Source organism: Devosia sp. Root105 (assembly GCF_001424865.1).
Classification (GTDB): Bacteria; Pseudomonadota; Alphaproteobacteria; order Rhizobiales; family Devosiaceae; genus Devosia_A.
Map to the genome: position 1 here is coordinate 225,441 of NZ_LMCR01000019.1, position 111,079 is coordinate 336,519.

Here is a 111,079-nt window from a genome sequence, read left to right on the forward strand (position 1 = left end):
TATGGAGCGCAACTATGTGGGCGACCACATGGTGCTGTGCGCCGCCGGCAATGTCGATCACGACGCGTTGGTCGATATCGCCAATAACCGTTTCCACGACCTGAAGCCCACCGGCGCCCCGCCGCCGGACAAGGCGGCCTATGTCGGCGGCGAGCAGCGGCTGGTTTCTGACCACGAGCAGGCCCATATCGTGCTCGGCATGGAAGGGCGCGCCTACAATTCGGACGGCTTTTATGCCGTGCAGATCCTCGCTTCGATCCTCGGCGGCGGCATGAGCTCGCGGCTGTTCCAGGAAGTGCGCGAGAAGCGCGGTCTCTGCTACTCGGTCTATGCTTTCCACTGGGCCTTTGCCGATAGCGGCATCTTCGGCGTTGCCGCTTCCACCGGCGAGGATGAGGTGGCCGAGTTGCTGCCGGTCGTCCTCGACGAGCTGCGCAAGGCCACCGAGACCATCTCCGACGAAGAGGTGATCCGGGTCCGCAACCAGATCCGCGCTGGTCTCTTGATGTCGCTCGAGAGCCCGTCGTCACGCGCCGGGCAGCTGGCGCGCCAGCAGATCCTGTGGGGCCGCACCATTCCGCTGCAGGAGACGGTCGATCGCATTAACCGCATCACTGCCGATCGGGTGAAGCAGATTGCCCGGCAGATCTTCGAAGCTGGCAAGGTGTCGCTGGCGGGTATCGGCCCGGTCGCCAAGCTCCCCGACTATCGCGACATCGCGGCACAGCTGAAGAACTGAGGGCTTGGCGGCGTCATCATGATGCTCACCTGGTTTGCGCGCGACGATACCCCGGTGCTGACGGGCCAGCGCGTGATCCTGCGCGCGCCCCGCCCGACCGACTACACCGCCTGGCGCGACCTGCGCCGCGCCAGCCGCGATTTCCTTCGGCCCTACGAGCCGCGCTGGACCGACTCGGACCTCGGCCAACGGGTCTATGCCGCGCGCCTGAGGCGCGGCCGTGAGGAGGCCAAGGCGGGCACCGACTACGCCTTCTTCATCTTCACCCGCAGCGACGAGGAGCTGGTGGGCGGCATCACCCTCTCCAACGTGCGGCGCCGTGCCGCGCAGTTCGTCAACCTCGGCTACTGGATGGGGCACAGCTTCGCCGGCAAGGGCTACATGACCGAGGCGGTTAGCCTCGTGATCCCCTACTGCTTCGAAACCCTGGGTTTGCACAGGATTCACGCGGCTTTCCTGCCCGACAACCAGGCCAGCCGCCGCGTCCTTGAAAAAAACGGATTCACCGAAGAGGGCTACGCCGAACACTACCTCCAGATCGACGGCAGGTGGGCAGACCACGTGCTGTTCGGCCTTACCCGAGAGCGCTACGACGCAGCCGTTAGGCACGGCCGCCGGTGAATGCTTGTCCCAAGGGGGAAACCCCGTTACCTAGGTTCCCCAACCATGACTGCGGCAGGGCCATTTTTCAGCTAATGCGTCACATCCTCTACCTCGCGATGTGTATTGCGTTTGCGCTGGTCGGGACCCTTCCCGCTGCCGCCTTCGACGTCATCACCGCCCCCGAGAACGTCAACGCGGTGAATCTCACTGGCGTGGTCGATATCGTTCCCGGCGACGCCGGCAAGGTGCAGCTGTCCACCGCCGCCGGTGAAGATGGCATCATCCGCCGCATCGAGGTGCTGGCCTCCGTCGGCGGCAGCAACCCCAACTGGGCGCTGTTTGCGCTGCGCAACGATTCCGACGTGCAGCTCGAACGCCTGCTGGTTGCGCCTTATTTCCGCCTGCCGGGCTCCGGGGTGTTCCGGCCCGATCTCGGCGCCGAGCGCATCAAGGTGCTGACCCCGAGCGCCGGTCTGCGCCCCACACGCCTCACCGACCGCGAAGCCGACGTGTTCGAAGTGGTGATCGATCCCGGCGCCACTGTCACTTTCGTCGCGGAACTGTCGAGCGGCGCGCTGCCCGAACTCTACCTCTGGAAGCCCGACGCCTACCGCGACTACGTGAACTCGTTCACCCTGTTTCGCGGCGTGGTGCTCGGCGTTGCGGCGCTTGCCGCGGTGTTCCTCACCATCATGTTCGTGGTGAAGGGGCGCGGTATCTTCCCGGCCACCGCAGCCTTCTCCTGGGCCGTGCTGACCTACCTGCTGGTCGATTTCGGCGTGCTCGGGCCATTGCTCGGGATTTCCAATGGCGCGATGCAGCCGTTCCGCGCCGCCGCCGAGGCCGGCATCGCCACGACCTTGTTCGGCTTCCTGTTCATCTACCTGAACCTCCATCGCTGGCACCTGCGCTTCATCCATCTGGCGCTGGCGCTGGTCGTGGTGTTCCTCGCCTTGTTCGGCTTCGCCTTCTTCCAGCCCTCGATCGCCGCGACGGTGGCGCGGCTGGTGCTGGCGCTGCTCGGTATCACCGGCTTCTTCCTGATCCTGCTCCTGGCGTTGCGCGGTTACGACCGCGCCGTGCTGCTGGTGCCGACCTGGATCATCTACATCGCCTGGCTGTTCTACGCCTGGCTGGTGGTCACCGGCCAGGTCTCGAACGACGTGGCGCAGCCCGCCGTCGCCGGCGGCCTCGTGCTCATCGTCATGCTGCTGGGCTTCACCTCGGTGCAGCACGCCTTCTCGGAAGGACAGGTGTCGATCGGCACCCTCTCCGAAGTCGAGCGCCGCGCCCTGGCGCTCACCGGCTCGGGCGATTTCGTCTATGACTGGAACATCGAGCGCGACCGCGTCGCCGTCTCCGATGAGCTCGGCACCCGTCTCGGCGAGCGCCGCGGTGCGCTGCGCGGCTCGATCAAGCGCTGGCTCGACCGCGTCCACCCCGAAGATCGCGATCGCTTCCGCACCGCCTTTGACACGCTGGTCGAACTGCGCCGCGGCAAGGTTTCGGCCGATGTCCGCCTCACTGCCCATGACGGCAGCTTCCGCACCTTCCGCATGCGGGTGAAGCCGGTGCTGGGCGGCGACGGCCAGGTCAACCGCATCGTCGGCACCCTGCAGGACGTCAACGAGGACCGCGCCAGCCGCGAGCGCCTGCTGCACGACGCCGTGCATGACAGCCTCACGGGCCTGCCCAACAAGCAGCTGTTCCTCGACCGGCTGGAGCGCGCTTTGGTGCGCGCCCGCCTGCCCAACGGCACCAAGCCGGCTGTGTTCCTCATCGACATCGACCGCTTCACCGAGCTCGAGGAGCGGGTAGGGCACTCCGCCGCCGATTCCGTGCTCCTGGCGATTTCCCGTCGCGTCGCCCGCGTCATGCGGCCGCTCGATACCGTCGCCCGCCTCGGCGGCGACCAGTTCGGCGTCATCCTCGCTTCCGAGCAGGCCGCCGGCAAGATCGCCGAAACCGCCGAGCAGATCCGCAAGGCGCTGAAATCGCCGTTCAACTTCGGCGAGCGCGACCTGAGTCTCACCGCCTCGATCGGCGTCACCATCTATGACGGCAACCCGGTTGCCGCGCCCGACGTGCTGCGCGATGCCGAGCTTGCCATGTATTACGCCAAGCGCCTGGGCGGCGACCGCATCGAAGCCTTCCGCGCCTCGGCCCGCTCCATCGCCGCCTATTCGAAGGCCGGCGAAGAAGATCTCGATCGCGGCCTCCGCCACGGCGAGCTGGCGGTGCAGTTCCAGCCGATCATGGACATCCATTCGGGCACCATCGCCGGTTGCGAGGCGCTGATGCGCTGGAACCACCCGCAGCGCGGCGTGGTGGCGCCCGAGGAGTTCGTGCCGCTGGCCGAGCGCACCGGGCTGATCGAGCGCCTCGGCCGCGTCGCCTTCGAACAGGCCGCCGGCCAGGCCCGTGAATGGGCCGCCTCGCTGCCGCTACCCGAGGATTTCTTCGTTTCGGTCAACCTCTCGCCGGCGCAGCTCGCCACCGAGTCATTGCTCAACGACATGCGCGCGCTGGTCTCCGACCACCGGCAGATCGCTCGGCACCTGAAGCTCGAGATCACCGAGAGCCAGGTGATGAGCAACCCCGAGCACTCGGCCTATGTGCTGAACGCGCTGCGGGCCCTCGGCCTGCGCCTGGCGCTCGACGATTTCGGCACCGGGCATAGCTCACTGAGCTATCTGCACCGCTTCCCGTTCGACACCATCAAGATCCCGGCCGCCTTCGTGCAGCTGGGGGATGACACCGGCATGAGCCACACCCAGGTGCCAATCATCCGCGCCATCATCACGCTCGCCACCGAGCTCGATCTCAGCGTCATCGCCGAGGGCGTCGAGACCATCGAGGAAATCGAGCGCCTGCAGCAGCTCAACTGCCAATACGCCCAGGGCTACGCCTTCGGCGCCGCGATGAGCGGCCAGGAACTCGGCAAGCGTCTGCAGAGCCAGTTCAGCGGGAAGTAGCGGGTTTCGCCCCAACCACCGGACCCCTCTCCCCCTTGGCGGGGGAGAAAGCGAAAACTTGGGCTTAGCGCAGCTAAGTCCTTAGTTTTCGCAAGAGAGGGGGGCGTGAGTGAAGCACCGTGGCTCCGCACCCCCTCTCTTGGAATTTCTAAGGCTTAGCCAAGAAGCTAAGCCCAAGAAATTCCATTCTCCCCCGCCAAGGGGGAGAAGAGCATCGAGTTGGAGGCGCTTCCGCGCCTCACCCATGCCCCGCCGTCGCACTCAGCGACGCGCGCGTGATCCCGAGGCTGGCGAGCGCCGCGTCGTAGCGGTTCTCGATCGGCAGCCCGAACAGCAGCTCGCGCGAGAACGGCACGGTCAGCCAGCCATTGCCCTGGATCTCGGTCTCGAGCTGCCCCGGGCTCCAGCCGCAATAACCCAGCGCGAACAGCGCGTCGCTCGGTGAATTCTTGAACGCCATCGCCTTGAGGATGTCGAGCGTCGCGGTGAGGCAGATGTCTTCGGTGACCTCGTAGGAGTTGCCGACGCGGAAATAGTCCGACGAGTGCAGCACGAAGCCGCGGCTCTTCTGCACCGGGCCGCCGCGCAGCACCTTGCGGTTGCGCACTGCGTCCGGCAGCTGGATCAGCTCGTCCTTCTCGCCCAGCTGCAGCTCTTCAAGGATATCGGCAAACTTCATGTCCTCGAGGCTCTGGTTGATCACCAGCCCCATGGCGCCTTCGTCGCCGTGGCCGACCAGATAGATCACGGTCTCGCGGAAGCGGTCGTCGCCCATGTCCGGCATGGCGACGAGAAACTGGCCCCTGAGCGACTCCATATCCCACACTCCTGGTACCGGCGGAGCCGGATCGGGCTAGTTTAGACTCAGCCCGGGCGCTCTGCCTAGCTTCACGAAGACCTGATCCGCCTTTCTATTTGGGGTGCGCTCGGCTATCCGGAAACCCATGCGCATCCCGGCACTTCTGCTTATCCCCATGCTTTTCACCCCTGCCGTCGCGGCCGAAACGCCGTGGCAGGAAGTGGCGCCCGGCGCCAAAGTCCGGCTGATCTCGTCCGACGTGCTGAAGCCTGACGGCACCACCATGGTGGCGCTCGAGATCGACATGCCCGAGGCCACCAACACCTATTGGCGCGTTCCCGGCGAGACCGGCATTCCCACCGAGTTCGATTTTGCTGCCTCGACGGGTGTCAACGGCCACCAGGTGCTGTGGCCGTTCCCGTTGATCGAAACCAAGACCGGCTATGTCGATTTCGTCTATCGCGGCCCCACCGTGCTGCCGGTCGAGCTGAGGCTCGAGGGCAACGCCGCCGACATCAAGCTTGGGGTGATCATGGGCGTCTGCTCCGATATCTGCGTGCCGGTGACCGCCAGCTTCCAGCTGCCACTGGCCTTCGCCGCCCCGGACCGGGCGCAGGGCCTTCGCATCGCCCAGGCGCTGGCTTTGACGCCGATGCCCTGGGACGACCCGCGCGACCCCATCTCCTGGGTCGGTTTTGATCAGGCCGCTGACGCATTGGCGGTGCGGCTCGACGACGGCAAGGTCGATCCACAATCGCTGATCGCCGACACCGGCGAAGCCGGGCAACTCTTTGGTGCGCCGCAAAAAAGCCCGGATGGAAAACTAGTGCTCCTGCCACTGCTCGGGGGAGAAAGTAGCCGCGGCGTGGAGGGCATGCCCGTCCGGCTCACATTCATGACCGAAATGGGTCCGTTCTCGGTGGAACGGCGGATTTCGTCCGCCGGGTCGACTGCGGCGGGCGACTGATCTAAGGTCCGTCGCGCCTGGGCAGAGGGTGTACGTTCGATCATGGGAGCTTTCACGCAGATGACCATCCAGCGCGGGGACAGGATTCCGTCCGTCCCGGTCAAACTCGTGGGTAATGGCGACACCGTCGACACCACGTCCGATGCGGTTCTGGGCACCGGCCGGGTGGTGTTCTTCGCCGTTCCGGGCGCTTTCACCCCGACCTGCGACACCTCGCATCTGCCGGGCTTTGTCGCCAATGTCGGCAAGTTCAGGGCGTTCGGCGTCGACCGGGTCGTCTGCGGCGCCGTCAATGATCACCACGTCACCAAGGCCTGGGCCGAGCGCTCCGAAGCGATCGGCAAAGTCGAGTTCATCGCCGACGGCGACGGCAACCTCGCCGATGCGCTGGGGCTGTCCAAGCAGATCGCCGGCATGGGCAAGCGCTTCGCGCGTTTCGCCATGATCATCGAAGACGGCATCGTTAAGGACCTCTTTGTGCAGGATGTGGCAGGAGTGACCGTCAGCGGCGCGCCGGCGGTTCTGCTGGCGCTCGAAGCGTCGCGAGTTAGTGCGTAAGGAGCAGTCGCATGGGGTTTGTTGAGTTGGCGGCGACGCGCGGCGCAAAACTGGTTTCGATGGGCGCCCTGGCGCTCGCTCTTTCGGCCTGCTCGATGGGCAACATGTTCGCGCCCGCCGCGAGCGGCCCCTCGCCGATGGCCACCGCCAACCCGACGCAGCAGGAACTGGCGACCGCCAGCACCAACGCGCTGCCCGCCATTGCCACCGAATGTCCGCCGATCAAGGTGCGCAATGGTGGTGAGGCGCTGTTCTACTACGGCAAGGGCAAGGTCGGCGACGCGCGTTCGCTGAACTACCAGGCCGTCATCGAGAAGCAGTCGCGCAACTGCGTGGTGTCCAATGGCCTGATCACCGTGAAGATGGGCATTGTCGGTCGCCTGCTGCTCGGCCCCGCCGGCAACCAGACCAACGTCAACGTGCCGGTGCGCTTCGCGGTCGAACGCGACGAGGTGCCCCTGTTCTCCGAGCGCTACGAGATTCCGGTCACCATCACCCCGCCGAACCAGTCGGAAGAGTTCGTGAAGGTGGTCGAGAACGTCGCCATCCCCTATACCGGCGGCGAGCAGATCGTCATCTGGGTCGGCTTCGACGGCAAGTAGCCACCCGCTTCCGACGAGCCCAAACTCGATGTCATCCCCGCGAAAGCGGGGATCTTCGTTTCTGCCGGTGAGGCACGCGCCGCAACGATGGTCGTCGGCCCTGTGGCCCGTGGCACTCCGCGATTGACTTCGTCGTGCAAACCCGGCTTAGCATAACCCCAACAGCGGGAGAGTCCGGTTTCGAGCCGGCGCCGAAGGAGCAACCGCCCCGGAAACTCTCAGGCACCCGGACCGCTGTCGTACTGAACTCTGGAAAGCAGGCGATCTCGCCTCACCGAAGGAGCAACTGGCCCATAGGCGGTCAGGAAATCTCTCAGGTTAGCGGACAGAGGGGGCACCGACGCGAGGGCGTTCGCTCGCGCGTTGTTGTGCAACCAGCCCCTGGTGTTCCAATGGCCGATCAACCGGCAGACGACCTCAAGACCGTAGTCCTCAACCACAAGCATGTGTCGCTTGGCGGCCGCATGGTGCCGTTCTCCGGCTACTCACTGCCCGTGCAATATCCCGCCGGCATCATCGCCGAGCACAAATGGACCCGCGAGCATGCCGGCCTGTTCGATGTCTCGCATATGGGCCCGAGCTTCCTCGTCCTTGACAACAAGTCGGGCGATAGCGAGGCGGATCACGCGGCAGTCGCTGAAGTGGTGGAGCCGCTGATCTGCGGTGACATCAAAGGGCTGAAACCCGGACAGATCCGCTACACGCTGCTGCTCAATGAAGAGGGCGGCACCTATGACGACCTGATGATTGCCCGCCCGGCCGCTGCGGGCTGGGGCGGGGCGCTCTACATCGTCGTCAACGCCGGCACCAAGGAAGAAGATTTCCAGCGCATCGCCACCGCCGCACTGGGGCAGGCGACGCTCAACCGCTCCGACCACTGCGCGCTGCTCGCGCTGCAGGGGCCGGAAGCCGCCGCGGTGATCGATGCCATTGTGCCCGCCGCCGCCGAACTCGGCTTCATGCACTACGCCTCGTTCGACTGGCGCGACACCAAGCTGGTGATCTCGCGCTCCGGCTATACCGGCGAGGACGGCTTCGAGATCCTCGTCGATCCCGAACACGCCGCCGCCTTCTGGGACACGCTGCTCGCCGACAATCGGGTGAAGCCGATTGGCCTCGGCGCCCGCGACAGCCTGCGCCTCGAGGCCGGGTTGCCGCTCTATGGTCACGACCTCGACGAGACCATCTCGCCGGTCGAGGCCGGGCTCAACTTCGCCATCTCCAAGCGCCGCCGCGAGGCCGCCGATTTCCCCGGCGCGCAGCGCATTCTCGCCGAACTCGGTGGGGTGCTCGAGCGCGTCCGCATCGGCCTGACCGTCGAAGGTGCGCCAGCCCGCGAGGGCGCAGCGATTCTCGATCAGTACGGCGCCGAGATCGGCGTCGTCACTTCGGGCGGCTTTGCCCCCACTCTCAGCCGCGCCATCGCCATCGGCTTCGTGCCGCCCGATCACGCCGCGCCGGGCACCAGGTTGCAGGTGCTGGTGCGCGGCAAGACCCAGGCGGCGGAAGCCGTCGCCACACCATTCGTCCCCCATCGCTATGTCCGGAAGGCCAGCAAATGACCAAGTTCACCAAGGACCACGAGTACATCACTGCCGACGGCACCGTGGGCATCACCCCCTATGCGCAGGAGCAACTGGGCGACATCGTCTATGTCGAGCTGCCCAAGGTCGGCCAGAAGCTCAAGGCCGGCGACGAGGCTGCGGTGGTCGAGTCGGTGAAGGCGGCATCCGAGATCTACTCGCCGGTCTCCGGCACCGTCACCGCCGTCAATGACGCGCTCTCGGGGGAACCGGGGCTCATCAACTCGTCGCCCGAAACCGACGGCTGGATCTTCAAGCTGGCGCTCGACAACCCGTCCGAGCTCGATGGCCTGATGGATGCCGACGCCTACGCCCAGTTGACCGCCTGAGGACTTCGATGCGCTATCTCCCCCATTCCGAGCACGAGCGGGCCGATATGCTCGCCGTGATCGGCGCCCGGACCGCCGAGGATCTGTTCGCTCGCGTCCCCCGCCATGCCCTGCTGCGCGAACCGGTGAACCTGCCGCGCCATTCGCCCGAGTTCCTCGTCGAAGCCAAGATGAAGGCACTGGCCAGCGGCAACCACGCCGCCGGTGACGGCCCGTTCTTCATCGGCGCCGGCGCCTATCGCCACCACGTACCGGCAAGCGTCGATCACCTGATCCAGCGCTCGGAGTGGCTCACCGCCTATACCCCGTACCAGCCGGAGGTCTCGCAGGGGACGCTCCAGATGCTGTTCGAGTTCCAGACCCAGGTGGCGCACCTCACCGGCATGGAGGTCGCCAACGCCTCGATGTATGACGGCTCGACCGCCACTGCCGAAGCCGTGCTGATGGCGCGTCGCCTCACCCGCCGTAACCGCATCATCCTCTCGGGCGGTCTTCACCCGCACTATCGCGACGTGGTGCGCACCTATCTCGGTGACGGCCCCGATCTGGTCTGCCTGCCGGCCTCGCCGGAAGGGCAGGGCGACATTCTCAACCGCATCGACGGCGACACCGCCGCGATCGTCGTGCAGACCCCCGATTTCTACGGCCACCTGCGCGACCTGCGCGCCGCGGCTGATGCCGCCCACGCTGCCGGCGCCTTGCTGATCGTCGTGGTAACGGAGGTCGTGTCGCTCGGCCTGATCGAAGCTCCGGGCGCCCTTGGCGCCGATATCGTCGTCGCCGAGGGCCAGTCGATCGGCAACAGCCTCAACTTCGGCGGCCCCTATGTCGGCCTGATGGCCACCAGGAAGGAGTTCATCCGCCAGATGCCGGGTCGGCTCTGCGGTGAAACCGTCGACGCCGACGGCAATCGCGGCTTCGTGCTGACCCTCTCCACCCGCGAGCAGCACATCCGCCGCGAGAAGGCGACGAGCAACATCTGCACCAATTCGGGCCTCTGTGCGCTCGCCTTCTCCATCCACATGTCGCTGCTCGGCGAGGCTGGCTTGAAGAAGCTGGCCCGCCTCAACCACCACAATGCGGTGAAGCTCGCGAAGATGCTCGGCACCGTCCCCGGTGTCGAATTACTCAACAAGAGCTTCTTCAACGAGATGACCATCCGCCTGGCCGTACCGGCTGCGCCAGTGGTCGAGATGCTGGCCAGGGCCGACGTGCTCGCCGGTCTACCCGTGAGCCGCCTCGAGCCCGACAACCCGGCCTGCGAGAACCTCATCGTTCTGGCCGCCACCGAGCTCACCACCGACGACGATATCGCGATGCTGGCCGAGTGCCTCCACGCCGCCCTTTCGGAGGACGCCCAATGAGCATGAACAACCAGGGCCGCCCGACTGGCATCGGCACTTCCGTGCCCGTCGGCACGTCCGACTTCACTTCCGTCTCGGGGTCCTCGCTGCTCCCCAACGAGCCGCTGCTGTTCGAGATCGGTGACCGCGAGCATTCCGGCGTCGATCTGCCTGATGTGACGATCGATGGCAGCTTCCTCGGTGGCTTCGAGCGGAAGTCGGAGATCGACCTCGCCGGCCTTACCGAGCCCGAGACGCTGCGCCACTATGTGCGCCTCAGCCGCCTCAACTATTCGATCGACAGTGGGATGTACCCGCTCGGCTCGTGCACCATGAAGCACAACCCGCGCTTGAACGAGAAGATGGCGCGGCTGCCCGGCTTCGCCGACATCCACCCGCTGCAGCCGGTCTCGACCGTGCAGGGCGCCCTCGCCCTGATGGAGGAGCTTGCGCACTGGCTGATGACGCTGACCAATACCGCGGCCGTCTGCCTCACCCCCAAGGCCGGCGCGCATGGCGAGATGGCCGGCATGATGGCGATCAAGGCGGCACAGGAAGCCGCGGGGCAGGGGCACCGCAAGGTTGTGCTGGTCCCCGAGAGCGCCCACGGCACCAACCCCGCCACCGCCGCCTTCCTCGGCTATTCAGTGAGGGCCGTGCCGGCTCGCGATGATGGGACGGTCGATGTCGAGGCGGTGAAGGCAGCCTTGTCGCCCGATGTCGCTGCGATCATGCTCACCAACCCTAATACCTGCGGGCTGTTCGAGCCCGAAGTGATCGAGATCGCCGCGGCGGTGCACGAGGCAGGGGCCTACTTCTACTGCGATGGCGCCAATTTCAACGCCATCATGGGCGTGGTCCGGCCGGGCGATCTCGGCATCGACGCCATGCACATCAACCTGCACAAGACCTTCTCCACTCCACATGGCGGTGGTGGTCCGGGTGCTGGCCCAGTGGTCCTCTCGGCCGCGCTGGCGCCATTCGCACCGGTACCGTTTGTGAAAAAGGGTGAGGGCCCGCTGGCCCTGGTTGAGCATGCTGAAGGCCAGCACCTGGGGCGCATCACCGCCTTCAACGGCCAGATGGGCATGTATGTCCGCGCGCTCACCTACATGCTGAGCCATGGTGGCGACGGTCTGGCCCAGGCGGCCAAGGATGCCGTGCTCAACGCCAACTACATCAAGGCGCGGCTCGAGCGGGTCTTCTCGGTGCCGTTCCCAGGGCAGCCTTGCATGCACGAGGCGCTGTTCGATGACAGCTTCCTCGAGGGCACGGGCGTGTCGACGCTCGATTTCGCCAAGGCGCTGATCGATGAGGGCTTCCACCCCATGACCATGTACTTTCCGCTGGTCGTGCATGGCGCCATGCTGGTCGAGCCCACCGAGTCCGAGAGCAAGCAGACGCTGGACCGCTTCTGCGATGTGATGCTGGAACTGGCCAATGACGCCAGGGCCGGCAATGCGGCCCGCTTTACCAGCGCGCCGCTGAACGCACCGCGCCGGCGCCTGGATGAGACCCGCGCCGCGCGCTCGCCGGTGCTGAAGTGGGAGCGGCAGGAGCTGCTGCCGCAGGCGGCGGAGTAACCTCGGAGACCGTAGGTGTGGTGGCGAGAGGCTTTGCCACCACATCGGCCGCGAAAGCGCCGAGCAGCTCGTTGAATTGCGCCGGCTGATCCCAGAACGGTGCATGCCCCGCATCGGGAATGATGTGGCAGACATTGCCCCAGAGGTTCCGGTAGTGCAGCCCCGCCACATAGCTCAGCCGCGCTACCGGCTCGGCGGCGCCATTGACCACGGCCACCGGCACGCTCGATTGCTCGACCGCCAGCTTCTGGTCGGCGACATCGCCGCGCAGCAGGCTCTTCGATACCGCCACGCGAACGCGCCCATCTGCCCGGCGGATCGACTGCAGGAAGGTCGGGTCGCCCGCGCCGTGGTAGCACATCTCGTAGAAGCGCTGCGCGTCGCGTTCGCTGAATTGCTCCTTGGCTGCCAGCAGCAGGTCGAGGTTGGTCTGGAAGCCGCGCAGCATGGCGATCGGGCCGCGGCCGATCGGCGGCGCGCCGACGATCATCAGCCCGCGCACCCCCGGATGCCGCGCCATCAGCTCGATGCCGACATGCCCACCCAGCGACCAGCCCATCACCACCAGGTGCTCGATGCCCTTGTGCTCCAGCACCTCGGCCACCGTGCGCGCCAGCCCGTCGACGCCATAGTCGGCGCCCGACTCTGCGTCGCCCGAGGCGCCGTGCCCCGGCAGGTCGAGCGCGATCAGCCGGTGCCGGTCGGCCAGCTCGCTGTCGAACTGCTTGCCGAACACCTTGCGCGAGGCGCCCGAGCCGTGCAGCAGCAATAGCGGTTCGCCGCGCCCGTCGCTTTCGCTGAGGCGGATAGAGGCGGAGTGGGTCTGCACCGTGCTGTGGTAGATGGTCATTGCGAGGCCGTCATGCTGAGTGCCCCGGACTCTGCCAGACACTCACTACGCCCCGGTCAACCAGCACGGTGAAGCAACGACGAAGCGAAAACCTTGCATTTTATCGAAACGCAGGCCGTCGTTGCGCAACTGCAGCTTGTTTCGTCGGCGATCCCTACGTAGCGTGATCAGGCAGCCCAAGTAGCGCCGCAGGGGGATTACGTATGGACCTTGTTCTCGATCTGCTCGTCAGTGCGGTCAGCATTGCGGTGATCGCCCAGTACAGCTGGTCACTGAAGGCCCATTTCAACTCGCCGAAAATGCCAACGGGCACGGTGGTGATCTCTGTGGTCGTCCTCGCAACTGCGGCGATCTACCTGACCCTGCTTTGGATCGAGACCCAGCCCGTGCTGGCATTGTCCATCGGCCTGGTGATCGAGTGCCTGGCGCTATGGCTGTTCTGGGCGGCGATCAAGGCATCCCGCGCCGCGCGCCTGAAGATGGCCTTCGACGTGCAGAATCCGCACGGCCTTGTCATGACCGGTCCCTACCGCTACCTGCGCCACCCGTTCTACACCTCCTACCTGATTTTCTGGATCGGCTGGGCCATCGCCACCTGGTCGCCCTGGTCGGTCATTCCGCTGGCGGTCATTACGGTGATTTACGTGCTGGCCGCACTCGGCGAGGAAAAGAAGTTCTCCCGCACCCCGATGGCTGCCGATTATGCCAGCTATCGCCAGAAGACCGGCTTCTTCTGGCCACGCCTGCCGGGCGTCGCAAAGGGCTAAGCGGAGCGCTTTCAGGAAAGGTTGCAGACTTTTCCGGTTCGAAAGCGTGACAAGCTAAGAGCCCTGGGGCGCTGCCGTTTCGGGCAGGCGGTTGAACAGCCGCAGTGACCCGGCAAGCGTCGTCGGCAGCGGCACCCACAAGCCAGTCCGCACGCCGGCGCTGCGCAGTATCCGCGCCGTCCAGGCATTGCACCCGACGAAGATGGCGTTGAAGCTCCCTTCCGCCTCGTAGAACCGGTCGCTGCCGGTCAGCGCGTAGCCGTCGATTGGCTGCACCTGGCCATCGATGCGCGAGAAGCTGCCGGCAATCTCCGACAGCATCCGGGCATAGCCGGCCTCCGACAGGTCCAGCGGGGTCACGATCGGGTTCGCCTGGTCGACCTCGCCAAGCACATCGATATGCATCACTGAGCGATCGAGTGTCAGCGCCTTGAACGTCGGTCCCGGCTTCATGTCGGCAAAGCTCGGCGTCTCCAGATAGAAGGCCCGGCCACCCCATCCGATCAGCAGCCACCGGGCGTCCGGCAGATCTACCGGCAGCTCGGTTTCGGCGAGGAACGGCAACGCCGCCCGGCTCTGGGCGTCCAGCGGGATGGCAATGTCGGTGTGGATAGGGTTCGAGACGACCAGGATGCGTCGTGGAAGGGGCGTGCCGTCCGGCTGCTCGAACACTGCAGGATGTGGGATCACCGCGCCCAGCAGCACCGCCAGGACCGGCACCCCGACAAGCAGCAACAACACCAGCGCGATGCGCCTCAGGATCCGCATGCTCCCCCCGAAAGGACTCACGTGGCTGGCTGCGAGCTACGAAGGCTAAGCACAATGGTGGTGCAAAGGCACGCTCCGTACCCTGTTTCCCGGGCGGGTGGGTGGCGAGGAGTGCGGTGTGCTCCAAAAACTCGATGTCATTCCCAGCGAAAGCTGGGACCCAACTCGCCGCCCGCGCCAGCTGACAAATGGGTCCCAGCTTTCGCTGGGATGACAGCCGGAGTGCCCCCGGCAAGACCCTTGCCACGCCCCAGGTTTGGCTAAGGAGCTAGCCCCAGAGTTCCCTTCTCCTCCGCAAGGGAGAAGGAAGTGCATCGCTCCAAAAGAAAATGCCCGCTGGCGCGGGCATTTCGATCTTCAGCTCTGCAACCGAACCTTAGTTCAGGCGGGCTGCGACGTCCTTGATGGCCTGGTCAACCAACACGTCACCCTTGGCAGCAACCTGCTTTTCCAGCAGCAAGCGGGCGGCTTCGACGGCGAGGTCGGCCGAGCGGGCGCGGACTTCGGCGACGGCCTGGGCTTCCGCCTGGGCGATCTTGTCGGCCACGGCCTTCTCGCGACGGGCCACCATGGCCTCCAGCGACGACTTGGCCTCGGCGGTCAGCCGGAACGCTTCTTCGCGCGCCGCGGTGACGATGTCCTCGGCTTCCTTCTCGGCTTCCTCGCGACGGCGCGCGTAGTCCTCGAGCAGGGCCTTCGCTTCGGCGCGCAGCGCCTCGGCTTCGGCGAGGTCGGTCTCGATCTTCTTGATGCGCTCATCGAGCATCTTGGTGATCATCTTGGGCACGCCGAAATAGACGACGATACCGATGAAGATCACCAGCGCGATGGTTGCCCAGATGGTGGCGCCGGTGGTGGCGTCAAACCCGAAGGCCCACATGCTGCCTTACTCCTTCGAAACCGCGGCGACCGCGGCGCGGGCTTCAGCCGCGGTGACAGTGCCCGAGATCTTGGCGACCAGCGCCTGGGCGGTCTCGGCTGCGATGCCGCCAACATTGGCGAGCGCCGCGTCCTTGTCGGCCTGGATGCGGGCCTCGGCTTCCGAGACGCGCTTTGCCAGCGTGGCCTCGACGTCGGCACGGCGGCCGTCGATGTCGGCCTTGATCCCGGCGCGGGTTTCCTCGGCGATGCCGTGGGCGTTCTTGCGGGCCTCGGCCAGCGCTGCCTCATAGGCGGCGGCGGCCTTCTCGGTCTCCTGGCGGAGCCGCTCGGCTTCCTTCAGGTCGCCTTCGATACGGGTCCGGCGCGTTTCGAGGATCGAGCCGATGCGGGGCAGGGCCACGCGGCTCATCAGGAAATACAGCGCTGCGAAGGTGATAGCGAGCCAGAGCAGCTGGCCACCGAAGCTCGCCGGATCGAAGGGCGGAAACACCTCCGAATGCGCCTCGGTCGAAGCATGCGTGTCGGTCGCGCCATGGGCGTCGGCCGGTGCTGCATGCTCACCTTCGGCGGCATGCTCCTCGGCGGGTGCGACGACCTCGCCCTGCTGGAGCGCGTCGCCACTTTCGGCCTGCGCCACGATAATGATGTCTTGGGCTGAACCCGCCATCTCGAAACCCTTTTGCGGCCGTTAAAGCCCCGGATCGAAACCCGGAGCCCTTACTCGGTCTGCGCTAGCGCAGCCCGTCGCGAAATCAGACTGCGAACAGCAGCAGGAGCGCGATCAGGAACGAGAAAATGCCCAGAGCTTCGGTCACGGCGAAACCGAAAATCAGGTTACCGAACTGGCCCTGAGCCGCTGCCGGGTTGCGCAGTGCGCCCGACAGGAAGCTACCGAAAATGTTGCCCACGCCGATGGCGGCGCCGGCCATACCCACGGCCGCAATACCCGCGCCGATAAACTTTGCTGCTTCAGCTTCCATTTGTAGTCTGCTCCATTTTGCGACCGATTGGCGACGCTTGCCGTCGCCTCACTGTGAACCGGCCTAGATCAATGCGACGGATGGATCGCATCGTTGATGTACATCGAGGTCAGCACTGCAAAGACGTAGGCCTGCAGGGCCGCCACGAGGAATTCGAGCGCCGTGATCGCCACGGTCATGATCAGCGGCAGCAGCGCACCGAGCCAGCCGAGAAAGCCCAGGCCACCCAGCGTCACGATGAAGCCCGCGAACACCTTGAGGGTGATGTGACCGGCGAGAATGTTGGCGAAGAGACGAACCGAGAGCGAGATCGGGCGCGAGAGGAAGGAAACCACCTCGATCGGCACCACGATGGGGAGCACATAGCCCGGCACACCCGACGGCACGAACAGTTTGAAGAACTTCAGCCCGTTCTTGTAGACGCCGTAGACGATGACCACCACGAACACCAGGAGCGCCAGCGCGAAGGTGATGATGATGTGGCTGGTGAAGGTGAAGAAGAACGGGATCATGCCGAACATGTTGGCGACGAGCACGAACATGAACAGCGAGAACACGAAGGGGAAGAACTTCATGCCAGCCTTGCCGGCCGAGTCCGACACCATTTTGGCGACGAACTCGTAGAGCATCTCGGAGACCAGCTGCACCCGGTTCGGCACCAGGCTGCGCTTCTGCGTCGAGAGCAGGAGGTAAAGGGCGATGACACCAACCGACAGCACCATGAACAGGGCTGAGTTGGTGAAGGAAACGCCGCCTTCACCGAAGGAGACGATATCGGTGATCTGGAACTGGTGGATCGGGTCGACTTTATTCGGATCGGCCAACTGCTGTTCCCTTTAGGCTTGGAGCCTTCACTCGTCTTCTTCGTCGTCCGGCGCGCGCATGGCGACCGTGGGCGGCGGCGCCGCCCGGTTCATTTCCGCTGCAGAACGCACCACGTTGAGCACGCCCGCCGCAAAGCCGACCAGCAACATCACCAGCATCAGCCAGGGACCGGTCCTCAGCCACAGATCGAGCAGGTAACCGATACCCGCGCCGACCAGGATGGCCGCAATAAATTCCGTTCCGAGTCGCATGCCCCGGTTCCAGCCGGACATGTTCCGGTTGGCCGCAGCAATTTCCGCGTCGCCCGGTGCTTGCTCGGAGGCCTGCGCCCGCTTGATGCGAGCTGCAAGATCCGAGGTCAGCGACCCTGATTTCCCATCACTCGGCGAGCGCCCGGTATTGCGTGACTTTGCCATCCCGCTCTCCCATGCGCCTCCGGGCCTTAACAGGAACTGGAGCCCCTCGAAGTCGCGGGCAACATAGTGGCGCCCCCTACCAGTGTCAAGGCTGTGAACAGACTGCTAACGCTTTGATAAATAAGGAAGTTTATCCGACGAAAGAAGGTGTGACATTGAGTCATCGCGACTCTGGCCGCCACTATTGCGGCAAGGATGGGGCGTCAGCTCGCCACCCGCACCGCTGCCTCGGCGCCCTTGAGGTCCACAGAGACCAGTTGGCTGACCCCGCGCTCGGCCATGGTGACGCCGAACAGCCGGTCGACCCGGGCCATGGTAATCGGATTGTGGGTGATCACCAGGAAGCGGGTTTCCGTCCGCTCGGTCATCATGTCGAGCAGGTTGCAGAAGCGCTCGACATTGGCGTCGTCGAGCGGCGCGTCGACCTCATCGAGCACGCAGATCGGCGCCGGGTTGGTGAGAAACACCGCAAAGATCAGCGACATCGCCGTGAGCGCCTGCTCGCCGCCCGACAGCAACGTCATGGTTGTCGGCTTCTTGCCCGGCGGCCGTGCGAGAATCTCGAGCCCGGCCTCCAGCGGATCGTCGCTCTCGACGAACTGCAGCTCGGCGGTACCACCGCCGAACAGCGAGGTGAACAGCTCCTGGAAATGCGCGTTGACCTTCTCGAACGCCTCGTTGAGCCGCTGCCGGCCCTCGCGGTTGAGGCTCTGGATGCCGCCGCGGAGCTTGGCGATCGCGGCGATCAGGTCGTCGCGATCCTTGACCATCAGGTCGAGCTTTTCACGGACCTCTTCGGATTCCTTTTCGGCGCCGAGGTTCACCCCGCCCAGCCGCTCGCGCTCTGCCTTCAGCCGGTCGACCTGCGATTCGACCTGGGGCTCGGCAGGCAAAGCGTGTTCCGGCCTGATACCGGCGAGCTGCGCCGTCTGCGATGCTTCGACGTTGAGCGTCTCGTGCACCTGCCGCTCGATCTGGTGGCGCTGCGCGATGAGGCCCTTGATCCGCTCCTCGACCCGCGCCAGCTCGGCCCGGAAGCCGGAGAGCGCGTCATGCGCCAGCCGCTGCGCCTTGTCCGCCTCGCGGTGCCGGGTGTCGCCGACACCAAGCGCATCGGTCGCCGCCTTGTGCGCCTCGCGCGCCACGGCGATCTCGGCGTCGAGGGTGCGGCGGCGCTCGGCCAGGCTCTCAGGCGACGCCTGCAGCACGGTGATCTGCTCGCGCACTTCGGCGGTACGGGCGTCGAGCGTTGCCAGCTGCCCAGCGGCGCCCTCACGACGGCGGGACCATGCGGCAACGTCCGCGGCGATCTGGGTGAGACGCGAACTGCGCATCCGCGCCGCCGTCTCGAAGCCGCCGAGCTTCAGCCGCGCTTGATCGGCTTTCTCGCGCAGCCCGCTGAGCAGTGACTGCAGTGATGTCGCCAAAGCCGCAGCTTCGGTTTCATCGCCGGCGTCCCACAGCAACAGCTCTGCCTCGGTGGCCGCAGCCACCGCCTCGGCGAGGTTCGCATCGAGCCGGGTCCGCGTTTCGTCGAGCGCCACCTGGCGCGCGGCGAGATCGCTGATGGCGCGCTGCGCTTTGTCCAGCTCGCCCTGCGCGACGGCAATCTCGCGCTGCGCGTTCCGCCAGGCGTCGCGCTTCAGCCGCTCGTCGGTGCGGGCCGCGTTCAGCGCTTCGGCCAGCGCCGTGGCATCGGCACGCCGGCTGTTGCGCCGGGCCCGTACGTCCTCCACTTCGGCTTCGAGCTCGGCCAGGCGGTTGCGCTGCGCCAGCCGCTCCGCCGCAGCAGTCGGCGCATCGGCGGCGGCGACGAAACCGTCCCAGCGCCACAGCCCGCCGGCCTTGGTGGTCAGCCGCTGTCCGGGCTGCAGCTGCGCCATCAGCCGAGCCGCGTCCGCCGCCTCGACCAGCCCGATCTGGTCAAGCCGGCGCTTCAGCAGCGGGCTGCCCGACACGAACTGCGACAGCGGCGTAGCGCCCGCCGGCAAGGCCGGGTCGGCACCGGCAGCGGCGCCGGCCCAGTGCAATGGCGCGCCGGCATCGGATGAGGCATCGAGATCGTCACCCAGTGCCGCGCCGAGTGCCGTTTCATAGCCCGCGGCAACCTTGAGCTGGTCGACCACTGCCGGCCACTTGCTGGCGCCGCCATGGTTGAGGATACGGCTCAGCGTCTGCGCCTCGGCTTCCAGCCGGTTCAGCGCTGCCTCGATCTGCTGCAGCTCCGGGCGCAGCGCGTCGGCGGCGGCCTGCGCCGCGACGGCGGCCGTCTCGGCGGCGACGGCGGCAGTTTCCGCCGCCTTGGCATGGTTCTGCGCCATGTCGAGCGCTTCGCGCCCGGCGTTCAGCGTCGCGTCGGCGCCGAGCGTCCGCGCCAGTTGCTCGGCTTCGCGCGCCACGTCGGCGATCTGCGTCTCGAGCCGCGTCACCCGCGAGCGCGCCTCGGCAACGCTGCGCTCGGCTGCGCCGCGTCGGGCCCGCAACTGCGCCAGGGCATCGGCGGCGGCGCGGGCCTCACCCTCGGCCTTGGCCACTTCGCTTTGCGCGGCTTCGGTCGCCGCCCGCGCGGCTTCGAGCGCCTGCTGTTCGCCCGCCGCTTCCGCTTCGAGGCGGCTGCGCTCTTCATGCGCCGCCTCGAGGGCGTCGTCGCTCTCGCCGACCAGCGCGCGCTCGCGCACCGCATCCTGTTCGATCTGTTTCAGCCGTTCGCCGAGTTCATTGAGCCGCGCCGCAGCCCGTCTTGCCTCACCCTCGAGCTGCTCGGCGAGAATGGTCAGCCGCTGCAGCACGGCGCCGGCGGCGGCTTCCTTGTCGCGCAATGGCGCCAGCGCCTTGTCGGCGAGGAACACCACTTTCTGGGCTTCGAGCTCGATATGCTGCGCTTCGGCAAGATCACGCACCAGCTTGGCCTGCGCGGCCTCGGCATCCTTCTCGTTGAAGCGCGCGGCGATCCAGCGGATGTGAAACAGCGTTGCTTCGGCCTTGCGGATATCGCCGCTCAGGGCGCGATAGCGCACGGCCAGCCGGGCCTGTCGCTTCAGCGTTTCGAGCTGCTGCTCGACCTGGGCGATGACGTCGTCGACGCGTTCGAGATTCTGTTCCGCCGCGCGCAGCCTGAGCTCGGCCTCATGCCGGCGCGAGTGCAGCCCCGAAATGCCGGCGGCCTCTTCGAGCAACGCCCGGCGTTGCTGCGGCTTGGCGGCGATCAGTTCGCCGATCTGGCCCTGGCGAACGAGGGCAGGGGAGTGGGCGCCGGTCGAGGCATCGGCGAACAGCAATTGCACATCGCGCGCCCGGACTTCCTTGCCGTTGACGCGATAGACCGAGCCTTCTTCGCGCTCGATCCGCCGCGTAACTTCCAGCACGTCGGCGTTGTTGAGCGGGGCCGGGGCAGTGCGGTCGGAATTGTCGAGAACGAGGGTGACTTCGGCGGTGTTGCGACCGGGCCGGCTACCCGAGCCGGAAAAGATCACGTCGTCCATGCCCGAAGCCCGCATCGCTTTGTACGAGCTTTCACCCATCACCCAGCGCAGCGCTTCGACGAGGTTGGATTTGCCGCAGCCGTTGGGTCCCACCACGCCGGACAGACCGGGCTCCAGGTAGAGCTCGGTCTGGTCGCAGAAGGATTTGAAGCCGTGCAGTTTGAGGCGCGTGAATTTCATCGCGCGCCCCTGGGGGGCAGCGCGTTAGGAGAGCAGCGGATCGATTTCGGCCTTGAGAGCCTCAAACGAGTTTTCTCCAGTCAGCATCTTGCCGTTGATGTAGAACGTCGGCGTGCCCTGGAGCTTGAACTCGTCCAGCGCCTGATCCCGCACCGCTTCCAGTCCCTTGAACAGGTCCTGATTCGTCAAGGCAGCGTCGTAGGTTTCCTTGGTAAAACCAAGCTGCTGGGCGATGCCGAAGATGGCGTCATTGGGCGTGTTGGATGCAGCCCACTGGTCCTGCGTCTTGAAGAAGGTGTCGATCACCTCGTGGTACTTCTCCGGGCCAGCCGCTTCGGCGAGCATGAACACCACGGCATCCAGCACGTTGCGCATGAACGGGCGCGGGATGAACTGGATCTTGTTGGTGTCGATGTACTCGGTCTTGAGCTGCGGATAGACGGTGTTGGTGAACGCAGCGCAGTGCGGGCAGGTCGGCGACAGGTACTCGATCAGCGTCACCTTGGCGTCCGCCGGCCCAAGCGGGTGGTCGGCAACGCCGCCGGCCGGCGCCATCAGCTTGGCCTGGTCGAACTGCTGGGCGAGGGCGCCGGTGGCGCCGAACAGGAAGGACACGCTGGTCCCCGCCGCTGCCGCGACGACAGCTGCGCCGGACCCGATGAGAATGTTGCGACGGTTGGCCACGAGTTTCACTCCGTTTTTTCGTTGCTCGCCCTAATATCGGGGCAAACTAGGCCGGGCAAGTTCAACCGGCGATGAACACTTCGCGATGTCCCGCAGGGCAAACCGCTCCGGTGGAGCGATTTGAGGCGCGAAGGCCATGCGAGCTGCGCTCGAATGGCAACGCGGAACAGGCACTGATCAATCGGGCTTTCTCCGGGCGATCGCCTGTCCGAGTTGTCTGAGGGCGTCACGTACCCCGGGATCGCTGACCCGCTCGACCGTGCGGCTGATCCGCGCCCGGGCGACCTCCGGCAGCGCCGGGACTGTCTCGGGCACTGTGTCCTCGATCGCGAACGGTTCGGCACTGAGCCGGACCTGCCCGACGAGGAAATAGCCATAATACCGGTTGATCGAGGCCGCGACCCGCTGACCTTCGTGCGCCAGCGCCAGGGCATGGCCGGGGTGACAGCGGAGGTAAAGCGTCGCCCCCTCGGCGCCTTTTTCGCCGCGCGGCCAGCTCAGCTTGTCCGGCCGAGTCACCTTGTCGTACGGCGCCGGCGCGATGGTCGGCCAGTGCGAGAGGATGTCGCGGCTGGCAAAGCCGCGCTTCTTCAGCGCCGGATCGAGCACCCCGCCAAGCGCCTCGGCCACGCCGACGGCGCGGTTGAGCCGTTTGGGCGGCGCATCGTCCTTGGGTTTCGATTTAGGCTTGTCCGCCACTGGTAACAACTTCCCGCCGCCGCTTGCGCCCGCTGCTGCGGCGCGCCATCTGTGGCCGCTATCATGTCAAATGCCGCGCCCCAGCAAAACCCCGTGCCGCTAGACGCCGCCGCCGTGCTCGCCTGGTACGATCGGCATGCGCGCAGTCTGCCATGGCGGGTCGGCCCGGCCGACCGCGCCCGCGGTATCCTAGCCGATCCCTATCGCGTCTGGCTCAGCGAAATCATGCTGCAGCAGACCACGGTTGCAGCGGTCGGGCGCTACTACGCGCGCTTCCTCCACCTCTGGCCGACCGTCGCCGATCTCGCCGCATCGCCGCTCGAAGCCGTGCTCGTCGAATGGGCAGGGCTCGGCTACTACGCCCGGGCCCGCAACCTCCACGCCTGCGCCAAAGCCGTGGTCGAGCGTTTTGGCGGCCGCTTCCCGACCAGCTCGGCCGAACTGCTGAGCTTGCCCGGCATCGGGCCTTACACCGCCGCAGCCATTGCCGCGATCACCGGCGACGAGCGGGTGGCGGTGGTCGATGGCAATGTCGACCGGGTGGTGGCGCGCTACCTGGCGCTCGACGTGCCGGTGCGCGACGCCAAGGACCTGGTGCGGGGGACGGTGCAGGCGGTGGTGCCTGAGCGGGCGGGGGACTTCGCGCAGGCGCTGATGGATCTTGGCGCCACCATCTGCGCGCCGCGCAACGCCAGTTGCATGCTCTGCCCGATCCAGCCGGGCTGCCGCGGCGCCAACCTCGATCCGCTGCTCTATCCCGTGAAGCCTGAGAAGGCCGACCGTCCGACCCGCTACGGCCATGCCTTCGTCATGCGCGACACCGATGGCGATGTGTACCTGCAGACCCGGGCCGAGAAGGGGCTGCTGGCGCAGATGACCGAGATACCGGTCTCGGACTGGACGCCGGAAAAGCGCGCCGTGGTGCATCCAGTGGCGTCCGACTGGCGCTATGATGGACAGGTTGTCCACGTCTTTACCCATTTCCGGCTCGAGCTCGACGTATGGTCGGCTGTGGTGGCCGATCCGGCCGAGCTCAAGGCGGGCTGGTGGGCCGATCCGCGCGAACTCGATGCCGAAGCCCTGCCGAGCGTCTTCCGCAAAGTGCTGGCCGCTGCTGGAGTGGAGTAAGGGGAGCCTCGGCAGTCCAACCCACTCGATGTCATCCCTGCGAAAGCAGGGACCCAACTCTCAGCTGGCGCAGGCGGTGGGATGGGTCCCTGCTTTCGCAGGGATGACACCCTGTGGGTTGGTGAGTTTGGCTCACAAGATCATCCCCACAAACGAAAGCCGCCGGCTCTTTCGAGCCGGCGGCGAGCGCAGCCTGAGTTGAATTGGAGGTCAGATTCAGGCCGAAAGTCGTTCCATCTGGGCGCGCACCTGGCTGCGCAGATCGTCGATAGGGGCAAGCCGGCTGCCCTGCCGCGCATGCCAGAAGGTCCAGCCGTTGCAGGCCTCTGCCCCCTGCACCAGCGCGCCGACCCGGTGGATCGAACCCATATGGCCGCCCGAGACCAGCGAGCCATCGGCGCGCACCAGTGCGCTCCAGCGCTGGCGATCATCGTAGAGCTCGGTGCCCGGGGCGATCAGCCCCATTTCGACCAGCGAACCGAAGGCCACGCGCGGTGCGGCGCGCTTCGATACTGCCGTCTCGATGGTGGCGGCGTTGAGCGGGCGGATCGAGGCGATGCGCTTCAGCGCGCCGGCGATATAGGTGTCCTCGCGTTCGATGCCGATGAAGTGGCGGCCGAGTTTCTTGGCCACCGCGCCGGTGGTGCCGGTGCCGAAGAACGGATCGAGCACCACGTCGCCGGGTTTGGTCGTCGCGCTGATCACCCGGTAGAGCAGGGCTTCCGGCTTCTGCGTCGGGTGCAGCTTTTCGTCGTCGTCGTCCTTCAGGCGCTCGGCCCCGGTGCAGATCGGGAACAGCCAGTCCGAGCGCATCTGCACGTCGTCATTGGCCTGCTTCATCTGCTCGTAGTTGAAGGTGACGCGACTGTCGCGATCCTTGGCGGCCCAGATCAGCGTCTCGTGCGCGTTCGTGAACCGGGTGCCGCGGAAGTTGGGCATCGGGTTGGCCTTGCGCCAGATCACGTCGTTGAGGAGCCAGTAGTCGAGATCCTGCAACGCCGCACCGACGCGGAAGATGTTGTGGTACGAGCCGATCACCCAGATGGCGCCATCCGGTTTCAGGATGCGCCGCGCGGCCTTCAGCCAGGCGCGGGTGAAGATGTCGTAATGGGCGAAGCTGTCGAACTTGTCCCAATCGTCGTCGACGCCGGCAACGCGCGACTGGTCCGGCCGGGTCAGGCCCTGGTCCAGCTGCAGGTTGTAAGGCGGGTCTGCGAATACGAGGTCAACCGAGCCGGCCGGCAAGGCATTCATGTGCTTGATGCAATCGCCCACAAGGATGGTGTCGATGGGGAGCAGGCTCCCCTCCGCATTGGCGGAAGCCGCCATACGCGCGGTACGCAACATAACTCGAACCCTGACGCAGTACTAACGGGATCGGTTGTAAGGCGTTAGGGTTAAAGGGGATTTAAGCTTCGCGGTTAGCGAGAGGTTAAGGCGCGTATACGTGTCGTCCGCCTCAGGCGGCGATCGTCTTCATCCGCTGCGCCTGGATGCAGGGGGCGAAATCCATCCGATGATGGCGGCCCGGGCCATGCGTGGTGAGGGCTTCGAGATGCTGCGGCGCCGCATAACCCTTGTGGCTCGAAAAGCCGAATTGCGGCTCCTCGCAGTCCATGATCAGGCACATCCGGTCGCGCGTCACCTTGGCGACGATCGAGGCCGCGGCAATCGATACCGAGCGCCCGTCGCCACCGACGATCGCCTCGCCGGGGCAGGGCAGGTCCTTGGGCAGCTTGTTGCCATCGACCAGGATGTGGTCGGCTTTCACCTGCAGGCCCAGCACCGCCTTGCGCATCGCCCAGAGCGAGGCCTGCAGGATGTTGAGCTGTGCGATGATCGTCGGCGGCGCCACCACTATCGAAACGATGGCCGACGCCATGATCTTCTCGTACAGCGCTTCGCGCTGCGCGGCGGTCAACACCTTGGAGTCGTTGAGACCTTCCGGCACCTTGCGATGGTTGAGGATCACCGCCGAAACCACCACCGGCCCGGCCAGCGGGCCGCGTCCGACCTCATCGACGCCGCAAACGAATTTCGCCCCGCGCTTGATGGCGGCACGCTCGAACTTGAGCGTCGGCTTGCTGATAATGACGGGCGAATCGGAGGGCATGTCCTCAAGCATCGCCATGCACGCCTGCGGGGCAAGTGGCATCTGTGTTACCAGCTTCTCGTTCCTCTCGCTCGGCGTCGTACGCCTCGAGATTGGCGAAACCGCGGTGGACGTCGGGCGCATCCTTGCGCGTGCTTCACGTCCCCCTCTCTGGCGAAAACTAAGGACTTAGCTGCGCTAAGCCCAAGTTTTCGCTTTCTCCCCCGCCAAGGGGGAGATGGTCGGTGGCCTCCATCCGCATTGGAGCAGCAGTCGGGACTCTCCCCCTTGGCGGGGGAGAAAGCAAAATCTTAGGTTTAGCCGTTTGGCTAAGCCTTAGATTTTGCCAGAGAGGGGGTCCTGGGAGCCACGGATCCCGCTCAGAACAACGTCATCTGTCCGTCGTCCACCGTCGGCGGCGTGAACAGATCGGTGCGCAGCGGCGCGATCGGCCGGTCGAGCTTGTAGCGCGCCTTGGCGAGGTCGACGCGCTGGCGCAGCAGGGTGGCATATGGACCCTCGCCGACGAAGCGTGTGCCGAAGTTCGGGTCATTGTCCTTGCCGCCACGCGTGTCCCGCACGAGGCTCATCACGTGGCTTACCCGATCGGGAAAATGCCGCAGCAGCCACTCGCGAAAAATGTCTCGCACTTCCCCCGGCAGCCGCAGCAGGATGGCATTGGCGCCTACCGCGCCCTGCGCCGCCGCGGCGTCGAGGATCCGTTCGAGCTCCATGTCGTTGATCGCCGGGATCATCGGCGCCGCCATTACCGTGGTCGGAATGCCGGCTTCCGACAGCAGCCGCATCGCTTCCAGGCGCTTTTCCGGCGTCGAGGCCCGCGGCTCCATCTTGCGCGACAGGATATGATCCATGCTGGTGATGGAGAGCGCCACGCGCACCAGGTTCTGCTCGGCGAGCGGCTTCAGGATGTCGAGATCGCGCACCACCAGCGCCGACTTGGTGGTGATGGTCACCGGGTGTTTGGTCTCGAGCAGCAATTCGAGGATGCCGCGGGTCAGCTTATGCTGCCGCTCCGCCGGCTGGTACGGGTCGGTATTGGTGCCCATGGCGATGGGCTTGGGCTTATAGCGCTTGTCGGCCAGCTCGCGCCGCAGCAGCTCGACGGCGTTGGCCTTCACATAGATGTCGCGCTCGAACTCCAGCCCCGCCGAGTGCCCGAGATAGGCGTGGGTCGGGCGGGCGAAGCAATACGAGCACCCATGCTCGCAGCCGCGATAGGCGTTGATCGAGCGATCAAAGCCGATATCCGGGCTTTCGTTGCGGGTGATGATCGATTTGGCGCGCTCGACATGCTCGATGGTTTCGAACGGCTTCAAATCCTCGACCTGTCCCCAACCGTCGTCGAACTCTTCGCGGCTCTGCCGATCGAAGCGACTGCCCTTGTTGGTCTGCGCGCCACGGCCACGATTGAGCGCCGGGTCGACGTAACGCCGCGCGATCAGGTCCGCATCGCGCGTGCCGTTCAATCGCTCCAGCTGCTCGAAATTGGGGGCGCTGACCCGCATGTCCGTTCTCCAAACCCTTAAGCGACTCGCCACGGGTAACGTTCCATTAGGAATAGCATCCCAATGAGAACGGAACAAGAACAAACCGGTGGAGAGAGACCGCCGCGGCATTGACCCGATGGCGCCGGCTGCTAGCTTAGTTGGGTCAGAAAAGGAGAGGCAGGTGCGGTTAGCCCTGTCCCGCTTCGGCGGTCCTGGCCTTCGCTTCGGCGACTGAGTCCCATGGCCTTGAACGCTGCTCCATCGGGGAGCGGCGCAGTGAAAGGTCTTGGCCAAATGAAGCCTGCAGTTTCCGTCATTACCCTCGGCACCACCGACCTCGCCCGCTCGCGGCGCTTTTACAGCGAAGGGTTCAGGTGGACGCCGGTCTATGAGAGCGATGTGATCGTCTTCTACCAGCTCAACGGCATGGTGCTCGGTACCTTCCTGACCGCTGAGCTGGAGGCGGACATGAACCGCACCGGGCTGCGGACGCCGGGTGCCTTCGCCTTAGCCCACAACGTCGCCACTGCGGGCGAAGTGGCGCCGCTGATCGCGCAATTGGCGGCGGCCGGTGGCAGGGTCATCCGTCCGGCCGACGTCCCGCCGCATGGCGGGCTGCGCGGCTATGTCACCGACCCCGATGACCATGCATGGGAAGTCGCCTGGAATCCGGGTTTTTCCATGGATGACGCGGGCAACGTGACGTTCGGGTTGTAACCCCGCCACCCCCGGGAGAAATCTGCAGAGGGCCGCGCCGTATCGCGGCCCTTGAGCGGGTGCGGCTCAGCCCCCGAACAGGCCCCAGCGGCCCCAGGCGATGAACACCGCGAGCGCCAGCAGAACCAGGTTCATCGGCAGCGATTTGGCGGTCTCGCCGCGCCGGGCGTGAAAGCCGATCGCCAGGATCTGCACCAGCACCAGTGCGACGGCAGCAAGCGTCGTGAGCCAGGGCAGGATGCCGGTCAGCATCGGCAGGATCAGGCCGATGGCGCCGAGCACCTCGGCCCAGCCGACGAAGCGCGTGAGCCGCGGGTACTCGGCGGGCCAAGCCATCATCTTGGTGAGGTCGGCGATTGGGCGGATCGCCTTCATGCCTCCCGCCATCAGGTAGAGCAGTGCGAGAACAACCTGAGCAGTCCACAGCCAGAAATTGAGGGAAGTGAGGAAATCCATGCGCCGAGCCCAACCTTCGTGGATGGCCCCATGCCATCGCAAGACCCGGAACGTAGTGAGCGACGATTTATCCCACAATCACAGTTCAGCTGGAAACATCGTGCAGGAATCTGCATAATGCGCCGATGGTACTCGAAGGAATCGATGTCTTCGTCCGCGTGGTGCAGGCCGGCAGCTTTGCTGCAGCGGCCCGGCTCCTCGGCATGCCCACGACCACGGTTTCGGCGCGCATCGCCCGGCTCGAGGAGCGCTTGGGTGTCACGCTGATCCAGCGCTCGACCCGGCGTATGCATGTGACCGAGGCGGGCGCAGCCTATTTTGGCCACTGCATCGAAGCGCTCAACGCGCTGGAGGCGGGAGAGAGCCAACTGGCGGCGGCCGGCACCGAGCCCACCGGGCTGCTGCGGATCACCGCGTCCGCCGACGTCGCCAACACAGTGCTCCCGTCCCTCTGCGCTGAGTTTCTGGCCGCCTACCCGAAGGCCGATATCGAGCTTATCGTCACCAGTCGTATCGTCGATCTTATCGCCGAAGGTGTTGACCTCGCGCTCCGCGTCGGCCCGATGCAGGACTCGACACTGGTGAGCCGCCGCCTCGCATCGGCGGTCCTCGGCCTGTGGGCCAGCCCCGCCTATCTTGATCGTCGCGGCCGCCCCGCTTCGCCCGACGAGCTCGCCGGCCACGACATCATCCGATTTTCGCGCATCCCGCAGGGCTTTCGGCTGATCGCCGGCAACCACAGTTTTGCGCTTCCCGAGGGTCGGCTCAAAGCCGACGACATGCAGACCGTTCGCAGCCTGGTGCTGCGAGGCTTGGGGATCGGGCCGTTGCCCGACTTCACCCGGCTGACGCCGGAGCTATCGCTCGAGCGCGTTCTGCCCGAGTACAGCACCGAGCCCGGCAACGTGTACTTCGTCTACCCGGCGCAACGCTTTGTCACCGCGAACGTCCGCGCCTTCATGGAACTGGCGAAGGACTGCTAACCCTAGCCCGCGACCTTCGAGAAATCCGCCACCTGCCGCATGGTGTCGCGCAGCTTGCTGAGGAGGCTCAGCCGGTTGGTCCGGATCGCCGCATCCGGATCGTTGACCAGCACCGCTTCGAAGAACTTGTCGACCGGCTGGCGCAGCGTGCCGAGTGCGGTGATGGCGCCCTGGTAGTCATTGGCGGCGACCTTGGCAGCGACGGCCACATCGACAGAGGCGATGGCCTCGGCCAGCGCCGCTTCCTCACTGAGCGACAGCAGCGCCGGGTCGACCGGCGCGGCAAAACCCTTGCCGTCCTTTTTCTCCTCGGCGGCGAGGATGTTGGCGGCGCGCTTGTAGCCGGCGAGGAGGTTCTTGCCATCCTCGGAACCGAGCAGCTTCGACAGCGCCTCGACCCGCTCGGTGATCTCCAGCATGTCGTTGCTGTCCTTGCCGATCACCGCATCGACCAGGTCGTGGCGGGCGCCGGCATCGCGCAGCGTCACCTTCAGCCGGTCGTGGAAGAAGCTCAGCAGGTCCTGCTCGACCTCGAGCGGGAAGCGCAGGTTGTTGTCGGTGACGATGCGGATGACGCCCAGCGCCGCGCGCCGCAGCGCAAACGGGTCGCGCGAGCCGGTGGGTTTCTCATCGATCGACCAGAAACCCTTCAGCGTATCGAGCTTGTCGGCCAGCGCCACGGCGATGGCGACCGGTTCGCCCGGCACCAGGTCGGTGGGGCCGAGCGGCTTGTAGTGGTCGGCGATCGCATTGGCGATGGCCATCGGCTCGCCCTGCGCCAGCGCATAATAGCGGCCCATGATGCCCTGCAGCTCGGGGAACTCGCCGACCATGCCGGTGGTGAGGTCGGCCTTCGCCAGCATGGCGGCGCGCTTCGCCAGGTCGGGGTTGGCCCCGACCTTGGGCGCGATCTCGCCGCTGAGCTTCACCAGCCGTTCGACGCGCTGGAACTGCGTCCCGAGCTTGGCGTGGAACACGCTCTCCTCGAGCTTGGGCAGGCCATGCTCGAGCGGCAGCGCCAGGTCGGTCTGGTAGAAGAACCGCGCGTCCGACAGGCGGGCGCGGATGACCCGCTCGTTGCCGGCGACGATGGTCTTGCCGCCGTCGGCCGCGACCTGGTTCGAGGTGATGATGAAGAACGGCGCCAGCTTGCCCGAGCTGTCGCGCAGGCAGAAGCACTTCTGGTTGGCGCGGATGGTGGCGATGATCACTTCCTCGGGCACTTCGAGGAAGGCCGGATCGAACGACCCCATCATCACCACCGGCCATTCGACGAGGCCGGCGACTTCTTCGAGCAGGCCTTCGTCATGGATGACGTTGAGCCCCTGCGCGAAGGCGAGGTTGTCCGCGTCGGCCTTGATGATTTCCTTGCGCCGGTCGATGTCGAGAACGACCTTGGCCTTTTCCAGCGCCTGCACGTAATCGTCGAAGCGCTTCACCCGGATCGCGTCGGGCGCGAGAAAGCGGTGGCCGAAGGTGGTCTGGCCGGAAGCAACAGTGTTCGACTTGAACGGGATGACCACCGGCTCGTCATTGTCGGTGCCGAACGTCGCGGTGATAGCGCGCAGCGGCCGCACCCAGGTCAGCCCGCCATTGCCCCACTGCATGGATTTCGGCCAGTCGAAGCCGGTGATCACCTTGGGTAAGAGGGTCGCGAGAATGTCGGTCGCCTCGGCGCCTTTCTTCTCGATATGCGCGACGTAGAACTCGCCCTTCTTGGGGTCGGCCTCGATCTTGGCCTCTTCGATCGAGCCCAGTCCCGCGGCCTTGAGGAAGCCGTCGATCGCCTGCTGCGGCGAGCCGACCCGCGGGCCCTTGCGTTCTTCGCGGGTGTCGGGGGAACGGGCCGGGAGCCCGGTAACTGTCAGCGCCAGCCGGCGTGGCGTGACGAACGCCTTGGCGCCCTCGTAGACGAGGCCGGCATCGACCAGCGCATTGGTCACGGCCTTCTTCAGATCCTCGGCGGCCTTGCGCTGCATGCGCGCAGGGATTTCTTCCGAGAACAGTTCAACGAGGAGTTCGGGCATCTCTTAACCGGGCGTTTGAAAGCGCGGTTTGCCTAGCAAGGGCAGGGGAGATTGTCCATTGCGGGGTTGGCGACGTGACTGACGTCGCCGGTCTGGTGGCCGATGGCCGGCGCGATAGTCCTTTACTCAGCGATGTCATTCCCGCGTAGGCGGGAACCCAGTGCGGACTATCAGCGCTCGCTAACGCTGAGGCATCCCACTGGGTCCCCACCTTCGCTAGGATGACGCCGGTGGGTAGGCGATATGAAGCGGCTTAGGGGAGGTTTGGTCCTACCACCCGCCGCCGCCACCACCGCCACCGCCACCCCCGGAGCCGCCGCCTCCTCCTCCGCCGCCGCTGGAAAAGCCCGAGCCCGACGATGAGCTCGGCTGTGCCGCGACCATGGCGGCGCTCATGCCTGATGCTACCGACGACACCGAGTTGGCGAAGCCCCCCGAGCTGTTCGACCAGTTACGACCGGTATAGAAGCCCGGCGCGTAGCTGCTGCCCTCTGCGTCGGCGACGGCGTTGCGGGCGAGTTCGGCTTCGAAGTGCTCGGACCACGGTTTTTCGACACCGAGCGCAATGGCATAGGGCAGGATGCGCTCGAAGCGCTCCACGGTCATCGGCGGCTCGTTGGTCATGTTCAGCCGGTTCTTTTCGGCGGTGTTCATGTACATCTTGAAGCCGTCGAGCTGGTCCATGACCTGACGGCCCTGCACCGTCGGCGCCCGCATCAGCACGGCGAACAGCACATTGACGAAGATGATCGATGCGGCGCCGATCAGCGCCGCATCGGGGCGGAACTCGCCGATCCGGAAGTCACCGAGAAAGCTCGCGCCGGCGCCGATCAGGTTGCCGCCGAAGATCACCGCCCACACTGCGAAGATGATCTTGGACAGGATCGGGCTGCGCCACAGCCCCCTGAGCACACCGCCCAGAATGCCGAGGAACAGCGCGCCGGCCCCGGCGAAGACCAGCGTGATCGGGTCGATCAGGTCGAACACCACCATGCCGAGGAGGATCAATAGCGAAAACCCGACCCCCACCAGGATGTAGCCGGTATTGTTCCTGAAATAGACCAGCCGGTTCTCGGTCTCGATGGCCGAGACGAACTGGCCGCGCGTCTCGTTCAGCTTGGGGCCGGTGGTGGTGTTGACCGTCACCTTGCCCTGCGACTTGAAGTAGTCGAACAGCAGCCGCTCGGCTGCCCCGAGATCGTCCGGCGGCGCCTTGCCGGTTACCGTCACACTCAAAGTCTTGCCCGGATTGTCGATCTTCACCAGCCCCTTGACCCCGAGGTCGAAGATCGAGGCGGTGAAGGCGGTCCAGCCGCTCTTCTCCCAACCCATGCCGTCGACATATTCGGCGAGCCCCGGCGAGAACCCCTTGGGGGGATGAAACAGCGGGATGATCGTGCCTTTCTTCGGGTCACGGCCAACCGCGCTCCAGGCGAGGAGGTTGTAAAGCAGCACCAGGCCGACCGCGATGCCGGGCACCACGATGTCGCGATGGTCGCTCAGCCAGTAGAGCAGCCGGTCTAGTCCCTGCGGCTCGGCGAGAATGCCCTTTTGAAACGACGCCGCCACGCTGACGCCTTCGCCCGAGCCCAGCGGCCGGTTCACCCGGAAGATCGCCGTGTTGTCGGACGTGCGGGTGATGGTGACGGCCTGCTCCATGGAGCCGGGCGCACCGGTATAGCCGACCAGTCGGTCGATCACGGCGCCCTTGGGCAGGGTGATCGAGGCGACGGCCTGGTCGATCGGAAAATTCCAGTAGTTGCCGGTGGCGTTCCAGAACAGCTCGTCGTGGTCGGCAAAGCTGCGACCCATCCGCGTCATGCTGTAGTGGATGGTGTACTTGTGCCGGCCATAGCTCAGCAGCACGTCGGCATCGCCGATACGGATGCGTTTGAAGCCGGCGCCGATATTGTCGAGCGAATAGGGTTCGGCCCGGCCGTCGCGGAGCACAGTCTTCACCGTGAGGTCGGAGCGGAGCCGCGAGTTGTCCGGATTGATCAGGATCAGCGGGATGTCGCGATAGATGCCGCGGCGGATTTCATAGCCCTCGGCATTGACCTCGATGGTCTCGATGACGTCGACCGAGCCATCGGTGTTGAGGGTGACGGCGGATGAGAACGAGGTGATGGCTTCGCGGGCAGCCGCAGGGAGGGCGAAGAGCAGGGTGAGTAGTGCCAGCAGAATTGCTGCAATTGCGGTGGCTAGCTGCCCCCCACCCCTGTCCCCTCCCCGCAAGGGGGAGGGAGACCAGAACACTGGCGTCGCAGTATGCGTCTCCCTCCCCCTTGCGGGGAGGGGACAGGGGTGGGGGTCCACAGCCACCGGGTTCTCCACCTGACGCTCGACGTCAGAACTTCACCGAAGGCACAGCCCGGTCGGCTTCGTTCTCCAGCTCGAAATACTCGGCCTTCTCGAACTTGAAGGCGTTGGCGACGACGTTGGAGGGGAAGCTCTCGACCGCGGTGTTCAGGTTGCGCACCGAGCCATTGTAGTAGCGGCGCGCCAGCTGGATTTCGTCTTCGACGTTCTGCAGCGCGCTCTGGAATTCGAGGAAGGTGGTGTTGGCCTTGAGGTCCGGGTAGGCCTCGGCAATGGCGAGGAGCTTGCCCAGCGCACCTGACAGCGCGCCTTCCAGCGCACTGCGCTCGGCCGGACCGGCATTGGCCCCGGCGGTGGCGGCGGCGCGGGCCTGAGTAACGGCCTCGAGCGTTTCGCGCTCGTGGCCCATATAGCCCTTCACCGTCTCCATCAGGTTAGGGATCAAGTCGGTGCGGCGCTTCAGCTGCACGTCGATGCCCGACCAGCCTTCTTCCTTGAGCTGACGCTTCGACACCAGATCGTTGTAGACGAAGATCGCGTAGCCGATGGCGACGACGACGATCGCCAGAATGATCAACCCAGTCATGGAGCCCTCCGCATGTGATGCTCAAACGCGCTCTCAGGTTCGAAAACGCGGCAAACCAAAGACCCTCAAGTGCCGCAAAGTGGCACCGGACCGTGGGCATCGCAATTGAATTGCGCCGGCTGAATGGGAAATGAACGTGTTTTTGGAAGGGCTTCGCGGCGCGGCCTGAATCTCAAGATGAACTTGAAGCCGGCAAATTCATAAAGTGAACCGGATTCAGGTTACTCGACTTCGCCGTCCTGCTTCTCGGCTTCCAACACCGGATCAGCCTTGTGCTTGTTCTTGCGCTTGTAGGCCTTGGGATCCGCTTCGATCTTGGGCTGGAACTGCCCCTCGCGCAACGACTTGGCGGCGGCGTTGCGCGGCGCGGTCTGCTTGCGCGTCAGGGCGACGGTGATTTTCTGGTCCTTGGCCATAGCTGAGATTATCGCCGCGGGGCCGGCTTGTCAGTGCCGCTTGAAGTACTGCACTTCGCGCTCGTGCTTTTCGGCGGCCTCGCGACTGTCGAAGGTGCCGAGGTTGCGGCGCTTGCCGGTCTTGGGATCGGTCTTTTTGGAATAGAGCCGGTACTCGCCGGACCTGAGTTTGCGGATCATCGGATATCTCCTTTGGCGGGAGAACGTCGATGTTCGACAGCCGTTCCTGAAGCGCGTCAGCGCTCGGCGAGGCGCGGCATCAGTTCGACGAAGTTGCAGGGCTTGTGCCGGTTGTCGAGCTGGGCCCGCAGGATCCCTTCCCAGGCGTCGCGGCAGGCGCCGCGCGAACCGGGGAGGACGAAGACGAAGGTCTCGCCGATCAGCCCGCCGGTGGCGCGCGACTGCAAAGTGGACGTGCCCACCGTGGTCGAGGAATACTGGTGGAACAGCACCGAAAACCCATCCATCCGCTTCTGGAACAGCGGCTCCAGCGCCTCCGGTGTCACGTCGCGGCCCGAAAAGCCGGTGCCGCCGGTGGTGATGATCGCGTCGACGCCATCGTTCACCACCCACTCCATCACCTTGGCGCGGATCTGGTGGATGTCGTCGCGCACTACGGCGCGCTCGAAGCAACTGTGCCCGTCGGCTTCCATCAGCGATTTCAGCAGGGCGCCCGCGGTATCGGTCTCCAGCGTCCGGGTGTCGGACACCGCGAGCACGGCGATCGACAGCGGTATGAACGGCTTGCTCTGGTCGAGCTCCGATTTGAACATGTGGGCTACTCCGGCTTCGGCTTGTCCGACTTGTCGGTATCACCGGGCGCATCGTTTTTCACGTGCCGTTCGACGATCACCGTCGGCTCGATCGGATCGGGCACCAGCAGTTCGGTTTCCTCGGGCTGGGGGGCCGCCGCCGGCGTGGCCGGGCGGGGCGTCGGCTTTTCCTCGCCGCGCGGATCGAGCGTCACGGTGCCGGGCGATACGCCCTTCTCGGCGCTCATGGCGCGGAAACGGACGCGGCCCGAGGCGTCGCGCACCGGGCGGATCTTCATGCGCAGGAACGCCGTAACCGCAAGCGCTCCATGGAAGGTGGCGGTGACGATGAACAGGCCGACCGGCGCGATGGCGTTCATCACCCAGCTGGCGATGATCGGCCCGATGGCGAGCCCGATGCCGAGGATCAGCAGCATGCCGCCGGCGACGCGGCCGAACTCGCCTTCCTTGGCGAAGTCGTTCGCATGCGCCACGGCGATGGCATAAAGCGGGTAGGCGCCGAAGCCGTAGAGCCCGAACAGGATGAACATCAGCACGCCGCTGCTCGGGTTCAGCAGCACGGTGACGAGGCCGATCACTGCCGCAAAACCGCTGAGCCCGACGATCACCAGCCGGCGGTCGATCTTGTCGGAGAGCCGCCCGAACGGCGTCTGCGCCACGGCGCCCACCACTGCGGTGACGGCGAACAGGTAGGCGATGGTCGAGGCATCGAGTTTCTGCTCGAAGCCGTAGACCGGCGCCAGCGTGCCGAAGGTGCCGTTGGCCATGCCGCAGGCAAAGGCCGCGATCACCGCCAGCGGCGAGGTCTTGTAGAGCAGCACCACATCGAGCCGCGCCGACGAGATCGGCCGCGGCTGCGGCGTCGAGGTCAGGGCGCTCGGCAAAAGCGCACAGATGAAGGCAATGGCGCCGACCACGAACGGGATATGGCCGAAAGTGCCGGTCACCGCCATGGCCAGCTGACCGACGGTCGAAGCGGCCATGTTGATGGTGGTATAGACCGAAAAGATCGTGCCGCGGCTGCGATTGTCCGCCACCTCGTTGAGCCAGCTCTCGACGATCATCGCCGCGCCGGCGAAGCAGAAGCCGGAAAAGGCGCGCAGCACGATCCAGCCGATATCCTGAACCCAAAGCAGGTTAAGCAGGATCGTCACGGTGCCGATGGCCGCCATGATCGAGTAGGCACGAATATGCCCCACTCGCTTGACCAGCAGCGGTACGGTGATCGAACCGGCAACGAACCCCACCGACCAGCCGGTACCGATGAGGCCGAGCGCCGTCAGCGAAAACCCTTCTTCGGCGCCGCGCACCGAGAGCAAGAGGCCCTGCAGGCCGCCTCCGAACATCAGGAGTGCCGAGCCGATGAACAGGGCATAAATCTTGAGGGCGGAGGACATGGCGCTTTCTGCGGGTTCAGGGTCCTGAGGCGCTTGCCTATCAAGTCGGACCAAATTCGGGCAGCACAATCAAGCGCCATCAATATTCTTGGTTGGATAGTCTTAAGTAGGGGTCAAGACCGGGACCGGTCCCCCCGCCTAATCGCGACGCGTTCAGCCGCCATTCACTGCTTTTCGGCGTATCGGTGTGGCCACATCACCTGGTTTAGGAAGGCCGGGGCGTAATGAGAGACGACGAGATGATAACCGCACGACTGCGGCTGGTGCCGCTCACAGCTGAACACCGGCAGGCCTTTCAGCAATCGCGCGAGGCGTTTGCGGCGCTGCTCGGCGTCACTTTGCCGGCGGCCTGGCCGGAGTTTCCCGAAGCGTTCGGTCCCGGCTTCCCCGAGGCGCCGGCGCCGTGGTCGCCGTACCTGTTTCTCCACCGCGACGGGCCGAGGCTGATCGGCAATGGTGGATATGTCGGCGCTCCCGACGCCGACGGTGTCGTCGAGATTGGCTACGAGATCGGCCCCGAGCACCAGGGACGCGGCTATGCCACCGAGGCCGCCGGCGCGATGGTCGCCACGGCCTTCGAAGCCGGCGCCCGAGCCGTCATTGCCCACTCCCTGGCCGAGACCAACGCCTCGAACGCCGTGCTGCAGAAGCTCGGCATGCGCTTTGACGGGGCGCTCGAGCAGGAGAGGATGCAAATCTGGCGCTGGCGTATCGACCGGCAGGATTGACAGCCACCGCTGATCAATCGTGTGCAGCATATCGCTGAAATCATGTCACTGGCTTCATCGCGCCGACCGGTTGAGAAGGCGGCCCAGACGGCGGGGCGCCACAGACATGAGTTTTCTCCGATGTTCCAGTCCAAAGATAACGACCGCTCCTCGGCTTCCATGCCTGGCGCTTTCTCGAGGCGGCTCGCCATCGCAGCCGGTGTGATCGCGCCGTTTCTGCTAAAGGCGGCAAAGGCCGAAGCGCCGCACGACGCGGTGGTTGCGAGCCTTGTCGACCGATCCGAGCGCCAAGCCCAGCTGTTCAATGCCGGGCGGATGGAGGAGTGGGTCAAGCACGTCCGTCTCGGCGACGATTTCACCCTGATGCAACCCTTTGGCGGCCCGGCCAGCCACGGCTTCGACGCTTCGCCGCAGCACCTGGCCGAGCTTGCGGCCCGCTTCCAGAATGGTGACGCCAGTATCGAGCTGGTGCAGGCCGTGGCGACCGATGATCTGGTCGTGCTCGCCTATGTCGAACGCCAGGATGGCGAGGTTTCCGGCCTGCCCAAACAGGATTGGTCGCTGCGCGTCACTCAGGTGTTCCGGCGCCAGGGCGCCGACTGGCATCTGGTACATCGCCATGCCGATCCACTGGTGCGCTCGATCTCGCTCGCCACCACTGCGGCGCTTGCTGCCGGCCGCGACTTGGCGGTCGAGGGCTGATGATGCGGATCTGGCACTTCTGCTTCATCATAGCCGCCGCGGCGGCGCTGGTCGGCATGAGTCTGGGCATCTTCATGGGGGCCAACGAGGATTTCACCCTCGCCCCCGTGCATGCCCACCTCAACCTGCTCGGCTGGGTTTCGATGTTCCTCTACGGCCTTTACTACCGTGGGGGGCAGCATGCGCCCGGTCGCCTGGCCCGGCTGCAGGTCGGGATTGCGGCACTGGGTTTCCCGGGCATGACGGGAGGTCTCGCGATCCTGCTCACCGGCGGCGGCTCGGTCGCCCACGCGCTGGTGATGGCCGGCTCGATCCTGACCATCAGCTCGATGCTGCTGTTCATGGCCGTGCTGCTGCGCGATGCGTATCGCACCCGCCACGCCACTGGCGCCTGACGGCGAATTGCTGACACATGGATGGCCGGTCCACGGGCCGGCTACGTCGTCAATTGACGACATCCTTGTATTTGCAGCCTTTCTTCCGGAAGTCCGACATAGCCCGTTGGGCTGAGGTATAGGCCTCCTGACGCTGCTTGTTGGTTTTGTTCTTGGAGTAGTACGCCTCCATGTTGAGGTCGTAGATCTCGTAGATCGCTTTGCACAGGGTGGTATTGTCCGTCGTCGATCCCGTATCCGATTTCTGCTCGGAGATCGCTGGCGCCACAAAAGCGAAGCTTGCTACCGCAACGGCAAATAGTACCGTTCTGGTCATGGCGTGATGTCCTTTGCTGCTCTGGGGAACTCCCGCGTACGTCTAGCCCGTGACGGCTGCCGCGAGGCCGGGGCGAGCAATCCTTTAGAATTATCAGTGCAGTCGTCGGGAATACAGCAGTGACATTGGCGTTTCGTTCCGGCAGCGCCAGCAGCGGACCTAGCTGTCGATCGCCTGCTTCAAACTCAGCATGTCGCGCCAGGCCAGCGCCTTGCTGGCGGGGGTGCGCAGCAGATAGGCGGGGTGGAGCGTCGCCAGCGCCCGGGTCTGGTGGCTGTTGATCGTCAGGTCACGCCACTGGCCGCGCATCCGAGTGATGCCGTTCTGGGTCTGGAACAGCGACTTGGTGGGCACGTTGCCGAGCGTCACCAGGAATTTTGGCGCCACCAGTTCAACCTGCCGCAGCAGGAACGGCGTGCAGAGCGCCATTTCTTCGGGCGAGGGGTCGCGGTTCCCCGGCGGGCGCCAGGGAACCATGTTGGCGATGTAGACCTTGCTGCGGTCGAGCCCGATCGCAGCCAGCATGCGGTCGAGCAACTGCCCGGCCCGACCGACGAAGGGCTTGCCCTGCAGGTCCTCCTGCTCGCCAGGGCCTTCGCCCACCAGCATGATCTCCGATTCCGGGTTGCCGTCGGCGAACACCAGTTGGGTGGCGCGCTTCTTGAGGAGGCACCCCTCATAGGCGTTCATCACGGCGCGCAGTTCGTCGAGCGACTGCGCGCCCGCGGCCAGCGCCGTGGTTTCGGTCGGATCGGAGGTCAGCGAGATGGCGATCGGCGCCGCGGCCGGAGCGGCAGTCGCCGCGACCGGTGCTTCCGGCGCCGGGATCGGCCGGGCGCGGGAGGGGGCGGTGGACGCCGCAAAGCGGTCGACCGGCTCTTCACCGACGGCGAAATCGACCCCGACGGCGCGATACCAGTCGAGCGCCGCCCGGGCTTCGGCGTCATTTAGCGGTCGATTTTCGGACATGGGTTCTGGTATCACAGCCCGCTTTCTCCCGCCATCCGTGAATGGACCTGACCTTGGCCGACGCCGGCAATCGCGAGATCCTCGAGACCGATGTGCTGATCGTCGGGGCCGGTCCTGCGGGCCTCAGCGCCGCCATCCGGCTGAAGCAGGTGGCGCCGCAGCTTGCCGTCACAGTGGTGGAAAAGTCCGCCGAGCTGGGTGGGCACATCATCTCCGGCGCCGTGATGAATCCGGTGGGGCTCGATGCGCTGCTGCCGGGCTGGCGCGACATGGGAGCGCCGGTCGGCCCGGCGATGACGCGCGACACCTTCCACTTCCTCACCGCCACGGCCGATATCGCGCTGCCGCAACTGATGATCCCGCCACAGATGCAGACGCCTGGCGCGGTGATCGTCAGCCTCGGCGATCTGGTGAAGTGGCTGGGCGAGCAGGCGCAGGGGCTCGGCGTCGATATCTTCCCGATGACGGCGGCGGTGGATGTACTGACCGGCGAAGGCGGCCGGATCGAGGGCATCATCACCGGCGATCTCGGCGTCGATCATGCCGGCAACCCGAAATCCACCTACGCCGCCGGCATCGGCCTCAAGGCCAAGTACACCCTGATCGGCGAAGGGGCGCGCGGTTCGCTCGCCAAACACCTGATCGGCCATTTCGGCCTCGCCGCCCGGCATGATCCGCAGCTCTACGGGCTGGGCATCAAGGAAGTATGGGAGATCGCACCGGATCGGCATGAGGCCGGGCGGGTCGATCACTATCTCGGCTTCCCGCTCGACAACGCCACCTCAGGCGGCGGCTTCGCCTACCATGCTGCCGGCAACAAGCTCTACCTCGGTATCGCGGTGCATCTGAGCTACAGCGACCCGACGCTCTCGCCCTTCGGCGAGTTCCAGCGCTTCAAGACCCATCCGGCGATTGCCCGGCTGCTCGAAGGCGGCCGGCGCTTGAGCTACGGCGCGCGGGCGATGACCTCGGGTGGGTTGCAATCCGTCCCCGATCTGGCGTTTCCGGGTGGCGCGCTGATCGGTTGCGCCGCCGGGTTCATGAACGTGCCGGCACTGAAGGCCATCCACAATGCTATCCGCTCGGGCATGGCGACTGCGGATCGGGTCGCTGCGGCGATCGGCGAGGGCAGGGCGTACGATACGCTCGAGGGCCTAAACGAGAGCGTCCTGGCCACCGGCATCGGCGACGAGTTGAAGCGGGTCCAGAACGTCAAACCGTTCTGGTCGCGCTTCGGCACCTATCTCGGTGTGCTGCTGGGTGGCTTCGACATGTGGTGCGAGGCGCTGTTCCGCGTCTCGCCGTTCGGCACGCTGCGCCACGACAAGGCGGATTTTGCCAAGCTGCGGCCGCTCGCCGAGGTGACGCCGCGGCTCTATGCTCGGCCGGATGGCGCGACGACCTATGATCGTGCGGCCTCGGTCTATCTCGCCAATCTCAGCCACGACGAAGACCAGCCCGTACATCTGAAGCTCGTCGATCCGGACCTGCCGGTGCGCGAGAACCTGCCCCGCTACGGCGAGCCGGCGCCGCTTTATTGCCCGGCGGGGGTCTACGAGCTGGCCGAGGAGGGTGGGGCGCCGGTGTTCCGCATCCACGCCGCCAACTGCGTCCACTGCAAGACCTGCGACATCAAGGATCCCGCCCAGAACATCACCTGGGTACCGCCCGAGGGCGGCTCGGGGCCGAATTACTCGGGAATGTGAGGTGCCGCTGAGCAATACTGCCCACCCACCGCCGTCATTCCCGCGAAGTCGGGAACCTAGTGGGATGCTGCAGTACCCGCTGAGGCTGAGAGATCCCACTGGGTCCCCGCCTTCGCGGGGATGACGCCGGTGGTTAGGGCACCGCAGCCGTGGCAGGCAGCATCGCCTTGCGACACGCCAATCCCTCACTTCATTGTGCCTGCCTCTTGCGGCGCAGTCGCAAAATCGCCCATGTTTCTTGGGCTAGTCAGCCGCTTCCTGCCTTCTCGGAGATATCGAGCCTCGTGACCCACAAAGCCCGTCTCGCTTCCGGCGTCCTTCTCGCCGTCGCGCTCACCATCGGCGGCGCCGCGGCGCTCGAATCGAGTGCGGCCTTCCCGCTGATGGATCAGAGTGTGACCGGCAGCTATTTGGCCGGCCGGCAGGCGCTTTCCGACCTCAGGACCGAAGACGCCGCGCGCTATTTCCGCGCTGCCGCGGAAGGCGACTGGGACAACCCGATCATCGTCGAGCGGAGCTTCATCGCCTATGCTGCGAACGGGCAGGTGTCGGATGCCTCGCGCGTCGCCAAGCACCTGCTCGAGCTCAGTGCTCCCAACGACCTTGCGAGCCTCGTCATCGGCACCGAGGCGATGAAGCAGCGCCGCTACGCCGCGGCGGCCAAGGAACTCGAGAATGTCGGTGGCGACACTTTCGCCGGCATCACCGGCGGGCTGCTGCGCGCCTGGGCGCTGCTCGGCGACGGCAAAAAGACTGAAGCCAACAAGGTGCTCGACGAGATCGGGCAGGGCGGGCTCGAGGACTTTCTGGTCTTCCACCGGGCGCTGATGGCCGATGTCGAGGGGGACAGCAAGGCGGCGCTGGAGTTCGCCGCCAAGGCCTATGAAGCCGACCCGTTCGTCGCGCGCATCGTCGAGGCCTATTCGCGCATGCTGGGCAATGCCGGCCGCTTCGATGAAGCCGAGAAGGTGATCGCCAAGTTCGAGTCCGAAGGGCTGGATCATCCGCTGATCGCTGCCGTAAAGGCCAAGATCGATAACAAGCAGCGGCCGGGCGTGTTCGCCGCCGATGTGCAGGCGGGCGCCGCCGAGATGTTCCACTCGGTGGGCGTGGCGCTGGCGCGTGAGGGGAGCCCGGATGTGTCCGCGGTGTTCCTGCAGCTGGGCATGTATCTCGACCCCAAGTCCGACGTCATCGACCTGGTCTATGGCCAGTTGCTGGACGGCGCCGGCCAGCACGATGCGGCCAACGCCATCTACGACAAGCTGCCGGCGGATTCGCCGATGAAGCCGATGGCAGTGGTGCGCGTCGCCGAGAACCTCAGCGCCACTGGCAACCGCGACGAAGCGCTGCGCCGGCTGGGCAATATCGTCGCGACGAACCCCAATGATCTCGAGGCCCTGTCGGTGCTCGGCGATATGCAGCGCGCCGCGCAGAAATATGCCGAGGCCGCCGACACCTATACCAAGGCGCTTGATGTCGCCGGCGGCGATGCCCCGGGCGATTGGCGCTTCTACTACGTGCGCGGCATCGCCTTCGAGCGCGCCAAGCAGTGGGACAAGGCCGAGGTCGATTTCAAGCGCGCGCTCGAGCTGAACCCCGACCAGCCGCAGGTGTTGAACTATCTCGGCTATAGCTGGGTCGATCAGGGGGTGAACCTGATGCCGGCGCTCGACATGATCGAGAAGGCCGTCGCCGCCGCGCCGAACGATGGCTACATCATCGATAGCCTGGGCTGGGCCTTCTTTCGCCTCGGCCGCTTCGACGATGCGGTCAAGCAACTCGAAATGGCGGTGCAGCTGCGCTCGACCGACCCCGAAATCAACGACCATCTCGGCGATGCCTATTGGCGCGCCGGCCGCAAGCTCGAAGCGAAGTTCCAGTGGAACATCGCCGCTGCCGTCGACCAGGAAGGGGCGGTGAAGGAGCGGGTGGCGAAGAAACTCGCCGGCGGCCTCGATGCCGTGGCGCCGGCCCCCGATGCCGGCCCGGTAGCGGAAGGTCAGGCTGCGCCCGCCCAGTAGCATGCTGCAAGGCACTGTCTCCGAGGCGGCTCCCGCCAAGGTCAACCTGGCCTTGCATGTGACCGGCCGGCGCGCCGACGGTTACCACGAGCTCGAGAGCCTGGTGGTGTTCGTCGATGTCGCCGACGAGGTGTCGGCGCATCCGGCCAAGGCCGACCGGCTGCGCGTCACCGGCCCGTTTGCGGCGGCAGCGGGCGGTGGTGATTCCAACCTTGTGATGCGCGCCGTGAAGGCGTTCCGCACCCGCTGGCCGGGCCGTCTGCCGGATGGTCTCGATATCGCGCTCACCAAGAACCTGCCGGTCGCGGCGGGGATCGGCGGCGGCTCGGCCGATGCCGCCGCGATGCTCCGCCTGCTGGCCGGCATGGCAGGCGGCGACCTCGAACTCGTCGAGCTCAGTGCGCTGGCGCTGACGCTTGGCGCGGACGTGCCCGTATGCCTCTTGTCGCAACCCTCGGAGGTGCGCGGCGTCGGCGAGATCATCCACCCGCTGCGCAGCTTTCCGGCGACCCACCTGGTGCTGGTCAATCCACTGGTGCCGGTGGTCACCGCCGATGTGTTCCGCCGGCTCGAGCAGCGCAGCAACCCGCCGATGCCCGCCTTGCCGCAGCCGCTGACCCGGCCGGCGCAGCTCGGGCTGTGGCTGGCCGAGACCCGCAACGACCTCGAGCTAGCCGCCATCGGCCTGGTGCCGGCGATCGGCGAACTGCTGCGCCAGATGCGGGTGCTCGATGGTTGCGCGCTGGCCCGCATGTCGGGCTCGGGCGGCACCGTGTTCGGCCTGTTCGGCTCGGCCGCCCAGGCGCACCAGGCCGCGCACGACATGCGGGCAAGATACCCCCAGTTCTGGGTGGCCGCGGCGCCGGTGATCAGCTGAAACGACAACGGCCCCCGAAGGGGCCGCTGCGACACTTGCTGATCGGAACGGATCAGAAGTGGAAGTTCACGCCAGCCGAAATGCTGTGGGCAGTGATGCTCGAGTCCGAGACGATCGGCGCGGGAAAGAACTCGTAGTCCTTCGCACCATAGTCGCTGTAGCGGTACTCGAGCTTGGCCGAGACGTCCTCGGTGACCAGCGCCTCGACGCCGGCGCCAACCGTCCAGCCGATGTGGGTCTGCGTGTCATCAACGAGGCCGAACAGTTCGCTCGTGGTGTTGAGCACGGCGACGCCGGCGGTGGCATACAGCAGGACCGCGTCGAAGGTCACGCCCGCGCGGGCCCGCAGCGATGCTTCCCAGTTGACCTGACGCTCGATGAAGCCAGTTTCGTCAAGATCGCTCGTTACGTCACCGAGCGACACGTCGCCTTCAACGCCGAGCACGAAAGTGTCCATCTGCCAGTTGTAACCGGCCTGGGCGCCAAGCAGCCAGCCCTCGATCCCATAGCTGCCGCTATCCGTCGGAGGAACCAGTTCCCAGTCGACATTGCCACTGACCCAGCCGATGTGCCCGCCAACGTAGCCGCCGGTCCAGTCACCAAGCGCTGCAATCTCCGCCACCGGGGCATCTTCAACAATCAGGTCTGCTGCGTTCGCGACGCCTGCCGCGCTCAACAGTAATACGCTTGAGAATACAATCTTCGTCTTGGTCCACATAGTCGTCTCCCCATTCCGATGTCCCCTGATACGAGGGCGGAATAGCGGAGTCTAATCACGTGTGGCGGGACTCAGTGCAAACGGGGCGATATGTTGCACGGCGGCCACAATGTTGGCCGCGGTGCCGCAGTGCTGGCGATAAGTACTAGTACGCGCGGGCGACGGTGAACTCGGCGATGTCGCCGAGCAGGGCCTTCATCTCGCCGGGCGGCAGCGGCTTGAGCGCTTCGCGGGCGCGGTGGGCGTGTGTAAACGCCTGCTCGATGGTGCGGCCCAGTGTGTCGTAGCGCTCGAAGATCGCCACCACCTGCTTGAGCTGTGCTTCGCCGGCATCGACAGAGCCCAGCGTCTTGGCGATGATCTCGCGCTCGGCCGGTGTCGCCTGCTGCAGGGCCAGGATCACCGGCAGGGTCATCTTGCCCTCGCGCAGGTCATCGCCGGTATTCTTGCCGAGCGTGCCGGCTTCGCCGCGATAGTCGAGCACGTCGTCGACCAGCTGGAAGGCGAAACCAAGTTCGCGGCCGTAGCGGTGGAGCGCCTCGCGGCCCACGGCGTCGGCGCCACCGGCCATGGCGCCCACTTCGGTCGCCGCTTCAAACAGCTTGGCGGTCTTGGCGCCGATCACTTCGTCATAGTCGGCGGCGCTGGCGCTGAGATCGCGGGTTTTGGCGAGCTGCAGCACTTCGCCCTCGGCGATGATGGTCGCGGCCTCGGCGATCACCTTGAGCGCGGCGATGTTGCCGGTATCGACCATCATCATGAAGGCCTGTCCGAGCAGGAAATCGCCAACCAGGACGCTTGCCTGGTTGCCCCACTTCATGCGTGCGGCGGCGCGACCGCGGCGCATGTCGCTCTCATCGACCACGTCATCGTGGAGCAGCGTGGCATTGTGCATGAACTCGACAGCGGCGGCGAAGTTGACCTCGCTGCCATTGGCCTTGCCGAACAGCATGGCCGCCGCGATCGTCAGCATCGGCCTCAGGCGCTTGCCGCCGGAATCGATCAGGTAACGCGCCACCTCGGGCACCAGCTCGACATGCGAACTGGCCCTTTCGAGGATCATCGCATTGACCCGATCCATGCCCGGCCGGGTCGCGTCGAGCAGCCGGTCGAGCGCGCCGGCGCTGGTCATCGCCTCGTTTGCCGCTGCAGCCGATAGAGCCATGAAATCCCCGGTTTGAGCTACGCATCCGGCACCCTATAGTCGGGCGCCTGCGAACTGTCGCGATGGTGCGATGTCCCTAGACGAAGCCACCGATCTTGTAAAACAACAAACGCTGACGCGCGACGCCTTTTTGGGTGGCCGCCTCACCGTGTCGCAGCCGGAAAAAGGGTTTCGAGCCGGGTTGGACTCGGTGCTGCTCGGGGCGGCCGTACGTGCCAATGCGCATAGCCTGCTCGACCTTGGGGCCGGGGCTGGTACTGCGTCACTGGTGGCCATGGCCGACCTGCCGCAGCTCCACGCGACGCTACTGGAAGCCGATCCGGGGATGGCCGCGCTAGCCGGCCTCAATGCTCACGGCAACGGCATGGCCGAGCGCGCCAAGGTGCTGACGCTCGACCTGACGGCGCCCGGCCGGCTGCGGGCCGCTGCGGGGCTTGCCGCCGACCATTTCAGCACCGTCATCGCCAACCCGCCCTTCTTCGATCCAGCGCGAGGCTCCGCGCCGACCCGCGCCCGGGCTGGCGCGCGGCACATGGATAACGCTGCGCTCGACAAATGGGTGAAGACCGCGGCGACCCACGCCGCGCCGGGCGGCGAGGTAATCTTCATCCACGTCGCCGAGGCGCTGCCGCTGCTTTTGGCGGCGTTCACCCAGCGCTTCGGCGCCGTCGCTGTGTTGCCCCTGCTGCCGCGCGAGGGCGAGGCGGCCAGCCGGGTGCTGATCCGTGGCATCAAGGGCTCGCGCGCCCCGTTCGCCTTGCTGGCGGCGCGAGTCATGCACGAAGCCGGGGGGCGTGGCTTCCGGCCGGAGTTCGACGCCATCTTCCGCGGCACCGCGCGCCTCATCTGGTAATCCCGGCGCGGGGCACATACATGTGCCCGGTCAAAAGCGAGGCGTCACATGGGTTTGCGGTCCTGGATCAAGCGCAAGATGGGGCAGACCGGTCCGGTCGTCCCGGTGGTGCGCCTGCATGGCGTGATCGCTGCGGACCAGCGACCGGGTCGGCTGAACATCGAGACGGTGGCGCCGCTGCTGAAGCGCGCCTTCGCAGTGAAATCCGCCGCTGCGGTTGCCATCATCATCAACTCCCCGGGTGGCTCGGCCGTGCAGTCGCGGCTGATCTCCAAGCGCATCCGCGACCTCGCCGACGAGCACCACAAGCCGGTGCTGGTGTTCGTCGAGGACGCGGCGGCATCGGGCGGTTATTTCATCGCCACGGCCGGTGACGAGATCATCGCCGACCCCTCCTCAATCGTCGGCTCGATCGGGGTGATCTTCGCCGGCTTCGGTTTCGTCGAAACCCTGAAGAAGGTGGGCGTCGACCGCCGCGTACACACCGCCGGCCGCAACAAGTCGACGCTCGATCCGTTCCTGCCCGAGAAACCGGAGGACGTGGAGCGGATCAAGCAGATGGAAAGCGAGATCCACCAGGTCTTCATCGACTGGGTGAAGCAGCGCCGCGGCGAGCGCCTGAAGGCTTCGGACGATCAGCTGTTCACCGGTGAGTTCTGGAGCGGCGTGAAGGGGCTCGAGCTCGGCCTGGTCGATGGCCTCGGCGACCTGCACGAGGTGCTGCAGAGCCGCTTCGGCGACAAGGTCGAACTGTTGCCGATTGCGCCCAAGCGCGGACTGCTGACGCTGCCGCGAGTGGGTCTTGCGGCGCTGACCGGCGACATCGCCGCCAGCATCGAGGATCGCTCCGTCTGGGCCCGGCTGGGGCTCTAAGCGATGACCGGCACGTTGCTCCGCATCCTGATCTTTGGCGCGATCATCCTGTTGATCCTCTGGGGGGTCAGGAAGATCTGGCGGGATTGGACCGGCCAGTTCAAGCAGCTCGATAAGGAGCGCCACGCGCGCGACCTGCGCGAACGCCAGCAACCCGATGTCATCACTTTGAGGCGCGACAAGGACGGCAAGTTCCGGCCGCCCGAGGACGACGGCCGCTAGATTACCGACGACAAGCCCACTGCCGGCCGCTAGCCTTCTCGCGGATTTTGGAGTCGCGAGCATGGTCGGCACATTACTGCGCAGTCGGCGCTCGGAGCATCATGCGCAGGTGACCTCGGTCGAGCTGTTCTTCGACCTCGTCTTTGTCATCGCCGTCACCCAGATTTCCCACGCGCTGGTCGAGCACCTGACCTGGCTTGGTGCGCTCGAAGCCGCACTCCTGCTGCTAGCGATCTGGTGGGCGTGGATCGACACCGCCTGGATCACCAACTGGCTCGATCCTGAAAAGCCGTTGGTCCGGCTGATGCTGTTCGTGCTGATGGGCATTGGGCTGGTGATGTCGAGCTCGCTGCCCGAGGCGTTCGGCGATCGGGGCCTCGCCTTCGCCATCGCCTTCGCCGTATTCCAGCTCGGCCGCACCGCTTTCATGCTCTGGGCGGTGCGAGCCCGGCCGACGCTCTATCGCAACTTCATCCGCATCATCATCTGGTACGCCGCCTCCGCCGCGCTGTGGGTAGTCGGTGGACTCGCTGGCGGCGAAGCCCGGCTTATCTGCTGGCTGATCGCCGTGGCACTCGACAGCGTCTCGCCGGCGCTCGGTTTCTGGGTTCCAGGCCTCGGGCGCGCCGATACCCGGGATTGGGACGTCGATGGCGGCCACATGGCGGAGCGCAGCGGGCTGTTCGTGATGATCGCGCTCGGCGAGTCGGTCCTCGTCACCGGCGTTGGCTTCACCCAGCTCGCCTGGACGCCGGACGTCGTACTGGCCATGACAGTGTCGCTGCTGCAGTCGATTGCCATGTGGTGGATCTTCTTCGGCCAGCATGCGGAAGCCGCGAGTGCGGCTATCTCCAACTCGTCCGATCCCGGCCGCGTGGCGCGGCAGGCCTACACCTATGTGCCGATCCTCCTGGTTGCCGGTATCGTCGTCTCGGCCGTCGGCGACGAAATCGTGCTGGCGCACCCGATGGGGCACCTGGAGGCGGCGACCATCCTGGTGCTCATCGGCGGGCCGGCCTTGTTCCTTTTGGGCGCGGCATTGTTCAAACTCGCGGTGTTCGGGCACTGGTCGCTGCCGCGCTTCGGTGGCTTGCTGGCGGTCCTCGCGCTCTACCCGTTCGCCATCGGGCTGTCGCCGCTGCTGCTCTCCTCGCTGACCACTGGTATTGTCGTGCTGGTCGCGGTGTGGGAGGCGGTGGAGCTGGCGCGCCATCCCGAGCGCTATCCCGTGGCGACGCGACATCACCCCGAATGAACTGCGGAATTGACCCACTGCGCTGGCCCAACTAGGTTCCGCCCGCCATTCGCACCCCGGAATATAGCCGATGCCCGACGCTTTGCCCGCCCACATGGACCCCAGGAACTCGTTCCAGGGTCTGATCCTGACGCTGCAGCGCTTCTGGGCGGAGCAGGGTTGCGTGATCCTGCAGCCATACGACATGCAGATGGGCGCCGGCACGTTCCACACCGCGACGACACTCAGGGCGCTGGGGCCGAAGCCGTGGAAGGCCGCCTATGTGCAGCCCTCGCGCCGCCCCAAGGATGGACGCTACGGTGAAAACCCCAACCGGCTGCAGCACTACTATCAGTTCCAGGTGATCCTCAAGCCGTCGCCGGACAATATCCAGGAGCTCTATCTGCAGTCGCTGGCCGAGATCGGTCTCGATTCCAGCCTGCACGATATCCGCTTCGTCGAAGACGATTGGGAGAGCCCGACGCTGGGCGCCTGGGGCCTCGGCTGGGAATGCTGGTGCGACGGCATGGAAGTCAGCCAGTTCACCTATTTCCAGCAGGTCGCCGGCTTCGAGACCAAGCCCGTGCCGGGCGAGATCACCTACGGCCTCGAGCGCCTCGCCATGTATGTGCAGGGTGTCGAGAACGTCTACGACCTCAACTTCAATGGCCGCGAAGGCGAGGACAAGGTCACCTACGGCGATATCTTCCTGCAGAACGAGCAGGAGTTCTCGAAATACAATTTCGAGGCCGCCGATACCGAGATGCTGTTCCGGCACTTCAGGGATGCCGAGGAAGAGTGCCGTGCCATCCTGAAGAAGGGCGCCGACGGCAATCGCCAGACCATGGCGGTCCCCGCCTATGAGCAGGTCATCAAGGCTAGCCACAACTTCAACCTGCTGGACGCGCGCGGCGTGATCTCGGTGCAGGAGCGCCAGAGCTACATCCTGCGCATCCGCGAGCTGGCCAAGGAATGCGGCGCCGCCTGGCTGCAGACGGCAGGCGGCGGGGCGGAGTAGCGCCACGAACTGTCCGGTCCCGGCGCTTTGGTGATGTCTGATCAGCTGGGGGCACCGAGCTTTCCTCACCCCCAGTGTCACCCCGGTGAAGGCCGGGTGACACCGTGGTTGGGGGAAGGGCAGAGCCCACTCGGATAGCGGCCAGACGTGTCTGATCCGCTTTCAAGGTGAAAGTCTGCGATCTGCCTGCGCGAGGACAGGCGCTTTCCCAAGAATGCGTTAGGCCCGTCGTCTGGCTCAGGCCTGTGCTGTCGCCGCCGGGATCGCGCGGCCTTCGATATAATGGCCGTAAAGCGTGGTCAGGATGCTGACGCCGACGATCATTTTCACCCAGCCGGTGGCCAGTGTCCACAGTACGGCGAGGAAGCCGCCGATCGGGCCGGCCATGGCGAAGATGAAGGCCGGGATGTCGATGACCAGCGCCGCAACCGCCGAGAGCACCGCCAGGACGATGATCGGTACGTTGGCGCTGTTGGTCGCCTCCCAGGCCTGCCGCAGGGTGATCGGCTTGCCGATGGCGATCGAGGGCAGGATCGGCGCGAGCCGGTAGCCGATGATCAGCACCGCCGCGAGAGCGAGCAGGCCGGTGAGGATGACGCCGACCACGTTCAGCAGCGGGATCGCGATGATCCCCACCACAGCCGAGACGATGAACGACAGCACGAAGCCGATCAGGCCGATCAGCAGCGAATAGCCGCCATAGGACAGCAGCCGGCTGCTGTTGAACTCCGGAAACTGCCCGGCAGGCATCTCGTCGAGCAGCACGTAGCGGTGCCAGGCCACCGCCACCCAGACGAACGCCACGATGGCGAGGATGGCTGTGATGAGGCCCAGGAAACCGCCACTGCCCAGCGCCGCCATGGCCTGCTCGGGTTGCACCGGCGTCGGAAACAGCAGGGCAAAGACCAGCGCCGGGACGGCGTAGATCAGGTAGAGCAGCCCCGTGATCTTCAGGGCATTGCGCCAATCGCCCAGCACCAGGCGGACGGAATGTACAAACAGACTAACGCCCATGAAATGCCCCAATATCTCAATGTTGAATGCCGACCCGGGCGTGAGGCTAGCGCAACAGCAAGAGTCGCGGAAGCTGTGCCCACGAATAGCTGGGGACTGGCCGCAGCGGCGCTACTGGCAGCTCACTTCGAGTCCATCGGCGCCGGTGAAGCGGAACGTGGTCTTGCCGGTGTCGTCGGTGCCGAACACACCGATAAGCTGCATGTCCTTGAGTGGGCCGGAGAGCGGGTTCACGTCGGTCCCGGCGGAGGCAACCTGGCCGCTCGCGCTGTTGCCATCGACATTCTTGAACGAATAGTCGCCTGCCACGAACAGCGTGAGTTCCCCGAGGTTGGCGCCATTCTCGCTGACGCACTCATACACGCCCGGCGGTGGAAACTGCGCCAGGGCAGGGGTAGCAAGGAGCACAAGGGCGGCGGCAGCAAGGAGCGGGCGCATGGCCCGGATTATCGGCGCGGCGGGCGGCGGAGGCAAGGCCGCAGCCTCGGTCATCTCACGGGCGAACGGCACGACCGCGGAGTCATCCCCGGTGGGTGGGGCCAGAGTCGGACCCACCCACCGTTTCGGCACAGCTCGATGGCGAAAACTTAGACCGGCGGCATCAGGCCTTCGGGCTTGCGACGCTTACCCTTGAACGGCTCCATGCCCTCGTTGGCGAGCTGGTCGGCACGTTCGTTCATTTCGTCGCCGTTATGGCCTTTGACCCAGTGCCAGTTGATCTTGTGGCGCTGCGTAGCGGCGTCGAGGGCCTGCCACAGTTCAACATTCTTGACCGGCTTCTTGTCGGCGGTGCGCCAGCCGTTCTTCTTCCAGCCGTGGATCCACTTGGTCAGCCCGTCCTTGACGTAGTTGCTGTCGGTGTGGAGCTCGATCTCACACGGGCGTTTCAGCGCCGTCAGCGCCTCGATGGCAGCGGTCAGTTCCATCTGGTTGTTGGTGGTGAGCGGCGCGCCGCCCTTCAGCTCCTTGACCGTATCGCCGTATTGCAGCACGGCGCCCCAGCCCCCCGGGCCGGGATTGCCCGAGCACGCGCCGTCAGTGTGGATGATGACCGAGTTCATGCGGCCGGCCGGTCATAGCGATAGAACTCGACATCGGGGTGGTCGTAGCTGTCGCCGGTGTGGGTGTAGACGCCGCCGAGCTTGCGCAGCACCTTCAGCGAGGCCTCGTTGCGCGCGTCCGCCATGCCGAGGAAATGGTCGCGGTCGGTCTCGCGCCAGTACCAATCCTTGAGCCCGCTGGCCGCCTCGAGGACGTAGCCATTGCCCCAGAACTCCGGATAGAGCGAGTAGCCGATCTCCGGGACTTCCTCGGCCCCGTAGATGCCGAAGCCGCAACGCCCCACCAGCACCCCGTCAGCCTTCCGCGTCACCCGGAGCTTCCCCATCTTCTGCCGTTCGAACAGGGCGATCCAGTGGGCGAGCGCCTGGTCCATCTCCTCGGTCGTCCATGGCCGGCCATGTCCGGTGAGATAGCGCGCCACGGTCGGATCGCCATGCAGGCGGTAGAGATCGTCGATCTGGTCGGCGCGCCAGCCGGAGAGCACCAGCCGGTCGGTTTCGAGAAGCGTCAGGTCGGTCATGCTGCAGGCTGGGCTCGGAGTTCGCGGGGGAGGTTGAAGACGATGCGCTCGCGTTGTTCGCCACTGGCGCTGACCGCGATATCGAAGCGCTGCGCGAAGGCCTCGATCACTTCATCGACCAGGGTCTCGGGCGCCGAGGCGCCGGCGGTGATGCCGAGCGTCTTGATCCCCTCGAAGCGGCTCCAGTCGATCTGGTCGGCGCGCTCGACCAGCGAGGCATTGGCGCAGCCGACGCGCTGCGCCACTTCGACCAGCCGGACCGAGTTGGACGATTCGGGCGCACCCACCACGATCATCGCGTCGACATGCGGCGCCACCTGCTTCACGGCTTCCTGGCGGTTGGTGGTGGCGTAGCAGATATCTTCCTTGTGCGGCAGCGCGATCGCCGGGAAGCGGCGGCGCAGCACCTCGACGATCGCCGAGGTGTCATCGACGCTGAGCGTCGTCTGCGTCACATAGGCGAGCTTTTCCGGATCGCGCGGCACAAAGGCCTCGGCTTCCTCGACCGTCTGGATCAGCGTGATGGCGCCATCGACCAGCTGGCCCATGGTGCCGATCACTTCGACATGCCCCGCATGGCCGATCAGCACGATCTCGCGGCCCTCATTGTGATGGCGGTTGGCCTCGATGTGCACCTTCGACACCAGCGGGCACGTCGCATCGAGGAAGAACATATTGCGCGCCTTGGCGCCGGCTGGCACCGACTTCGGTACGCCATGCGCCGAAAACACCACCGGAGCGCCGGTATCGGGGATCTCGTCGAGCTCTTCGACGAACACCGCGCCCTTCTGCTTCAGCCCGTCGACCACGTATTTGTTGTGCACGATCGCATGTCGCACATAGACCGGCGCGCCATAGCGCTCCAGCGCCAGCTCGACGATCTGAATGGCGCGATCGACGCCGGCGCAGAATCCGCGCGGCGCACATAGCGTAATGTCCAAGTGCGGCCTTGTTTGCATAGGAGAGCAGATGCGTTCAATGACCGGGCAAGTCAAGCTGTGAGCGCCGCGACCAAAGCGTACGGCACGCGATCCCAGGCGGGGTCTGAAGTGTGCAGTTGCGGCGCAACGGCCTGAACGGCAATATGTTTCGCTAAAGTTGGTCGGAAGGTGTCCAGGTGACCCTCGCAATGGAAATGTTCGCAATCGCGCCCGCCACGGGCAAGGCGAACCTTTCCGCCATCCAGGATGGGTTGTTGGTCGGCAAGGCCTTGTGGCTGAGCCGCGCCGCCAATGCCGGGCTACCCGTCGCCCCAACCATTGTGATCAGCCGCGCCGCCTGGAATGCGCTCCAGGAAGAGCGCAAGGCGCATGATGACCGGCTGCGGGTCCACTGGGTGGCGACGCTGTTCCGGCTGGTTGGTCGCAACGGGCGGCCGCCGGCCCTGGTGGTGCGCACCTCGAGCGCCGCGCATAGCGCCGGGCTGATGCCGGCCCGGCCCGGGCTGAGCCCGCCTGCCAACGAGGCTGAGTCGGTCGATCCGGCTCGGCCGCTGGCGCGGGCGATCTCCGACGCGTTTGCCTCCTACGCCAGCTTCGATCCGCGGCCGGAGCGCCAGATCGTCATCATCCAGGCGATGGCAGATGGCGATGTCCGGCAGTTCCTGACCCGCGACGCCCAGACTGGCGCGCTGGGTCCGGCGCCGGTGAACGGCACGCCATTCGGCCCGCTGCCGGCTTCGGCCACCGCCTTCGTCGATCTGCTCGATGCGGCGGCCGGCCAGCATCTGAGCTGTCTCGTCTCCGTCGAGGGTGACACTATCCGTCTGCTCTCGGCCCGCGCCGCGCCGGCTTCGGCGGCTGCCGAACTGGAGGCCGCCGTCGATCGCGTGGCGCGCGGACGCTGGACGCAGCGCGAGGCGGTGACCCATATCGATCCGGCCCGCCTGCAGCAGATGCTGCACCCGCGGCTGCGCTCGCCGGAAAGCGCCACCGTGCTCGCCAATGGCCTCGGCGTCTCGCCGGGCGCGGCGAGCGGCGTCATCGTCTTCAACTCCGAGGATGCGGCGCGCATGAAGGCGCGCGGGCGCCACTGCATCCTTGTCGTCACCGAAACCGGCCCCACCGACATCGAGGGGATGAAGGCGGCAACCGGCATCCTGACGGCGCGTGGTGGCATGACCAGCCATGCCGGCGTCGTGGCTCGCATCACCGGCAAGCCCTGTGTCGCCGGGGTGCGGACGCTCAGCGTCAACCTCGCCGAGCTGACCTGCCGGATCGGCTCGCGGGAGTTCCGGCAGGGCGATCGCATCACCATCGATGGTACCGACGGCTCGGTCTATCTCGGTGCGCTGCCGCTGGCCCAGCCGCATATCGGCGGCGCCATGGGCAAGCTCCTCGGCTGGTCGGACGCCTCGCGCCGGATCAAGGTGAGGGCCAACGCCGAGACCGTCGAGGCGGTGAACACCGCGCTGAGTTTTGGGGCAGAGGGTATCGGCCTCGCGCGTTCCGAGCACATGTTCTTCTCGCGCGAGCGCCTCGTGGCGCTGCGCCGGCTGATCCTCTCGGAGGATGCCGACGATCGCGCCAAAGCGCTGACCGGGCTCGTCGACTTCCAGACCGAGGACTATTCGGCGATCTTCATGGCGATGCAGGGCCGGCCGGTGACGGTGCGGCTGTTCGATCCGCCGCTGCATGAGTTCCTGCCGCGCACCGACGAGGACATCGACGAGACGGCTCAGTCGCTCGGTCTCGAGGTCCGGGCGCTGAAGCTGCGGCTCGACCGCATCGCCGAGATCAATCCGATGCTCGGCCATCGCGGCGTGCGGCTCGCCATCACCTATCCCGAAATCCTCAAGATGCAGATCGAGGCGCTGTGCGCCGGGGTGCGGGCGGCATCCGCCCGGCAATCGGAACCGGTGACGCTCGAAGTGATGGTGCCGTTCGTCTCGACCGTCTCAGAGGTGGTGGAGGTCAAGCGCCAGACTTATGCCATCGTCGAGCAGGCCGGCCTGCCGCCGGCAGCGCGGGAACGCTTCGCTTTCGGCACCATGATCGAGCTGCCCCGCGCCGCGCTCAGGGCCGGGGACATCGCCGAGCATGTCGACTTCTTCTCGTTCGGCACCAACGACCTGACCCAGACCACCTATGGCATCAGCCGCGACGATGCCCCGGCCTTCCTCTCGGCCTACCAGCGCAAGGGGCTTTACGACCTCGATCCGTTCGTGACGCTGGACCAGAAGGGCGTCGGCGAAATGATCACCATCGCCATCGAGCGCGGCAAGCGGGCCAACCCGAACTTGAAGATCGGCATCTGCGGCGAGCATGCCGGCGACCCGGCCTCGCTGTGGTTTTTCTCAAGGCTCGACGTGGATTACGTCAGCTGCTCGCCCTATCGGGTGCCGGTAGCACGACTGACTTTGGCGCAGTGACGGGCGGCATTTAAGTCAACCTGGCTGCCCCATTTCGCCTGCATATGGCCCAGCCTAGGCCATCTCAGGCCCGTCCTGACGCCAAATTTCCCCTGTTTACGGTCGGCTAACCCTAAACCCGCATTATCGCGAAAGCCGGCATTTGCGTCACAGTTTATCTAGATTGCCGGCGCGTCGTTTGTTGCGTTCGCGTGGATAGTAAAGCGTTCTGATGGCCCAGTACCGGACCACCCCGACGCGTCGGGCTCGCAATGAGCTCGCCGTGCTCAAGACATGCGCAGGTTTCGCGCTCGCAGTTTTCGCCGTCGCCGGCTTGACCGGTGCTGCACACGCCCCCGATGGCGGGTCGCTTTCGGCATACGAAGCCAGCTTAACGCGGCCGACCCTCAGTCGATCCGGCACCGATGTGATCATCACCGGTTCGATCGACAACATTTTCCTGTCGCAAAGCTTCGTCGGCGCCAACCGCGCCATCAAGCAGGATCGCGCCCGCCCCACCGTGGAGCTGGCCGAACTAACCGCCAGCTTTGCCGATATCCGCGCCAAAATCGCCGCCGCCCGCAACCCCAAGGGGGTTACGCCGGAGACAGTTGAGACAGCGAAGGCGGACCTCTCGGATCTGACCAAGAGCGACACCAAGCTGCCCAAGGATATGCCGGTCGCCGTCGCCGCCCTGAACCCCGCCTGGACCTCGCCGGCGCTCGACGCCATCGAGGGGCTTGCCGCTACCGGCAGCGATGTGCCGATGCCGCACACCATGTCGCAGAAGCTCGCCTATGCGCGAGCCGACTTGCCGGCAACGGTGTTCGACGGTTCGGTGTTGAACAAGTCGGGCAAGAAGGTTTCCGACAAGGAAGTCTGGTGCATGGCCACGGCCATCTATTTCGAATCCCGCGGCGAGAGCTATCGCGGTCAGGTGGCCGTGGGGCAGGTGGTGATGAACCGCGTCGCCCATAAACTCTACCCCGACACCATCTGCGGCGTGGTGTTCCAGAACCAGAGTAAGCGCAACGCCTGCCAGTTCTCCTTCGCCTGCGACGGCATCCCGGAAAAGATCAACGACGACAAGTCGTGGAAGCAGGCCATGGCGATCGCCAAGGACGTGATCTCGGGCAAGGAATACCTGACCGAAGTCGGCTACTCGACCCACTACCACGCCACCTACGTCTACCCGCACTGGGCGCCGCGCATGAAGAAGAACGTGAAGATCGGCATGCACGTCTTCTACCAGTTCAAGCGTGGCTGGAAGTTTGGCTGATAAGTAGCTGTAGCAGGTAAGGTCCTTCGGTTTTGGACCACCTGGAAAGCCCCCCAAACTCGATGTCATCCCAGCGAAAGCTCGGACCCAAGCATCCGCTTGCGCTGTGGCGAGTTGGGTCCCAGCTTTCGCTGGGATGAAACCCGGTGGATGGGGTGACATCGGGGCCAGGCAGGCTGGCTACCCAACCATGCGGCTGGGTGCGGCGTCCCTCAGAACGTCGCCATCTTCCGCTTCACCTTGTCGATGAACCCCTTCAACCCAACCTCGGTCTGGTTGTTCATGTCATAGAGCGCCAGGTAGGTCGGCGGCATCAGGGTGCCGAAGGTGGCCCAAGCCCAGCGCCTGGCGAGGCGGCGCGGCGGGTCGCCCATGATCATGGTGCGCAAGCGATCGCCGCCATAGGTGGTGACGTAGGCAACCTTCCTGATGTTCTTCATCCCCGGGATCAGCTTGCCCTTGTCCGGCGCGTCGCCGCCTTCGAGGACGAAGGCGACGCCCGGCAGGAAGATCCGGTCGAAAAAGCCCTTGAGGATCGCCGGATAGCCGTAGTTCCACACCGGATGGACGAAGACGATTTTCTCGCAGGCGCGCAGGCGATCGACATAGGGCTTGATGATCGGCGTGAGGTTCCCCGGCACGTCGTGATACTCGAGCCGTTCGGCGCGGCTCATCGCGGCCTGGAAATCCTCTTCGTAGAGGTTGAGCGCATCGACCTCGTCGCCCTTGGCCCGCAACGCTTCGCACACCGCGTGGAACAGCGCGCGGTTGTAGCTGGTTTCGACCGGGTGAGCGTGGACGACGAGGACCTTCATTCGGCCGCGCCGCCGAGCGTGTAGAGGCCGGTGAACAGCCAGGTGCGGCCGGATTCGAAATCGAAATCCGGATCGTCCCAGGCGATCATCTTGCCGGGGTTGAGGATGCCTTTGGGGTCGGCTTCCTTCTTGAACTGCAGCTGCGCCCGGTCGGTTCGCTTCATGCCGCCTTCCTCGAGGGTGTAGCGGTGCGGGTTGAAGACGAGGCAGCCATTCTCCTCGTGCAGCCGGATGATCTCCTCGAGCCGCTCTTCCGAAGTGTAGCGGACGATCGGCAGGCCGGAGAACACGACACGGCCGTCGAAGCGAGTCATCTCGATATGCATCGGCAGCTCGTCGCCGAAAGTGTCCACCGCCCACTTCACATGTGCGAGGTCGGGGTACTGGGTCTGGAGGTAGGTGATGGTCGGATCGATCTTCAGCCCGCGCAGCGTGGTGTGGTTCCAGGCGAGCTCGTAGATCGGCGGCAGCTTGGCTTTTTCCTCGGGCGTCAGCGTATCGGCGCGATAGAGCAGGTCGCCCTCATGGAAGGCGACGAAATCGACCAGCGCCGGCACTGCCGCCGGGGCTGCCATCAGCAGCACCACGGACTGCTCGCGGTTGCGGATATAGGGGCGGTGCCGGTTGAAATAGTCGTGCGCCACCGGCGCTGCGACCGGTGAGATTTCCTTGCACAGCAGGCCATCCTGCAGCGCCACCTGCTCGGCGAAGGCGCAGGCATCGATGATCGAATCGAAGCCGACCATCATGTCGACCCAGTCGTAATGCGCAGTCAGCGGCATCTCGGCCTCGACGATGATGCCGTTAGTGCCGTAGGCGTGCGCCACCTTGAGAATGTCGGGACCGCGCAGGTCGAGGACGCGCGGCTCGGCCTCGCAGGTGACGACCTTCAGCCCCAGGATGTTGCCGAAATTGCGCAAGCCGCCCCAGCGGATCGAGCCGACGCCGCCCGAACCACCGGCGATGAAGCCGCCGAGCGAGGCCATGCGATAGGTCGAGGGGTGGAAGCGCAGCTCGCCGTTGACCGCGTGGATGGTTTGCTCGTCGAGCTGCTCAAGGATGACGCCCGCTTCGGCGCGCACCCGGTCCTGCTCGATCTTGATCACCTTGTTGAGGTTCATCAGGTTGAGCATGGCGCCACCCGAGAGCGGCATCGCCTGGCCGTAATTACCGGTGCCGGCGCCACGCGGGGTCACCGGCACGTCGTACTTGAAGGCCTCGCGCAGCACGGTGACCACTTCGTCGACTGACCGCGGCGAGACCACGATCTCGGCGGTGACCCCTTCGAGCTGCTGCTTCAGGCGCGGCGAGTACCAGTAATGGTCGCGGCTCTTCTGCTGCACGATGCGCGGGTTGTCTTCGACCGGAATGTCGCCGAGAGCGGCGCGAAATTGAGAGATGTCCATCAGTTACTCCATCAGGTCGTCGAGTTCGCGATAATCGGGAAGGCTCGGATCGATCGCCTTGCCGGCGCGCAGCACGATGCGGTCATGTTGTGGGCGGGCGTTGAGCTCGGTCCAGCTGCGCGCCCGGAACAACACCAGGTCAGCCGGCGCGCCGACTTCGATCACCGCCTTGTAGGTAAAGCCGGCATGCGCCGCCGGGGCCGAACCGACGGCGCGCACCCAGTCCCAGGCCTGGTCCTGCGGGTGGTCGAACTGCAGGATCCGCGCGCCCTCGCGCAGCACCTCGACGCCGTCGAGGTCGCCATAGGCATAGAACGGGTCGCGGGTATTGTCCGACGCGATGGCGACGACCGCGCCGGCCGCCTTGAATTCATTGAGCAGCGTGGCGCCGCGGCGGATCGGGGTGCGCACGGTACCGTTTCCGTTGACCCGGTCCTGCAGGTAAATGTTGCACATCGGCAGCGAGACGATGGCGATGCCGGCTTCGACCGCCTTGTCGATGGTCAGCCGCTGGGTCCGCTCGTCCTGCACGGTGAGGACGCAGCAATGGCCGGCCATCACCTTGCCGGTAAAGCCGGTTTCCAGCACCGCCTCGGCGAGATGCAGCAAGGCATGCGCCGTCGGGTCGCCCGTTTCATCGGTATGGAGATCGAGATCGAGGCCAAGCTCGCCGGCCTTCTCGACCACCCGCAGCATGGCTTCCTTGGAGCGCGCATATTCAGCGACCGAGCCGCCGAGGATGCCGCCCGAGGCTTTGACCTGCCGCGCCACCGCATCGAGCTCGCCCGGGTTGACCAGCGTGTCCGGCCCGACAATGGAGACGGCCTGCAACTCGATACGGCCAGCCCAGCGCCTGCGCATCTCTTCGAACAGCGCCCAGCTGATCTCGTGCTGCGGCGGGGCGCTGTCGAGATGCGTGCGGATCGCCGCGGTGCCGTGTGCATAGGCGCAGCGCAGTGCGAAATCGAAGCGGCGCTCGACATCGGCGGCGGCCCAGTTGCGCTCGCGATCGGCGCCGACGGCCAGCAGCGCGCCAAGCCAGGTCCCGTCGGGGTTCGGTTTGCGCGGCCAGATGTGGCCTTTGTCGAGATGGGTGTGGATGTCGACAAAGGCCGGCAGGATCAGCCCAGCATCGAGATCGTGGCTTGGGCCGGCGACCGGCGCCGAGCCGGCCGGACGAATGGCGGCAATGCGGCCATCGACGATTTCGATGTCGACGCTCTCGACCTCGCCACTGCCGACCTTGCCGCGTGCCGCGCTCGGAACCCGGGCGTTGCGGAGCGTGACAGTACCGGTCGATAGGGCAGGGGTGCCGTGCAAGCTCAATTCTCCCGCTTCAACGCGCTCTCGTGCCAGCGGTGGAGCAGCAGCCAGGAGATCAGGCTGGTGAGGGCGAAGATGGCGACGCCGGTGATCATCAACAGCACCAGCGCGGCGTAGAGGCGCGGATAGTTGAGGCGGTAGCCCGATTCCAGCAGGCGAAAGGCGAGGCCCGAACCGCGACCGGCAGACCCCACTGCGAACTCGGCGACCACGGCGGCAATCAATGACAGGCCGCCGCCGATGCGCAGGGCCGCCGCGAAGTAGGGCAGGGACGAGGGGAGCTTGAGGTAGATAAGCGTCTGCCAGCGGCTGGCGCCGTTGAGCTCGAACAGGTTGAGCAGGTTGTGATCGACGCTCTTCAGCCCCGCCACCATGTTGGAGAGGATCGGGAAGAACGCGACGATGAACGCGCAGGTCAAAAGAACCGTCTGCGGGTCCTTGATGTAGATGATCAGCAGCGGCGCGATGGCGATCATCGGCGTCACCTGCAGGATCACCGCGAACGGGAAGATCGCCAGTTCGATCCATTTGGACTGGACAAGGATGATCGCGAGCCCAACCCCGCCGATGAGCGCCAGAGCGAGCGCCAGCAGCGTAACTCTCAGCGTGACCAGCAGCGACGGATAGAGCGTCGGCCAGTCGGTAAAGAGCGTGGTCACGACGGTGAGCGGCGCCGGCATGATGTAATGCGGCACGTTGTTGACGGTGATGTGGAGCTGCCAGAGCCCGATCGCCAGCGCCACCATGGCAACTGGGATGACGACGCGCAGGATGCGCTCGGTCATGCTGGTCTTGCTGGCAACGATGGCGACGGCGCTGTCGGTGCCGGCTTCAGAGGATTTGATGGCGGTTGCAGCGTCGCTCATTTGCCGGCCGCTCCGATCTCGATGGCTTCCTGCAGGGCGCGCGACACCGTGTCGGTGGTGGCGCGATACTCCTCTGAGGTGCGGTAGTGGGAGTCGCGCGTCAGCGAGGTCTTGATCGGCAGGTCGGAATAGACCTGACCGGGGCGGGCGCGCATGACGACGATGCGGTTGGAGAGGAATGCGCTCTCGAACACCGAGTGGGTGACGAAGATCACCGTGATGCCGCTGTCGCGCCAGAGGCGCAGCACATCGTCATTGAGCTTCTGCCGGGTGATTTCATCGAGCGCCGCGAAGGGCTCGTCCATCAAGAGGAGCTTGGGTTTGGTGACCAGAGCACGAGCGATCGAGACGCGCATCTTCATGCCGCCGGACAGTTCGCGCGGATAGGCTTTGTGGAAATCGGCGAGGCCGACCGAAGTCAGCACTTCCATGATGCGCGGGCGCGCCTCTGATTTCGATACGCCGTTGAGGCGCAGCGGCAGGTAGACGTTGCTGAACACCGTAGCCCACGGCATCAGCGTCGGTTCCTGGAACACAAAGCCGATATCGCCCTTGGGCTTTCCGCGGCTGTCGAGCTGGCTTGATGGCCAGTCGATGCTGCCGGTGGAGGGCTCGCCGAGGCCGGCGATGATGCGGAGCGCCGTCGATTTGCCGCAGCCCGAGGGGCCCAGCAGCGACAGGAACTCGCCGCGCTGCACATTCAGCGTCATGTCCTTGAGGGCAAGAGTGCCATTCGAGAACAGTTTCGAGACATTGCGCATCGAGACCAGGACGCGGCCCGGAGCGGTGTCGGTGGCCGGCGCAGCGGCGAGAGTGGTATCAGTCAATGAAAGCACGCCCAGGTTAGGGTCGGAACGGCGCCGGCGGAATCGCCGACGCCGATGGCTCGAATAGCCGTGTTATTTCACGAGGTCTACGCCGAGGCCCTGGCAAACCAGCTCGGTCGTGAAAGCTTGTGTATAGTCGATGCCGGCTTCGTAGAGGCCAACCTTCACGCCCTCGTCGTAGTAGGCCTTCCAGCGGGCGTCGGTCATGCAGCCGATGCCCTTGGTCTCAGCGTCGCCCGAGATCAGGATGCCGTATTCCTTCATCTTGGCGATGGAATAGGCGATCTGCTCGTCGGTCATCTCAGGATTGTCGGCCTTGATCAGGGCGTTGCCGGCAGCGTTGTCACCGTAGAGGTAATTGTACCAGCCGATGATCGAGGCCTCGACGAAGCGCTTGGCGACGTCCTTGTTGGCGTCGAACCAGGGCTTCATGGTCTCGATGGTGGTCGAATAGGGAGCGTAGCCCTGGTCGGCCAGCAGCCACACATCCGGCGCGAAACCGGCTTCCTTCTCGATCGAGTATGGCTCTGAGGTCAGGTAGCCCTGCTGGATGGCGCCTTCGTCGGCGAGGAACGAGGCCGGGTTGAACTGGTACGGCTCATACTTTTCCTCGACGAACTCCGGCCAGGTCGCCTTCATCCACAGGAAGTAGGACGACAGCGCATCGGCGGCGAGGATGTACTTGCTGGCGCCGGCCAGCTCCGGGAACGTCTTGTACTTGCCCGGGTGCGAAATCAGGATCTGCGGATCCTTCTGGAAGATCGCGGCCAGCGTGACCGTCGGGATGCCTTCCTTGACGCTGTTGATCGCGGTGGTGGTGCCGCCCATGTAGAACTGGATCTGCCCGGCCACCAGCTGCGGGCGCATCGGCGCCTGCGGGCCGCCCTGCGCGATGGTGACATCGAGGCCGTATTTGGCATAGGTGCCATCAGCCACGGCCTGGTAGTAGCCGCCGTGCTCCGCCTGGGCTAGCCAGTTGGTGCCGAAGGTTACCTTGTCCTGCGCCATGGCGCCGCCCATGCCCAATGCTAGCGTTACCACGCCAGCGGAAATGAGCTTGGTGAAGTCGATCATCGTTAGTCTCCCTGTTAAGGTATCCGCCGGGGCTTGTCCCCCGCCCGGCCGTTAGGCAAACTTCCGTGCCCGAGGGCACACAGAGCATTCATTCCGCGCCGGATTGCAAAAGAAAAGCCCAAAATTGCGCCATTCAGCGAAGTGCCGCTGGAATAGGCAATACGGTTCAGAATGGGGCTTACATTCGCTGTCGTTTGACGCTTAGCTGAGCATACACATCGGGGGTCCTGTGCATAAGCCGCTTTCGCCTTCATCGATTCACCCCGCGTTCTCGCAATACAGCCTCGGCATCGAGGTCAGTTCGCGCTCGCGCTACGTGTTCTGTTCCGGCCAGATCGGCATCACGGCCGACGGAACGATTCCCCCCGATTGCGCCGGGCAGACCCGCGTCTGCTTCGACAATATCGCCGCCGTGCTGGCCGAGGCCGGCATGGGCTTCGGCGACGTGGTGAAGCTCAATGCCTTCGTCACCGGCCGCGAGCATCTCGCCGAATACATGAAGGTGCGCAACGAGCTGTTCCCCGAGCCGTTCCCGGCCTCGACGCTGATGATCGTCAGTGGCTTCGCCCGGCCCGAGTTCGTCGTCGAGATCGAGGCGATTGCCGCGATTCCCAGCTGACCCTAGAGCATCTTCGTCGTTTCTCTGAAACGGCTAAGATGCTCCAAGGTTTTGATTTGTCGCACTTTTCGAACCGGAAAAGTCTGCAACTTTTCCTGAAAGTGCTCTGCGAAAGACTTGAGATGACCTACCGCAAGATCTGGTGGAATGACTTTTCCGCCTTCGAATTCCATGGCATCGACCCCAACAAGACGATCGCAGTGTTCCCCACTGCCGCAGTCGAACAGCATGGGCCGCATCTGCCGGTTGGCACCGACACCATCATCAACCAGGGGCACCTCGATCTCCTGGTCGAGCGCGCACCCCATGATCTCGACATCCGTATCCTGCCGGTGCAGGCGATCGGCAAATCCAACGAGCACATCTGGCAGACCGGGACGCTGAGCCACACCGCGACCAACCTGATCGATGCCTGGACGCAGATCGGGCTCGAAATCGCCCGCGCTGGCGTCAAGAAGGTGGTGTTCGTCAACTCGCATGGCGGCAATGTCTCGATCCTCGACATCGTGGCGCGCGAACTCCGGGTGCGCGCCGGCATGCTGGCGGTGAAAACCGGCTGGAGCCAGTACTGGCCCAAGGACATCTATTCCGACATCGAGAACCGCCACGGCATCCACGGCGGCGACAGCGAAACCTCGGTGGTGATGCATTTACGGCCCGAGCTGGTGAACCGCGACAAGCTGCAGGATTACCCCTCGGTCGCGGCGCGCGACGAGCAGGCCTACAAATACATGCGGCCGATCGGGCCGACGAGCTACGCCTGGATCGCCAGCGACATCAACCCGCTCGGCACCGCCGGCGACGCGCATCTCGCCACCGCCGACAAGGGCCGCATCACCGTGGAAACCGCGGTCGGCAGCTTCATCGAGCTGCTGCGCGAGGTGGAACGCTACCCGCTGCCGGGGACGCGGGACCAGGGGACGAAACCTTAACCAAAGCCCGCTGCGCGGCGAGCGCGCTAGAAGATACCGTGCTTCATTCGCCCCTGGAGTCCGGGAGGCGCGTATGCTGCAGCGGTGGGTTTGTGGGTTGCTGACTCTGTGGTGCCTGGTGCTGCCCGCCATTGGCGAGGAGCCCGCCAGGCCGGATTCCCTGATTGCCGCGGTCGCCCTCGGCGATGCTGAAGCCGTTGCGAAGCATCTGGCCGACCCCGAGACAGTCCGCACCGAACTCGATCCGGAGTGTCCGCCGCAAACCAGATGCAAGCCCGTCATCCTGGCGTCCGAGCAGGGCGATCCGACCATACTGAGGTTGCTCCTCGAGGCTGGGGCGGATCCCAACGGGACCAACTCGGTTGGCGACAACGCCCTCATCTTGGCGATCATCAAAGGCAATAGCCAATCGGTGGATGTGCTGCTGCAGTTCGGGGGCGACCCGAACCAGCCGAACATGTTCGGCATCTCCGCGCTGAGCGGGGTGATCATGCAGGGCGACACCGCGATGCTGAAGACGCTGCTCGACGGCGGTGGCGATCCGCACATGATGGTCGACGGAAGCGGCGGCGGCAAGCAATCGGGCATGGGCGTGCCGCTATTGTGTGTCGCGGCGCTCTCGGGACAGGCCGAGGCGGTGCGCCTGCTTATCGCGCATGGCGCCGACCGTCGCATGGTCAATGTGATGGGGAGGCCCGCCAAGGATTGTGCCGGCCGCAGGTGGTCGCCCGAGATTGCCGAGCTGCTGGCCGCATCCTAACCCGGCGTATGGCTTGCACCACCTGCCGCCACCCGCTAATCCCAGCGCATGCAGCAGTTTCACTCTCCCGCCGGCACCCTAACCCTCGACGGCAAGCCCATGAGTTTTGCGAGTCTGGCGCGGGTCGGCGCACGAGCGGTTTCGCTCGCGGCCGACGCCGCCGCGATGGCGCGGGTCGATGTCGCCCGCAAGGTGGTCGAGGACAAGATCGCGCGCGGCGAGCCGGTGTATGGCGCCAATACCGGCGTCGGCGCCATGAAGGATGTCGAGTGGTCGCCCGAGGAGCTCGAAACGTTCAACCTCGGGCTGGTGCGGGCGCATCATTTCGGCACCGGCGCGCCGTTCCCCAGTTCGGTGGTGCGGAGCGCCATGGCGATCCGCGTCAATACCGCATTGACCGGCCGCGTCGGTTGTTCGCGCGCGCTGGTCGACGCCTACCTGGCGCTGCTCGATAAGGACGTGGTGCCGGTGGTGCGGCGTACCGGCTCGATTGGCACCGCCGATATCGGGTTGATGGGCCAGATCGGCGCCGTACTGACCGGCGTCGGCGAGGCGGTGTACCAGAACCGGCGCATGTCGGCCGAAGCGGCGCTGGCCGAAGCGGGGCTCGTGCCCTGCCGCATGGCGCCGCGCGACAGCCTCGCATCGATCAGCGTCAACGCCGTGGGCTTTGCCGCCGCCGCCGAGGCGGTGCGCTCGGCCGCTTCGGCGATGCGCATGCTGCTCGCCACCGGCCTCACCACCGCCGGTGCGCTCGGCGCATCGCGCGACCCGTGGAAGGCCGTGGCGCATGTGGGGACCGAGCGCGAGGCCGAGATCGGCGCCTGGCTCTATCACAACGCCATGGGCTGGGACTGGCCGAACGCCACGCATGTGCAGGACCCGCTGTCGCTGCGCATGATGGCGCAGGTGTTCGGCTCGGGCTTCGATACGCTGCTGGTCGCCGGCCGCACCGTGCTCGCCGCCACCGGCCGCACCGATGACAACCCGGTAGTGGTCGACGGACAGGTGCTGACCTCAGGCGGCTCCCTGCCGCTCGACGTGACCATCTACCTGCAGACGGCGCAACTGGCGCTGGCGCATGCGGCGCGCAACTCGTTCAATCGTTGCGTGTTGCTGTCGAACGGCGCCCGGCGCGATCTGCCGATCAACCTGGTGCCGCGCGGCGCCATCGCCACCGGCTTCGGCCCGATCATCAAGCTGGCGGGCGAACTCTTCGCGCGCGCCCTGTCGATGGCGATGCCGGTCTCGGCGCAATCGCTGGTTGTCGCCGCCGGGCTCGAGGACGAGGTGTCGTTCCTGCCGCTGGTGGTCGAGCGATTCGAGCGGCAGGTGCGGGCGCTGAAGCGTCTGGCGGCCCTAGAGGGCCTGCTCGCCGCGCAGGCGATGGACATTCACGGCGACCGTCCGAGCGGTGTGCCCGCGATGATCTACGACAAGGTCAGGCAGCACGCCGCCTTCTACGTGGTGGACCGGCCACTTTCTGCGGAAGTCGAAATCATTGAAAGCGATCTGGGTTCGGAACAGAGCATGGCGGAACTGATTTCCCACGCGCCCATTCCTGCACTGGACGAGTTTTTCGCGCTGGGCCCCGTCGCGTAGCATGCCGGAGTATGACTTTTCCTTGGCGCCCGTATAGGTTTGGCGCCAATTCCGGCCCAGGGACTGCACGGCCGGAACAATAAGGAGACCATCATGCTTTCGAAGAAACTGCTCAGCGCTGCTGTCGCGCTGGCCTTCACGGTGACCGCTGCGAATGCCCAGGTCGTCGTGTCGTCGAAGATCGATACCGAAGGTGGCTTGCTCGGCAACATCATCAGCCAGGTGCTGCAGGCCAATGGCGTCGCCGTGACCGAGAAGATCCAGCTCGGCGGCACGCCCGTCGTGCGCCAGGCGATCACCGCCGGCGAGATCGACATCTATCCAGAATATACCGGCAACGCCGCGTTCTTCTTCGAGAAGGCCGACGACCCGCTGTGGAACGACGCCGCCAAGGCCTATGCCGAGGCGAAGAAACTCGACTACGACGCCAACAAGATCGTCTGGCTGTCGCCCGCTCCTGCCAACAACACCTGGGCCGTGGCCGTCCGCAAGGATGTCGCCGATGCCAACAAGCTCGCGACCTTCAGTGAGCTCGGCGCCTATATCGCCGGCGGCGGCAACATCAAGCTGGCCGCCTCGGCCGAGTTCGTCTCGTCCCCGGCCGCCTTGCCGAAGTTCCAGGAGGTCTATGGCTTCACTCTGAAGCCCGACCAGCTGGTGACCCTCTCCGGTGGTGACACAGCGGCGACCATCGCTGCCGCCGCGCAGCAGACCAACGGCGTCAACGCCGCCATGGTCTACGGCACCGACGGCGGCATCGCTCCCTCGGGTCTGGTGGTGATGACCGACGACAAGGGCGTGCAGCCGGTCTACGAGCCGGCGCCGATCATCCGCGAGGCCGTGCTGCAGGCCAATCCGCAGATCGAAGAGCTGCTGAAGCCAGTATTCGCCAAGCTCGACCTGGCGACGCTGCAGACGCTCAACGGCCGCATCCAGGTCGGTGGCGAAGCCGCCAAGGACGTCGCCATCGACTGGCTGAAGACCAACGGCTTCCTGAAGTAAGCTGCCGCACGGTCAGTGCATTTTGGGGGTGGGCAGGACGACTGCCCACCCCTAGTGTTTTCGGCATGACGCGCATCGGCAATGACCACCGCCTGTCATCCCTGCGAAAGCAGGGACCCATCGCCCAGCCCGCGCTGGCTGCGAGTTGGGTCCCTGCTTTCGCAGGGATGACATCGAGTATGGAGCGAGACCGGTGACCGACGCTGCGATCGCCGCACCGACACGAAGCCTCACCGTCGATAAGCTCGGCGTGCTGATCGCCGCACTTGCTGCCATCGCCGCGTTCCTGCCCTTCGCCGCCTTCCGCGCCAACCGTATCGTGCTCGGGGAAGCCAAGGGCCTCTTCGCCGCGCTTCCCGGTTGGGAAGCGGCCGTTCTCGCCATTGTGCTGGCTGCCGGCATCGGCATCGCGCTGTTCCGGACGCCGACGCTGTGGCGGCTGGCCACCAGCCTCGTGGTGCTGGCGCTGCTGTTCGTCGCCATCGGCCACGCCGGCAGCTTCCTCACACCGCCGGGTGACAAGATCGCCCGCGTCTCGCCCGGCGCCGGCTTCTGGCTGCTGATCTTTGCCTTCGCGCTGCTGGCGGCCGACGCCATCGCGCGGCTGAAGCTGAAGCCGTGGACGCGCATCGGCGTGCTGGCGGCGGTGGCCCTGTTCTTCGTCGTGCTGCTCGGCTCGGGCACGCTGAACGATCTCTCGATCCTCCGCGAATATGCCAATCGCGGCGATACCTTCTGGCGCGAGGCGCAAACGCATCTGGCATTGGCGCTGGGTTCGCTCGCCGCGGCAACGGTGGCCGGCATTCCGATCGGCATCCTCTGCCATCGCAGCGACGCCTGGCGCGCGCCGGTGCTCAATGTGCTGAACGCCATCCAGACCATCCCATCGATCGCGCTGTTTGGCCTCTTGATCGCGCCGCTCGCCTGGGTGGCAGCTAACATCCCGGGCGCTTCGGCCGTCGGCATCTCTGGCATCGGCGCGGCGCCGGCCATGGTGGCGCTGTTCGCCTATTCGCTGCTGCCGGTGGTCGCCAACACTGTGGTCGGCCTCGATGGCGTGCCGCCTGCCGCCAATGACGCGGCCAAGGGCATGGGCATGACCGACTGGCAGCGGCTGGTGACCGTCGAGTTTCCGCTGGCCTTTCCGGTGATCCTCACCGGCATCCGCATCGTGCTGGTGCAGAATATCGGCCTCGCCACCATTGCCGCGCTGATCGGTGGCGGCGGTTTTGGCGTCTTCGTGTTCCAGGGCGTCGGGCAGACGGCGATGGACCTGGTGCTGCTCGGCGCCGTACCCACCGTGGCGCTCGCCTTCGCCGCGGCTGTCGTGCTGGACGCAATTGTCGAAATGGTCTCACCCAAGGATACGCGCCGTGATTGAGATCGAAGCCCTCACCAAGGACTATCTCGAGCTGACCGTGGTCGACCACGTCGGCCTCACCGTCGCCGACGGCGAGATCGCGGTGATCGTCGGCACCTCCGGGTCAGGCAAGACCACGCTGTTGCGGATGATCAACCGATTGATCGAGCCGACCTCGGGCACGGTGAAGATCGATGGCCAGGATACCCGGGATGTGCCGGCCTTCGAGCTCAGGCGCCGCATCGGCTACGCCATCCAGGGGCACGGGCTGTTCCCGCACCGCACCGTCGGGCAGAACATTGCCACCGTCCCGACCCTGCTCGGCTGGGACAAGGGCAAGATCGCGGCGCGGGTCGATGAACTGCTGGAACTGTTTCAGCTGCCGGCGGCGGAGTTTCGCGACCGTATGCCGAGCGAACTGTCCGGCGGCCAGCAGCAGCGCGTCGGTGTGGCGCGGGCCCTCGCCGCCGAGCCAAAACTGCTGCTGATGGACGAGCCGTTCGGCGCGCTCGACCCGATCATCCGCGCCAAGGCGCAATCGGACCTGCTCGCCATCCAGAAGCGCTTCGGCACCACCATCGTCTTGGTGACGCACGACATGGAGGAGGCGATCCATCTCGGCTCGCGCATCGCCGTGATGGATAAGGGTAAGCTGCTGCAATACGCGCCGCCGGACGAGATCATCGCCCGGCCCGCAACGCCGTTCGTTGCCGAACTGATCGGCACCGGCGAGCGGCCGTTCCGGCTGCTGTCGCTGGGCAAGGTCCGCGACCTGGTCGAGCCCGGCCCGGCACAGGGCGAGCCGATCTCCGCCGACGCCTCACTGCGCGACGCCTATGCCGAGTGCCTGTGGACCGGCCGCGAGATGCTGCCGGTGGTCGATGCCGATGGCGCCAGCATCGGCCGCATCCGTCGCGACGACATCGCCCACAAGGCCGAGCGCCCGCAATGAAGCCGGGGCTGATCATCCGGCTGGTGGTTCTGGCGCTGCTGGTGGCGTTCATCGTCGCGCCGGAGAGCTTCGCCTGGGTGTTCCAGCCGCTGACCAAGAACGGCCAGCCGGCGATCTACGTGCAGAACTCGCTGCTCAACCTCACCGTAAGCCACCTGACCATCGTCGCCATCGCCACCATCGCCTCGACGTTGCTGGCGGTGGGTCTCGCCATTCTCGTCACCCGGCCATTCGGCGCCGAATTTCTGCCGTTGAGCCGCTCGCTCGCCAATATCGGCCAGACCTTTCCGCCGGTGGCGGTGCTGGCACTGGCCGTGCCGGTACTGGGCTTCGGCACCGCGCCGACGCTGGTGGCGCTGTTCCTCTACGGCCTGCTGCCGATCTTCGAGAACGCCCTCACCGGCCTCACCACCTTGCCGCCCGCCGTGACCGAAGCGGCCCGCGGCGTCGGGATGACCGACCGGCAGCGGCTGCTGGGCGTGGAACTGCCGCTGGCAACGCCGGTGATCCTCGCCGGCATCCGGCTCTCGGTAGTGATCTCGGTGGCGACGGCCACTATCGGCTCGACCGTCGCGGCCTCGACGCTGGGCGAGGTGATCATCGCCGGGCTGCTCAGCAATAACCTCGCCTTCATCGCCCAGGGCGGGCTGGTGGTCGGCGTGATGGCGGTTCTGATCTATGATGCGCTTTCGGCGCTCGAGCGGGCACTGATGGCCCGCACCGGCCAGCGCCGGCAGCACGCGTAGGAGCCAACATGTCCGATTTCGATCTCGTCCTCGCCGGCACGGTGGTGCTGCCATCCATGGTGGTCGAGGATGGCTATGTGGCGGTGCGCGACGGCAAGGTGGTGCATGTCGGCGAGGGGACGCCGCCGCACGCGCATGAGCGGCATTTGCTCGGCAAAGCGCTGATCCTGCCCGGCGCCATCGACGCGCAAACCCACTCCTTGAGCCAGAGAGGTCAGGAAGATTTCATCTGGTCGACCCGCTCGGCCGCGGCCGGCGGGGTGACCACCATTGTCGACATGCCCTATGACGAGGGCAATCTCGTCTGCTCCGCCGAGGCGGTGCGGATCAAGGTGGCGCATGCCGAGCCGCAGGCCCGGGTGGATTTCGCGCTCTATGGCACCATCAACCCGGAGGATGGTGCGAGCCGCATCGCCGAGCAGGCGGCAGCCGGCGTTGCTGCGTTCAAGTTCTCGACCTTCGGCACTGACCCGGTGCGCTTCCCGCGCATCTCGCCGCCGCTCCTCGCCGAGGCCTTCGCCGAGGTGGCGAAGACCGGGCTGACGGCGGGCGTCCACAACGAGGACGACGAGAGCGTCCGCGCCGCCATGGCCAAGGTGAAGGCCTCGGGCATCACCGACTGGCGGGCGCATGGTATGAGCCGGCCGCCGCTGACCGAATTGCTGGCGACACTGCAGATTTACGAGACCGGGGCGCAAACTGGGTGCGACGCCCATGTGGTGCACTGCTCGCTGAGCCGCGGCTACGACATCGCCGCCGACTATCGGGCGCACGGCTTCGGCGCCACCATCGAGTGCTGCATCCACTACCTGACCCTCGACGAGGAAAACGACGTCCGCCGGCTGGGCGGCAAGGCCAAGATCAACCCGCCGATCCGCCCGCGCGCCGAGGTCGAGGCGCTGTGGCGCCAGGTGGCGGCCGGCAATGTGACGCTGGTCTCGACCGATCACGTCAGCTGGTCGGAAGATCGGAAGACCAACCCGGACATGCTGGCCAATTCGTCCGGCGTACCGGGGCTCGAGGCCATGGTGCCGCTGTTCGTCAAGGGTGCCCTGGAGCGTGGCGTGTCGCTGACCTGGGCGGCCAAACTGATGGCGGCCAATCCGGCCAGGCACTTCCGGCTGGGCCAGAAGGGCGCGCTGGAGGCCGGCAAGGACGCCGACATCACCGTGCTGGTGGATCGCCCGATGGTCTACGACGCGGCAAGATCCGGGCACAATGTGGTGGGGTGGTCGCCGTACAACGGCATTGAGCTGCCGTGGACGGTGGCCGGCACCTGGCTGCGCGGGCAGCAGGTGTTTGACGGAACCACGGTGGCCGAACCGGGGGCAGGGCGGTGGGTGCGGCCGTGAGGATCGAGCACTTTGCCACCCCCACCCAGCTTCGCTACGCGCCAACGGCGCTAGCTTCGCTACCCTCCCCACAAGGGGGAGGGAGAGGCCGGAGCCGCCCTATCGGCGAGCGTCTCCCTCCCCCTTGTGGGGAGGGATCAAGGGTGGGGGTGCCCCACGCTCGGTGCCACCAATGACCCGCAATCTCCCCACCCAGGAAGCCCGGATCGCCGAGGATATCGCGACCCTCGCCGAGATCACCGAGCCCGGCCGCCCTTACACCCGCCGCGCCTTCACCCCGATGTTCCTCCGCGGCCGCGAGTGGCTCGTCCGGCGCTTCGAAGCCGCGGGCCTCGAGACCCGGATCGACGCCTCCGGCAACCTGATCGGGCTGCGGCGCGGCCGCGCCGGCAGGGGCACCATCATGCTCGGTTCACACTCCGACACCGTGCCGGATGGCGGTCGGTTCGACGGCATTGCCGGAGTATCGGCAGCGCTGGAAGTAGCGCGGGCGCTGGCCGATCAAGGCGTACAGCTACAGCACGACCTGGAGATTGTCGATTTCCTCGCCGAGGAGGTGTCGATCTTTGGCGTCTCCTGCGTCGGCAGCCGCGGCATGGCCGGGGTCAGGCCGGACAACTGGCTGGACCGCGAAGTCGACCAGTTCACTTTGCGCGAAGGGATCGCCGAGGTCGGCGGCAATCCTCAGAAAATCGAGAAGCGCGAGGACATCGCCGCCTTCCTCGAGCTGCATATCGAGCAGGGGCCGGTGCTGGAAGATGGCCATCTCGATATCGGCGTGGTCACGGCGATCGCCGGGATCACCCGGATCGAACTGGTGGTGAACGGTCGGGCCGACCATGCCGGCACCACCCCGATGGGCTCGCGCCAGGATGCGTTGACCACCGCGGCACGGCTGGTGCTGGGGATCGAGGAACTGGGTACGCTGCTCAGCAGGGGCAAGTTCCATTTCGCTGCGACCGTCGGTGAGTTCTCGATCGAACCCGGGGCGGCGAACGTCGTGCCATCGCGGGCCCGGCTGCTGATCGATGCGCGAGCCGAGCGCCGCGAGGATATGGAGCGGTTCATCGCCGAACTCACCGTACTCGTTAATGCCACGGCCGCCGCGACTGGGGTGGCGATAGAGCCGCCATTGACCATTTCCGACAATTTGCCAACGCCTTGCGACCCGTTCGTGCTTGATACGCTGGACGCGGCAGCCGTGGCCGTGGGGGCGCGCCATCGCCGCATGGCATCGGGCGCCGGGCACGACACGGCCTGGATGGCGCGGGTGACCAGGGCGGCGATGATCTTCATCCCCTGCCTCGGCGGCCGCAGCCACACGCCGGAAGAATATGCCGAAACGGCCGACGTGGCGCTGGGCGCCGCCGTGCTGCTTGAGGCGGTGAAGCGGTTGGATAGGGAATTAGTCGACCAAGATGGCAAGCGAGCTTGAAACACCCCACGGCGTCATTCCCGCGAAGGCGGGAAACCAGAGCCGCACGCTCGATGGCCGGTGGCTTCCCCTGGGTTCCCGCCTTCGCGGGAATGACGCCGGCGGTAAGGTGATCCACCGTGGGTAGAATTCTGACCGAGAAGGATGTGGAAGCCGCAGTGAAGGGCGGCTCCGTCTATGCCGCCGGCGGCGGGGGCTGGGCTGATCATGGCCGCATGCTTGGGCTTGCGGCGGTGAGCGTCGGCAAGCCCGAGCTGGTCGACATCGAAGAGCTGGAGCCGCGCGACTGGGTGGCGACTGCTGCCGCGATTGGCGCACCGGCCTCGACCACACCATGGGAGATGCGCGGCGTCGATTACGTCAAGGCGGTGAAGCTGCTCGAGAAGGCGCTGGGCGACAAGGTCCGCGGCCTGATGATCGGGCAGAACGGCAAGAGTTCGACGCTCAATGCCTGGCTGCCGAGCGCCATCCTCGGCACCAAGGTGGTCGACGCGGTGGGCGATATCCGCGCCCACCCGACCGGCGACATGGGTTCGATCGGCATGGCCGGCAGCCCCAAGAAGATGATCCAGACGGCTGTGGGCGGCAATCGCGCCGAGAACCGCTACATCGAGCTGGTGGTGAAGGGCGCGACAGCAAAGATCTCGCCGATCCTCCGCACCGCGGCCGACATGTCGGGTGGCTTCATCGCCTCCTGCCGCAACCCGCTGCGCGCCAAATATGTGCAGCGCAATGCGGCGCTCGGCGGCATCTCGCTGGCGCTGAGCCTCGGCGAGGCGATCATCGCGGCGGAGAAAAAGGGTGGCTCGGCGATAATCGACGCCATCGTCAAGGCGACCGGCGGCGCCATCCTGGTGAAGGGCGCGGTGACGAAGAAAGACCTCGTCTACACCAAGGAGGCCTTCGATATCGGCCGGTTCGTCTTGGGCGAGGGCGACAAAGCCGTCACCATCCACACCATGAACGAATACATGGCGATCGACGATGCCGGCGGCAACCGGCTCGCCACCTTCCCCGATGTGATCGCCACGCTCGACGCGGCGGGCCAGCCGCTGAGCGCCGGGCAGCTGCGCGAAGGCATGTTCGTCTTCGTGCTGCACGTGCCCAAGAAGGTGATTCCGCTCTCCTCCTCGGTGATCGACCCGGCGGTCTACCCGCCGGTCGAAAAGGCCATGGGGATCGAACTGGCGAAGTACGCGCTCGACGGCGTGAAGCGGAAGAAGAAGGCTCGGAAGGGCTGGGCTTAGCCATGGTGTTCGGCGATCGATCGACCTTTGCCATCGATTGCGAGATCGCCAGCCGTCACCCACCACATCAGGCCCTGGGCAAGTTCATTGTGTATCTGGCAGGTTGTCGTTTCGGGGTGGATGAGCCTGAGGCAAGCATGCTTGGCAACTCCATCGACGCCATTGGGCAACGCCTCCTCAACAGGGGCCGTCACACTCGGCGCTCGTTCGACGCCACTCCCGCTGTGGAAATTGCTAATGCTTACCTAGGCGGGGTGTACCGCGGAGATGGGGGTGAACATGTCGAGTGGAGCACCATCGTCTGGGTTCCCGACGGCGACGAGGCGTTTGATGACGGCAGCCACATTTTGCAGATGGACACCGGCGCATCTGTTCGGCTGATCGGGTTCAAGAATATGGGCGACACATTGTCCAATGACGACGTGGTCGAACTTACTATGCTCCCCGATGCGTTCTATTCGGTGCTTGCACGGTGTGCTGATTGGTACCACAGGCAAATTCACTAGCTGAGCATCGTCGGTGGCGGTATCAAACCCCACCATGCCAAAACCCAATCCCCGCCATCCGAATTTCCCCATTCCCTCCGGTCCGGTCCTGCGCGCCAAAGGCTGGCGGCAGGAGGCGTTGCTGCGGCTGCTCGAGAACGTGCTGGCCGTCGGTGAGGACCCCGAAAAGCTGATCGTCTATGCGGCGCTCGGCAAGGCGGCGCGGAACTGGGCGGCGCATCGGCAGATTGTCGAGGCGTTGACCACGATGGACGAGGACCAGACTCTGGTCATCCAGTCGGGCAAGCCGATCGGGCTGCTGAAGACCCATGCGCAGGCGCCATTGGTGATCATGGCGAACTGCAACATCGTCGGGCAATGGGCCAAGGCCGAGGTGTTCTACGAGCTCGAGAAAAAGGGCTTGATCGCCTGGGGCGGACTGACCGCCGGGGCGTGGCAGTATATCGGCAGCCAGGGCGTCATCCAGGGCACCTACGAGATATTCATGCGCATCGCCGAGAAGCGCTTCGGCGGTTCGCTCGCCGGGCGCTTCATCCTCACCGCCGGCATGGGCGGCATGGGTGGCGCGCAGCCGCTGGCCGGGCGCATGGCGGGCGCGGCGATCCTCGATGTCGATGTCGACCCGGCGCGCGCCGAGCGCCGCAAGGAGATCGGCTATCTTGAGGAGATCGCGCCGAACCTTGATGCGGCGCTCGAAATGATCGCCGCGGCGGTGCGCGACAAGCGGGCGCTGTCGGTGGGGCTGGTCGCCAATGCGGCCGAGGTCTATCCGGAAATCCTCCGGCGCGGCATCATCCCCGACATCGTCACCGACCAGACCAGCGCGCACGATCTCGTCTACGGCTACGTCCCCAAGGGCATGAGCCTAGACGAAGTGCGGCGGCTGCGGGTCGACGGGCAGGGGCAGTTGATGGCGGCGAGCCGCGCTTCGATCGCCGACCATGTGCGGGCCATGCTGGGGTTCCAGGCGGCCGGCTCGGAAGTGTTCGACAATGGCAACCTGATCCGCACCCAGGCCAAGCAGGCCGGCGTCGAGAACGCCTTCGATATCCCGATCTTCACCGAGGCCTATCTGAGACCGCTATTCGCCCGCGCCATCGGCCCGTTCCGCTGGATGGCGCTGAGCGGGGAAGCCTCGGATATCGCGCGCATCGACGATCTGGTGCTGGAGATGTTCCCGGACAACAAGATCGTCACCAACTGGATCCGGCTGGCCCGGCAATACGTGCCGTTCGAAGGACTGCCCGCGCGCATCGCCTGGCTGGGGCATGGCGAGCGAACCGCACTGGCCCTGGCGGTGAACGCGCTGGTGCGGAGCGGCGAGCTGAAAGCGCCAGTGGCGTTCTCGCGTGACCATCTCGATGCGGGAGCGATGGCCCACCCCAACATCATGACCGAGAACATGAAGGACGGCTCCGACGCCATCGCCGACTGGCCGCTGCTCGATGCCATGCTGCTCACCGCCTCGATGGCCGACCTCGTAGTGATCCACTCGGGCGGCGGCGGCTATGCCGGCTACATGACGTCTGCCGGCGTGACGCTGGTGGCGGATGGGACCGAGGCAGGCGACGCGCGGCTGTCGCACGCGCTAACCAATGACACCTCGCTCGGCGTGATGCGCTATGCCGATGCGGGGTATGAGGACGCGGTAGATGAGGCGGAGAAAAAGGCGATCGGGTGGTTTGATCTGCGGGGGTGAAATCGTGGCTCCGCGCACCCCCTTCGAGCTACGCTAGCTCGCTTCGCTCTCAAGCTCCGCTTGCCTCCCCCGTCGAGGGGGAGGTGCGGCATCGAGTTTGGTTCTGGCTGCTGCGCAAACCCATCAGTCGTCACCCTCCCCCTTGCGGGGAGGGATCAAGGGTGGGGGTGCCCCACGCGCCAACGTCGGCGGGGCTAGTTCTTCGCCGCCCCGGTCTTGGCTGCCTTGGCTTCATCGTACCACCACACCGTCGGGAAGCCGATCGAGAATTCCGGCAGGGTTTCGGGGTGGCTGAAGCGGTCCCAGCGGGCGATGCGGGATTTGCGCAGCGTATAGGTGGGCGTGACGTAGTGGTGCGCCAGCAGTACGCGGTCGAGCGCCCGGGTGGCGGCGATCAGCGTTTCGCGGTCATCAGCGAAGACGATCTTGTCGATCAGTGCGTCGACGCCCTTGTCGGAAATGCCGCCATAGTTGCGGCTGTCGTTCTGCGCCGCCGAGGCCGAGCCCCAGAAATCGCGCTGCTCGTTGCCGGGTGAGAGCGACTGCACCCAGCCGGTGTAGATCATGTCGTAATCGCGGTTCTGGGCCCGCTCGATATATTGCGGTGAATCCACCGAGCGGATGGTGGCGTTGATGCCAAGCCGCTTGAGGTTGGTCTGGAAGGCGGCGGCGATCGGCTCGATGGTCGGGCCGTTGAGCAGGATTTCGAACGTCACCGGCTGCCCGTTGGGATCGACCAGCTGGTTGCCGTTGAGGGTGTAGCCGGCCTTGGTCAGGATCTCGTTGGCGGTGCGCAGGCTCTGCCGGAGCTTGGTCGTGTCGCCATTAACCGGGTTCTTGTACTCGGTGGTGAACACCGAGGCGGGGACGAGGTCTTTGACCGAGTTGAGAATCTCCAGCTCCTCGCCCTGTGGTAGGCCGGATGAGGCGAACTCGGTGCCGTAGAAGAACGAGTTGATGCGGTCGTACTGGCCGAAGAAGCGCAGCTTGTCGAGCTCCTCGAAATCGAAGGCGTAGAGCATCGCTTCGCGCAGCGCTTCGTTCTGGAACAGTGGTTTCCTGAGGTTCGGCACGAACCCGACGAGGATGCCAGAGCCGCGATAGGCGTTCTCGAACAACTCTTTGATCACCTTGCCTTCGGTGACGGCGGGGAAATCGTAGCCGCCCTGCCAGCGCAGCGCGAGGTTCTCGTCCCACCAGTCGAACTCGTCGCCCTTGAAGCCTTCGAACTCAGCGGTGGTGTCGAGGAAATACTCGTACTTGACGGTCTGGAAGTTGTTCTGACCGATGTTGAAGGGCTCCTTCAGGCCCCAGTAGTTGGGATCGCGCTCATAGGTGACCGAGGTGCCGGGGCTGAAGGCCGCCAATTTGTACGGGCCGGATCCCAACGGCGGCTCGAGGCCGGGCTTGGAGATGTCCCGCGGCTTGCCGTCGGGGCCGGCGCCCTCCCACCAGTGCTGGGGCAGGACGATCAACTGCCCCATGATGTTGGGCAGTTCGCGGTTGCCGCCCTTGTCGAAGGTGAAGGTCACTTCGCCGGGTGCGGTCACTTCGGCTTTGGTGACGTTGGCGAAGTAGTTGGCCTGGCTGGGGTTCAGGGCGATGACCTTGTTGAAGGTCCACACCACGTCCTCGGCGGTAACCGGCTCACCGTCAGCCCACTTGGCACGCGGGTTCATCCGGAAGGTGACCGAGGAGAAATCGTCGGGGTAACTGAAGGCTTCGGCGAGGTTGCCGTACTGTGTGGAGTTCTCGTCGAGCGACGGCGTGGTCAGCGTCTCGAACACCAGCCCGATGCCGTCGGCGGGTTCGCCCTGTGGCAGGATCGGGTTGAAGGTGTCGAAGCCGCCCATCGAGCTGAGCCGCACCACGCCGCCCACCGGCGCATCCGGGTTCACGTAGTCGAATTTCTCGAAGCCCGCAGGGTATTTCGGCTCGCCGATCAGCGAACCGCCATGGTGCCAGACTTTCTCCTGGGCGATCGCTGGGCTGAACGCGAGGAGCGCGGCGAGGGTAAGGGCGGCTAGCTTTTGCATGAAGGCCTCCATTCGGGGGAGAACGTGTTGTCGGAGCTTAGCGTCAGGGGCGATTGCGTCAAAACTTTCACTGCGCCACCTCGGCCGACGGCACCGCTTCGACGGCGAAGGCGGCGGCCATCAGGGCGCGGGTATAGTCGGACTGCGGCGCCGCGAAGATCTCGGCGGCCGGCCCGTGTTCGACCACCTTGCCGTTGCGCATCACCATCAGCTGGTTGGCGAGCGCCCGGACAACGCGCAGGTCATGCGAGATGAACAGATAGGTGAGGCCATGGCGCCGCTGCAGGTCGCGCAGCAGGTCGACGACCTGGGCTTGGACGCTGACGTCGAGCGCCGAGGTCGGCTCGTCGAGGACGACGAATTTCGGCTCGAGCACCATGGCGCGGGCGATGGCAACTCGCTGGCGCTGGCCGCCGGAGAACTCGTGCGGGTAGCGGTGCCGGTCGGCGGGATCGAGACCGACCTCGGTGAGGGCGCGGACCACTCGAGCGTCGCGATCGGCCGCGCTGAGTTCGCGGTGGTGGACCCCCAGACCCTCGGCGATAATCTCGGTGATCGACATGCGCGGGCTGAGCGAGCCGAACGGGTCCTGGAACACGATCTGCAGGTCCTGGCGGAGCGGCCGCATGCCGGCCCAGGAGAGCTTGTCGATGGGCCGGCCGACATAGACGATGCGGCCTTCGGACGAGACCAGCCGCAGCAGGGCGCGGCCGAGCGTGGTCTTGCCGGAGCCGGACTCGCCGACGACGCCTAGCGTCTCGCCGCGGCGAATGGTGATGTCGATGTCGTCGACCGCCTTGATGTGGCCAACGGTACGGCGCAGCAGGCCGCGCCTGATCGGGAACCAGACGCGCAGCTTCTCGGCGGAAACGATGGTCTCGGCCGCAAGATCGGTGGTCGGCGGCTCGCCCTTTGGCTCCGCGGCGAGAAGCTTCCTGGTGTACGGATGCTGCGGGTTGGCGAAGATTGCTTCAGTCGGGCCCTGTTCGACGATCCTTCCTTCGGTCATCACGTGGGTGACTGGTGCCATCTTCCGGACGATGCCGAGATCGTGGGTGATGAACAGGATCGCCATGCCGCGCTTCTTCTGCAGCGACAGCAGCAGTTCGAGAATCTGCGCCTGCACGGTGACGTCGATGGCGGTGGTGGGTTCATCCGCGATCAGCAGTTCCGGCTCGTTGGCGAGCGCCATGGCGATCATCACGCGCTGACGCTGGCCGCCGGACAGCTGGTGCGGGAAGTCATCGAGGCGGGAGGCGGGGTCGGGGATGCCGACTTCGTCGAGCAGTTCGATGGTTCGCACCCGGGCCGCGGCGCGGTTCATGCCGCGATGGATGACCAAGGCCTCGGAGACCTGCCGCGCCACGGTGTGCAACGGGTTCAGCGAGCTCATCGGCTCCTGGAAGATCATCGAGATGGCGTTACCGCGCACTGCGCGGATGCCCGCCTCGTCGGCGCCGAGCAAGTCGGTGCCTTTGAACAGGATGCGGCCGCCGGGATAGGTTGCGGCGGGGTGGGGCAGCAGCTTCAGCACCGAGAGCGCCGTGACGGATTTGCCGGAGCCACTTTCGCCGACCAGCGCCACGGTCTGGCCGGGCATGATGTCGAAGGACACGCCGCGCACGGCATGGACGATGCGATCGTCGGTCTGGAAGTCGATCTGCAGGTTGTCGACGCTGAGCAGCGGTTCGGTCATAGCCGCACCGCGAAGGTCTTGCGCGGATCGAACGCGTCGCGCACCGCCTCGCCGATGAAGACGAGGAGAATGAGGATCGCGGCGATGACCACAAAGCTGGTGATCGCAAGCCACGGGGCGAACAGGTATTCCTTGCCCTGGCTGAGGAGCTCGCCGAGCGAGGGTGAACCACTCGGCAGGCCGAAGCCGATGAAATCGAGCGCCGTCAGCGTGGTGACCGAACCGGCGACGATGAACGGCGCAAAGGTGAGGGTCGCCACGGTTGCGTTGGGCAGCAGGTGCCGTGTCATCAGCGCGATGTTCGATACGCCCAGGGCCCGCGCGGCGGCGACGTACTCGAGGTTGCGGGCGCGCAGGAACTCCGCCCGCACGATGCCGACCAACGAGGTCCACGAGAATAGCAGCAGGATGCCGAGCAATACCCAGAAGCTGGGAGTGAGAACACTGGAGATGATCAGCAGCAGATAGAGGGACGGAATGGCGCCGTAGATCTCGAGGAAGCGCTGGCCGGTGAGATCGACCCAGCCGCCGAAGAAGCCCTGGATGGCGCCGACGGTGATGCCGATAATGGACGAGAAGAAGCTGAGGATCAGGCCGAACATCACCGAGATGCGGAAGCCGTAGAGCAGCCGGGCCAGCACGTCGCGGCCCTGATCATCGGTGCCGAGCCAGTGAAAATTGCCGAGGCTGCAATTGGGATCGTCGACGCCCTGGGGAAGCAATTGGCAGCGCACCTCGACCGACTGCAACCAGGATGGAGCGGAGGGCACCGGCACGGACAGCGCATCATCGACGGTGCTGTAGGAAAAGCGGATCGGCGGCCACAGCATCCAGCCGTTGGCGTTGATCTCATCCGCGATGAACGGGTCGCGATAGTTGGTGACGGCGAAAAAGCCGCCGAACTTGGTCTCTGGATATTCGATGAGCGCCGGGAACAGCAGTTCGCCCTTGTACGAGGCCATGAGCGGCCGGTCGTTGGCGACCAGTTCGGAGCAGAGGGTCACCGCCAGCAGGATGAGGAAGACCCACAGCGACCAGACGCCGCGGCGGTTACCCTGGAATACCTTGAGCCGTCGCCGGTTGATCGGCGACAGCAGCGGCGCCGAGCGCGCCGCATCGGCGGGGGCGAAGGCGATGAGCGGCGGGCCGAGGCGTAGTCCGGTGGCGTGCATCACACCTTCCGGCTCTCGAAATCGATCCGCGGATCGATCCACATGTACATGAGGTCGGAGATCAGTCCAAGGACCAGGCCGACCAGCGAGAAGATGTAGAAGGTGGCAAAGACCACCGAATAGTCGCGGTTGATCACCGACTGGTAGCTGAGATAACCGAGCCCATCGAGCGAGAACACCGTCTCGATCAGCAGCGAGCCGCCGAAGAACGCGCCGACGAATGCGGCGGGGAAACCGGCGATCACCAGCAGCATAGCGTTGCGAAACACATGGCCGTAGAGCACCCGCTTTTCGGTGAGGCCTTTGGCGCGGGCGACGGTGACGTATTGCTTGGAAATCTCGTCGATGAACGAGTTCTTGATCAGCATGGTGGCGGTGGCGAAAGCGCCGAGCGCCATTGCGGTGATGGGCAGGGTGATGTGCCAGAGATAGTCGAGGATCTGGCTGTACCAGGGCAGGCTCGACCAGTTCTCCGAGACCAGTCCGCGCAACGGGAAGATATCGAGGAAACTGCCGCCGGCGAACAGTACGATCAACAGCACGGCGACGACGAAATCGGGCAGGGAGTAGCCAACGATGACGATGGCGGAGGTGCTGACGTCGAAGCGGCTGCCGTCCCTGACCGCCTTGGCGATGCCCAGAGGGATCGAGATGCCGTAGCTGAGCAGCGTCATCCATAGCCCGAGCGTAATCGACACCGGAAGCTTCTGGATGATCAGGTCGATGACCGGCACGCCACGCGAGTAGCTGTCGCCGAAATCGAAGCGGACGTAGTTCCACACCATGGTGAAGAAGCGCTCGAGCGGCGGCTTGTCGAAGCCGAACTGCTTTTCGATGCGGGCGAGGATTTCAGGCCGGATGCCCTTGGCGCCGCGATAGGTCGAATTCTCGTTCTGGTCGCTGGACTTGACGACGTTCTGGCCGGCGAAATCACCCTCGGCATTGCCGATTACGCCCTCGGAGACGCTGACCGACTGGCCGCTCATCTGCGCGATATAGTTCTCGACCGGTCCGCCGGGCGCAAACTGGGTGATGACGAAAGAGACCACCAGCATCCCGAACATGGTCGGGATCATCAGCAGCAGGCGTCTCAGGATGTAGGCGACCAATGGCGGCTCCAGTCGTCCGGGATCAGTTCAAGCTAGCAACGCAGCACTGTGGGCCGGATTGCGGCAAATCACCAAGGAGTGAATGTCACGGGCGCACCGCGAATTCGATACCGGCGGCATCGCCGACCGCGAAGAGGCGGTCGCGCGCCACCGCATACTCCTCGCCCTTGAGGTGCTCGAGCATCAGCGGCACTTCGCGCGGCAGGCGGTTCAGTTCGCTCAGATAGGTGCGATAGTCGAGCACGCCCTCGCCGATCTGCACCTCGTCGAGGTGCAACGCCGCCTGGTGATAGAGCTTGATGTCCTTGGCGTGACACGACACCACCCACTGGCCAAGCTTACTGAAGCACTCGCGGATCAGCGCGCCGTTATCGAAATAGACCCGCGGCGTCATGATGAGGTTCACCGGGTCGAAATGCGCGCCGAACATCGGGCGGTCGATGGCGCGGATCAGCTCGACATAGCTGTCGACGCTGTCCGGCAGGGAATACTGCATCATCTCGAGCGCAAATTTTGCGCGGGTCGGCTTCACGGTATCAAGCAGGTAGCGCACGGTTTCGACCGAGGCGTCGAAGGCCTCGGGGCTCATGTTCTCGGCCGCTGGGGCATAGTCGGTGCCAGCCTGAAACGAGCCGATATAGCTGACAGCGCACCCGGCCCCCACAGCGTCGGCGATGGCGAGACGCTCGACCGCGTAGGCGAGGTTGGCCTTGCGCACCGCTTCATCGGGCGAGACGAGGTTACGCCAGATGCCGATCTCGGCCAGCACGATGTTCTCGGCGGCAAACGCCTGCTCGATCGCGACAAGGCGGTCGCGATCGTCGAGCCTCACCTCCGGCACATAGGCGGCGCCATAGCCGAAATCGCGATGCGCCCGGGCTAAGGCGTCGGGATCCTCGCTGCCGATGGGCAAGCCGTGCCCGCCGAGCCGGATAGCCATCAGACGTGGTTCCGCCAGCTATGCTGCGGGTTGTAGTCGAGGAGGCGGCGGGCCTTGTCGATCGACAGCAGCGTGCCGTTCTGGCTGAGTTCGCGCTTGTGCGGCACCTTGGGGAACACTTCGGCCATCAGCGACATGTTGGAACGGCTCATCACCGTATCCTGGTTGGCGATGATGAAGGCCTCGAACCCCTTGAACTCGGCCTCGATGCCGCGGCGTACCGCCTGCGCCCCATCGCGCGCGTCGATGTAGCCCCAGAGGTTCCATTTCCTCAGCTTGGGGTCGGCGTCGAAGGCCGGGAACGCCTTGTAGTCTTCGACATCCATGACGTTGGAAAAGCGCAGGCCGACGATCTTCAGCTCCGGATCCCAGCGGCAGAACTGCGCCGCCATCGTCTCGTCGAGGAGCTTGCCGAGCGAATAGGCGGTTTCGGGACGGGGGAAATACTCCTCGTCGATCGGAACGTAAGGCGGCGGCGTTTCGAAGGGCAGCCCAAGCACGGTTTCGCTCGAGGCGAAGACAACGTTCTTGACCCCGGCAAGCCGGCAGGCCTCGAACACGTTGTAGCTGGTGGGCACATTGTTCGCGACGGTGCGGCTATTGGCGAACAGACCTGGCGCCGGGATCGCGGCGAGATGCACCACGGCATCGAACGGGCCGTGGCGTTCATCGACGCCGCCAAGGATCGCCTGCGCCACCTGGCCGAAATCGGTGAGGTCGATGCGGACGGTCGGGCAGATCGGGTCTTTCGGCAGCGTCTGGTCAATATTGAGGACGGAATAGCCGTTGGTCACCAGGTCCTTGAGCACCGCTCGTCCCAGCTTGCCGCTGCCGCCCGTCACCAGAACCTTGGCCATTTCCCGTCCTCCCGAAACTGATTTGCCCGAAAGCCTAGAGCGCTTTCAGGAAAAGTTGCAGACTTTTCCGGTTCGAAAGCACGACAAAAGTGACCAGGAGCGTTTTTGGCGTTTCATTGAAACGGCGAAACGCTCCGACACGGGTTGGGGCCATTCTGTCACGAGGCTGAACGCACTCGTCAGTGCCGGTTCAAAGCCGATGGCGCAGTCTCCTCTGCAGCGTCAGGAGGCGGATCGGTTCATCGCGATCCCCTCGATTGGAAAAGGACTACCACGTGCGGGCCAACCCCCCGCCGCCCCACATCAGGAGACTGAAATGACCAAGCTCGCACTTGCCGCGACATTCGCGGTTGCCATGCTGACTTCGTTCTCTGCTATTCCTGCTAATGCCCAACCAAGGGATACATGCACCGCCGGCCCCCAGTGTCCCAGCCATGGGGGCGGTAGCGACCCCTATTGCGGCGACCAGCTCGGCGTGTTGAAGCGCGTGATGCCCGCCGAAGTGCTCGGCGTCGACCGCCACTACCGTGTCTGGATCACCGAGTTCTGCACCTCCGAGACGTTGATGCGCTCCGACGGCAACGCCGCCTACCTGCGCACCGCCATCGCCAAGAACGACGTGCTCACCGACGTGCTGACCGAGCGCGGCTTCCATGCCGACGACGTCTACGCGGTCAAGATGATGGGCGACGACACCATCAACCTCTACGTCCACGATTTCGGACGCTGATCCAACTCGGCTCTGATGATGCGGTGCGGGTTGGCCCGTTCCTGTCGCCAATCTGAACGGCGTCATCAGAGCCGGTTCAACGTGATGAGCCCAACTCCTGGCCATCGTACGAGCAGCAATGTCTCGCACCCCGCGGCGTTAGCCGCATTGACCAAGGAGATAAAATGCCCAAGCTCGCTCTCGCCGCGACCTTCGCCATCGCGATGCTCACTTCGTTCTCAAGCGCACCGACGCAGGCCCAGGTTCAGCTGGACACCCCATGCGGCCAGGCCAGCTGTCCTCAGGGCGGCTCCACCACCACCTCTTGCGGCAATCAGCTCGGTGCGCTGAAGCGCGTGCTGCCCGCCGAGGTGCTCGGCGTCGACAGCCATTATCGTGTCTGGGTCACCGAGTTCTGCACCTCCGCGACATTGATGCGCTCCGACGGCAATGCCGCCTATCTCCGCACCGCCATCGCCAAGAACGACGTGCTCACCGACCTGCTGGCCGAGCGCGGTTTCCATGCCGACGACGTCTACGCCGTCAAGATGATGGGCGACGACACCATCAACCTTTACGTCCACAATTTCGGACGCTGATCCAACACCTTGGTGCTAAACTGACGCCGGATCGGCCGCGGGGCCGACCGGCGTTTGTGCATTCGCGGCCCCCGGCGCCGCAGCCAACCACAGGAGACCGCCAGATGAAGAAGCTCATGCTGGGCGCTGTTACTGCCGTCGCGCTCGGCGCGTCGATGATTCCGCCCGCGCTCGCCACCGCCCTTCCGATCGAGAAGGATGACGATGTCTGCGATGACTACCTTGGCGTGCTGAAGCGCGTCACGCCGGACGACATCGCAGGCGTGACGGAGCGACAGCGAGTCTGGGTCACTGAATACTGCCCCGGCCGCTCAGTTCTGAGGACCGAGGGCAATGCCGCCTCGGTGCGGTCGGCCATCGGCGACAACGAAGCGCTGGCCGCTGCGTTGCGCCAGAAGGGCTTTTCCGCCAGTGACGTGTTCGCCGTCAAGATGATGGGCGACGACACCGTCAATCTCTACGTTCATCGCTAGACGAGTGCAGGTATTCGGCGCCCTCCGTCGGGTGCTGTTTCTATGAATGATCTCTGAATGCCCGGATCAGCGGCGGTTCAAACGCCCCGCACTATTTCCGCCGCCAACGAAGCGCTGAGCGCGACGAACGGCGGCAGGGGTGCCGCCGGGCAATCAAACTGTTGAGAGAGATCATGAAAAACCTGAAACTCATCCTGCTGGCCCTGGTGGCCACCTTTGGCCTTGCGGTCATCACTACGCTTCCCGCCCAGGCTATGAACTGCGGCGCTGGCATCGCCTGTGGCGGTGGCGGCGGTGGCGGCGGTGGTGGTGGTGACGACACCTCCGACGGCGGCGAGCCGTTCGATCCGTTCTGCAATGTCGTCGACTGCGACGAACCGGAGATCGCCGAAGAAGGCTGTATGAAGAACTGCGACCAGCCGGACATTCCGAAGATCGCCGAGGAAGGCTGCATGAAGAACTGCCAGCCCGGCAAGCCGGGCGACGATCCGGAGATCCCGGGTAACGTGGCTGGCCTGGTGCGTTGCGATGCCCAGATCGGCGACCTCGCCAAGGTGACCGCCAAGCAGATCGGTAGCGTCAAGGGCCGCGATGCGGTGGATGTGGTGCCGGTTTGCGTCGACAAGAACCTGGTCGAGCAGCAGCTCGGCGTCGACAGCCTGCGCAGCGCCATCGCCCAGAACGACAAGATGGACAAGGCCTTGGACCAGGGCGGCTATGCTGCTGACGACGTGGTTGGCGTGATCGTCGGTCGCAGCTCGGCGGTGCTCTACGTCCACGCTCTCTGAGCGACAACCAACGACTGATTGAAGGGCGGGTACCGAGAAGGTTCCCGCCCTTTCCTTATTGCTGCCGCGACATTGCCCTGCCGATGAATGCTGTCTGAATGACGGGCTCACTAGGGGTTCAATCGGGGAAGGGCATGGTCGGGACAACAGAACGAAACCCGGCCCCCGAAAGGATGCCACGATGAACAGATCCCATGAGAAGCTGCTGGTCGCGACCCTCGCCGGTCTGATCATTGCCAGCGCCGCCGTTTTCGCCATCCAGCCCGCCATGGCCGCCGGCTATGACGTCGAGAGCCCCGCCCACATCGTCGGTGTGAAAAAGTGGGATACGCTCAATGTCCGGAAGTGGCCCGCCTCCTATTCGCAGAAGATCGGCGAGTTCGAGCCCAAGAGCTCGGTCTGGGTCGAGCGCTGCATCATCTCCCCGCAGGGCGGGGCCGACTGGTGCCTCGTCGAACAGCAGGACACCAAGGGCTGGGTGAACGCCAAGTTCCTGAAGCTGGCCTACGACTGGGACATCTGATCCCCAAGTCTCCTGCCGCGTTGCTCCAAACGGCGTGGCAGGTTCCTGTGACGACCCGACTACCCCATGCACACGTGCCTTTGACTGACCTCCGAAACATTGACTTCACGGCCCGGACGCGTTCCCTAGGAACCTCCGGGCCTTTTTCTTTGAAGAGCTGAGTTTTGGACGCCAATCCCATCCTTATCGAGCAGACCCGCGGCAACTTCGTCGAGAACCGGCATCGCGGCGCCTTTGTGATCTCCGACGCCGAGGGCAACGTCATTGCTGCCGCCGGCGACACTTCGCGACCGGTGTTTCCGCGCTCGGCCATCAAGTCGATGCAGGCGCTGGCTATGGTGACCTCGGGCGCCATCGACCGCTTCGGCTTGAGTGACGAGGAACTGGCGCTGGCCTGCGCTTCGCATCACGGCGAGGATGTGCATGTCGAGGGCGTGACGCATTTTCTCGGTCACATCGGCCTTGCCGCCGGCGATCTCGAGTGCGGCGCGCACCAGCCGAGCAACGGCAAGGCGCGCGAGGCGCTGCGCGCCCACGGGCTGGAGGCGAGCCAGTTGCACAATAACTGCTCGGGCAAGCATTCCGGCATGCTGAGCGTCGCGCGGGCGCTCGGCGTCGATACGCACGACTACGTGACGCGCGGTCATCCGGTGCAGGTGGCGGTGCGCAAGGCCGTCGAGACGGTGATCGGCGAGCCGCTGAGCGAGGACCGGTGCGGCACCGACGGCTGCTCGATCCCCACCTGGGCCGCGCCGCTCTCGGCCTTTGCCCGCGGTTTCGCCAGGATGGCGACGGGAATCGGGCTGCCGGAGGAGATCGGCAGCGCGGCGACGCGCATCTTCGACGCCGCGACCGCTCACCCTTTGCTGGTCGCCGGCACCGGCCATCTCGACACCCTGGTGATGGAGGCATTTGGCGGCCGCGTCATGCAGAAGGGCGGCGCCGAGGGCGTGCAATGTGGCGCCATCCGCGACAAGGGCTGGGGCTACGCGCTGAAGATCGACGACGGCAACATGCTGGCGAGCCAGACGCTGGTCGCCAACCTGTTGCTGCGCTTCGCCGACCCCGACGCCGGCCAGCGGGCCGTACTGGAAAAGTTCGGGCGCCAGCTGGTGCGCAATGTCCGCGGCTTGGAGGTCGGCGAGATGCGGGCGGCCTGACCAAGGACGCGCTGCCCGGCGACGTCCAATATCCACAACAGCAGCTCCGGAGACCCGCATGCGCCGTGCCGTCGTGACTATCGTTGCCTCGACCCTGCTCTGCGGAGCGGCGCTTGCTGGACCTGCCTATGCCCCGCCGAAGGTCTCGCCGGCGAAGACCGTCGAGGTCCCGGCCGACCTGCGCGCGGCAGCGACCGAACTGCTGAAGGCGGTGGCCGCCAAGGATGTCGACGGTATCGGGAAATGGCTGGCGCCGAAGATGTCGATCGTCACGGGTACCCTCGATCTCTCGATTCCGCGCGGCACCAGACTCGAGGGGCCGTGGGAGAGCGCCAAGTCGCAGGTCGCCGGCCTCGGCAACAGCGCTGGTGGCGACTGGGACCTGCCGCCAAACGTCGATATCGGCGTGTTCCTGACCAAGATGGAGCTGGATTTCATCGGCCAGTCGCTGACCGACGGACAGCCCTGGGGCACTGACGCCGCGGTGAGGGGTGCGATCTGCACCTATGGGCTCGGAACGGTCGACCCGGCCGCGGTGAAGCGCGCGGCCAAGGCGCTGGACACGAGTGGCGACAACTTCGTCGGCGTGAAGCGCGAGATCGAGCTGTTCGAGACGATGGAAGACAGCAGCAAGTCCGTAGGCAAGCTGGTCCCCGGCCTGCTCTATGCCACCGACTACGACGCCGAGACCTCGACCGAATGGACCGCCTTCCACCTGCCGGAAGGCGGCGTCGGTTTCGGCAAAACCACCGGCGACGACTTCGACCGTCCTTACGCCTCCGGCCTCTGCTTCAAGCAGCAGGCGTCGGGCGAGTGGGCCGTAGTGGCGCAGGCCTCGACGGGGCTTTAGCCACTCACCGAGTTGTCCGCCAGCGTCACGTGCGGGTATTTCGCGGCGTCTTTCACCAGGTCTTCGACCACCACCGTGTCCCACTCGAGACCCACGATGGCGTGGTCGAGCGGAGCGTTGACGATGTTGCCGGTGATGGTGACGGGCCCGGGGGAGGGGTTTTGCACGACGCTGACACCAATGCCGGTGCTGGTGGCGTAGAGCACGTTGTCGGCGATGATCACGTCGCGCAGGAACGTGCCGCGGCCGGCGAGGATGCCGATGCCGGGGACGTTGTCGATGCTGTTGCCCGAAATGCTGGTTTCGGCCTCGGCATAGATGCCGAAGGGCCTGGTGTCCGGATTGACCTCGGAGCGCGAGCGGATGTTGCGCACGATATTGCCCGAGCAGACGGCGAGCCGCCCGCCCGAATCGAGGTTGGTGATCGAGATGCCGGCGGCGGCGCCATCGACGATGTTGTTGGAGATCACCGAACCGGAGAAGGCGAACTCCGAAAAGATCGCCACTTCGCCCGAGTTACGGCAGACATTGCCGGTGACAGCGACATTGCTCGTCGAATTGAGCCGCACCGCAGTGAACATGCAGTCAGCGATCTGGTTGTTGGCGACGATCACGTCGTTGCAGCGGAAAACGTTGATGCCGTTGCCGTTCTGGCCGTTGCCGCCATTGGTGGAGCCGATGCCGGCGATGGTGTTGCCGGTGATGACCGAGCCATCGTGGCGCGGCTTGCTGCCCCAGATCAGGAAGCCGCCATTGCCACATTTGCTGACGCGGTTGGAAACGATGTTGAGGCCGCGGCCATCGACCGAGAAGATCGCCGCGAGGGCATGGCCGGTGAAATCGCAATCCTCGATATCAGCCCCGGCATCGCGCACCGCGAGGCCGTTGGCGGCGCCGCCGATGAAGCTGCAATTGCTCAGGGTGACGTGGTCGCTGGCCTCGATTTCGACCAGTCCGCGGTCGGCGCCGCTCGGCCCGCCATTGCCGCGGGTGAAGGTGAGGCCCGAGAAACTGACATGGGCGCTGCCGGCGACGCGGAACACCGGCGCATCGCCCGCCGCAGCAAGGATGGTGCCGCCGGGAATGCCTGTAATCACGACGTTGCTCGGCACCTGCAGGTTCTGCACGTAGTAGCTGCCCGAACCGAGGAACAGCGGACGGCCTTCCTCGCCGGCGCGCAGCAGCGCTTCCTGCATCGGGCCGCTCTGATCATCGAGGCTGCCCGGCACCAGGTTCAGGGTCGTCGAATCGAGCGACTGCGCCCGAACACCGCCAGCCAGCGGCAGGGCGATGAGGCCCGCAAGAATGTGACGGCGGTTCATACGCATGAGGGGAGTGTAAGGGGGTAGGGGGGCGTTTGGGAATTGCCGATTCCGGCGCCGTCCCCAAGCTATGTGGGATTGAATCCAACCGTACCGACACCCATCGGGGCCAGGTTTCTACCCGGTGATGGGGGCCGTGCGAGCGGTCCAGCATCAAGCCGGCAACGGCCGCTTTCATTTGGCAGCCCATCCCCCCGCCGCTATAGAGTCCACAACTGGCTATCGAATCCTGTGAGGCGTCATGCTCCTTCCCGACAAGATCTATCTCGGCCAAAGCACCCGGCCGGAGTACCTGGCGCTGAAATACGGCAACCGGCACGGGCTGGTGACCGGCGCCACGGGTACCGGCAAGACGGTGACGCTGCAGTCGATCGCCGAGGGGTTCTCGGCCGCCGGCGTCCCGGTGTTTGCCGCCGATATCAAGGGTGACCTGTCGGGCATCGCCAATATGGGCAAGATGCTCGACTGGCAGGTGAAGCGCGCCGAAGAGATCGGTTTCACCGATTATGCGGCGAGCAAGTTCCCGGTGATCTTCTGGGATTTGTTCGGCCGGCAGGGCCACCCGGTGCGGACCACCATCTCCGAGATGGGCCCGCTGCTGCTGAGCCGCATCCTCGACCTCAATGACACCCAGGAAGGCGTGCTGAACATCGCCTTCAAATATGCCGACGATAACGGGCTGCTGCTGCTCGACCTGAAGGACCTGCGTGCGCTGCTGGTGGAAATCGCCAACAACGCCAAGGATATCTCGGTGCAGTACGGCAATGTCGCCTCGGCCACGGTGGGCGCCGTGCAGCGCTCGCTGCTGGTGCTGGAGCAGCAGGGCGGCGACCAGTTCTTCGGCGAGCGGGCGCTCGACATCCGCGACCTGATGCGCACCACCACCGACGGCAAGGGCTATGTTTCGATCCTCGCCGCCGACGAGCTGATGCGCGCGCCACGGCTCTACGCGACGTTCCTGCTCTGGCTGATGTCGGAGCTGTTCGAGGTGCTGCCGGAAGTCGGCGACCCGGAAAAGCCCAAGCTGGTGTTCTTCTTTGACGAAGCCCACCTCTTGTTCGACGACGCGCCCAAGGCGCTGGTCGATAAGGTGGAGCAGGTGGTCAAGCTGGTGCGCTCCAAGGGCGTCGGCGTCTATTTCGTGACGCAGAACCCGGCCGACATTCCGGACGCCGTGCTGGCGCAGCTTTCCAACCGCGTACAGCACGCGCTGCGCGCCTATACGCCCAAGGAACAGAAGGCGGTGCGGATGGCGGCAGAGTCGTTCCGCCCCAACCCCGACTTCTCGACCGCCGAAGTGATCACTCAGATGGGTACCGGCGAGGCGCTGGTCTCGGTGCTGGAAGATAAGGGCGTACCCTCGATCGTCGGTCGCACGCTGATCCGGCCGCCCTCCGGGCAGGTCGGGCCGCTGCTGCCGGAGGAACGGCGCACGGTGATCGCCAACTCGCCGGTGGCTGGCGTCTACGACGCGGTGGTCGATCGCGAGTCGGCCTTCGAGGTGCTGACCAAAAAGACCCAGGAGCGCCAGGCGAGCGAGGCGGAGGCCAAGCAGGCCGAGCTCGACGCCAAGCAGGCGCAGGCCGACGCCAAGGCCGCGGCGGCGCAGGAACGCGCCGAGCGCGCTGCCCAGCCGCGCCGTTCGACCCGGCAGACGCCGACCGAAGCCGCCATCACCTCGTTCAGTCGCACCATGGCGAACGGGCTCGGCAAGGCACTGCTGCGCGGCATCCTGGGTGGCCTCACCCGTGGCCGCTAACGTCGCGCAGAACCACCCGGCGCTCGCGGTCTTCGCCTCCGACAAAGGGCCGGGCGATGCCGAGCGCAGCTCGATCATGTCGCAGGCCGGCACGCTCCTGGCACGGCATGGGGCGCGGATCATCTGCCTCGCCGACGAGACGCTGGACAATATCCCGTTGATCACCAGCGCCCGCGCGGCCGGCGGCGAAGTGCTGATCGTCGCCGATGCGGCGTTCCAGGCGCCCGCCGCGCTGGCCGAAGTGCCGGTGGAGCGGATCGACGACCCAGAGGCGCGGGTGAAGCGGGTTGGCGAACTGGCGCAGGGTTTTGTCGGACTGCCGGGCTCGCTTGCTTCGGCAGCTGCGCTCTATCGCACCTGGGTGCGAGCCGGCGCCGGCGCCGGCGGCAAGCCCGTGGTGCTGCTCAACCACCACCGCGCCTTCGAGGCGATGCGCGGCATGGCGACGGACATCCTCAGCCACTCGGTGAGCCATGCCGACCGCGTCGTGGTGTTCACCGACAATGTCGATGATCTCTGGAACAAGGTGGCCTGGGCGCTGAACGTGACGGCCTAGGGCAAGCACGCTCTCGAACCACGCTTGATGTCATCCCCTGTCTGAGGGGCAGCCTGTCTAGCGCGTTAGACGGACTGCCGCGAGCGCGCGCTTAGGGGCAGACATGGAGGTCTTCGCGCTCCTCGTCCGAGCTGAAGCCCATCCCCCAACTCCGCATGCTGAGCAGTACCGGCTCGAGCGAGCGGCCCAGTTCCGTCAGCTCATATTCGACGCGCGGGGGCACTTCCGGATAAACGATGCGATTGATCACCCCGTCACGCTCCAGTTCGCGCAATTGCAGCGTCACCATGCGCGCCGTCGCATTGGGCACCATCCGGCACAGCGCATTGAAGCGCAGTTTGCCGTCGAGCAGGTGAAACAGGATCACCGGTTTCCACAGGCCCCCGATTACCGAAAGGGTCACTTCTACCGCACAACCGGTGCGGCCAGCCCTGCGGCGTGGGCGGGTCAGGATAGGGGTGCTATCATTCATGATAGTACATGTTGCCTTTGTACGTACTGTTCTCAGATGCATTGAAGACCTAGCTAGGCTGGGAAACAAGAGGAACGTGCGAATGAAAGCTGCCTGGTTTTCCACCAAGGGCCCCGCCCGCGACGTATTGCAGGTCGGCGAGTTGCCCACGCCACAACCCGCGCCCGGCGAAGTGCTGATCCGCGTCCGCGCCTCGGGCGTCAATCCGTCCGACACCAAGGGTCGCAGCGGCAGCGGCGCCCCGGCCTTCCCCAAGGTCGTGCCCAATCAGGATGGCGCGGGTGAGATCGTCGCCGTGGGTTCCCCCGAACTCGACAGCCGGATCGGTGAGCGCGTCTGGTTCTACGAATCCCAGCTTGGCCGCTGGAACGGCTCAGCCGCCGAATACACCACGCTCCCCGCCTGGAAGGCTGTCCACCTGCCCGATGGCGTCAGCTTCGAGGAAGGCGCCTGCCTTGGCATTCCCGCCATGACGGCCTATCGCTGTGTCTTCGTCGATGGTCCGGTCACCGGTAAGACCGTCTTCGTCTCCGGCGGTGCCGGCGCGGTCGGCCGCTACGCCATCCAGTTCGCCAAGCTCGGTGGTGCCCGCGTCATCGCCTCGGTCGGCAATGACGAGGCCGCCGCATCAGCCACTGCGGCCGGTGCCGATCTGGTCCTCAACCGCCACACTGATGATCTGCCCGCCCGGGTTGCTGCCTTCACGGGCGACGGCAAGGGTAGGGGCGTCGACCGCTTCGTCGAAGTCGCCTTTGGCGCCAATCTCGACCTGATTGGCAAGACCCTGGCGCCCAACGGCGTCGTCGCCACCTATGCCAGCGATGCCGTGCCTCAGCCCACCCTGCCGTTCTGGCCGATGATCTTTCTCGACGCGACCATCCGGTTCGTGCTGGTCTATGTGATGACTGCCCAGGCCCACCGCGAAGCCGCCGCCGGCATCAACGCCGCGCTTGAGGCCAATCAACTCACCCACCAGATCGGCCGCGTGCTGACCCTCGACGACATCGTCGTCGCCCACGAAGCCGTCGAACGCGGCGAACTCGGCAAGACGATTATTACGCTGGGCTGAGCCAACAGCCTGATTGGTCCACTTGGGAGGGAGGGCGGATGAGGGGGCGCGGAGCCCGGCTGTCAGTGCGTCGGCAGCGGACGCTCCCGCGTCCATAGCGGAATGACGTTGCCGTACTGCGAGAAATCCGGGCGACGGGACGTCGTGGCGCGGACCGGCCGGTAGCCCGCGAGGCTGGCGGCACGGCGGGCGATGCGCGACTGCACCCGTTCGAGCAGGTATTTCGGCGACATCGGCTTGACGATCACCTCATCGATGCCCGAGGCGATACAGAGGTCCTTGGTTTCGGGCGACACCATGCTGGCGAGCGCGATCACCTGGTAGTCGTGATGCGGGATGCTCTGGTCGGCGCGCAGGTCACGGCTGACCCGGTCGGCACGGGCCGAGGCGCTGTCGAAATCGGTGACGACCACATCGACCGGCGCGAGCCGCATATAGGTGACCAGCGCCAGCTCGGATTCGAACGGGCGGACCCGGAAGCTCGGCACCGAAGCCAGCACCATGCTGAGGATGGAGCTCAGCGCCGGATTGGCGACAAGCACGGCTATGGTGCGGACTGGTTCAGCCAAGGTCTCGCGACGCTCCCAATGGTTAAGCAATTGTTACCATTGTGGCGCGGCGGGCGGAAGCAGCAGGAAATGCGGATCTGGCGATTTTCGCGAGAACCGTTCGGGCAAAATGAAAAGGGCCCGCCGAAGCGGGCCCTGAACGCGATTTCGAGTGAAGCTTAGCGGGCTTCTTCGAACAGGAACTCGACATGTTCCCAGTTCACCAGGTTGTCAAACCAGGCTTCGAGGTACTTCGGGCGCGCGTTGCGGTAGTCGATGTAATAGGAGTGCTCCCAGACGTCGACGCCGAGCAGCGGCTTGGCATTGCCATGCACCAGCGGCGACTCGCCATTGGCGGTCTTGGTGACCTGGAGCTTCCCATCCTTCAGCGACAACCAGGCCCAGCCCGAACCGAACTGCGTGGTGCCGGCATTGATGAAATCGGCGCGGAACTTGTCGAAGCCACCGAGATCGGATTCGATCGCCTTGAGCAGCGCTGCCGGGACCTTCCCGGCGCCCCCGCCGCCATTCGGCTTCATCCAGTTCCAGAAATGCACGTGGTTGTAGTGCTGGCCCAGGTTGTTGAAGAGCGCCGGGTCCTTGCCGAACACTTCCTTCACCGCGTCCTCGAGCTCGAGCACTTCGAGACCCTTGCCCTCGGCGAGCTTGTTGCCGTTGGTGACGTAAGCCTGGTGGTGCTTGTCGTGGTGGAACTCGAGCGTCTCTTTGCTCATGTACGGGCCGAGCGCGTCATAGGCGTAGGGCAGGGGGGGAAGTTCGTATGCCATTCTGGATGCCTCCTTGGGGGACAGTCTCTATGATTGTTGGCCGCTGGGCTGGCTCCGATATAGGCCCTTTGGCATTGCTCAACAATTCCCGCTTTGGGTGGAATTATGCCAATCCGACGCAACTGAGCGCAAAGGCGTAGCTCAGGCCGGTCTCCTTGAGCTGGTCGAAGCGGCCGGAAGCGCCGCCATGGCCGGCGCCCATGTGAGTCTTGAGGTAGAGCGGATTGCCGTCGGTCTTGGTGGCGCGGAGTTTGGCCACCCACTTGGCCGGCTCCCAATAGGTGACGCGCGGATCGGTGAGCCCGGCCAGCGCAAAGATCGGCGGATAGTCGATGGCCGCCACCTGCTCGTAGGGGGCATAGCCGGCGATGCGGTCATAGGCCGCCTTGTCGGTGATCGGGTTCCCCCATTCGGGCCATTCCGGAGGGGTGAGCGGCAGGGTTTCATCGAGCATGGTGTTGAGCACATCGACGAACGGCACCTCGGCGATGACGCCGGCCCAGAGCTCGGGACGCATATTGGTGACGGCGCCCATCAACAGGCCGCCGGCCGAACCGCCCTCGGCGACAATGCGCTGCTTCGACGTATAGCCCAGTTCGATCAACGTTTCGGCGGCAGCGACGAAATCGGTAAAGGTGTTGGTCTTCTGCTCGCGGCGGCCGTTTTTGTACCAGGCATAGCCCTTGTCCATGCCGCCGCGGATATGTGCCGTGGCGTGGACGAAGCCGCGATCGACCAGCGACAGCTTCGAGACCGAAAAGCCGGCCGGCAGCGCCATGCCATAGGCGCCATAGCCATAGAGCAGGGCCGGCGCTTTGCCGTCGAGCTTCAGGCCCTTGCGGTAGAGCAGCGTCACCGGCACCCGCTCGCCATCCTTGGCCGTGGCGAAGATGCGCTTTGTCTCGTAGTCATCAGGGTTGTGCCCGGAGGGGACCACCTGTTCCTTCAGGAGGGTGCGCTCGCGCGTCACCAGATCGAGGTCGTAAGTCCGCGATGGCGTGGTCGGCGACGAATAGCTGAAGCGGATGGTCTTGGTGTCGAACTCGAAACCGGCCGACATGCCGAGCGCATAGGCCTCCTCGTCGAATTTCACCGTCCACTCTTCGCCATCGTCGAGGTTGCGCACCACGATGCGCGGCAGCCCCTCGGAGCGCTCGAGCCGGATGAGGTGGTGGCTGAGGAGGATGATGTCGAGGATCAAGACGCCTGGGCGGTGTGGCACCAGGTCGATCCAGTTTTCGGCCGCCGGATTGTCGGCGGCGACGGTGACGATCTTGAAATCCTCGGCGCCGTCGGCGTTGGTGAGGATGTAGAACACCCCGTCGCGGTCCTCGACGTCGTATTCGCGGTCGGTGAGGCGCGGCGAAACCAGCTTCGGCGCGCCGCCGGTGCGGGTGTCGATCAGCCAGAACTCGGACGTCTGGTGGTCGTGTGCATCGATGACGATGTAGTTGCGGCTGAGGGTCTCATCGACGCCGACGAAGAAGCCCGGGTCCTTTTCCTCGTAGACGATCTCGTCATCGGCCTGCGGCGTGCCGAGCACATGCCGGCGGACCCGGAACGGACGGTGGTTGTCGTCATATTCGGAATAATAGATGGCGCTGGAATCGGCCGACCACACACCGCCGCCCGCGACATCCTCGATCACTTCGCCGGTATCCTTGCCGGTGGCGAGGTCGCGGATATGCAGGGTGTAGAACTCCGAGCCCTGCCGGTCGGCGCTCCAGGCGAGCAGCCGGTGCGACGGATCGTGGTCGCCGCCGCCAAAGCCGAAATACTCCTCGCCGGCCTCGACATTGCAATCGAGCAGCACCTCTTCATCGCCGCCATCGCGCGGCGTACGAACCAGGATCGGGTACTGCTTTCCCTCTTCCATGCGTGAGTTGTAGGCCCAGGGGCCGTCAGCCGACGGGATGCCGCTCTCGTCCTCTTTGATGCGGCCACGGATCTCCCGATAGATCTTGTCGGTCAGCGCCTCGTGCGCCGTTTCGAAGGCCTCGGCGAAATAGGCGTTCTCCGCCTCGACATAGCTGCGGATGTCGGCTGGCAGGGTGGAGGGATCCTGCATCACTTCCTGCCAGTTATCGGCCCGCAGCCAGTGATAGGGATCCTGCCGCGTGATGCCGTGATTGGTCGTGGCATGCTGGCGGCGTTCGGCGACGGGTGGGGTGGGCATGGGAGGATTCTCGGGAGGGGGTGTTGCCGCGAGGTAGGCGCGACGGTGAGCGATTGTAAAGGACGGGATGCTGCCGCGCCGCCTTCTCCCCTTGTGGGAGAAGGTGCCCGAAGGGCGGATGAGGGGTTCTCTCCGCGTACTTGTGTCGCTCGTCGCTTTCGCTCCGATCGCGCTACACTTCGTTGCGCGGACCCCTCATCCGGCGCTGCGCGCCACCTTCTCCCACAAGGGGAGAAGGCAAGAGCGCGTGGGGCCGCTCTGGGTGCGCTAAGCCTTCGGCTCGAACTGCAGGCTCGTGCCGTTCATGCAGAAGCGCTCGCCCGTCGGGTTGGGGCCGTCGGGGAAGATGTGGCCGAGATGGGCGCCGCAATTGGCGCAGTGCGCTTCGACGCGGACCATGCCGTGCGAGCGGTCGACGGTCTGGGCGACCGAGCCCTCGATCGCCTTGAAGAAGCTCGGCCAGCCCGAGCCGGATTCGTACTTGGTGTCGGCGGTAAACAGCTCGGCGCCGCATGAGGCGCAGTGATAGACGCCGTCGCGCTTTTCGGTGTTGTAGATGTGGGACCAGGGCCGCTCGGTGCCGTGCTCGCGCGCGATGCGATAGAGCTCGGGGCTGAGCGTGGCGCGCCACTCTTCGTCGGACTTCTGAACCTTGAAGGTTTCGCTCATCGGGGAATCTCCGTTACGGCGCCAGATATGGCGATTGCGGCGCCTGATCGCAAATCCCCCAGCTCTCACAAAGCTGTGGTGCAGTCGTGCGGGCCGACCGGTTTGCCTTGCCGGGGCGGGGGGAGGGGCTAAGCTGCCGCAAGCGAATCCCACAGGGGGCGGACCCGGGTGGAGGCCACACCGGCAATAGCGATTGCACTCGTCGTGCTGCTGCCCTTCGTGGCGGCAGCGCTGGCGCCGCTCGTCCATCGGCTGGTTGGTGACCTTGCCGGCTGGGTGGTGGCGCTGGTGCCGGTGGCGGGGTTCATTGCGCTATGGGGGTTGCTCGGCCGGGTGTCCGACGGCGAGATCATCACCATCGCCTGGCCATGGGCGCCGTCCTGGGGGCTCGAGCTGAGCTTTCTCGTCGACGGTCTGAGCCTCACCTTTGCCCTGACCATTGCCGGCATCGGGGCGTTCATCCTGCTTTATTCGGGCGCCTACCTGAAGGGGCACAAGCAGGGCCGGTTCCTCGGCTTCCTCCTGGCCTTCATGGGGGCGATGCAGGGGCTGGTGCTGGCCGACAATCTCGTCGCGCTCTACCTGTTCTGGGAGCTGACCTCGGTTGCTTCGTTCCTGCTGATCGGCTTCGACCACACGCGCCAGGCGGCGCGCCGCGCCGCGATCCAGGCGCTGCTGGTGACCGGCTTTGGCGGGCTGGCGCTGCTGGCGGCCGGGGTGACGATCTACACCATCTCGGGCGGCTGGGACCTGAGCGCTGCGGGCGACCTCAAGGGCCACCTCGCCTATCCGTTGCTGGTCGGGCTGGTGCTGCTCGCGGCCTTCACCAAATCGGCGCAACTACCGTTCCATTTCTGGCTGCCCAACGCCATGGAGGCGCCGACACCGGTTTCGGCCTACCTCCACTCGGCGACCATGGTGCAGGGCGGCGTCTACCTGGTGGCGCGGATGACCCCGCATCTGGGCGGCGAGGCGATCTGGAACCTGACGCTGATGGCGTTCGGCGGCGCCACGCTGCTCTGGGGCGCGATCGCGGCGCTGCGGCAGACCGACCTCAAGCAGATGCTGGCGCAGACGACGCTCGCCTCACTCGGCTTGCTGATGCTGCTGCTGGGCGCGGGCACCGAGCTCGCGGTGACTGCGGCGGTGCTCTATTTCATCGCCCACGCCCTCTACAAGGCCGGGCTGTTCCTCGTCGCCGGGGCGATCGACCACGGGACCGGCACCCGCGACATCACCATGCTCGGCGGTTTGCGCGATCCGATGACGCTGAGCTTCATCGGCACCATCATGGCCTCGGCCGCGATGTTCGGGCTGCCGCCATTGATCGGCTTCTTCGCCAAGGAAGAAATGTATGCCGCCCTAGCGATCGGACAGTTTGAGTCGCTGCTGGCGCTTGCTGCGCTCGTGCTGGGCAACGCGCTGCTCGGCGCCATCGGGCTGGCGCTGCTGATCAAGCCCTTCATGGGGCAATTGCTGCCGACGCCGATCGAGCCACACGAGGCGCCGGTGGCGATGCTGGCGGGACCGCTAGTCATGGGCGTCCTGGGAATTTTCCTCGGCTTCGTGCCGACACTGGCTGGGCAACTGGCGGTCGCACCGGCGACCTCGGCGATCCTCGGTGTCCCCGTCGAGACGCACCTGAAGTTCGGCGTCGACCTCTTGGGGCCGGCGTTCTGGCTTTCGGTCGCCACCTGGGTGCTGGCCATCGGGCTGTTCCTCAGGCTCGATCTGGCACGGTCGCTGTTGCGGCGCACCGCAACGGCGATCGGCTGGAGCTTCGATATCGGCTTCGACTGGGTGTATTTCGGCATCGTGCGTATCGCCGGGGCAATGACGCGGCTGCTGCACCACGGGCGGCTGGAACTCTACCTGTTCGTGGTGTTCGCCTTGCTGGTGGTCGCGGCGATCGGGCCGCTCTGGCTGCTGGACGGGCTACCACGCGGGCCGCAGGCGCTCGATCTCCGGTTCTATGAGTGGGGGCTGGTCGGGCTCGCGGTGCTCGGCGTCGTGACCGTGGTCTATGCGCGCAGCCGCCTCTTCGCCATCCTGGCGCTCGGGGTGCAGGGCCTGGCGGTGGCGCTGCTCTACCTGGTGTTCGGCGCGCCGGACCTGAGCTTCACCCAGTTCATGGTCGAAATCCTCAGTGTGGTGATCCTGGCGCTGGTGATGACCCGGCTCGATCTCGATACCGCCGACCGGCGGCCGCTCGAGGATTGGGCCCGTGACGGCGGCGTGGCGCTGCTCGGCGGCGTCGCCGTGACCATGCTGCTCTGGGCGGTGATCGAGGGGCCGTTCGATTTGAGGCTCTCGACCTTTTTCAACGCGCATAGCGTGCCGATCGCGCATGGGCACAATGTCGTCAATGTCATCCTCGTCGACTTCCGCGGGCTGGATACGCTGGGTGAAATCTCCGTGGTGATGACTGCGGGCATCGCCATCCTGGCTTTGATCCGCGGCGCCAGGCGGCAGAAGCCTGTCGAGGTCGCACCGGTCGAGCCTGCGCCTCAGCCGAAGCGCCGCGCGGCGCGAAAGGCTGTGGCATGAACTCGCTGATCTTCCGCACCATCGCACCGCTGCTGGTTGCCGTGATGCTGGTGTTCTCGGTGTTCGTGCTGCTGCGCGGCCACAACGAGCCGGGCGGCGGCTTCATCGGCGGGCTGATCGCTGCATCGGCGCTGACCATCTACGGCATGGCGATGGGCGCCGGTGCGGCGCGCACCGCGTTGCAGTTGCATCCGCTCGCCTATGCCGGGTTCGGCGTGGCGCTCGCGGCACTGGCGGGAGCGCTGTCGATCGTGTTCGACGTGCCGTTCCTCACCGGGCTCTGGACCATCTTCGAGTTCGACGAGGTGGAGGTGGCGATCTCTACCCCGATGGTGTTCGATATCGGCGTCTACTTCGTCGTCTTCGGCACCATCGCCGCGGTGGCGCTGGCGCTCGAGGACGAGGAAGGGGGCGCCTGATGGACCATGTCATCGCCGCGCTCTCCGGTGTCTTCCTCGCCGCCGCGATCTACCTCCTCTTGTCGCGCGCGCTGATCCGCATGCTGCTCGGGCTGGTGCTGCTGGGCAACGCGGTGAACCTACTGATCCTAGTCGCCGGGCGGCTGGGGCGGATCGTTCCGCCTATTGCGCTCGAGGGGGCGAAGGCGCCACTGGCAGGGGCCGCGAACCCGCTGCCGCAGGCGCTGATCCTCACCGCCATCGTTATCGGCTTTGCGATGTTCGCGTTCCTCCTGGTGCTGGCCTACCGCGCCTACCAGTCGCTCGAGGCCGACGACACCGACCGGATGCGCGTCACCGAGCCGCGCGGCGGCCCGAAACCGCCGATGAGCTACTGATGAGCGGCGCGATGCAGGATTTCGCCACGCATCCGACCGACTGGCTGGTGATTCTGCCGGTGGTGTTGGCGCTGCTCGGCGGCGCCGTGCTGCTGATGCTGCGCGAGGCGCGGGAGGCGCAGTTCTGGCTGGCGCTCAGCATCGTCGCGGTGATCTTCGTCTCGGACATCGCATTGGCGCTCAGGGTGAGCGAGACGGGACCGGTGGCGATGACCATGGGGCGCTGGCTGCCGCCCTTCGGCATCAGCTTCGTCGCCGATCTGACCAGTGCGGTGTTCGCGCTGGCGGCAGCCGGGGTGACGTTGCTGCTGCTGGTTTACCTGCGGATGGACATGCCCGACCGGGCACGGCGCGATGGGGTCTACCCGCTGATCCTCCTGCTGCTTGCTGGTGTCAGCGGCTCGTTCCTCACCGGCGACCTGTTCAACCTCTATGTCTGGTTCGAGGTGATGCTGATCTCGAGCTTCGGGCTGATGGTCTTGGGCGGACGCAACATCCAGCTCGACGGCACGGTGAAATACGGCTTCCTCAATTTCCTCGCCACCAGCTTCTTCCTCGCCGCGCTCGGGCTGCTCTATGGCACGCTGGGGACACTCAACATGGCCGACATCGTTGGCCGTGCCGGGGCAGCCAACCCGGCGGTGCTGGCCTCGATCGCGGCGCTGCTGTTGCTGGCCTTCGGCATGAAGGCGGCGGCGTTTCCGGTGAATGCCTGGTTGCCCGCCAGCTACCACGCACCGCCGCCGGCAATCTCGGCGCTGATGGCGGGCCTGCTGACCAAGGTGGGCGTCTACGCCCTGCTGCGCGCCCTGGTGATGCTGCTGCCGGCAAGCCGCGAGGTGCTCGAGCCGGTGCTGGCGCTGGTGGCGATCAGTACGCTGATCCTCGGACCGCTCGGGGCGATCGCCGAGACCAATCTCCGGCGGGCGCTCGGCTTCCTGGTGATCGGCGGCATCGGCGCCACCATTGCCGGGGCGGCGCTTGGCAATGCGGCAGGGCTGGCGGGCTCGGCGACTTATGTGCTGCACGCCATGCTGACCATCACCGCGCTCTATCTCGTTGCCGGGCTGCTCGAGGCGATGACCGGCGAGACCGATACGCGTCGAATGGGCGGCATCTACGCGGCGGCCTCGCTGCCCTCGCTGCTGTTCTTCGTCTTGATGCTGGCGGTGGCGGGCGTGCCGCCATTCCTCGGCTTCTGGCCGAAACTGCTGCTGGTGCAGGGCGGCATCGAGGGCTGGGGCTTTGGCCGCGATGGCTGGGGCCTGGCACTGTGGCTCGCGGTGCTCGGCAACGCGCTCCTGACCCTGATCGCCGTCAGCCGGCTCTGGGCCCACATCTTCTGGCGCGCCGGGCATGAGGCGGCAACGACCGAGGCCCCGAACCCCGACCTGAAGCCGCTAAGCCGGCAGGTGCGCTGGCTCGGGCTTGGCTCGGCCGGCGTGCTGACGCTCGTCGTGCTGCTGCTTGGGCTGTGGCCGGAGCCGCTGCTTGGCTTCGGCAAGGAGGCTGCGGCCGGGCTGCTTCGGCCGGCCAACTACGTCGTCGCCACCGGCCTCGAGGGAGCGGCGCCATGAGTCTGGTCCTGCTTACCATCGTACTGGCGCTGGGCTGGGCGGCGGCCACCGGCAGTTTCACGCTGCCCAACCTGCTGCTCGGCGCACTGGTCGGCGCCGCCTGCCTGTTCGTCGTGCGCCGATACGTGTCACGCCCGAACCTGCTGCCGCGGGCGCTGCGCATAGTGGCGCTGGCGGGGCTGTTCATCACCGAACTGGTGGCGAGCGCGCTGCGGGTGGCGCGGCTGGTGCTGCGGCCCGATCTCAACGCGCATATCCGGCCGGCGATCATCGCGTTTCCACTGAGCGTGACCAGCGACGCCGAGATCACGCTGCTGGCCAACCTGATCACGCTGACGCCGGGAACGCTCAGCGTCGATGTGTCGGAGGATCGGCGCTTGCTCTACATCCACGCCATCCACGTCACCGATCGTGCGGCATTCATCAAACAGATCGCCACCGGCTTCGAGGCGAAGGTCGCGGGGGCGTTCCGATGAGCGGCGCAGCAGTACTGCAGCTGGCGAGCCAGACCGCACTCGGGCTCTTGCTGGTCGGCATGCTGCTGGCGGTGATTCGCCTGATCCGCGGCCCCAATCTCGGGGACCGTATCCTGGCGCTCGATATGATCGGCGTGCTCGCTGTGGGCTTTATCGGCGGGGTCGCCGTGCTGACCGGGTTCTCACTCTATATAGACATTGCCATCGCGCTGGCTCTCGTCAGCTTCCTCGCGACTGTGGCGCTGGCCCGTTATCTGATGAGCCGGGCGGCGCGCCGCAGCAGGGAGGCCGAGCAATGATCCTCGAGCTCACACAATACCTTGCCGCCTTGCTGGTGCTTGCCGGCGCGTTGTTCAGCCTGATCGCGGCGATCGGAGTATTGCGACTGCCCGACCTCTACACGCGGCTGCATGCAGCGTCGAAGGCGGGTGCAATTGGAGCCGGTTTGATCCTGCTTGCGGTCGCAGTGGCATCGTTCGACGGCGCCGTGGTGCTGCGTGCTTTGCTGGGGATAGTGTTCCTGCTGCTCTCTACACCAATTGCCGCCCACTTGCTGGCGCGTGCGGCATATCGCTGCGGCGAGGCGCCGACCGCTGCGACGACTGTGGACGATTTGAAGTGAAACACTTTGGCAACTGCACATTATTGCCGCAAATCAAAGGTTATACACATAGACGACAGTTGCTATTGCATTCGCAGTGCAGCGGTTCTATTGAACCAGTCCAGGGCAAGGCTGCCACCTCTTCGCCCTGACATACCGCAGAAAAGGACCCGAAATGACCGATATCATCAGCGGCAATGCCGCGGCTGACAACGATCTCATCGATCTGAGCGCTGACATCGTCTCCGCTTATGTTAGCCACAATGCTCTCAGCGTTACCGACCTGCCCAAGCTGATTGCTGACGTGCATGCTGCCCTCCGGAATCTCCAGTCTCCCGTCGCGGCCGAGCCGGCCGAGGAATTGAAGCCGGCCGTCCCGGTTCGCAAGTCCGTCGCCCCGGACTTCATCATCTGTCTCGAGGACGGCAAGAAGTTCAAGTCGCTGAAGCGGCACCTGCGTACCCACTACAATCTCTCGCCGGAAGAGTACCGCGAGAAGTGGGGCCTGCCGGCCGACTACCCGATGGTTGCTCCGAACTACTCGGCAACCCGCTCGCGCCTCGCCAAGGACAATGGCCTGGGCCGCAAGGCCGCCTGATCGACTTCGATCGATCGACTATCTCGTGGCCGCTCCGCAAGGGGCGGCCACACTGCTTTGTGGACCTGCTTGTGCCAGGATGCCGGCGGGGGCCGGGTACAGCTCAGCCGCAGCGGTCGAGCACGCGCTCGATGGCGGCCGAAGAGCCTTTGGCACCAAACGTGTTGCTGTCGAACACTTCGAGCCCGCCCCGCGACTTGCTGCGGACATAGGCGATGTGGATCGTCGCCTTGGCCCCCTGCGTGATGCGCGCCCACTGCCGGGCCACTGGACCACGGACGATCATCGAGGTGCCGTCGCTGTGGATGAGCGGGATCTCCTGCGCAAAGCTGCTGCCGCCGGCAGCCGAAACGCCGGCACCCTCGGCGGGATCCGGGGTGATGGCCAGGTTCATCGAGCTGGCGCCGGCAACCTGCTGATGCGGCGAGCGCACCCAAAAGCCCATCGCCAGGTCGCCGCCGCGGCAGGCGAACTGAAACTGTGCGCTGCCATTGTCGAGATAGGCGATCGGCACGCTGCCATCCTCGTAGGTCCATTCTGCCGCACCGGCCGTCGTCGCCAGAGCCAATACGAGAAAAGCCGAAATCACCCTGAGCATGCACATCCCCGTCAAAGACGGCGGACCGTAGTCGCAGAGCGGCGCCGCTCGCAAGCGATGCCGCGATCAAGGTGTGGAGAGCGGCGTCGACGCCCGTCTAGGCCGCCGCCGTCTGGCTGTCGGCGAACACCGCATACTGCGCCGAATAGGCGCGCTGGAAAGCGGGGCGTGCCTTGCCGCGAGCGACATAGGCGGTGAGGTTCGGGTGCTCCGCCAAGAGCTCCGAGCCCTCGAGCCGGCGCAGTACGCCGACCATCACCAGGTCGCCGGCGCTGAATGCGCCATCGAGCCAGTCAGCATCGCCGAGCCGCCGCGACAGGTCGCTCAGCCGGTCCCGGATGCGCTCGTCGACAGTCGCCAAGTGCTCCCCGTACCAGGGCTTGTCACCTTCGAGATACTCCGCCGCTTCGCGATCGACGATCGGCGGCTCGATGGTGGCGAGCGCGGCGAACATCCAGGTGATGGCGCGGGCCCGCGCCGCGGGGTCATTCGGCAGCAGGCCCTGATGCTGCGCTGCGATGTGGAAGACGATGGCGCCGGACTCGAACAGGGTGACCTCACCATCCTCGTAAGTCGGGATCTGCCCGAACGGCTGCAGCGCACGGTGCGCCGGCTGCTTCATCTCGGCGAACGACACGAGACGCACGTCATAGGGCTGGCCAACCTCTTCGAGCGCCCAGCGCACGCGCATGTCGCGCGCCTGTCCCTGGCCGCCATCAGGGGAGGTCGCAAAAGCCGTAATCGTCGGGATCATCAGTGAGCTCCGGTGTTTGCTTCGGCCGGCCAATCCAGCCTTCATTTCTAGTCGAAGCCCCGGAGCGGGATTCGACATGGTGCGAACAGTTTTTTTGATCCTTACGCAGCGTAAGCGATCCAGCCCCTGAAGCTGAGGCCGGCGAAGAACAGGCTGATCCGGTCGAAACCGGCCTCGCGCAACATCTGCTCGTCTTCTCCAGGCGAGAGGATGGTCAGCCGGGTGCCGATGGCCTCCCGTGCGGCTTCGAGATGCGCGGGATCGATGCCACGCGGCGCGCCATAGGCCGCATGCCGGGCGATCCATTGCGAGCGCTCCGGCTCGGACTGCGGGAAGCTGATATGCACCAACGCCAGCGGCGCGCCGGGCTTCAGCCGCCGATGCAGTTGCCGGAGCGTCTCGCGCCGTTCGTCGATCGGGATGAAGTGGAAGGTGAGCAGGCTCGTCGCCGCGTCGAACGGACCGGACGGCGCCGCGTCGATCAGCCCCCGGTGCAGCAGCACGCGCGCCCCGTACGGGCCGATCGTCTCCTCGGCCAGCGCCAGCATGTCGGGCGATGGGTCGACCCCATCGAACAGCCAGCCGGGCTGGGCTTCGGCCAGCGCCCTGAGTTCGAGGCCGCCACCCGCGCCATGCACCAGAACTCTGCCAGTGGCGGGAACGTGCTCGGCCAGCAGCATCTCCACCATGCGGTGCAGGCTCGCGAAGCCGGGGACCTGACGCGGCGGGCCGTCCAGATAACCGCGGTGGCGAAGGGGAGTATATGCGCCGCTCATGGTGGCTCCTGATGCGCTCGGCGAGCGTGGACATCGTCTCGCAATATCATGTATCATTTGTTGATACGAAAGATTGATGCGACGGTCAACCCACTCCGGTTGACAGGGGCGAGTGCAGGTTTCAGGACAGCTGGATGAACAAGGACACGCGACTTTCCGGGGTTTTGCACGTGCTGCTGCATTTGGGGCAGGTGAGCGTTCCGCTGACCTCGGAGGTGCTGGCCACGACCATGGGGACCAACCCCGCCATTTTTCGGCGCACCATGGCCGGGCTGCGCGAGGCCGGGCATGTGCATTCCGGCAAGGGCCATGGTGGCGGCTGGCTGCTGGCGCGGCCGCTGCGCGAGATCACCCTGCTCGACGTCTACCTGGCGCTCGGCCGTCCGACGCTGTTCGCCTTCGGCAACCGCAGCGATAACCCCGGGTGCAAGGTCGAGCAGGCGGTGAACGATGCGCTGGGGGATACGATGGCCGAGGCGGAGGCGCTGTTCGTCGAGCGTTTCGGCGCCATCACCCTCGATCAGCTGATGCCGTCGCGCGCTTCGGTGCTGGCCGTGCACCAGCACGCGCACGGCTAGGCTCAACCCGCGTCGGTCAGTACCAGGTGTTCTTCAACGATGCGGAAGCCGGCGCGGGCGAAGGCCTTCGCCATGGGCACGTTGGCAAAGTCGGTGTCGGCGCCAATGGACTCGCCGGGGGCGGCTTCGCTGAGGCGCCACGTCATCTCGGCGAGCAGGTCGCCGACATAGCCGTGGCCGCGCTGCGCCGGGACCACGCCAATGTAGCCGATGGTCGGTTGGCTGTAGTTGCGCGCCGGGACGATCAGGCCGACGAGCTCGCCGGATTTCGTGTGGGCCAGCTGCCACCAGTCGCGCGGCGAGGGGAACCAGTGGAGATCGGCGAGCTGCAGTTCTGCTGCGCGCTCGATGCCGTGGACGGCAACGGCATGACGGTCGTGGGCGTCGAGCGTGCCGACCAGCAATTGCTTGAGCACGGCCAGAGCCTGCGCGTCATCGGCGGGGCGAAACTCCAGCCGCTCGCTGCGCGATGGCAGGCCGTCGCGCTCGGCCGACCAGCGATAGGTGAAGCGCTCGACGAACGGCGTCATCCCGGCGTTCTGCGCGGTCGTGAGGCGAGCCTCACCGGCAGACCGCAACGCCGAGTCGTCGCGCCAGCCGGGCGGCATGAACAGGTGGTAGTCCGGGCGTTTGCCCTCAGCGTTGCGGATCGTCTGGTGGGCGGCGCGCAGCAGCGCAGTGCCCAGCTCAACCTGCTGCGGCCCCGGCTCTGCCTCGAGCCAGTCGAGCGACACCGGACGCTTGTCCTCACGTCCGGCCCAGAAGCAGGCCCGGGCGACGACGACGCCATCGCGAAGCGCCACCCAGGTGTGTTCGGGCCGGTACTGGTTCGAGGCGAGCAGGGCCTCATAGTCGCGCGCCGTCTCCCACATGCCGGGCTGGCGCGCGAACGGGTAGGAGAGAAAGAGCTCGGTCTCACCCGGCCGTAGCGGGCGAATGATGAG

Annotated in this window: 112 protein-coding genes and 1 riboswitch (2 of these 113 only partly in view); of the genes, 59 read left to right on the forward strand and 53 right to left on the reverse strand. The window is 65.6% G+C overall.

The features are described from left to right. From ASC68_RS23560 to ASC68_RS23570, 3 genes are all read left to right on the forward strand, one after another. Positions 1-739, forward strand: the 3' portion of a protein-coding gene (locus tag ASC68_RS23560) for a pitrilysin family protein (protein WP_156384556.1). 524 nt of this gene lie to the left of the window's left edge; 739 of the gene's 1,263 nt are visible here — the last part of the coding sequence; the start codon falls outside the window, past its left edge; its stop codon occupies positions 737-739. Between the two features lie 18 nt (positions 740-757). Next, complete coding sequence (locus tag ASC68_RS23565; protein ID WP_055884987.1) at positions 758-1,360, forward strand: GNAT family protein; 603 nt, start codon at positions 758-760, stop codon at positions 1,358-1,360. Positions 1,361-1,434: 74 nt separating this feature from the next. Beyond that, a complete protein-coding gene (locus ASC68_RS23570) occupies positions 1,435-4,317 on the forward strand; it encodes an EAL domain-containing protein (RefSeq protein ID WP_055884989.1) in 2,883 nt (960 codons plus the stop codon). 238 nt (positions 4,318-4,555) lie between these two features. Here ASC68_RS23570 and ASC68_RS23575 read toward each other — a convergent pair whose 3' ends face one another. Next, a complete protein-coding gene (locus tag ASC68_RS23575; RefSeq protein ID WP_055884994.1) occupies positions 4,556-5,134 on the reverse strand; it encodes a YqgE/AlgH family protein in 579 nt (192 codons plus the stop codon). A gap of 157 nt (positions 5,135-5,291) precedes the next feature. Between ASC68_RS23575 and ASC68_RS23580 the strand changes: the two genes are divergently transcribed. From ASC68_RS23580 to gcvPB, 7 genes are all read left to right on the forward strand, one after another. Further along, positions 5,292-6,083 carry a protein-disulfide reductase DsbD domain-containing protein gene (locus tag ASC68_RS23580; RefSeq protein ID WP_197421387.1) on the forward strand — a complete coding sequence of 264 codons (792 nt, stop codon included), beginning with the start codon at positions 5,292-5,294 and terminating at the stop codon, positions 6,081-6,083. 60 nt (positions 6,084-6,143) lie between these two features. Continuing rightward, positions 6,144-6,641, forward strand: coding sequence for a peroxiredoxin (locus ASC68_RS23585; protein WP_055885000.1), 498 nt, complete (start codon positions 6,144-6,146; stop codon positions 6,639-6,641). Between the two features lie 11 nt (positions 6,642-6,652). Beyond that, entirely contained in the window at positions 6,653-7,243 is a 591-nt protein-coding gene (locus tag ASC68_RS23590; protein ID WP_055885003.1) for a hypothetical protein, read from the forward strand. Between the two features lie 155 nt (positions 7,244-7,398). Next, positions 7,399-7,487: riboswitch (glycine riboswitch) on the forward strand. Positions 7,488-7,635: 148 nt separating this feature from the next. Beyond that, a complete protein-coding gene (gcvT, locus tag ASC68_RS23595; RefSeq protein WP_055885005.1) occupies positions 7,636-8,805 on the forward strand; it encodes a glycine cleavage system aminomethyltransferase GcvT in 1,170 nt (389 codons plus the stop codon). Next, the gene (gene gcvH / locus ASC68_RS23600) at positions 8,802-9,155 is read left to right on the forward strand and encodes a glycine cleavage system protein GcvH (protein ID WP_055885010.1); all 354 of its coding nucleotides are present in this window, start codon (positions 8,802-8,804) and stop codon (positions 9,153-9,155) included. Before gcvT ends, gcvH begins: the two co-directional genes overlap by 4 nt. Before the next feature lie 8 nt (positions 9,156-9,163). Beyond that, positions 9,164-10,519: an aminomethyl-transferring glycine dehydrogenase subunit GcvPA gene (gcvPA, locus tag ASC68_RS23605; RefSeq protein ID WP_055885013.1), complete on the forward strand. Its 1,356-nt coding sequence runs from the start codon at positions 9,164-9,166 to the stop codon at positions 10,517-10,519. Beyond that, the gene (gene gcvPB, locus ASC68_RS23610) at positions 10,516-12,081 is read left to right on the forward strand and encodes an aminomethyl-transferring glycine dehydrogenase subunit GcvPB (RefSeq protein ID WP_055885015.1); all 1,566 of its coding nucleotides are present in this window, start codon (positions 10,516-10,518) and stop codon (positions 12,079-12,081) included. The genes gcvPA and gcvPB overlap by 4 nt, the downstream gene beginning before the upstream one ends. Here gcvPB and ASC68_RS23615 read toward each other — a convergent pair. Then, positions 11,969-12,931, reverse strand: coding sequence for an alpha/beta hydrolase (locus tag ASC68_RS23615; RefSeq protein WP_082528425.1), 963 nt, complete (start codon positions 12,929-12,931; stop codon positions 11,969-11,971). The two genes, gcvPB and ASC68_RS23615, sit on opposite strands and share 113 nt — an antisense overlap. Positions 12,932-13,134: 203 nt before the next feature. Here ASC68_RS23615 and ASC68_RS23620 point away from each other — a divergent pair, with 203 nt between their 5' ends. After that, positions 13,135-13,698 (forward strand): isoprenylcysteine carboxylmethyltransferase family protein, encoded by a 564-nt coding sequence (locus tag ASC68_RS23620; protein WP_055885018.1) that lies wholly within the window; start codon positions 13,135-13,137, stop codon positions 13,696-13,698. A gap of 54 nt (positions 13,699-13,752) precedes the next feature. Here ASC68_RS23620 and ASC68_RS23625 read toward each other — a convergent pair whose 3' ends face one another. The 9 genes from ASC68_RS23625 to ASC68_RS23665 form a co-directional block, all read right to left on the reverse strand. Beyond that, positions 13,753-14,466, reverse strand: a complete 714-nt coding sequence (locus tag ASC68_RS23625) for a TIGR02117 family protein (RefSeq protein ID WP_082528426.1) — start codon at positions 14,464-14,466, stop codon at positions 13,753-13,755. A 376-nt stretch (positions 14,467-14,842) separates the two neighbouring features. After that, complete coding sequence (locus ASC68_RS23630) at positions 14,843-15,346, reverse strand: ATP F0F1 synthase subunit B (protein ID WP_055885020.1); 504 nt, start codon at positions 15,344-15,346, stop codon at positions 14,843-14,845. A 6-nt stretch (positions 15,347-15,352) separates the two neighbouring features. Continuing rightward, complete coding sequence (locus ASC68_RS23635; protein WP_082528427.1) at positions 15,353-16,015, reverse strand: F0F1 ATP synthase subunit B; 663 nt, start codon at positions 16,013-16,015, stop codon at positions 15,353-15,355. Positions 16,016-16,100: 85 nt separating this feature from the next. Further along, complete coding sequence (locus ASC68_RS23640; RefSeq protein ID WP_055885023.1) at positions 16,101-16,328, reverse strand: F0F1 ATP synthase subunit C; 228 nt, start codon at positions 16,326-16,328, stop codon at positions 16,101-16,103. 68 nt (positions 16,329-16,396) lie between these two features. Beyond that, positions 16,397-17,152, reverse strand: a complete 756-nt coding sequence (locus ASC68_RS23645) for a F0F1 ATP synthase subunit A (RefSeq protein WP_055885026.1) — start codon at positions 17,150-17,152, stop codon at positions 16,397-16,399. Positions 17,153-17,179: 27 nt separating this feature from the next. Next, positions 17,180-17,569 carry an AtpZ/AtpI family protein gene (locus ASC68_RS23650; RefSeq protein WP_055885030.1) on the reverse strand — a complete coding sequence of 130 codons (390 nt, stop codon included), beginning with the start codon at positions 17,567-17,569 and terminating at the stop codon, positions 17,180-17,182. A 203-nt stretch (positions 17,570-17,772) separates the two neighbouring features. Next, entirely contained in the window at positions 17,773-21,231 is a 3,459-nt protein-coding gene (locus ASC68_RS23655) for a chromosome segregation SMC family protein (RefSeq protein ID WP_055885033.1), read from the reverse strand. Between the two features lie 24 nt (positions 21,232-21,255). Beyond that, a complete protein-coding gene (locus ASC68_RS23660; RefSeq protein WP_156384558.1) occupies positions 21,256-21,915 on the reverse strand; it encodes a thioredoxin domain-containing protein in 660 nt (219 codons plus the stop codon). 177 nt (positions 21,916-22,092) lie between these two features. Next, a complete protein-coding gene (locus ASC68_RS23665) occupies positions 22,093-22,614 on the reverse strand; it encodes a DciA family protein (protein WP_055885038.1) in 522 nt (173 codons plus the stop codon). 93 nt (positions 22,615-22,707) lie between these two features. Between ASC68_RS23665 and ASC68_RS23670 the strand changes: the two genes are divergently transcribed. Then, complete coding sequence (locus ASC68_RS23670; RefSeq protein WP_244488427.1) at positions 22,708-23,742, forward strand: A/G-specific adenine glycosylase; 1,035 nt, start codon at positions 22,708-22,710, stop codon at positions 23,740-23,742. A 216-nt stretch (positions 23,743-23,958) separates the two neighbouring features. On the opposite strand, the gene ASC68_RS23675 is transcribed toward ASC68_RS23670, so the two are convergent. The 3 genes from ASC68_RS23675 to ASC68_RS23685 form a co-directional block, all read right to left on the reverse strand. Next, a complete protein-coding gene (locus ASC68_RS23675; protein ID WP_055885046.1) occupies positions 23,959-25,089 on the reverse strand; it encodes a site-specific DNA-methyltransferase in 1,131 nt (376 codons plus the stop codon). Positions 25,090-25,201: 112 nt separating this feature from the next. Continuing rightward, positions 25,202-25,873 (reverse strand): ribonuclease HII, encoded by a 672-nt coding sequence (locus ASC68_RS23680; RefSeq protein ID WP_244488428.1) that lies wholly within the window; start codon positions 25,871-25,873, stop codon positions 25,202-25,204. A 341-nt stretch (positions 25,874-26,214) separates the two neighbouring features. Next, positions 26,215-27,360, reverse strand: a complete 1,146-nt coding sequence (locus tag ASC68_RS23685; protein WP_055885049.1) for a PA0069 family radical SAM protein — start codon at positions 27,358-27,360, stop codon at positions 26,215-26,217. A 276-nt stretch (positions 27,361-27,636) separates the two neighbouring features. On the opposite strand from ASC68_RS23685, the gene ASC68_RS23690 reads away from it, so the two are divergent. Then, the gene (locus ASC68_RS23690) at positions 27,637-28,059 is read left to right on the forward strand and encodes a VOC family protein (protein WP_055885052.1); all 423 of its coding nucleotides are present in this window, start codon (positions 27,637-27,639) and stop codon (positions 28,057-28,059) included. Between the two features lie 66 nt (positions 28,060-28,125). Here the strand turns inward: ASC68_RS23690 and ASC68_RS23695 are convergent, their stop codons facing one another. Continuing rightward, entirely contained in the window at positions 28,126-28,515 is a 390-nt protein-coding gene (locus tag ASC68_RS23695; protein ID WP_055885055.1) for a DoxX family protein, read from the reverse strand. Positions 28,516-28,640: 125 nt separating this feature from the next. On the opposite strand from ASC68_RS23695, the gene ASC68_RS23700 reads away from it, so the two are divergent. Continuing rightward, entirely contained in the window at positions 28,641-29,498 is an 858-nt protein-coding gene (locus tag ASC68_RS23700; RefSeq protein ID WP_055885058.1) for a LysR family transcriptional regulator, read from the forward strand. Positions 29,499-29,500: 2 nt separating this feature from the next. Here the strand turns inward: ASC68_RS23700 and glyS are convergent, their stop codons facing one another. From glyS to ASC68_RS23730, 7 genes are all read right to left on the reverse strand, one after another. Then, positions 29,501-31,525: a glycine--tRNA ligase subunit beta gene (gene glyS, locus ASC68_RS23705; RefSeq protein WP_055885060.1), complete on the reverse strand. Its 2,025-nt coding sequence runs from the start codon at positions 31,523-31,525 to the stop codon at positions 29,501-29,503. A gap of 270 nt (positions 31,526-31,795) precedes the next feature. Further along, complete coding sequence (locus ASC68_RS23710) at positions 31,796-33,760, reverse strand: DUF2207 domain-containing protein (RefSeq protein WP_055885064.1); 1,965 nt, start codon at positions 33,758-33,760, stop codon at positions 31,796-31,798. Positions 33,761-33,872: 112 nt separating this feature from the next. Beyond that, positions 33,873-34,430, reverse strand: a complete 558-nt coding sequence (locus ASC68_RS23715) for a LemA family protein (RefSeq protein ID WP_055885069.1) — start codon at positions 34,428-34,430, stop codon at positions 33,873-33,875. A 221-nt stretch (positions 34,431-34,651) separates the two neighbouring features. Beyond that, positions 34,652-34,846, reverse strand: coding sequence for a hypothetical protein (locus ASC68_RS23720; protein ID WP_055885072.1), 195 nt, complete (start codon positions 34,844-34,846; stop codon positions 34,652-34,654). A 30-nt stretch (positions 34,847-34,876) separates the two neighbouring features. After that, the gene (locus tag ASC68_RS28810; protein ID WP_156384559.1) at positions 34,877-35,026 is read right to left on the reverse strand and encodes a hypothetical protein; all 150 of its coding nucleotides are present in this window, start codon (positions 35,024-35,026) and stop codon (positions 34,877-34,879) included. A gap of 56 nt (positions 35,027-35,082) precedes the next feature. Further along, complete coding sequence (gene moaB / locus ASC68_RS23725) at positions 35,083-35,619, reverse strand: molybdenum cofactor biosynthesis protein B (protein ID WP_055885075.1); 537 nt, start codon at positions 35,617-35,619, stop codon at positions 35,083-35,085. A 5-nt stretch (positions 35,620-35,624) separates the two neighbouring features. Further along, a complete protein-coding gene (locus ASC68_RS23730) occupies positions 35,625-37,016 on the reverse strand; it encodes an MFS transporter (RefSeq protein WP_055885078.1) in 1,392 nt (463 codons plus the stop codon). Between the two features lie 239 nt (positions 37,017-37,255). On the opposite strand from ASC68_RS23730, the gene ASC68_RS23735 reads away from it, so the two are divergent. The 3 genes from ASC68_RS23735 (at position 37,256) to ASC68_RS23745 (ending at position 38,841) form a co-directional block, all read left to right on the forward strand. After that, positions 37,256-37,744, forward strand: a complete 489-nt coding sequence (locus ASC68_RS23735; protein ID WP_055885080.1) for a GNAT family N-acetyltransferase — start codon at positions 37,256-37,258, stop codon at positions 37,742-37,744. 120 nt (positions 37,745-37,864) lie between these two features. Further along, positions 37,865-38,446, forward strand: coding sequence for a nuclear transport factor 2 family protein (locus ASC68_RS23740; RefSeq protein ID WP_248310592.1), 582 nt, complete (start codon positions 37,865-37,867; stop codon positions 38,444-38,446). Continuing rightward, positions 38,446-38,841, forward strand: a complete 396-nt coding sequence (locus ASC68_RS23745) for a hypothetical protein (protein WP_055885083.1) — start codon at positions 38,446-38,448, stop codon at positions 38,839-38,841. The genes ASC68_RS23740 and ASC68_RS23745 overlap by 1 nt, the downstream gene beginning before the upstream one ends. A 49-nt stretch (positions 38,842-38,890) precedes the next feature. Here the strand turns inward: ASC68_RS23745 and ASC68_RS23750 are convergent, their stop codons facing one another. After that, complete coding sequence (locus ASC68_RS23750) at positions 38,891-39,157, reverse strand: hypothetical protein (protein ID WP_055885086.1); 267 nt, start codon at positions 39,155-39,157, stop codon at positions 38,891-38,893. A gap of 159 nt (positions 39,158-39,316) precedes the next feature. Then, complete coding sequence (locus tag ASC68_RS23755; RefSeq protein ID WP_055885087.1) at positions 39,317-40,126, reverse strand: uracil-DNA glycosylase; 810 nt, start codon at positions 40,124-40,126, stop codon at positions 39,317-39,319. Positions 40,127-40,167: 41 nt separating this feature from the next. Between ASC68_RS23755 and ASC68_RS23760 the strand changes: the two genes are divergently transcribed. The 3 genes from ASC68_RS23760 to ASC68_RS23770 all read left to right on the forward strand — a co-directional run bounded on the left by ASC68_RS23760 (position 40,168) and on the right by ASC68_RS23770 (position 44,733). Continuing rightward, the gene (locus ASC68_RS23760; RefSeq protein WP_055885091.1) at positions 40,168-41,832 is read left to right on the forward strand and encodes an electron transfer flavoprotein-ubiquinone oxidoreductase; all 1,665 of its coding nucleotides are present in this window, start codon (positions 40,168-40,170) and stop codon (positions 41,830-41,832) included. A 284-nt stretch (positions 41,833-42,116) separates the two neighbouring features. Next, entirely contained in the window at positions 42,117-43,856 is a 1,740-nt protein-coding gene (locus ASC68_RS23765; protein WP_055885094.1) for a tetratricopeptide repeat protein, read from the forward strand. A 1-nt stretch (position 43,857) separates the two neighbouring features. Next, positions 43,858-44,733, forward strand: coding sequence for a 4-(cytidine 5'-diphospho)-2-C-methyl-D-erythritol kinase (locus ASC68_RS23770; protein ID WP_055885098.1), 876 nt, complete (start codon positions 43,858-43,860; stop codon positions 44,731-44,733). Between the two features lie 52 nt (positions 44,734-44,785). On the opposite strand, the gene ASC68_RS23775 is transcribed toward ASC68_RS23770, so the two are convergent. Together ASC68_RS23775 and ASC68_RS23780 are read right to left on the reverse strand one after the other, a co-directional pair. After that, on the reverse strand, positions 44,786-45,451 hold the full coding sequence (locus tag ASC68_RS23775; protein WP_055885102.1) for an outer membrane protein: 666 nt from the start codon (positions 45,449-45,451) through the stop codon (positions 44,786-44,788). A gap of 145 nt (positions 45,452-45,596) precedes the next feature. Next, on the reverse strand, positions 45,597-46,616 hold the full coding sequence (locus ASC68_RS23780; protein WP_082528430.1) for a polyprenyl synthetase family protein: 1,020 nt from the start codon (positions 46,614-46,616) through the stop codon (positions 45,597-45,599). Positions 46,617-46,686: 70 nt separating this feature from the next. Between ASC68_RS23780 and ASC68_RS23785 the strand changes: the two genes are divergently transcribed. The 5 genes from ASC68_RS23785 (at position 46,687) to ASC68_RS23805 (ending at position 50,816) form a co-directional block, all read left to right on the forward strand. Next, on the forward strand, positions 46,687-47,469 hold the full coding sequence (locus ASC68_RS23785; RefSeq protein ID WP_082528431.1) for a methyltransferase: 783 nt from the start codon (positions 46,687-46,689) through the stop codon (positions 47,467-47,469). Positions 47,470-47,517: 48 nt separating this feature from the next. Continuing rightward, complete coding sequence (locus ASC68_RS23790) at positions 47,518-48,342, forward strand: S49 family peptidase (RefSeq protein WP_055885110.1); 825 nt, start codon at positions 47,518-47,520, stop codon at positions 48,340-48,342. Between the two features lie 3 nt (positions 48,343-48,345). After that, positions 48,346-48,564: a hypothetical protein gene (locus ASC68_RS23795; protein ID WP_055885114.1), complete on the forward strand. Its 219-nt coding sequence runs from the start codon at positions 48,346-48,348 to the stop codon at positions 48,562-48,564. 61 nt (positions 48,565-48,625) lie between these two features. Continuing rightward, the gene (locus ASC68_RS23800) at positions 48,626-49,819 is read left to right on the forward strand and encodes a low temperature requirement protein A (protein ID WP_055885115.1); all 1,194 of its coding nucleotides are present in this window, start codon (positions 48,626-48,628) and stop codon (positions 49,817-49,819) included. Positions 49,820-49,889: 70 nt separating this feature from the next. Further along, positions 49,890-50,816 (forward strand): glycine--tRNA ligase subunit alpha, encoded by a 927-nt coding sequence (locus ASC68_RS23805; protein WP_055885117.1) that lies wholly within the window; start codon positions 49,890-49,892, stop codon positions 50,814-50,816. Between the two features lie 237 nt (positions 50,817-51,053). Here ASC68_RS23805 and ASC68_RS23810 read toward each other — a convergent pair whose 3' ends face one another. From ASC68_RS23810 to ispH, 5 genes are all read right to left on the reverse strand, one after another. Next, positions 51,054-51,830: a hypothetical protein gene (locus ASC68_RS23810; RefSeq protein ID WP_055885120.1), complete on the reverse strand. Its 777-nt coding sequence runs from the start codon at positions 51,828-51,830 to the stop codon at positions 51,054-51,056. Between the two features lie 111 nt (positions 51,831-51,941). After that, positions 51,942-52,268 carry a hypothetical protein gene (locus ASC68_RS23815; RefSeq protein ID WP_156387439.1) on the reverse strand — a complete coding sequence of 109 codons (327 nt, stop codon included), beginning with the start codon at positions 52,266-52,268 and terminating at the stop codon, positions 51,942-51,944. A gap of 149 nt (positions 52,269-52,417) precedes the next feature. Further along, a complete protein-coding gene (gene rnhA / locus ASC68_RS23820; RefSeq protein WP_055885123.1) occupies positions 52,418-52,891 on the reverse strand; it encodes a ribonuclease HI in 474 nt (157 codons plus the stop codon). Further along, a complete protein-coding gene (locus tag ASC68_RS23825; protein ID WP_055885126.1) occupies positions 52,888-53,412 on the reverse strand; it encodes a GNAT family N-acetyltransferase in 525 nt (174 codons plus the stop codon). The genes rnhA and ASC68_RS23825 overlap by 4 nt, the downstream gene beginning before the upstream one ends. Then, positions 53,409-54,371, reverse strand: coding sequence for a 4-hydroxy-3-methylbut-2-enyl diphosphate reductase (gene ispH, locus ASC68_RS23830; RefSeq protein ID WP_055885131.1), 963 nt, complete (start codon positions 54,369-54,371; stop codon positions 53,409-53,411). The genes ASC68_RS23825 and ispH overlap by 4 nt, the downstream gene beginning before the upstream one ends. Positions 54,372-54,541: 170 nt before the next feature. On the opposite strand from ispH, the gene ASC68_RS23835 reads away from it, so the two are divergent. After that, on the forward strand, positions 54,542-56,782 hold the full coding sequence (locus ASC68_RS23835) for a putative PEP-binding protein (RefSeq protein ID WP_055885133.1): 2,241 nt from the start codon (positions 54,542-54,544) through the stop codon (positions 56,780-56,782). Positions 56,783-57,044: 262 nt separating this feature from the next. Then, positions 57,045-58,040, forward strand: a complete 996-nt coding sequence (locus ASC68_RS23840; RefSeq protein ID WP_197421388.1) for a cell wall hydrolase — start codon at positions 57,045-57,047, stop codon at positions 58,038-58,040. Positions 58,041-58,252: 212 nt separating this feature from the next. On the opposite strand, the gene ASC68_RS23845 is transcribed toward ASC68_RS23840, so the two are convergent. From ASC68_RS23845 to ASC68_RS23870, 6 genes are all read right to left on the reverse strand, one after another. Continuing rightward, complete coding sequence (locus ASC68_RS23845) at positions 58,253-58,855, reverse strand: NAD(P)H-dependent oxidoreductase (RefSeq protein WP_055885137.1); 603 nt, start codon at positions 58,853-58,855, stop codon at positions 58,253-58,255. Next, positions 58,852-60,261, reverse strand: a complete 1,410-nt coding sequence (locus ASC68_RS23850; RefSeq protein WP_055885139.1) for an FAD-binding oxidoreductase — start codon at positions 60,259-60,261, stop codon at positions 58,852-58,854. The genes ASC68_RS23845 and ASC68_RS23850 overlap by 4 nt, the downstream gene beginning before the upstream one ends. Positions 60,262-60,264: 3 nt before the next feature. Continuing rightward, the gene (locus tag ASC68_RS23855) at positions 60,265-61,581 is read right to left on the reverse strand and encodes a cytosine deaminase (RefSeq protein WP_248310593.1); all 1,317 of its coding nucleotides are present in this window, start codon (positions 61,579-61,581) and stop codon (positions 60,265-60,267) included. Between the two features lie 2 nt (positions 61,582-61,583). Beyond that, the gene (locus ASC68_RS28815; RefSeq protein WP_055886172.1) at positions 61,584-62,369 is read right to left on the reverse strand and encodes an ABC transporter permease; all 786 of its coding nucleotides are present in this window, start codon (positions 62,367-62,369) and stop codon (positions 61,584-61,586) included. A gap of 77 nt (positions 62,370-62,446) precedes the next feature. Next, complete coding sequence (locus ASC68_RS23865) at positions 62,447-63,211, reverse strand: ABC transporter ATP-binding protein (protein WP_082528476.1); 765 nt, start codon at positions 63,209-63,211, stop codon at positions 62,447-62,449. Between the two features lie 138 nt (positions 63,212-63,349). Further along, positions 63,350-64,297, reverse strand: a complete 948-nt coding sequence (locus ASC68_RS23870) for an ABC transporter substrate-binding protein (protein WP_082528477.1) — start codon at positions 64,295-64,297, stop codon at positions 63,350-63,352. 283 nt (positions 64,298-64,580) lie between these two features. Between ASC68_RS23870 and ASC68_RS23875 the strand changes: the two genes are divergently transcribed. The 13 genes from ASC68_RS23875 (at position 64,581) to ASC68_RS23935 (ending at position 78,563) form a co-directional block, all read left to right on the forward strand. Beyond that, positions 64,581-64,970, forward strand: coding sequence for a Rid family hydrolase (locus ASC68_RS23875; RefSeq protein ID WP_055885150.1), 390 nt, complete (start codon positions 64,581-64,583; stop codon positions 64,968-64,970). Positions 64,971-65,092: 122 nt separating this feature from the next. After that, complete coding sequence (locus ASC68_RS23880) at positions 65,093-65,902, forward strand: creatininase family protein (protein WP_055885153.1); 810 nt, start codon at positions 65,093-65,095, stop codon at positions 65,900-65,902. 73 nt (positions 65,903-65,975) lie between these two features. Next, positions 65,976-66,662 (forward strand): ankyrin repeat domain-containing protein, encoded by a 687-nt coding sequence (locus ASC68_RS23885; RefSeq protein WP_082528433.1) that lies wholly within the window; start codon positions 65,976-65,978, stop codon positions 66,660-66,662. A gap of 48 nt (positions 66,663-66,710) precedes the next feature. Then, positions 66,711-68,264: an aromatic amino acid lyase gene (locus ASC68_RS23890; RefSeq protein WP_055885158.1), complete on the forward strand. Its 1,554-nt coding sequence runs from the start codon at positions 66,711-66,713 to the stop codon at positions 68,262-68,264. Positions 68,265-68,357: 93 nt separating this feature from the next. Beyond that, the gene (locus ASC68_RS23895) at positions 68,358-69,266 is read left to right on the forward strand and encodes an ABC transporter substrate-binding protein (RefSeq protein ID WP_055885161.1); all 909 of its coding nucleotides are present in this window, start codon (positions 68,358-68,360) and stop codon (positions 69,264-69,266) included. 193 nt (positions 69,267-69,459) lie between these two features. Then, complete coding sequence (locus tag ASC68_RS23900; RefSeq protein WP_197421389.1) at positions 69,460-70,647, forward strand: ABC transporter permease; 1,188 nt, start codon at positions 69,460-69,462, stop codon at positions 70,645-70,647. After that, complete coding sequence (locus tag ASC68_RS23905; RefSeq protein ID WP_055885164.1) at positions 70,640-71,578, forward strand: ABC transporter ATP-binding protein; 939 nt, start codon at positions 70,640-70,642, stop codon at positions 71,576-71,578. Before ASC68_RS23900 ends, ASC68_RS23905 begins: the two co-directional genes overlap by 8 nt. Beyond that, positions 71,575-72,324, forward strand: coding sequence for an ABC transporter permease (locus ASC68_RS23910; RefSeq protein WP_055885167.1), 750 nt, complete (start codon positions 71,575-71,577; stop codon positions 72,322-72,324). The genes ASC68_RS23905 and ASC68_RS23910 overlap by 4 nt, the downstream gene beginning before the upstream one ends. Positions 72,325-72,332: 8 nt before the next feature. Then, positions 72,333-73,676, forward strand: a complete 1,344-nt coding sequence (locus ASC68_RS23915) for an amidohydrolase family protein (RefSeq protein WP_055885170.1) — start codon at positions 72,333-72,335, stop codon at positions 73,674-73,676. 172 nt (positions 73,677-73,848) lie between these two features. Continuing rightward, on the forward strand, positions 73,849-75,111 hold the full coding sequence (locus tag ASC68_RS23920) for a Zn-dependent hydrolase (RefSeq protein ID WP_055885174.1): 1,263 nt from the start codon (positions 73,849-73,851) through the stop codon (positions 75,109-75,111). A gap of 119 nt (positions 75,112-75,230) precedes the next feature. After that, the gene (locus tag ASC68_RS23925; protein ID WP_055885177.1) at positions 75,231-76,358 is read left to right on the forward strand and encodes a DUF917 family protein; all 1,128 of its coding nucleotides are present in this window, start codon (positions 75,231-75,233) and stop codon (positions 76,356-76,358) included. A gap of 2 nt (positions 76,359-76,360) precedes the next feature. Then, positions 76,361-76,864, forward strand: a complete 504-nt coding sequence (locus ASC68_RS23930; RefSeq protein WP_055885181.1) for an Imm42 family immunity protein — start codon at positions 76,361-76,363, stop codon at positions 76,862-76,864. A gap of 34 nt (positions 76,865-76,898) precedes the next feature. Next, positions 76,899-78,563, forward strand: a complete 1,665-nt coding sequence (locus tag ASC68_RS23935) for a urocanate hydratase (RefSeq protein WP_055885183.1) — start codon at positions 76,899-76,901, stop codon at positions 78,561-78,563. A 194-nt stretch (positions 78,564-78,757) separates the two neighbouring features. Here the strand turns inward: ASC68_RS23935 and ASC68_RS23940 are convergent, their stop codons facing one another. The 6 genes from ASC68_RS23940 to ASC68_RS23965 all read right to left on the reverse strand — a co-directional run bounded on the left by ASC68_RS23940 (position 78,758) and on the right by ASC68_RS23965 (position 86,373). Then, positions 78,758-80,599: an extracellular solute-binding protein gene (locus ASC68_RS23940; RefSeq protein WP_248310594.1), complete on the reverse strand. Its 1,842-nt coding sequence runs from the start codon at positions 80,597-80,599 to the stop codon at positions 78,758-78,760. 67 nt (positions 80,600-80,666) lie between these two features. Further along, positions 80,667-82,295 carry an ABC transporter ATP-binding protein gene (locus ASC68_RS23945; RefSeq protein ID WP_055885189.1) on the reverse strand — a complete coding sequence of 543 codons (1,629 nt, stop codon included), beginning with the start codon at positions 82,293-82,295 and terminating at the stop codon, positions 80,667-80,669. Then, positions 82,292-83,467, reverse strand: a complete 1,176-nt coding sequence (locus tag ASC68_RS23950) for an ABC transporter permease (protein ID WP_082528434.1) — start codon at positions 83,465-83,467, stop codon at positions 82,292-82,294. Before ASC68_RS23950 ends, ASC68_RS23945 begins: the two co-directional genes overlap by 4 nt. Next, a complete protein-coding gene (locus tag ASC68_RS23955) occupies positions 83,467-84,576 on the reverse strand; it encodes a microcin C ABC transporter permease YejB (RefSeq protein WP_055885191.1) in 1,110 nt (369 codons plus the stop codon). The genes ASC68_RS23950 and ASC68_RS23955 overlap by 1 nt, the downstream gene beginning before the upstream one ends. 85 nt (positions 84,577-84,661) lie before the next feature. After that, positions 84,662-85,516 carry a sugar phosphate isomerase/epimerase gene (locus ASC68_RS23960; RefSeq protein WP_055885193.1) on the reverse strand — a complete coding sequence of 285 codons (855 nt, stop codon included), beginning with the start codon at positions 85,514-85,516 and terminating at the stop codon, positions 84,662-84,664. Then, positions 85,516-86,373, reverse strand: coding sequence for an NAD(P)-dependent oxidoreductase (locus tag ASC68_RS23965; RefSeq protein WP_055885196.1), 858 nt, complete (start codon positions 86,371-86,373; stop codon positions 85,516-85,518). Before ASC68_RS23965 ends, ASC68_RS23960 begins: the two co-directional genes overlap by 1 nt. A 316-nt stretch (positions 86,374-86,689) precedes the next feature. Between ASC68_RS23965 and ASC68_RS28820 the strand changes: the two genes are divergently transcribed. From ASC68_RS28820 to ASC68_RS24000, 7 genes are all read left to right on the forward strand, one after another. Beyond that, positions 86,690-87,103, forward strand: a complete 414-nt coding sequence (locus ASC68_RS28820; protein WP_156384561.1) for a hypothetical protein — start codon at positions 86,690-86,692, stop codon at positions 87,101-87,103. A 164-nt stretch (positions 87,104-87,267) separates the two neighbouring features. Further along, positions 87,268-87,681, forward strand: a complete 414-nt coding sequence (locus tag ASC68_RS23975; protein ID WP_055885202.1) for a hypothetical protein — start codon at positions 87,268-87,270, stop codon at positions 87,679-87,681. 104 nt (positions 87,682-87,785) lie between these two features. Beyond that, positions 87,786-88,154 carry a hypothetical protein gene (locus tag ASC68_RS23980; RefSeq protein ID WP_055885205.1) on the forward strand — a complete coding sequence of 123 codons (369 nt, stop codon included), beginning with the start codon at positions 87,786-87,788 and terminating at the stop codon, positions 88,152-88,154. A gap of 173 nt (positions 88,155-88,327) precedes the next feature. After that, a complete protein-coding gene (locus tag ASC68_RS23985; RefSeq protein ID WP_055885207.1) occupies positions 88,328-88,942 on the forward strand; it encodes a hypothetical protein in 615 nt (204 codons plus the stop codon). Positions 88,943-89,123: 181 nt separating this feature from the next. Further along, on the forward strand, positions 89,124-89,465 hold the full coding sequence (locus ASC68_RS23990; RefSeq protein ID WP_055885210.1) for an SH3 domain-containing protein: 342 nt from the start codon (positions 89,124-89,126) through the stop codon (positions 89,463-89,465). Between the two features lie 164 nt (positions 89,466-89,629). Continuing rightward, positions 89,630-90,625: an asparaginase gene (locus tag ASC68_RS23995; protein WP_055885213.1), complete on the forward strand. Its 996-nt coding sequence runs from the start codon at positions 89,630-89,632 to the stop codon at positions 90,623-90,625. A 58-nt stretch (positions 90,626-90,683) separates the two neighbouring features. Continuing rightward, positions 90,684-91,475: a hypothetical protein gene (locus tag ASC68_RS24000; protein WP_055885216.1), complete on the forward strand. Its 792-nt coding sequence runs from the start codon at positions 90,684-90,686 to the stop codon at positions 91,473-91,475. Here the strand turns inward: ASC68_RS24000 and ASC68_RS24005 are convergent. Continuing rightward, positions 91,472-92,803, reverse strand: coding sequence for a TIGR03808 family TAT-translocated repetitive protein (locus tag ASC68_RS24005; RefSeq protein ID WP_082528435.1), 1,332 nt, complete (start codon positions 92,801-92,803; stop codon positions 91,472-91,474). The two genes, ASC68_RS24000 and ASC68_RS24005, sit on opposite strands and share 4 nt — an antisense overlap. Before the next feature lie 235 nt (positions 92,804-93,038). On the opposite strand from ASC68_RS24005, the gene ASC68_RS24010 reads away from it, so the two are divergent. Both ASC68_RS24010 and ASC68_RS24015 read left to right on the forward strand, forming a co-directional pair. Then, positions 93,039-94,556 (forward strand): helicase HerA-like domain-containing protein, encoded by a 1,518-nt coding sequence (locus ASC68_RS24010; RefSeq protein WP_055885223.1) that lies wholly within the window; start codon positions 93,039-93,041, stop codon positions 94,554-94,556. Next, a complete protein-coding gene (locus ASC68_RS24015) occupies positions 94,546-95,112 on the forward strand; it encodes a hypothetical protein (RefSeq protein WP_055885226.1) in 567 nt (188 codons plus the stop codon). Before ASC68_RS24010 ends, ASC68_RS24015 begins: the two co-directional genes overlap by 11 nt. A gap of 91 nt (positions 95,113-95,203) precedes the next feature. Here ASC68_RS24015 and ASC68_RS24020 read toward each other — a convergent pair whose 3' ends face one another. Beyond that, positions 95,204-95,584 (reverse strand): winged helix-turn-helix transcriptional regulator, encoded by a 381-nt coding sequence (locus ASC68_RS24020; protein WP_055885229.1) that lies wholly within the window; start codon positions 95,582-95,584, stop codon positions 95,204-95,206. An 82-nt stretch (positions 95,585-95,666) separates the two neighbouring features. Between ASC68_RS24020 and ASC68_RS24025 the strand changes: the two genes are divergently transcribed. Next, complete coding sequence (locus tag ASC68_RS24025; RefSeq protein ID WP_055885231.1) at positions 95,667-96,653, forward strand: NADPH:quinone reductase; 987 nt, start codon at positions 95,667-95,669, stop codon at positions 96,651-96,653. A 62-nt stretch (positions 96,654-96,715) separates the two neighbouring features. Here ASC68_RS24025 and ASC68_RS24030 read toward each other — a convergent pair whose 3' ends face one another. From ASC68_RS24030 to msrB, 4 genes are all read right to left on the reverse strand, one after another. Continuing rightward, positions 96,716-97,222, reverse strand: a complete 507-nt coding sequence (locus ASC68_RS24030; RefSeq protein WP_156387440.1) for a response regulator — start codon at positions 97,220-97,222, stop codon at positions 96,716-96,718. 158 nt (positions 97,223-97,380) lie between these two features. Continuing rightward, a complete protein-coding gene (locus ASC68_RS24035; protein WP_055885237.1) occupies positions 97,381-97,989 on the reverse strand; it encodes a superoxide dismutase in 609 nt (202 codons plus the stop codon). 103 nt (positions 97,990-98,092) lie between these two features. Beyond that, a complete protein-coding gene (locus ASC68_RS24040) occupies positions 98,093-100,165 on the reverse strand; it encodes a S9 family peptidase (protein WP_055885241.1) in 2,073 nt (690 codons plus the stop codon). A 267-nt stretch (positions 100,166-100,432) separates the two neighbouring features. Then, positions 100,433-100,834 carry a peptide-methionine (R)-S-oxide reductase MsrB gene (msrB, locus tag ASC68_RS24050; RefSeq protein ID WP_055885246.1) on the reverse strand — a complete coding sequence of 134 codons (402 nt, stop codon included), beginning with the start codon at positions 100,832-100,834 and terminating at the stop codon, positions 100,433-100,435. Between the two features lie 168 nt (positions 100,835-101,002). Between msrB and mbhE the strand changes: the two genes are divergently transcribed. From mbhE to ASC68_RS24090, 8 genes are all read left to right on the forward strand, one after another. Then, positions 101,003-103,381 (forward strand): hydrogen gas-evolving membrane-bound hydrogenase subunit E, encoded by a 2,379-nt coding sequence (gene mbhE / locus ASC68_RS24055; RefSeq protein WP_055885249.1) that lies wholly within the window; start codon positions 101,003-101,005, stop codon positions 103,379-103,381. Further along, positions 103,378-103,800, forward strand: a complete 423-nt coding sequence (locus ASC68_RS24060) for an MnhB domain-containing protein (protein WP_055885252.1) — start codon at positions 103,378-103,380, stop codon at positions 103,798-103,800. Before mbhE ends, ASC68_RS24060 begins: the two co-directional genes overlap by 4 nt. Continuing rightward, positions 103,800-104,177, forward strand: a complete 378-nt coding sequence (locus ASC68_RS24065) for a Na+/H+ antiporter subunit C (protein WP_055885255.1) — start codon at positions 103,800-103,802, stop codon at positions 104,175-104,177. Before ASC68_RS24060 ends, ASC68_RS24065 begins: the two co-directional genes overlap by 1 nt. Beyond that, positions 104,177-105,754, forward strand: coding sequence for a proton-conducting transporter membrane subunit (locus tag ASC68_RS24070; RefSeq protein ID WP_055885258.1), 1,578 nt, complete (start codon positions 104,177-104,179; stop codon positions 105,752-105,754). The genes ASC68_RS24065 and ASC68_RS24070 overlap by 1 nt, the downstream gene beginning before the upstream one ends. After that, complete coding sequence (locus ASC68_RS24075; RefSeq protein WP_055885261.1) at positions 105,751-106,230, forward strand: Na+/H+ antiporter subunit E; 480 nt, start codon at positions 105,751-105,753, stop codon at positions 106,228-106,230. The genes ASC68_RS24070 and ASC68_RS24075 overlap by 4 nt, the downstream gene beginning before the upstream one ends. Then, positions 106,227-106,529, forward strand: a complete 303-nt coding sequence (locus tag ASC68_RS24080; RefSeq protein ID WP_055885264.1) for a monovalent cation/H+ antiporter complex subunit F — start codon at positions 106,227-106,229, stop codon at positions 106,527-106,529. Before ASC68_RS24075 ends, ASC68_RS24080 begins: the two co-directional genes overlap by 4 nt. Then, a complete protein-coding gene (mnhG, locus tag ASC68_RS24085) occupies positions 106,526-106,852 on the forward strand; it encodes a monovalent cation/H(+) antiporter subunit G (RefSeq protein ID WP_055885267.1) in 327 nt (108 codons plus the stop codon). Before ASC68_RS24080 ends, mnhG begins: the two co-directional genes overlap by 4 nt. Positions 106,853-107,006: 154 nt before the next feature. Continuing rightward, positions 107,007-107,429 (forward strand): MucR family transcriptional regulator, encoded by a 423-nt coding sequence (locus tag ASC68_RS24090; protein ID WP_055885270.1) that lies wholly within the window; start codon positions 107,007-107,009, stop codon positions 107,427-107,429. A gap of 103 nt (positions 107,430-107,532) precedes the next feature. On the opposite strand, the gene ASC68_RS24095 is transcribed toward ASC68_RS24090, so the two are convergent. From ASC68_RS24095 to ASC68_RS24105, 3 genes are all read right to left on the reverse strand, one after another. Beyond that, complete coding sequence (locus ASC68_RS24095; protein WP_055885274.1) at positions 107,533-108,027, reverse strand: hypothetical protein; 495 nt, start codon at positions 108,025-108,027, stop codon at positions 107,533-107,535. A 97-nt stretch (positions 108,028-108,124) separates the two neighbouring features. Continuing rightward, positions 108,125-108,781: a glutathione S-transferase family protein gene (locus tag ASC68_RS24100; RefSeq protein WP_055885276.1), complete on the reverse strand. Its 657-nt coding sequence runs from the start codon at positions 108,779-108,781 to the stop codon at positions 108,125-108,127. Between the two features lie 101 nt (positions 108,782-108,882). Then, positions 108,883-109,557, reverse strand: coding sequence for a class I SAM-dependent methyltransferase (locus ASC68_RS24105; RefSeq protein ID WP_055885279.1), 675 nt, complete (start codon positions 109,555-109,557; stop codon positions 108,883-108,885). A 134-nt stretch (positions 109,558-109,691) separates the two neighbouring features. Between ASC68_RS24105 and ASC68_RS24110 the strand changes: the two genes are divergently transcribed. Further along, positions 109,692-110,135 (forward strand): Rrf2 family transcriptional regulator, encoded by a 444-nt coding sequence (locus tag ASC68_RS24110; RefSeq protein WP_055885282.1) that lies wholly within the window; start codon positions 109,692-109,694, stop codon positions 110,133-110,135. Positions 110,136-110,137: 2 nt separating this feature from the next. Here ASC68_RS24110 and ASC68_RS24115 read toward each other — a convergent pair whose 3' ends face one another. Continuing rightward, positions 110,138-111,079 carry the 3' portion of a GNAT family N-acetyltransferase gene (locus tag ASC68_RS24115; protein ID WP_055885285.1) on the reverse strand. Its footprint extends 9 nt past the window's final position, so 942 of the gene's 951 nt are visible here — the last part of the coding sequence; its start codon lies beyond the right edge, outside the window — the gene reads right to left on this strand; its stop codon occupies positions 110,138-110,140.

Coding starts and splice junctions, on each gene's coding strand:
- gcvH (WP_055885010.1), top strand. CDS start 8,802: ATGACCAAGTTCACCAAGGACCACGAGTACATCACTGCCGACGGCACC.
- ASC68_RS23880 (WP_055885153.1), top strand. CDS start 65,093: ATGACCTACCGCAAGATCTGGTGGAATGACTTTTCCGCCTTCGAATTC.
- ASC68_RS23685 (WP_055885049.1), bottom strand. CDS start 27,360: ATGCGGGTCAGCGCCCCCAATTTCGAGCAGCTGGAGCGATTGAACGGC.
- ASC68_RS23775 (WP_055885102.1), bottom strand. CDS start 45,451: ATGTGGACCAAGACGAAGATTGTATTCTCAAGCGTATTACTGTTGAGC.
- ASC68_RS24065 (WP_055885255.1), top strand. CDS start 103,800: ATGGACCATGTCATCGCCGCGCTCTCCGGTGTCTTCCTCGCCGCCGCG.
- ASC68_RS23870 (WP_082528477.1), bottom strand. CDS start 64,297: ATGGGCGGCGCCATGGCGCAGGACAAGGTAACCTTCGGCACCAACTGG.
- ASC68_RS23940 (WP_248310594.1), bottom strand. CDS start 80,599: ATGCAAAAGCTAGCCGCCCTTACCCTCGCCGCGCTCCTCGCGTTCAGC.
- ASC68_RS23620 (WP_055885018.1), top strand. CDS start 13,135: ATGGACCTTGTTCTCGATCTGCTCGTCAGTGCGGTCAGCATTGCGGTG.
- ASC68_RS23675 (WP_055885046.1), bottom strand. CDS start 25,089: ATGTTGCGTACCGCGCGTATGGCGGCTTCCGCCAATGCGGAGGGGAGC.
- ASC68_RS23910 (WP_055885167.1), top strand. CDS start 71,575: ATGAAGCCGGGGCTGATCATCCGGCTGGTGGTTCTGGCGCTGCTGGTG.
- ASC68_RS23625 (WP_082528426.1), bottom strand. CDS start 14,466: ATGCGGATCCTGAGGCGCATCGCGCTGGTGTTGTTGCTGCTTGTCGGG.
- moaB (WP_055885075.1), bottom strand. CDS start 35,619: ATGTTCAAATCGGAGCTCGACCAGAGCAAGCCGTTCATACCGCTGTCG.
- ASC68_RS23890 (WP_055885158.1), top strand. CDS start 66,711: ATGCAGCAGTTTCACTCTCCCGCCGGCACCCTAACCCTCGACGGCAAG.
- ASC68_RS24070 (WP_055885258.1), top strand. CDS start 104,177: ATGAGCGGCGCGATGCAGGATTTCGCCACGCATCCGACCGACTGGCTG.
- ASC68_RS23745 (WP_055885083.1), top strand. CDS start 38,446: ATGATGCGGATCTGGCACTTCTGCTTCATCATAGCCGCCGCGGCGGCG.
- ASC68_RS23930 (WP_055885181.1), top strand. CDS start 76,361: ATGGTGTTCGGCGATCGATCGACCTTTGCCATCGATTGCGAGATCGCC.
- ASC68_RS23815 (WP_156387439.1), bottom strand. CDS start 52,268: ATGCGCCCGCTCCTTGCTGCCGCCGCCCTTGTGCTCCTTGCTACCCCT.
- ASC68_RS23845 (WP_055885137.1), bottom strand. CDS start 58,855: ATGAAGGTCCTCGTCGTCCACGCTCACCCGGTCGAAACCAGCTACAAC.
- ASC68_RS23795 (WP_055885114.1), top strand. CDS start 48,346: ATGACCGGCACGTTGCTCCGCATCCTGATCTTTGGCGCGATCATCCTG.
- ASC68_RS23735 (WP_055885080.1), top strand. CDS start 37,256: ATGATAACCGCACGACTGCGGCTGGTGCCGCTCACAGCTGAACACCGG.
- ASC68_RS24075 (WP_055885261.1), top strand. CDS start 105,751: ATGAGTCTGGTCCTGCTTACCATCGTACTGGCGCTGGGCTGGGCGGCG.
- msrB (WP_055885246.1), bottom strand. CDS start 100,834: ATGAGCGAAACCTTCAAGGTTCAGAAGTCCGACGAAGAGTGGCGCGCC.
- ASC68_RS24005 (WP_082528435.1), bottom strand. CDS start 92,803: ATGCGTATGAACCGCCGTCACATTCTTGCGGGCCTCATCGCCCTGCCG.
- ASC68_RS23950 (WP_082528434.1), bottom strand. CDS start 83,467: ATGCACGCCACCGGACTACGCCTCGGCCCGCCGCTCATCGCCTTCGCC.
- ASC68_RS24035 (WP_055885237.1), bottom strand. CDS start 97,989: ATGGCATACGAACTTCCCCCCCTGCCCTACGCCTATGACGCGCTCGGC.
- ASC68_RS24020 (WP_055885229.1), bottom strand. CDS start 95,584: ATGAATGATAGCACCCCTATCCTGACCCGCCCACGCCGCAGGGCTGGC.
- ASC68_RS23635 (WP_082528427.1), bottom strand. CDS start 16,015: ATGGCGGGTTCAGCCCAAGACATCATTATCGTGGCGCAGGCCGAAAGT.
- ASC68_RS24105 (WP_055885279.1), bottom strand. CDS start 109,557: ATGAGCGGCGCATATACTCCCCTTCGCCACCGCGGTTATCTGGACGGC.
- ASC68_RS23695 (WP_055885055.1), bottom strand. CDS start 28,515: ATGGATTTCCTCACTTCCCTCAATTTCTGGCTGTGGACTGCTCAGGTT.
- ASC68_RS23615 (WP_082528425.1), bottom strand. CDS start 12,931: ATGACCATCTACCACAGCACGGTGCAGACCCACTCCGCCTCTATCCGC.
- ASC68_RS23590 (WP_055885003.1), top strand. CDS start 6,653: ATGGGGTTTGTTGAGTTGGCGGCGACGCGCGGCGCAAAACTGGTTTCG.
- ASC68_RS23565 (WP_055884987.1), top strand. CDS start 758: ATGATGCTCACCTGGTTTGCGCGCGACGATACCCCGGTGCTGACGGGC.
- ASC68_RS23740 (WP_248310592.1), top strand. CDS start 37,865: ATGTTCCAGTCCAAAGATAACGACCGCTCCTCGGCTTCCATGCCTGGC.
- ASC68_RS28810 (WP_156384559.1), bottom strand. CDS start 35,026: ATGATCCGCAAACTCAGGTCCGGCGAGTACCGGCTCTATTCCAAAAAG.
- gcvPA (WP_055885013.1), top strand. CDS start 9,164: ATGCGCTATCTCCCCCATTCCGAGCACGAGCGGGCCGATATGCTCGCC.
- ASC68_RS24025 (WP_055885231.1), top strand. CDS start 95,667: ATGAAAGCTGCCTGGTTTTCCACCAAGGGCCCCGCCCGCGACGTATTG.
- ASC68_RS23575 (WP_055884994.1), bottom strand. CDS start 5,134: ATGGAGTCGCTCAGGGGCCAGTTTCTCGTCGCCATGCCGGACATGGGC.
- ASC68_RS24110 (WP_055885282.1), top strand. CDS start 109,692: ATGAACAAGGACACGCGACTTTCCGGGGTTTTGCACGTGCTGCTGCAT.
- ASC68_RS23750 (WP_055885086.1), bottom strand. CDS start 39,157: ATGACCAGAACGGTACTATTTGCCGTTGCGGTAGCAAGCTTCGCTTTT.
- ASC68_RS23980 (WP_055885205.1), top strand. CDS start 87,786: ATGAAGAAGCTCATGCTGGGCGCTGTTACTGCCGTCGCGCTCGGCGCG.
- ASC68_RS24040 (WP_055885241.1), bottom strand. CDS start 100,165: ATGCCCACCCCACCCGTCGCCGAACGCCGCCAGCATGCCACGACCAAT.
- ASC68_RS23630 (WP_055885020.1), bottom strand. CDS start 15,346: ATGTGGGCCTTCGGGTTTGACGCCACCACCGGCGCCACCATCTGGGCA.
- ASC68_RS23785 (WP_082528431.1), top strand. CDS start 46,687: ATGTCCCTAGACGAAGCCACCGATCTTGTAAAACAACAAACGCTGACG.
- ASC68_RS24060 (WP_055885252.1), top strand. CDS start 103,378: ATGAACTCGCTGATCTTCCGCACCATCGCACCGCTGCTGGTTGCCGTG.
- ASC68_RS23895 (WP_055885161.1), top strand. CDS start 68,358: ATGCTTTCGAAGAAACTGCTCAGCGCTGCTGTCGCGCTGGCCTTCACG.
- ASC68_RS23720 (WP_055885072.1), bottom strand. CDS start 34,846: ATGGCCAAGGACCAGAAAATCACCGTCGCCCTGACGCGCAAGCAGACC.
- glyS (WP_055885060.1), bottom strand. CDS start 31,525: ATGCCCGAACTCCTCGTTGAACTGTTCTCGGAAGAAATCCCTGCGCGC.
- ASC68_RS28815 (WP_055886172.1), bottom strand. CDS start 62,369: ATGACCGAGCGCATCCTGCGCGTCGTCATCCCAGTTGCCATGGTGGCG.
- ASC68_RS23680 (WP_244488428.1), bottom strand. CDS start 25,873: ATGGCGATGCTTGAGGACATGCCCTCCGATTCGCCCGTCATTATCAGC.
- ASC68_RS23570 (WP_055884989.1), top strand. CDS start 1,435: ATGCGTCACATCCTCTACCTCGCGATGTGTATTGCGTTTGCGCTGGTC.
- ASC68_RS23730 (WP_055885078.1), bottom strand. CDS start 37,016: ATGTCCTCCGCCCTCAAGATTTATGCCCTGTTCATCGGCTCGGCACTC.
- ASC68_RS24000 (WP_055885216.1), top strand. CDS start 90,684: ATGCGCCGTGCCGTCGTGACTATCGTTGCCTCGACCCTGCTCTGCGGA.
- ASC68_RS23780 (WP_082528430.1), bottom strand. CDS start 46,616: ATGGCTCTATCGGCTGCAGCGGCAAACGAGGCGATGACCAGCGCCGGC.
- ASC68_RS23915 (WP_055885170.1), top strand. CDS start 72,333: ATGTCCGATTTCGATCTCGTCCTCGCCGGCACGGTGGTGCTGCCATCC.
- ASC68_RS23985 (WP_055885207.1), top strand. CDS start 88,328: ATGAAAAACCTGAAACTCATCCTGCTGGCCCTGGTGGCCACCTTTGGC.
- ASC68_RS23960 (WP_055885193.1), bottom strand. CDS start 85,516: ATGGCTATCCGGCTCGGCGGGCACGGCTTGCCCATCGGCAGCGAGGAT.
- ASC68_RS23790 (WP_055885110.1), top strand. CDS start 47,518: ATGGGTTTGCGGTCCTGGATCAAGCGCAAGATGGGGCAGACCGGTCCG.
- ASC68_RS24095 (WP_055885274.1), bottom strand. CDS start 108,027: ATGCTCAGGGTGATTTCGGCTTTTCTCGTATTGGCTCTGGCGACGACG.
- ASC68_RS23935 (WP_055885183.1), top strand. CDS start 76,899: ATGCCAAAACCCAATCCCCGCCATCCGAATTTCCCCATTCCCTCCGGT.
- ASC68_RS23805 (WP_055885117.1), top strand. CDS start 49,890: ATGCCCGACGCTTTGCCCGCCCACATGGACCCCAGGAACTCGTTCCAG.
- ASC68_RS23825 (WP_055885126.1), bottom strand. CDS start 53,412: ATGACCGACCTGACGCTTCTCGAAACCGACCGGCTGGTGCTCTCCGGC.
- ASC68_RS24010 (WP_055885223.1), top strand. CDS start 93,039: ATGCTCCTTCCCGACAAGATCTATCTCGGCCAAAGCACCCGGCCGGAG.
- ASC68_RS28820 (WP_156384561.1), top strand. CDS start 86,690: ATGACCAAGCTCGCACTTGCCGCGACATTCGCGGTTGCCATGCTGACT.
- ASC68_RS23760 (WP_055885091.1), top strand. CDS start 40,168: ATGGACCTGACCTTGGCCGACGCCGGCAATCGCGAGATCCTCGAGACC.
- ASC68_RS23945 (WP_055885189.1), bottom strand. CDS start 82,295: ATGACCGAACCGCTGCTCAGCGTCGACAACCTGCAGATCGACTTCCAG.
- ASC68_RS23885 (WP_082528433.1), top strand. CDS start 65,976: ATGCTGCAGCGGTGGGTTTGTGGGTTGCTGACTCTGTGGTGCCTGGTG.
- ASC68_RS23690 (WP_055885052.1), top strand. CDS start 27,637: ATGAAGCCTGCAGTTTCCGTCATTACCCTCGGCACCACCGACCTCGCC.
- ASC68_RS23835 (WP_055885133.1), top strand. CDS start 54,542: ATGGAAATGTTCGCAATCGCGCCCGCCACGGGCAAGGCGAACCTTTCC.
- ASC68_RS23975 (WP_055885202.1), top strand. CDS start 87,268: ATGCCCAAGCTCGCTCTCGCCGCGACCTTCGCCATCGCGATGCTCACT.
- ASC68_RS23920 (WP_055885174.1), top strand. CDS start 73,849: ATGACCCGCAATCTCCCCACCCAGGAAGCCCGGATCGCCGAGGATATC.
- ASC68_RS23715 (WP_055885069.1), bottom strand. CDS start 34,430: ATGACTGGGTTGATCATTCTGGCGATCGTCGTCGTCGCCATCGGCTAC.
- ASC68_RS23580 (WP_197421387.1), top strand. CDS start 5,292: ATGCTTTTCACCCCTGCCGTCGCGGCCGAAACGCCGTGGCAGGAAGTG.
- ASC68_RS23755 (WP_055885087.1), bottom strand. CDS start 40,126: ATGTCCGAAAATCGACCGCTAAATGACGCCGAAGCCCGGGCGGCGCTC.
- ASC68_RS24090 (WP_055885270.1), top strand. CDS start 107,007: ATGACCGATATCATCAGCGGCAATGCCGCGGCTGACAACGATCTCATC.
- ASC68_RS23810 (WP_055885120.1), bottom strand. CDS start 51,830: ATGGGCGTTAGTCTGTTTGTACATTCCGTCCGCCTGGTGCTGGGCGAT.
- mnhG (WP_055885267.1), top strand. CDS start 106,526: ATGATCCTCGAGCTCACACAATACCTTGCCGCCTTGCTGGTGCTTGCC.
- gcvT (WP_055885005.1), top strand. CDS start 7,636: ATGGCCGATCAACCGGCAGACGACCTCAAGACCGTAGTCCTCAACCAC.
- rnhA (WP_055885123.1), bottom strand. CDS start 52,891: ATGAACTCGGTCATCATCCACACTGACGGCGCGTGCTCGGGCAATCCC.
- ASC68_RS23865 (WP_082528476.1), bottom strand. CDS start 63,211: ATGCGCAATGTCTCGAAACTGTTCTCGAATGGCACTCTTGCCCTCAAG.
- ASC68_RS23700 (WP_055885058.1), top strand. CDS start 28,641: ATGGTACTCGAAGGAATCGATGTCTTCGTCCGCGTGGTGCAGGCCGGC.
- ASC68_RS23965 (WP_055885196.1), bottom strand. CDS start 86,373: ATGGCCAAGGTTCTGGTGACGGGCGGCAGCGGCAAGCTGGGACGAGCG.
- gcvPB (WP_055885015.1), top strand. CDS start 10,516: ATGAGCATGAACAACCAGGGCCGCCCGACTGGCATCGGCACTTCCGTG.
- ASC68_RS23990 (WP_055885210.1), top strand. CDS start 89,124: ATGAACAGATCCCATGAGAAGCTGCTGGTCGCGACCCTCGCCGGTCTG.
- ASC68_RS23850 (WP_055885139.1), bottom strand. CDS start 60,261: ATGGACATCTCTCAATTTCGCGCCGCTCTCGGCGACATTCCGGTCGAA.
- ASC68_RS24100 (WP_055885276.1), bottom strand. CDS start 108,781: ATGATCCCGACGATTACGGCTTTTGCGACCTCCCCTGATGGCGGCCAG.
- ASC68_RS23655 (WP_055885033.1), bottom strand. CDS start 21,231: ATGAAATTCACGCGCCTCAAACTGCACGGCTTCAAATCCTTCTGCGAC.
- ASC68_RS23640 (WP_055885023.1), bottom strand. CDS start 16,328: ATGGAAGCTGAAGCAGCAAAGTTTATCGGCGCGGGTATTGCGGCCGTG.
- ASC68_RS24080 (WP_055885264.1), top strand. CDS start 106,227: ATGAGCGGCGCAGCAGTACTGCAGCTGGCGAGCCAGACCGCACTCGGG.
- ASC68_RS23770 (WP_055885098.1), top strand. CDS start 43,858: ATGCTGCAAGGCACTGTCTCCGAGGCGGCTCCCGCCAAGGTCAACCTG.
- ASC68_RS23585 (WP_055885000.1), top strand. CDS start 6,144: ATGACCATCCAGCGCGGGGACAGGATTCCGTCCGTCCCGGTCAAACTC.
- ispH (WP_055885131.1), bottom strand. CDS start 54,371: ATGCAAACAAGGCCGCACTTGGACATTACGCTATGTGCGCCGCGCGGA.
- ASC68_RS23800 (WP_055885115.1), top strand. CDS start 48,626: ATGGTCGGCACATTACTGCGCAGTCGGCGCTCGGAGCATCATGCGCAG.
- ASC68_RS23650 (WP_055885030.1), bottom strand. CDS start 17,569: ATGGCAAAGTCACGCAATACCGGGCGCTCGCCGAGTGATGGGAAATCA.